The 112359-nt window shown below is 69.6% G+C and carries 100 protein-coding genes, 2 tRNA genes and 3 pseudogenes (1 of these 105 only partly in view); 34 read left to right on the top strand and 71 right to left on the bottom strand.

Features of this window, described 5'->3' with window-relative positions:
• On the bottom strand, nucleotides 1-306 hold the 5' portion of the coding sequence (locus AC0IWM_RS20235) for a phasin (protein WP_471757918.1). Its footprint begins 57 nt before the window's first position; only the first 306 of its 363 coding nucleotides appear in the window; its start codon is at nucleotides 304-306; the stop codon falls past the left edge of the window.
• 124 nt (nucleotides 307-430) lie between these two features.
• On the bottom strand, nucleotides 431-1684 hold the full coding sequence (locus AC0IWM_RS20230; RefSeq protein WP_471757916.1) for a glycosyltransferase: 1254 nt from the start codon (nucleotides 1682-1684) through the stop codon (nucleotides 431-433).
• Between the two features lie 142 nt (nucleotides 1685-1826).
• Here AC0IWM_RS20230 and AC0IWM_RS20225 point away from each other — a divergent pair, with 142 nt between their 5' ends.
• Together AC0IWM_RS20225 and AC0IWM_RS20220 are read left to right on the top strand one after the other, a co-directional pair.
• Entirely contained in the window at nucleotides 1827-3101 is a 1275-nt protein-coding gene (locus AC0IWM_RS20225; protein WP_471757914.1) for a glycosyltransferase family 4 protein, read from the top strand.
• 186 nt (nucleotides 3102-3287) lie between these two features.
• Entirely contained in the window at nucleotides 3288-3470 is a 183-nt protein-coding gene (locus AC0IWM_RS20220) for a hypothetical protein (protein WP_056474271.1), read from the top strand.
• 106 nt (nucleotides 3471-3576) lie between these two features.
• On the opposite strand, the gene AC0IWM_RS20215 is transcribed toward AC0IWM_RS20220, so the two are convergent.
• Nucleotides 3577-5259: an acyl-CoA dehydrogenase family protein gene (locus AC0IWM_RS20215; protein ID WP_056474269.1), complete on the bottom strand. Its 1683-nt coding sequence runs from the start codon at nucleotides 5257-5259 to the stop codon at nucleotides 3577-3579.
• 211 nt (nucleotides 5260-5470) lie between these two features.
• A complete protein-coding gene (locus AC0IWM_RS20210) occupies nucleotides 5471-6343 on the bottom strand; it encodes a DMT family transporter (RefSeq protein WP_471757912.1) in 873 nt (290 codons plus the stop codon).
• A gap of 142 nt (nucleotides 6344-6485) precedes the next feature.
• On the opposite strand from AC0IWM_RS20210, the gene AC0IWM_RS20205 reads away from it, so the two are divergent.
• Nucleotides 6486-7370, top strand: coding sequence for a YihY/virulence factor BrkB family protein (locus AC0IWM_RS20205; protein WP_056474261.1), 885 nt, complete (start codon nucleotides 6486-6488; stop codon nucleotides 7368-7370).
• Nucleotides 7371-7503: 133 nt separating this feature from the next.
• Complete coding sequence (locus AC0IWM_RS20200; protein ID WP_471757911.1) at nucleotides 7504-8328, top strand: transglutaminase-like domain-containing protein; 825 nt, start codon at nucleotides 7504-7506, stop codon at nucleotides 8326-8328.
• A gap of 182 nt (nucleotides 8329-8510) precedes the next feature.
• Here the strand turns inward: AC0IWM_RS20200 and AC0IWM_RS20195 are convergent, their stop codons facing one another.
• Nucleotides 8511-10286, bottom strand: coding sequence for a glucan ABC transporter ATP-binding protein/ permease (locus AC0IWM_RS20195; protein WP_056474255.1), 1776 nt, complete (start codon nucleotides 10284-10286; stop codon nucleotides 8511-8513).
• Nucleotides 10287-10523: 237 nt separating this feature from the next.
• Here AC0IWM_RS20195 and AC0IWM_RS20190 point away from each other — a divergent pair, with 237 nt between their 5' ends.
• Nucleotides 10524-11297 carry a motility protein A gene (locus AC0IWM_RS20190; RefSeq protein WP_471757909.1) on the top strand — a complete coding sequence of 258 codons (774 nt, stop codon included), beginning with the start codon at nucleotides 10524-10526 and terminating at the stop codon, nucleotides 11295-11297.
• A 33-nt stretch (nucleotides 11298-11330) separates the two neighbouring features.
• Entirely contained in the window at nucleotides 11331-12164 is an 834-nt protein-coding gene (locus AC0IWM_RS20185; RefSeq protein ID WP_471757907.1) for an OmpA/MotB family protein, read from the top strand.
• A 129-nt stretch (nucleotides 12165-12293) separates the two neighbouring features.
• Here AC0IWM_RS20185 and AC0IWM_RS20180 read toward each other — a convergent pair whose 3' ends face one another.
• Together AC0IWM_RS20180 and AC0IWM_RS20175 are read right to left on the bottom strand one after the other, a co-directional pair.
• Complete coding sequence (locus AC0IWM_RS20180; RefSeq protein ID WP_471757905.1) at nucleotides 12294-12800, bottom strand: CAP domain-containing protein; 507 nt, start codon at nucleotides 12798-12800, stop codon at nucleotides 12294-12296.
• A gap of 25 nt (nucleotides 12801-12825) precedes the next feature.
• Nucleotides 12826-15516 carry a DUF3772 domain-containing protein gene (locus AC0IWM_RS20175; RefSeq protein ID WP_471757903.1) on the bottom strand — a complete coding sequence of 897 codons (2691 nt, stop codon included), beginning with the start codon at nucleotides 15514-15516 and terminating at the stop codon, nucleotides 12826-12828.
• Between the two features lie 597 nt (nucleotides 15517-16113).
• Between AC0IWM_RS20175 and AC0IWM_RS20170 the strand changes: the two genes are divergently transcribed.
• Nucleotides 16114-16662 carry an HNH endonuclease gene (locus AC0IWM_RS20170; protein ID WP_056474240.1) on the top strand — a complete coding sequence of 183 codons (549 nt, stop codon included), beginning with the start codon at nucleotides 16114-16116 and terminating at the stop codon, nucleotides 16660-16662.
• Nucleotides 16663-16668: 6 nt separating this feature from the next.
• On the opposite strand, the gene AC0IWM_RS20165 is transcribed toward AC0IWM_RS20170, so the two are convergent.
• From AC0IWM_RS20165 to AC0IWM_RS20150, 4 genes are all read right to left on the bottom strand, one after another.
• The gene (locus AC0IWM_RS20165) at nucleotides 16669-16911 is read right to left on the bottom strand and encodes a hypothetical protein (RefSeq protein ID WP_471757901.1); all 243 of its coding nucleotides are present in this window, start codon (nucleotides 16909-16911) and stop codon (nucleotides 16669-16671) included.
• A gap of 77 nt (nucleotides 16912-16988) precedes the next feature.
• Nucleotides 16989-17909, bottom strand: coding sequence for an outer membrane protein (locus AC0IWM_RS20160; protein WP_471757899.1), 921 nt, complete (start codon nucleotides 17907-17909; stop codon nucleotides 16989-16991).
• A 146-nt stretch (nucleotides 17910-18055) separates the two neighbouring features.
• Nucleotides 18056-18907 carry an outer membrane protein gene (locus AC0IWM_RS20155; RefSeq protein WP_471757897.1) on the bottom strand — a complete coding sequence of 284 codons (852 nt, stop codon included), beginning with the start codon at nucleotides 18905-18907 and terminating at the stop codon, nucleotides 18056-18058.
• Nucleotides 18908-19175: 268 nt separating this feature from the next.
• A complete protein-coding gene (locus AC0IWM_RS20150; RefSeq protein WP_471757895.1) occupies nucleotides 19176-20057 on the bottom strand; it encodes an outer membrane protein in 882 nt (293 codons plus the stop codon).
• Nucleotides 20058-20286: 229 nt separating this feature from the next.
• Between AC0IWM_RS20150 and AC0IWM_RS20145 the strand changes: the two genes are divergently transcribed.
• On the top strand, nucleotides 20287-20619 hold the full coding sequence (locus AC0IWM_RS20145) for an MmcQ/YjbR family DNA-binding protein (protein WP_471757893.1): 333 nt from the start codon (nucleotides 20287-20289) through the stop codon (nucleotides 20617-20619).
• Between the two features lie 6 nt (nucleotides 20620-20625).
• On the opposite strand, the gene glmM is transcribed toward AC0IWM_RS20145, so the two are convergent.
• The 6 genes from glmM to AC0IWM_RS20115 form a co-directional block, all read right to left on the bottom strand.
• Nucleotides 20626-21969 (bottom strand): phosphoglucosamine mutase, encoded by a 1344-nt coding sequence (gene glmM, locus AC0IWM_RS20140; protein ID WP_056474211.1) that lies wholly within the window; start codon nucleotides 21967-21969, stop codon nucleotides 20626-20628.
• 247 nt (nucleotides 21970-22216) lie between these two features.
• Nucleotides 22217-24133: an ATP-dependent zinc metalloprotease FtsH gene (ftsH, locus tag AC0IWM_RS20135; RefSeq protein ID WP_056221088.1), complete on the bottom strand. Its 1917-nt coding sequence runs from the start codon at nucleotides 24131-24133 to the stop codon at nucleotides 22217-22219.
• Between the two features lie 160 nt (nucleotides 24134-24293).
• Nucleotides 24294-25295 (bottom strand): tRNA lysidine(34) synthetase TilS, encoded by a 1002-nt coding sequence (tilS, locus tag AC0IWM_RS20130; protein WP_471757938.1) that lies wholly within the window; start codon nucleotides 25293-25295, stop codon nucleotides 24294-24296.
• On the bottom strand, nucleotides 25292-26257 hold the full coding sequence (ybgF, locus tag AC0IWM_RS20125; protein ID WP_471757891.1) for a tol-pal system protein YbgF: 966 nt from the start codon (nucleotides 26255-26257) through the stop codon (nucleotides 25292-25294). The genes tilS and ybgF overlap by 4 nt, the downstream gene beginning before the upstream one ends.
• 169 nt (nucleotides 26258-26426) lie before the next feature.
• Complete coding sequence (gene pal / locus AC0IWM_RS20120; RefSeq protein WP_056474202.1) at nucleotides 26427-26942, bottom strand: peptidoglycan-associated lipoprotein Pal; 516 nt, start codon at nucleotides 26940-26942, stop codon at nucleotides 26427-26429.
• Between the two features lie 294 nt (nucleotides 26943-27236).
• Nucleotides 27237-27626, bottom strand: a complete 390-nt coding sequence (locus AC0IWM_RS20115) for an Hpt domain-containing protein (RefSeq protein WP_471757889.1) — start codon at nucleotides 27624-27626, stop codon at nucleotides 27237-27239.
• 111 nt (nucleotides 27627-27737) lie between these two features.
• On the opposite strand from AC0IWM_RS20115, the gene AC0IWM_RS20110 reads away from it, so the two are divergent.
• Nucleotides 27738-28148, top strand: a complete 411-nt coding sequence (locus AC0IWM_RS20110; protein ID WP_471757887.1) for a response regulator — start codon at nucleotides 27738-27740, stop codon at nucleotides 28146-28148.
• A gap of 13 nt (nucleotides 28149-28161) precedes the next feature.
• Here AC0IWM_RS20110 and AC0IWM_RS20105 read toward each other — a convergent pair whose 3' ends face one another.
• Complete coding sequence (locus AC0IWM_RS20105) at nucleotides 28162-29055, bottom strand: WcbI family polysaccharide biosynthesis putative acetyltransferase (protein WP_471757885.1); 894 nt, start codon at nucleotides 29053-29055, stop codon at nucleotides 28162-28164.
• Nucleotides 29056-29086: 31 nt separating this feature from the next.
• Between AC0IWM_RS20105 and AC0IWM_RS20100 the strand changes: the two genes are divergently transcribed.
• Nucleotides 29087-29269, top strand: coding sequence for a hypothetical protein (locus tag AC0IWM_RS20100; protein WP_471757883.1), 183 nt, complete (start codon nucleotides 29087-29089; stop codon nucleotides 29267-29269).
• Nucleotides 29263-30318 carry a GSCFA domain-containing protein gene (locus AC0IWM_RS20095; RefSeq protein WP_471757881.1) on the top strand — a complete coding sequence of 352 codons (1056 nt, stop codon included), beginning with the start codon at nucleotides 29263-29265 and terminating at the stop codon, nucleotides 30316-30318. Before AC0IWM_RS20100 ends, AC0IWM_RS20095 begins: the two co-directional genes overlap by 7 nt.
• 4 nt (nucleotides 30319-30322) lie before the next feature.
• Here the strand turns inward: AC0IWM_RS20095 and hemC are convergent, their stop codons facing one another.
• Entirely contained in the window at nucleotides 30323-31246 is a 924-nt protein-coding gene (gene hemC, locus AC0IWM_RS20090) for a hydroxymethylbilane synthase (RefSeq protein ID WP_471757879.1), read from the bottom strand.
• 244 nt (nucleotides 31247-31490) lie between these two features.
• Between hemC and AC0IWM_RS20085 the strand changes: the two genes are divergently transcribed.
• Both AC0IWM_RS20085 and AC0IWM_RS20080 read left to right on the top strand, forming a co-directional pair.
• Nucleotides 31491-31835, top strand: a complete 345-nt coding sequence (locus AC0IWM_RS20085) for a hypothetical protein (protein WP_471757877.1) — start codon at nucleotides 31491-31493, stop codon at nucleotides 31833-31835.
• A gap of 44 nt (nucleotides 31836-31879) precedes the next feature.
• Nucleotides 31880-32302 (top strand): hypothetical protein, encoded by a 423-nt coding sequence (locus AC0IWM_RS20080; protein ID WP_471757875.1) that lies wholly within the window; start codon nucleotides 31880-31882, stop codon nucleotides 32300-32302.
• A 7-nt stretch (nucleotides 32303-32309) separates the two neighbouring features.
• Here AC0IWM_RS20080 and AC0IWM_RS20075 read toward each other — a convergent pair whose 3' ends face one another.
• Together AC0IWM_RS20075 and AC0IWM_RS20070 are read right to left on the bottom strand one after the other, a co-directional pair.
• A complete protein-coding gene (locus AC0IWM_RS20075) occupies nucleotides 32310-32609 on the bottom strand; it encodes an antibiotic biosynthesis monooxygenase family protein (protein ID WP_471757873.1) in 300 nt (99 codons plus the stop codon).
• A gap of 31 nt (nucleotides 32610-32640) precedes the next feature.
• On the bottom strand, nucleotides 32641-33507 hold the full coding sequence (locus AC0IWM_RS20070) for a Kdo hydroxylase family protein (RefSeq protein WP_471757871.1): 867 nt from the start codon (nucleotides 33505-33507) through the stop codon (nucleotides 32641-32643).
• A 291-nt stretch (nucleotides 33508-33798) separates the two neighbouring features.
• Between AC0IWM_RS20070 and AC0IWM_RS20065 the strand changes: the two genes are divergently transcribed.
• Nucleotides 33799-34257 (top strand): RNA polymerase subunit sigma-70, encoded by a 459-nt coding sequence (locus tag AC0IWM_RS20065; protein ID WP_471757869.1) that lies wholly within the window; start codon nucleotides 33799-33801, stop codon nucleotides 34255-34257.
• Nucleotides 34258-34355: 98 nt separating this feature from the next.
• Nucleotides 34356-34661, top strand: coding sequence for a hypothetical protein (locus tag AC0IWM_RS20060; RefSeq protein ID WP_471757867.1), 306 nt, complete (start codon nucleotides 34356-34358; stop codon nucleotides 34659-34661).
• A gap of 58 nt (nucleotides 34662-34719) precedes the next feature.
• Here the strand turns inward: AC0IWM_RS20060 and AC0IWM_RS20055 are convergent, their stop codons facing one another.
• Nucleotides 34720-35193: an Hsp20 family protein gene (locus tag AC0IWM_RS20055; protein WP_056474166.1), complete on the bottom strand. Its 474-nt coding sequence runs from the start codon at nucleotides 35191-35193 to the stop codon at nucleotides 34720-34722.
• Nucleotides 35194-35372: 179 nt separating this feature from the next.
• On the opposite strand from AC0IWM_RS20055, the gene AC0IWM_RS20050 reads away from it, so the two are divergent.
• Together AC0IWM_RS20050 and AC0IWM_RS20045 are read left to right on the top strand one after the other, a co-directional pair.
• Complete coding sequence (locus tag AC0IWM_RS20050) at nucleotides 35373-36353, top strand: alpha/beta fold hydrolase (protein WP_471757865.1); 981 nt, start codon at nucleotides 35373-35375, stop codon at nucleotides 36351-36353.
• A gap of 257 nt (nucleotides 36354-36610) precedes the next feature.
• Nucleotides 36611-37630, top strand: a complete 1020-nt coding sequence (locus AC0IWM_RS20045) for a helix-turn-helix domain-containing protein (protein ID WP_471757863.1) — start codon at nucleotides 36611-36613, stop codon at nucleotides 37628-37630.
• A gap of 272 nt (nucleotides 37631-37902) precedes the next feature.
• On the opposite strand, the gene hisN is transcribed toward AC0IWM_RS20045, so the two are convergent.
• Nucleotides 37903-38691 (bottom strand): histidinol-phosphatase, encoded by a 789-nt coding sequence (hisN, locus tag AC0IWM_RS20040; RefSeq protein WP_056474151.1) that lies wholly within the window; start codon nucleotides 38689-38691, stop codon nucleotides 37903-37905.
• Nucleotides 38692-38796: 105 nt separating this feature from the next.
• Complete coding sequence (locus AC0IWM_RS20035; RefSeq protein ID WP_471757861.1) at nucleotides 38797-40749, bottom strand: AI-2E family transporter; 1953 nt, start codon at nucleotides 40747-40749, stop codon at nucleotides 38797-38799.
• A 579-nt stretch (nucleotides 40750-41328) separates the two neighbouring features.
• On the opposite strand from AC0IWM_RS20035, the gene AC0IWM_RS20030 reads away from it, so the two are divergent.
• Nucleotides 41329-42384: a methyl-accepting chemotaxis protein gene (locus tag AC0IWM_RS20030; protein ID WP_471757859.1), complete on the top strand. Its 1056-nt coding sequence runs from the start codon at nucleotides 41329-41331 to the stop codon at nucleotides 42382-42384.
• A gap of 7 nt (nucleotides 42385-42391) precedes the next feature.
• On the opposite strand, the gene pncB is transcribed toward AC0IWM_RS20030, so the two are convergent.
• Nucleotides 42392-43684 carry a nicotinate phosphoribosyltransferase gene (gene pncB, locus AC0IWM_RS20025; protein ID WP_471757857.1) on the bottom strand — a complete coding sequence of 431 codons (1293 nt, stop codon included), beginning with the start codon at nucleotides 43682-43684 and terminating at the stop codon, nucleotides 42392-42394.
• 225 nt (nucleotides 43685-43909) lie between these two features.
• On the opposite strand from pncB, the gene AC0IWM_RS20020 reads away from it, so the two are divergent.
• A complete protein-coding gene (locus AC0IWM_RS20020) occupies nucleotides 43910-46072 on the top strand; it encodes a molybdopterin-containing oxidoreductase family protein (protein WP_471757855.1) in 2163 nt (720 codons plus the stop codon).
• Between the two features lie 196 nt (nucleotides 46073-46268).
• Here AC0IWM_RS20020 and AC0IWM_RS20015 read toward each other — a convergent pair whose 3' ends face one another.
• Nucleotides 46269-46772 carry a pyridoxamine 5'-phosphate oxidase family protein gene (locus AC0IWM_RS20015; protein WP_471757853.1) on the bottom strand — a complete coding sequence of 168 codons (504 nt, stop codon included), beginning with the start codon at nucleotides 46770-46772 and terminating at the stop codon, nucleotides 46269-46271.
• Between the two features lie 65 nt (nucleotides 46773-46837).
• Complete coding sequence (locus AC0IWM_RS20010) at nucleotides 46838-48121, bottom strand: GGDEF domain-containing protein (protein WP_471757851.1); 1284 nt, start codon at nucleotides 48119-48121, stop codon at nucleotides 46838-46840.
• A gap of 467 nt (nucleotides 48122-48588) precedes the next feature.
• Between AC0IWM_RS20010 and AC0IWM_RS20005 the strand changes: the two genes are divergently transcribed.
• Both AC0IWM_RS20005 and mobA read left to right on the top strand, forming a co-directional pair.
• Complete coding sequence (locus tag AC0IWM_RS20005; protein ID WP_471757850.1) at nucleotides 48589-49737, top strand: Mrp/NBP35 family ATP-binding protein; 1149 nt, start codon at nucleotides 48589-48591, stop codon at nucleotides 49735-49737.
• A 6-nt stretch (nucleotides 49738-49743) separates the two neighbouring features.
• Nucleotides 49744-50364 carry a molybdenum cofactor guanylyltransferase MobA gene (gene mobA, locus AC0IWM_RS20000; RefSeq protein ID WP_471757848.1) on the top strand — a complete coding sequence of 207 codons (621 nt, stop codon included), beginning with the start codon at nucleotides 49744-49746 and terminating at the stop codon, nucleotides 50362-50364.
• 18 nt (nucleotides 50365-50382) lie between these two features.
• Here the strand turns inward: mobA and AC0IWM_RS19995 are convergent, their stop codons facing one another.
• The 15 genes from AC0IWM_RS19995 to AC0IWM_RS19925 form a co-directional block, all read right to left on the bottom strand.
• Entirely contained in the window at nucleotides 50383-51285 is a 903-nt protein-coding gene (locus tag AC0IWM_RS19995; RefSeq protein WP_471757846.1) for an EamA family transporter, read from the bottom strand.
• A gap of 131 nt (nucleotides 51286-51416) precedes the next feature.
• Nucleotides 51417-51875 (bottom strand): peptidylprolyl isomerase, encoded by a 459-nt coding sequence (locus AC0IWM_RS19990; RefSeq protein WP_056474122.1) that lies wholly within the window; start codon nucleotides 51873-51875, stop codon nucleotides 51417-51419.
• 4 nt (nucleotides 51876-51879) lie between these two features.
• Nucleotides 51880-52356: a hypothetical protein gene (locus AC0IWM_RS19985; protein WP_471757936.1), complete on the bottom strand. Its 477-nt coding sequence runs from the start codon at nucleotides 52354-52356 to the stop codon at nucleotides 51880-51882.
• Between the two features lie 31 nt (nucleotides 52357-52387).
• Nucleotides 52388-52933, bottom strand: coding sequence for a peptidylprolyl isomerase (locus AC0IWM_RS19980; RefSeq protein ID WP_471757934.1), 546 nt, complete (start codon nucleotides 52931-52933; stop codon nucleotides 52388-52390).
• 51 nt (nucleotides 52934-52984) lie between these two features.
• Nucleotides 52985-53485 carry a pantetheine-phosphate adenylyltransferase gene (coaD, locus tag AC0IWM_RS19975; protein WP_471757844.1) on the bottom strand — a complete coding sequence of 167 codons (501 nt, stop codon included), beginning with the start codon at nucleotides 53483-53485 and terminating at the stop codon, nucleotides 52985-52987.
• Between the two features lie 130 nt (nucleotides 53486-53615).
• A complete protein-coding gene (gene gyrA / locus AC0IWM_RS19970; RefSeq protein WP_471757842.1) occupies nucleotides 53616-56354 on the bottom strand; it encodes a DNA gyrase subunit A in 2739 nt (912 codons plus the stop codon).
• A gap of 238 nt (nucleotides 56355-56592) precedes the next feature.
• A complete protein-coding gene (locus AC0IWM_RS19965) occupies nucleotides 56593-58176 on the bottom strand; it encodes an efflux transporter outer membrane subunit (protein ID WP_471757840.1) in 1584 nt (527 codons plus the stop codon).
• 101 nt (nucleotides 58177-58277) lie between these two features.
• Nucleotides 58278-61439, bottom strand: coding sequence for an efflux RND transporter permease subunit (locus tag AC0IWM_RS19960; RefSeq protein WP_471757838.1), 3162 nt, complete (start codon nucleotides 61437-61439; stop codon nucleotides 58278-58280).
• Nucleotides 61440-61499: 60 nt separating this feature from the next.
• Nucleotides 61500-62783, bottom strand: coding sequence for an efflux RND transporter periplasmic adaptor subunit (locus AC0IWM_RS19955; protein ID WP_471757836.1), 1284 nt, complete (start codon nucleotides 62781-62783; stop codon nucleotides 61500-61502).
• A gap of 586 nt (nucleotides 62784-63369) precedes the next feature.
• A complete protein-coding gene (locus AC0IWM_RS19950; protein ID WP_471757834.1) occupies nucleotides 63370-63729 on the bottom strand; it encodes a hypothetical protein in 360 nt (119 codons plus the stop codon).
• 419 nt (nucleotides 63730-64148) lie between these two features.
• A tRNA-Pro gene (locus AC0IWM_RS19945) sits at nucleotides 64149-64226 on the bottom strand.
• A 102-nt stretch (nucleotides 64227-64328) separates the two neighbouring features.
• Nucleotides 64329-67541 carry an efflux RND transporter permease subunit gene (locus AC0IWM_RS19940; protein ID WP_471757832.1) on the bottom strand — a complete coding sequence of 1071 codons (3213 nt, stop codon included), beginning with the start codon at nucleotides 67539-67541 and terminating at the stop codon, nucleotides 64329-64331.
• A 128-nt stretch (nucleotides 67542-67669) separates the two neighbouring features.
• Nucleotides 67670-68821, bottom strand: coding sequence for an efflux RND transporter periplasmic adaptor subunit (locus AC0IWM_RS19935; RefSeq protein ID WP_200930062.1), 1152 nt, complete (start codon nucleotides 68819-68821; stop codon nucleotides 67670-67672).
• Between the two features lie 85 nt (nucleotides 68822-68906).
• Nucleotides 68907-69230, bottom strand: a complete 324-nt coding sequence (locus tag AC0IWM_RS19930) for a rhodanese-like domain-containing protein (RefSeq protein ID WP_056474100.1) — start codon at nucleotides 69228-69230, stop codon at nucleotides 68907-68909.
• Nucleotides 69231-69293: 63 nt separating this feature from the next.
• Entirely contained in the window at nucleotides 69294-70598 is a 1305-nt protein-coding gene (locus AC0IWM_RS19925; RefSeq protein ID WP_471757830.1) for a glycosyltransferase family 4 protein, read from the bottom strand.
• 118 nt (nucleotides 70599-70716) lie between these two features.
• Here AC0IWM_RS19925 and AC0IWM_RS19920 point away from each other — a divergent pair, with 118 nt between their 5' ends.
• Nucleotides 70717-71586 carry an MBL fold metallo-hydrolase gene (locus AC0IWM_RS19920; RefSeq protein ID WP_471757828.1) on the top strand — a complete coding sequence of 290 codons (870 nt, stop codon included), beginning with the start codon at nucleotides 70717-70719 and terminating at the stop codon, nucleotides 71584-71586.
• Between the two features lie 69 nt (nucleotides 71587-71655).
• Here AC0IWM_RS19920 and AC0IWM_RS19915 read toward each other — a convergent pair whose 3' ends face one another.
• Entirely contained in the window at nucleotides 71656-72360 is a 705-nt protein-coding gene (locus tag AC0IWM_RS19915; protein WP_471757826.1) for a glutathione S-transferase N-terminal domain-containing protein, read from the bottom strand.
• A gap of 181 nt (nucleotides 72361-72541) precedes the next feature.
• Between AC0IWM_RS19915 and AC0IWM_RS19910 the strand changes: the two genes are divergently transcribed.
• Nucleotides 72542-72775, top strand: a complete 234-nt coding sequence (locus AC0IWM_RS19910; RefSeq protein ID WP_471757824.1) for a hypothetical protein — start codon at nucleotides 72542-72544, stop codon at nucleotides 72773-72775.
• Nucleotides 72776-72815: 40 nt separating this feature from the next.
• On the top strand, nucleotides 72816-73007 hold the full coding sequence (locus AC0IWM_RS19905; protein WP_471757822.1) for a hypothetical protein: 192 nt from the start codon (nucleotides 72816-72818) through the stop codon (nucleotides 73005-73007).
• 468 nt (nucleotides 73008-73475) lie between these two features.
• On the opposite strand, the gene AC0IWM_RS19900 is transcribed toward AC0IWM_RS19905, so the two are convergent.
• From AC0IWM_RS19900 to AC0IWM_RS19890, 3 genes are all read right to left on the bottom strand, one after another.
• Nucleotides 73476-73775, bottom strand: a complete 300-nt coding sequence (locus AC0IWM_RS19900) for a hypothetical protein (RefSeq protein WP_471757820.1) — start codon at nucleotides 73773-73775, stop codon at nucleotides 73476-73478.
• A gap of 137 nt (nucleotides 73776-73912) precedes the next feature.
• Nucleotides 73913-74062 carry a hypothetical protein gene (locus AC0IWM_RS19895; RefSeq protein WP_471757818.1) on the bottom strand — a complete coding sequence of 50 codons (150 nt, stop codon included), beginning with the start codon at nucleotides 74060-74062 and terminating at the stop codon, nucleotides 73913-73915.
• Between the two features lie 142 nt (nucleotides 74063-74204).
• Entirely contained in the window at nucleotides 74205-74372 is a 168-nt protein-coding gene (locus AC0IWM_RS19890; protein WP_471757816.1) for a hypothetical protein, read from the bottom strand.
• Between the two features lie 414 nt (nucleotides 74373-74786).
• Between AC0IWM_RS19890 and AC0IWM_RS19885 the strand changes: the two genes are divergently transcribed.
• Nucleotides 74787-74863: transfer RNA gene (locus AC0IWM_RS19885), tRNA-Pro, on the top strand.
• Between the two features lie 38 nt (nucleotides 74864-74901).
• Nucleotides 74902-75213 (top strand): ETC complex I subunit, encoded by a 312-nt coding sequence (locus tag AC0IWM_RS19880; RefSeq protein WP_055950667.1) that lies wholly within the window; start codon nucleotides 74902-74904, stop codon nucleotides 75211-75213.
• A 184-nt stretch (nucleotides 75214-75397) separates the two neighbouring features.
• Here AC0IWM_RS19880 and AC0IWM_RS19875 read toward each other — a convergent pair whose 3' ends face one another.
• From AC0IWM_RS19875 to AC0IWM_RS19830, 10 genes are all read right to left on the bottom strand, one after another.
• Nucleotides 75398-76969: a SpoVR family protein gene (locus tag AC0IWM_RS19875; protein ID WP_471757814.1), complete on the bottom strand. Its 1572-nt coding sequence runs from the start codon at nucleotides 76967-76969 to the stop codon at nucleotides 75398-75400.
• A gap of 79 nt (nucleotides 76970-77048) precedes the next feature.
• On the bottom strand, nucleotides 77049-78350 hold the full coding sequence (locus tag AC0IWM_RS19870; RefSeq protein WP_471757812.1) for a YeaH/YhbH family protein: 1302 nt from the start codon (nucleotides 78348-78350) through the stop codon (nucleotides 77049-77051).
• A gap of 107 nt (nucleotides 78351-78457) precedes the next feature.
• Nucleotides 78458-80404, bottom strand: coding sequence for a PrkA family serine protein kinase (locus tag AC0IWM_RS19865; RefSeq protein ID WP_471757810.1), 1947 nt, complete (start codon nucleotides 80402-80404; stop codon nucleotides 78458-78460).
• A gap of 197 nt (nucleotides 80405-80601) precedes the next feature.
• The gene (locus AC0IWM_RS19860) at nucleotides 80602-81051 is read right to left on the bottom strand and encodes a 4-aminobutyrate aminotransferase (RefSeq protein WP_471757808.1); all 450 of its coding nucleotides are present in this window, start codon (nucleotides 81049-81051) and stop codon (nucleotides 80602-80604) included.
• A gap of 130 nt (nucleotides 81052-81181) precedes the next feature.
• The gene (locus AC0IWM_RS19855; RefSeq protein WP_471757806.1) at nucleotides 81182-81712 is read right to left on the bottom strand and encodes a MerR family transcriptional regulator; all 531 of its coding nucleotides are present in this window, start codon (nucleotides 81710-81712) and stop codon (nucleotides 81182-81184) included.
• A gap of 7 nt (nucleotides 81713-81719) precedes the next feature.
• Complete coding sequence (locus tag AC0IWM_RS19850; protein WP_056474070.1) at nucleotides 81720-82040, bottom strand: integration host factor subunit alpha; 321 nt, start codon at nucleotides 82038-82040, stop codon at nucleotides 81720-81722.
• 116 nt (nucleotides 82041-82156) lie between these two features.
• Entirely contained in the window at nucleotides 82157-83164 is a 1008-nt protein-coding gene (locus AC0IWM_RS19845) for a beta-ketoacyl-ACP synthase III (RefSeq protein ID WP_056474066.1), read from the bottom strand.
• A 28-nt stretch (nucleotides 83165-83192) separates the two neighbouring features.
• Complete coding sequence (plsX, locus tag AC0IWM_RS19840; protein ID WP_056474064.1) at nucleotides 83193-84227, bottom strand: phosphate acyltransferase PlsX; 1035 nt, start codon at nucleotides 84225-84227, stop codon at nucleotides 83193-83195.
• A gap of 188 nt (nucleotides 84228-84415) precedes the next feature.
• The gene (locus AC0IWM_RS19835) at nucleotides 84416-84970 is read right to left on the bottom strand and encodes a YceD family protein (protein ID WP_471757804.1); all 555 of its coding nucleotides are present in this window, start codon (nucleotides 84968-84970) and stop codon (nucleotides 84416-84418) included.
• Nucleotides 84967-85560: a ubiquinol-cytochrome C chaperone family protein gene (locus AC0IWM_RS19830; RefSeq protein ID WP_471757932.1), complete on the bottom strand. Its 594-nt coding sequence runs from the start codon at nucleotides 85558-85560 to the stop codon at nucleotides 84967-84969. Before AC0IWM_RS19830 ends, AC0IWM_RS19835 begins: the two co-directional genes overlap by 4 nt.
• A 256-nt stretch (nucleotides 85561-85816) precedes the next feature.
• Here AC0IWM_RS19830 and AC0IWM_RS19825 point away from each other — a divergent pair, with 256 nt between their 5' ends.
• Together AC0IWM_RS19825 and AC0IWM_RS19820 are read left to right on the top strand one after the other, a co-directional pair.
• Nucleotides 85817-86314 (top strand): outer membrane protein assembly factor BamE, encoded by a 498-nt coding sequence (locus AC0IWM_RS19825; protein WP_471757802.1) that lies wholly within the window; start codon nucleotides 85817-85819, stop codon nucleotides 86312-86314.
• A gap of 151 nt (nucleotides 86315-86465) precedes the next feature.
• The gene (locus AC0IWM_RS19820; protein WP_471757800.1) at nucleotides 86466-88916 is read left to right on the top strand and encodes a PAS domain-containing protein; all 2451 of its coding nucleotides are present in this window, start codon (nucleotides 86466-86468) and stop codon (nucleotides 88914-88916) included.
• 7 nt (nucleotides 88917-88923) lie between these two features.
• On the opposite strand, the gene AC0IWM_RS19815 is transcribed toward AC0IWM_RS19820, so the two are convergent.
• From AC0IWM_RS19815 to AC0IWM_RS19790, 6 genes are all read right to left on the bottom strand, one after another.
• Nucleotides 88924-89148 (bottom strand): hypothetical protein, encoded by a 225-nt coding sequence (locus AC0IWM_RS19815; protein WP_471757798.1) that lies wholly within the window; start codon nucleotides 89146-89148, stop codon nucleotides 88924-88926.
• A gap of 35 nt (nucleotides 89149-89183) precedes the next feature.
• Nucleotides 89184-89903: an HAD-IA family hydrolase gene (locus AC0IWM_RS19810; RefSeq protein ID WP_471757796.1), complete on the bottom strand. Its 720-nt coding sequence runs from the start codon at nucleotides 89901-89903 to the stop codon at nucleotides 89184-89186.
• Nucleotides 89900-91741, bottom strand: coding sequence for a PAS domain S-box protein (locus AC0IWM_RS19805; RefSeq protein ID WP_471757794.1), 1842 nt, complete (start codon nucleotides 91739-91741; stop codon nucleotides 89900-89902). The genes AC0IWM_RS19810 and AC0IWM_RS19805 overlap by 4 nt, the downstream gene beginning before the upstream one ends.
• Nucleotides 91742-91973: 232 nt before the next feature.
• Nucleotides 91974-93065 (bottom strand): alkene reductase, encoded by a 1092-nt coding sequence (locus AC0IWM_RS19800; RefSeq protein ID WP_471757792.1) that lies wholly within the window; start codon nucleotides 93063-93065, stop codon nucleotides 91974-91976.
• A gap of 484 nt (nucleotides 93066-93549) precedes the next feature.
• Nucleotides 93550-93909, bottom strand: coding sequence for a hypothetical protein (locus tag AC0IWM_RS19795; protein WP_471757790.1), 360 nt, complete (start codon nucleotides 93907-93909; stop codon nucleotides 93550-93552).
• A 334-nt stretch (nucleotides 93910-94243) separates the two neighbouring features.
• Nucleotides 94244-94498 carry a hypothetical protein gene (locus tag AC0IWM_RS19790; RefSeq protein WP_471757788.1) on the bottom strand — a complete coding sequence of 85 codons (255 nt, stop codon included), beginning with the start codon at nucleotides 94496-94498 and terminating at the stop codon, nucleotides 94244-94246.
• A gap of 364 nt (nucleotides 94499-94862) precedes the next feature.
• On the opposite strand from AC0IWM_RS19790, the gene AC0IWM_RS19785 reads away from it, so the two are divergent.
• The 3 genes and pseudogenes from AC0IWM_RS19785 to AC0IWM_RS19775 form a co-directional block, all read left to right on the top strand.
• Nucleotides 94863-95246: a VOC family protein gene (locus AC0IWM_RS19785; RefSeq protein WP_471757786.1), complete on the top strand. Its 384-nt coding sequence runs from the start codon at nucleotides 94863-94865 to the stop codon at nucleotides 95244-95246.
• 16 nt (nucleotides 95247-95262) lie between these two features.
• A pseudogene (locus AC0IWM_RS19780) lies at nucleotides 95263-95472 on the top strand (IS3 family transposase); the annotation flags it as partial.
• Nucleotides 95471-95671: pseudogene (locus AC0IWM_RS19775) on the top strand (transposase); the annotation flags it as partial. The pseudogenes AC0IWM_RS19780 and AC0IWM_RS19775, both read left to right, overlap by 2 nt.
• A gap of 158 nt (nucleotides 95672-95829) precedes the next feature.
• Here AC0IWM_RS19775 and AC0IWM_RS19770 read toward each other — a convergent pair.
• Genes AC0IWM_RS19770 through AC0IWM_RS19730 form a run of 9 tightly spaced genes read right to left on the bottom strand, consistent with a single transcriptional unit; the run spans nucleotide 95830 to nucleotide 108447 of the window.
• The gene (locus AC0IWM_RS19770) at nucleotides 95830-97164 is read right to left on the bottom strand and encodes a nucleotide sugar dehydrogenase (protein WP_471757784.1); all 1335 of its coding nucleotides are present in this window, start codon (nucleotides 97162-97164) and stop codon (nucleotides 95830-95832) included.
• A 13-nt stretch (nucleotides 97165-97177) separates the two neighbouring features.
• The gene (locus AC0IWM_RS19765; RefSeq protein ID WP_471757782.1) at nucleotides 97178-98329 is read right to left on the bottom strand and encodes an ABC transporter permease; all 1152 of its coding nucleotides are present in this window, start codon (nucleotides 98327-98329) and stop codon (nucleotides 97178-97180) included.
• Nucleotides 98329-99345, bottom strand: a complete 1017-nt coding sequence (locus tag AC0IWM_RS19760) for an ABC transporter permease (protein WP_471757780.1) — start codon at nucleotides 99343-99345, stop codon at nucleotides 98329-98331. Before AC0IWM_RS19760 ends, AC0IWM_RS19765 begins: the two co-directional genes overlap by 1 nt.
• Nucleotides 99342-101225 (bottom strand): ABC transporter substrate-binding protein, encoded by a 1884-nt coding sequence (locus AC0IWM_RS19755; protein ID WP_471757778.1) that lies wholly within the window; start codon nucleotides 101223-101225, stop codon nucleotides 99342-99344. The genes AC0IWM_RS19760 and AC0IWM_RS19755 overlap by 4 nt, the downstream gene beginning before the upstream one ends.
• Nucleotides 101222-102106 (bottom strand): hypothetical protein, encoded by an 885-nt coding sequence (locus AC0IWM_RS19750; RefSeq protein ID WP_471757776.1) that lies wholly within the window; start codon nucleotides 102104-102106, stop codon nucleotides 101222-101224. Before AC0IWM_RS19750 ends, AC0IWM_RS19755 begins: the two co-directional genes overlap by 4 nt.
• Nucleotides 102103-103992 (bottom strand): ABC transporter ATP-binding protein, encoded by a 1890-nt coding sequence (locus AC0IWM_RS19745; protein ID WP_471757775.1) that lies wholly within the window; start codon nucleotides 103990-103992, stop codon nucleotides 102103-102105. Before AC0IWM_RS19745 ends, AC0IWM_RS19750 begins: the two co-directional genes overlap by 4 nt.
• Entirely contained in the window at nucleotides 103950-105920 is a 1971-nt protein-coding gene (locus tag AC0IWM_RS19740) for a glycosyltransferase (RefSeq protein WP_471757773.1), read from the bottom strand. Before AC0IWM_RS19740 ends, AC0IWM_RS19745 begins: the two co-directional genes overlap by 43 nt.
• The gene (locus tag AC0IWM_RS19735; RefSeq protein WP_471757930.1) at nucleotides 105908-107188 is read right to left on the bottom strand and encodes a glycosyltransferase family 4 protein; all 1281 of its coding nucleotides are present in this window, start codon (nucleotides 107186-107188) and stop codon (nucleotides 105908-105910) included. Before AC0IWM_RS19735 ends, AC0IWM_RS19740 begins: the two co-directional genes overlap by 13 nt.
• Nucleotides 107188-108447, bottom strand: a complete 1260-nt coding sequence (locus tag AC0IWM_RS19730; protein WP_471757771.1) for a glycosyltransferase family protein — start codon at nucleotides 108445-108447, stop codon at nucleotides 107188-107190. Before AC0IWM_RS19730 ends, AC0IWM_RS19735 begins: the two co-directional genes overlap by 1 nt.
• Nucleotides 108448-108610: 163 nt before the next feature.
• On the opposite strand from AC0IWM_RS19730, the gene AC0IWM_RS19725 reads away from it, so the two are divergent.
• From AC0IWM_RS19725 to AC0IWM_RS19715, 3 genes and pseudogenes are all read left to right on the top strand, one after another.
• Entirely contained in the window at nucleotides 108611-111259 is a 2649-nt protein-coding gene (locus tag AC0IWM_RS19725) for an ABC transporter transmembrane domain-containing protein (protein ID WP_471757769.1), read from the top strand.
• A gap of 182 nt (nucleotides 111260-111441) precedes the next feature.
• Complete coding sequence (locus AC0IWM_RS19720) at nucleotides 111442-111675, top strand: hypothetical protein (RefSeq protein ID WP_471757928.1); 234 nt, start codon at nucleotides 111442-111444, stop codon at nucleotides 111673-111675.
• A gap of 328 nt (nucleotides 111676-112003) precedes the next feature.
• Nucleotides 112004-112282, top strand: a pseudogene (locus AC0IWM_RS19715) (transposase); the annotation flags it as partial.
• Nucleotides 112283-112359: the final 77 nt, after the last annotated feature.

The following is a 112359-nucleotide window of genomic DNA, read 5'->3' as shown; positions in this document are numbered from 1 at the left end:
CTGCAGGTTGGCGATCTGGTTGCGGACGAATTCGCCTTGCAGTTCCATCGCCTCGCGGAGGTCGCGCGTACGGACCAGCTTCTGGGCGAAGTCGAAGGTCGCCACAGCGTTGTCCTGAACTTGATCCAAAGTCTTGGCGACGACCGTCTGCATCGAGGCTTGCACCGAGCCCGACGTGGACTGCATCTGCTCGGCCGTCTTGATGGCGGTGCCGATGAAAGTGCTGACGGCGGTGCGGGCCTGATCGACACTCTTCTCGGCGAACGCGCGCATCTCGGCGGGGATCTCGAAGGTCTGGCTGGTCATCTCGATGCTCTCCAATGCGCAACGAGTCGTTCGATGCGCCGCAAAAGTTTTATGTTGCGACGCAACATGGACGTCAAGTCTGCTGACGCGGAAAGATGCAGAATTTTGCCAATTCCCGGAGGCGTCACGCTGCCGAGGCGTTTCCCTTCACGTTTGCCGGGCGGGCGGTCCGGTTTGCAAGAATGCGTTCGTAGACGGCGATCAGCGAAGCGGCATGGGCGCTGAGCGACATGGGAGCTGCCCAGTACCTTTCATGGGCTGCCGCGCCGAGTTTCGCGGTGCGGGCGTCGTCGCGAAACGCCGCTGTCGCCGTCGCCCATGCCTCCGGCTCCGGCAAAACGGAAAAACCGTTCACGCCGTCGACGACCTTCTCGCAGGCTCCGGACCGGGCCGAGGCGATCACCGGAATGCCGTGAGCCAGGGCCTCGTAGACCGTCAGCGGTCCGGTTTCGTACCAGCGCGACGGCGCTGCGATGGCCCGAGCCCGACGGCGCAGGAGCGACCAGACCGCCTCCGGTGCCTGCCAGCCGACGAGTTCGACCCCGACCCGTGCCCGAAGCTCGTCCTCCAGAGGGCCGCTGCCGATGAACAGGGCGGGGAGTCCGGCGGCACGCGCGGCGTCCGCCACGAGATCCGCGCCCTTCTCCCGTGTCAGCCGTCCCACATACGCGAGCGCATCGCCCCGCGCCGGATCGGCCGGTGCCTGCTGTCCGACGCGCACGGGGTTGTCGACCCGGTGATGAGTCAGCGCCAGTCCTTCGAGAAGGGCGCCCATGCGGCTCAGGCTCGCGTCGCATACGTGGATGACGTCGAGCCGATGCGGCTTCAGGGCCGCACGCAGGGAGACCGAGCGGCCGACGCGCACGAGCTTGTGCAGCCGGCTCCTGCCATCGCAGGGGGCTGCGATGCAGGCGGCCGAGAGCGGCTTCAGGGCACAGGGTTCGGCCCGGTCGAAGCGATAGTAGACCCCGTTCGGGCAGGCGAAAAAGTAGTCGTGCAGGGTCGCCACCACCGGCAGGCCGCGCCCGAACAGGGCCGGGAAGATGCTCGGCGACAGGCTGCGCGTCCACTGGTGGAGATGGATCAGGTCCGGCCGCACCGGCAGGGCGTCGAGGGCGGCCCCGAGGCGCGCGGCAGCCTGCCCGTCCCAAAGTCCGTCGAGGGCGGCACGATGGGCCGGACGCTGCCAGATGTCGGTGTTGCCGAGGCCGATCCGGCGGATTCGCGGATGGCCGAGGAGTGGATCGACGGGCCCGTCGATGGCCTGGATGTAGGTGACGTCGAGTCCGGCCTCGGCGAGGCCGCGCGCCGATTCGACTGCCACCTTCTCGGCGCCCCCGCTCGCCACCGCGAATTCCGCCAACACGACGATCTGCATGCTCAGCCCGAAGATGCGGCGATGCCCAAGAAATTCGAAGCGGTTCGCCCAAGGACCGCCGCAAGTGCGTGGATTTACCGGAGATCAACGCACGTTCGGTAAAGATCGCCGAAGACCTCGTCGTTGGCCGGGACTGTCGACCATGCATCTCGTCCTCGTCGTGGATCACGCTTTCATCAATGGCGGACAGGCCAAGGTGGCGCTGGATGCCGGTCTCGGTCTGCGGGCGCGAGGGCACAGCGTCACGGTGTTCGCCGCCGTCGGCCCCGCCGATCCGCGCCTGGAGGCGGCCGGCATCCGCGTGGTCTGCCTCGGACAGGATGACGTCGGCACGACGAAGAACAAGCTCGCCTTCGCCGCGCAGGCGATCTGGAACCGCCCGGCGGCCCGGCGGCTGGCGATGGAGTTGCGCGGCCTCGACCCGCGGGACACCGTGGTCCACGTCCATGCCTTCGCCAAGGCACTCTCGCCCTCGATCGGGCGCAGCCTCGCGGCCTCCGGATTGCCGCTGCTCTACACCATGCACGAGTTCTTCCTCGTGTGCCCGAACGGCGGTTTCTACGAGTATCCGGCCGCCCGGATCTGCCACCGCACGCCGATGTCCCTGGGCTGCCTGAGCACGAACTGCGACGCCCGCAGCTATCCGCGCAAGCTCCTGCGGGTTGTCCGCCACCTCGGCCTCGAGCATGTGGCCGGTCTGAAGGCGCTGTTCCCGCACATCGTTACCCTCAGCGCATTGCAGGAACGGGTCGTCGCCCCGCACCTGCCGGACTCGACCCGTTTTCACCGGGTCGACAACCCCATCTCGGTGGACGAGGCTCCTCTCCATGCCGGGCCGCCCGGCGATTTCCTGTTCGTCGGACGCATCTCCACCGAGAAGGGCGCCCCGATCTTCGCCGAGGCGGCGCGCCGCGCCGGCGTGCGCCCGGTCTTCGTCGGGGACGGGCCGGCCCGCGCGGATCTTGCGGCGCGTTATCCCGAGGCGGTGATGCTCGGCTGGCGCGACGCGGCCGGGGTTCAGGCGCTGATGCGACAGGCCCGGGCCCTGGTCTTTCCCAGTGTCTGGTACGAGGGCCAGCCCCTCACCGTCTACGAAGCTCTCGCCTGCGGTGCGCCCGTGATCGTCAGCGATGCCTGTGCCGGTCGCGAGGCGGTGGAAGATGGCGAGACCGGCTTCTGGTTCCGTTCGGGCGACGCGGATTCGCTCGCCGCCCACCTCGTGCGCCTCTCCGACGACGGCCTCGCCGAGCGCATGAGCCGGGCCGCCTACGAGCGGTACTGGGCCGCGCCCCTCACGCCCGATGCGCATCTCGACCGGCTGACGCAGGTCTACGACTTCGTTCTGCGCGAGGCGCGGACGGCGGGTGCCCGCACTGACCGGACCACGACCCGCGCCCAACTTCCGGCTGCGTCCTGAAGGACTGGAGCACGGCGCGTCGATCGGGCATCGAAATTCCTGGTCGCGCGGTTCCTCGCCGCAAGCCTCGGCGCCCGGCCTGATTCCGTCCGATGCTTCGGCTGATGGAAACCGGGCGCGCCCCCGACGTTGTCCCGGACGACGTGCCGACAAAGGCGCTGGCCCGGAACCGAAGGAGTGCCCTGAATGGCCGAACAGCAGAAGACCGCGGAGACCGACACCATCTCCACGACGGGCCAAGCGGCCCCGAAAGGGTCGGACAAGCACCGTCCCGAGAACCAGAAGGGGGAACTCGATCAGCGTCTCGACGAAGCGCTGGAGGAGACCTTCCCGTCGAGCGACCCCGTATCGGTGAAGGTCACCAAGTAGCGCAGAGCAGCGCTCCATCCGAGAAACGGGAATGCCGGGGCGATCGGCTCGCCCCGGCATTCTCCCCTGGCGATCCGCGTCGCCGCGGATCGCCGATTCCGATCGTTCAGGCCGCTTCGAGCAGGCGGCGGGCGATGACCTGGGCCTGGATCTCGGCGGCACCTTCGAAGATCGAGAGGATGCGCGCGTCGCAGAGCACGCGACTGACCGCGTATTCCAGCGCGAAGCCGTTGCCGCCGTGGATCTGCAGGGCGTTGTCCGCCGCCGCCCAGGCGACGCGGGCGCCGAGGAGCTTGGCCATGCCGGCCTCGAGGTCGCAGCGCTTGCCCTCGTCCTTCTCGCGGGCCGAGAAGTAGGTGAGCTGGCGGGCGATGTTGATCTCCACCGCCATCATGGCGATCTTGTCGGCCACGCGGGGGAAGTTGATTAGCGCCTTGCCGAACTGCACCCGCTCCTCGGCGTAGCGCAGGCCGAGATCGAGGGCGTTCTGGGCCACGCCGATGGCGCGGGCCGCCGTCTGGATGCGGGCGGATTCGAAGGTCTGCATGAGCTGGGCGAAGCCCTTGCCCTCGACCTCGCCGAGCAGGTTGGCGGCCGGCACCTCGAAATTGTCGAAGGCGAGCTCGTATTCCTTCATGCCGCGGTAGCCGAGCACGTGGATCTCGCCCCCCGAGAGGCCTGCGACCGGGAAGGGCTCGGCATCGGTGCCGCGCGGCTTCTCGGCGATGAGGAGCGAGAGGCCCTTGTGGCCCTTCTCCTCGGGCTTCGTGCGCACGAGGCAGGTCATGATGTCGGCGCGCACGGGGTGCGTGATCCAGGTTTTGTTGCCCGAGATCTTCCAGACGTCGCCGTCCTTGACCGCCTTGGTGCGCAGGCTGGCCAGATCGGAGCCGGTGTTCGGCTCGGTGAACACGGCGGTGGGGAGCGTGTCGCCCGAGGCGATGCCGGGCAGGAAGCGGTGCTTCTGCTCCTCGGTGCCGCCACACAGGATCAGCTCGGCGGCGATCTCCGAGCGGGTGCCGAGCGAACCGACGCCGATATAGGCGCGGGACAATTCCTCGGAGACCACGCACATCGAGATCTTGGGCAGGCCCATGCCGCCGTATTCCTCCGGGATCGTCAGGCCGAAGACGCCGAGCTCGGCCATCTTGGTGACGATCTCCATCGGGATGTAGGCGTTCTGGCTGTGCCACTCGTGCGCATGCGGCACGACCTCGGCGAGGCCGAAACGGCGCATCTCGGAGCGGATCGCCTCCATGTCCTCGTCGAGGCCGGACTTGCCGATGGTGGCCGCGCCGCCGTTGTCGCGGATGCGGGCCACCAGGGCGGCACGATTCTCAGCCGTGTTGCCCTCTGCGATCAGGGTCTCGACGGCCTCCGTGCGGAACTTCGCGATCTCGCGCGCACCCAGGCCGAGGGAGCCGGTGGGTCGCACCATCTCGCCCTGGCTCATCGGGATGCCGGAGAACATCTGGTCGAGGTACTCGCCGAGGCCGATCCGGACGAGGAGGCTCTCGGTCTCGCCGAACTCTCCGCTCTCGGTCAGGCGCTGAGCGTAGGCGCCGAGCTCCCGAACGCCCTCGGCGTAGGTGGCGATCCAGGCGAGGCCGTGGGTGGCGTGCTGCTCCGCCTCCATCTTCTCGGCCGAGATCTTGCCCTCGTCCGACAGGATCGTTGCGCGCACGCGCCGGGTCGCTTCGGCGACGAGGCCCTTGGCGGCCTCGGCGGCGTCGCGGGCGAGGGTCACGAGATCCTGCGGTTCGGTCGAGACGACGGGAGAGGCTGACATGGCAAACTCGCTGGCAAAGGATGGGGGCTTTGCAGTCCATTATAGGCAGGTTTGTCACGCCTGTAGAGGCGTCTCGCCGCACTGCGGCACTATCCCGCCTGAATTCATTATCCGCCAAATCGAAAAACCCTGATTTCTCTTTGCTCTTCGTGGGATGATGAATTTTATTGAGATGTTTCTCAAAGAAAAAGTCTTTCTCCGACGCGGTCGATCAGCCACGGCTGGCCAGGGCGACGCCCAGGGTGGCGATGACCATGCCGCTCATCTGGATCGGCGCGAGTGACTCGCCGAACAGGGCGTAGGCCATCACAGCGGAGACCGGAGGGACCAGGAACAGCAGCGAGGCGACCCCTGCCACCGCGCCGCGTCGGATCAGCAGGAGCAACAACAGGATGCCGCCGACGGAGTTGACGAGGACCGACCAGGCAAGGCCGAGCCACAGGGGCGTCGACGCATCGAAGCCACCCGTCCCGAACAGGAGGGCGACCGGTACGGCGAGGACAGCGGCACCCACGAATTGGATGGCGGCGTTGCTGAGGAGATCCGCGCCGGCCCCGTGTCGCTTCTGCCAGAGGGTACCGCCCGTCATCGCCATCATCGCCAAGAGACACGCCGCCAGGGCCGGAACGGGGATGCCGGAGGGCTCGGACGCACCGACCTTCGGCGCCAGGACGAGCAGCGCGCCAGAAAAGCCGGTGCCGATGCCGAGCCAGCGCCGCCGGCTCACGGGCTCTCCGAGGACGGGTCCTGCCAGGGTCGCGGTCAACAGGGGCTGCAGGCTGCCGACCAGGGCGGCGATGCCCGCCGGCAGGCCGTGCTGCACCGACCAGAAGACGCCGATCACGTAGATCCCCTGCATCAGCAGGCCGGCGAACCCGGCATGGAGCCAGCCGGCCCGGCCGCGCGGCCAGCGAGACCTAAGAGTCAGGGCAAGGCCACCCAGCAGCAGCGCGACCGCGACCACACGGATCGCCACGAAGGTGAAGGCCTCGGCGTGGGGCGCCACGAAGCGTGCCGCGACGAAGCCCGTCGCCCAGATCAGAACGAAGAGGGCGGGGACGAGGAACGGAACGGGCGCGGGCATGACGCGCGCCACGCATCACAGGGTCGCGGAGAATTCAAGTCGGCGGGCCGAGCCCCGCGCACGGCACGTTGCGCGAACCGGCCGCGTTGCGTTTAGAAGACACGCCCGCCCCCTGCCCCGTTCGAGGACGAGCCCGTAACCCGTGAGACCTCTCCGCAAGCCGTTCGAGATCGCAGGCGTCGCCGCCCAGCGCTTCGTCGCCCATGACGGTTGGGCCATCGCCAGCCATATCGCGCTGTCGAGTCTGACCGCGTTGTTCCCGTTCCTCATCCTGCTCGCCGCCCTCGCCGGACTGTTTGGTACCAAGTCCCTGGCCGACGAGGCCAGTGTCCTGATCTTCGATGCCTGGCCCCGCGAGGTCGCGAAACCCATCGTCAACGAGATCCACCGGGTGCTGACCGAGCAGCGTGGCGGCGTGCTCACCCTCGGTGCCTTGCTGGCGCTCTACTTCTCGTCCTCCGGGGTCGAGAGTCTGCGTGTCGGGTTGAACCGCGCCTATGGCCTGCGCGAGGTGCGCCCCTGGTGGCTGACGCGCCTGGAATCCATCGGCTATGTCGTCTGCGGCGCCTTCGCGATGCTCGCCTTCGCTCTCCTGGTGGTGCTGGGTCCACTGATCTGGCGGAAGGTCATCAACGTCGCGCCGGGCCTCGAGCCCCTGAGCCTCACTGTCGCGATCGGACGGATCGGCATCACCGCCTTCCTGCTGCTCACCGTGCTGGTCATCGCCCACAAGTTCGTCGCCACCGGGCGCCGTTCGGTGCTGGCTGTGGTTCCGGGCATCGCGGTGACGCTGCTGCTGTGGTTCCTGGCAGGCCTCGGGTTCGGCTACTATCTCGACCGCTTCTCCAACGCCTACGCCTCCACCTATGGCGGCCTCGCCACCGCGATGGTGTTCCTCGTCTTCCTCTACTGGCTCGCCGCGATGTTCCTGTTCGGAGGCGAGATCAATGGCACCGTCATTGCAGCGCGGCGCGTGCGGCTCCAGGCGCGGATGCAGCAGAAGCAGGCGCGAGCCCGGGGGCTCTGAGCCCGCTGCTTCATCTGCGCGCAGGCCGTGCGATGACATCCGCCTGTGACCCTGGCGGCCTAGTGTCCGGGTTCCGGCACGGGCAGTGAGGGCGCGAAGGCGGCGGCGCGGCGGCCGGCCCGGGGGAGCTTCGATGCGGATTAGGTTCGGTTGCGAGATGGGCTACGAGTTCCCGCAGCCGACCCCCCTGATCGCCCGGCTCAATTCCTATCAGGCGGCCGGCCTCGCCGCGGTGCCGCCGGACGTGCTCACCCTCGATCCGCCGCTGCCGGTGCGGACGTTTCGCGATGTCTTCGGCAACCGCACCGTGCGCTTCGTCGCCCCCGCCGGGGCGCTGACCCTGAGCGTCCAGGCCGAGATCGCGGATAGCGGAGACCTCGACGCCGTTGCACCGGATGCGCAGGAGCATCGGGTTGAGGATCTGCCCGAGGAGGCCCTGCCCTTCCTGGTCGCCAGCCGCTACTGCGAGTCCGATCTGCTCTCGAGCGAGGCCTGGGCGCTGTTCGGCGACCTCACGCCCGGCTGGTCGCGCGTGCAGGCGATCTGCGACTACGTACATGGTCACATCAGCTTCGGCTACGGCTACGCCCATGTCGACCGCACGGCCGCCGATGCCTTCGCGAGCCGGCGCGGCGTGTGCCGCGACTACGCCCACCTGTTCGTCGCCTTCTGCCGGGCCCTGAACATCCCGACCCGCTACTGCACCGGCTATCTCAGCTTCATCGGTGAGCCTGAGCCGCACGCGCCGGGCGACTTCGCCGCCTGGACGGAAGTCTATCTCGGCGGCGCCTGGCACGTCTTCGATCCGCGCAACAACGCACCCCGGCGGGGCCGCATCCTGGTGGCGCGGGGTCGCGACGCAGCGGACGTGCCGCTCACCCACACCTTCGGCCCCAATCGGCTGACGAAGTTCCGGGTCTGGGCGGAGGACGCGGCGACTTCGGTTTCCATCGACTGACCGCCGCGCGGTCGGTCCGGGTGAGCCCTCCGGAACGCACCACGAATGGCCGGCGATCGGCAAGGCCCTCGCCCGAGGCCTCTCATCGCGCCTGACGTCCCTGCCACGGCGCGTCCGGGCCGGGAAAAGCCCTCGCCCGCATGGTGGGCCGAGGGCTTTTCGATCGCGTCGACGCGGGAGAATCAGGCGGCGAGCGGCATACCCTCCGGCTCCTGCGCCGCCATGAACTGCGCCCGAGCCAGATCAGCGAAGCGGCCGTTCTGCGCCACGAGGTCGTCGAAGCTGCCCGACTCGACGATCCTGCCCTCGTGGAAGACGAGGATGCGGTCGGCGTTTCGGATCGTTGCCAGGCGGTGGGCGATGACGAAGGTCGTGCGGCCCTCCATCACGGCTTCCAGGGCACCCTGCAGCTTGCGCTCGGTGGTGGCGTCGAGGGCCGAGGTTGCCTCGTCGAGGATCAGGACGGGTGGGTTCTTGAGCAGGGCGCGGGCGATCGAGAGGCGCTGGCGCTCACCGCCGGAGAGCGACCGGCCGCGCTCACCGATCACCGTGTCGAGGCCGTCCGCCTGCCGGGCCATGAACTCGGTGGCCTGGGCCCGTTCCAGGGCGTCGAGCATCTCCGCATCCGTCGCATCGGGGCGGCCGACCTGCAGGTTCTCGCGGATCGAGCGGGCGAACAGCATCGGCTCCTGGAACACCACGCCGATGTTGTGGCGCAGCGAGGAGAGGCCGATGTCGCGGATGTCGGTGCCGTCGATGCGGATGGCGCCGTGATCCGGGTCGAAGGCCCGGTGCAGCAGGCCGAGCGTGGTCGACTTGCCCGAGCCGGTGGTGCCGACCAGGGCGACGGTCTCGCCAGCCCGGGCCGTGAAGGAGACATCCTCCACCGCCTTGCGACGGGCATTGTAGGAGAAGCCGACGCCCTCGAAAGCGACCTCGCCGTCGAAGCGGGCGACCTGCTGCGCGCCCGGACGGTCGTGGACGGCCGGCGTCGTATCGAGGATCTCGAAGAACTCGTCGATCTTGGGCATCTGCTGAAACAGCCCGTTGATGCAGGTGGCGACCTGATCGAGGCGCGAGACCAGCATGGTGGCGAGGCTCATGAAGGCCACGACCTCGCCGACGCTCGCCTGACCGTGCTGGTGCAGGGCGATACCGGTGATGAAGATCGCCGTCATCGTCAGGGTCGCGGAGGCGCGGGTGGCGACGTTGGCCAGGGCCCACCAGGACAGGACCGGGATCTGCGCGGCGAGCAGGTTGCGGATGATGTCGTGCATCGCCTCCTTCTCCGCCTTGGCGCGGGTGAAGGACTGGATGACGGCGACGTTGCCGAGTGCGTCGGAGGCGTGCTCGGCGAGGCCCGACTGGTAGGCCTCGACCCGTCCCTGGAGCGTCTCGGTGCGGCGCATGACCATGGTGGTCAGGGCCGTGAAGGCGAGCACGAGGACGACGAGGATCGAACCGAGCTGCCAGTTCACGAACAGGGTCATCGGCAGGAGGACGATCAGCGACACGAAGGCCACGAAGTGATCGCGGAAGAAGCCGAGCCAGAGCCAGAACATGCCGTTCGAGCCCTCCAGCATGGCCTTGAGGACGCGGCCCGAATGATTCGAGGAATGGAACGCCAGCGGCAGCTCGAGCACGTGCTCGAAGTAGTTCGCCATGGCCGACAGGCGATTGCGGTGGGCGAGCCGGTCCGCGTGCAGGGCGATCGTGACACCGGCCGCGATGGTGAACAGGCCGAAGGCGACCCAGGCCCCGATCAGCGGCGCCAGCGTCGCGAAGGCGTTGCTGCTGCTCTTGAGATGGGTGAGCTGATCGATGATGCGTCCCATCAGCAGCGGTTCGGCGAAGGCCGCCACCGCCAGGGCCACGTTGGCGCAGGCCAGGACGGCGGCCAGACGGCGGTCGGCGCCCAGAAGACCCATCACGCGCACGTAGAGACGAACCAACGACATGATACCGTGTGCTCCGATGCCGGACCGGGTTGCGACGACGCTTCCCGGCGGAGGCCGCCAAACCCTTGGCGTCCCGTGCCTTATGTCGGGACCTCCCTGAACGGTGCATGACGCGATCCCGCAGCGTTTGGCCAGGGTTTTTACGGTTCGTTCAACCTGATTCCGTAATCGTGGGGACGGCGCCTCGTCCTGCGGCGCCGACGCGGCATGCGGGCAGCCGCCCAGGCTCGGGTGATCATGGATCTCGCAACCGGTATCGGCCTCGTCGGCGGCTTCGGCGTCGTCTTCGTCCTGATCATGATCGATGGCGGGAACTTCGCCGCCTATTTCGACAAGCACGCCGTCATCGTGATCTTCGGCGGCGCCACCTCCGCCACGATGATGCGCTTTCCCTTCTCGACCATGATGCACGGGCTCCCGATGGGCCTGCGCTATGCCTTCTCGATGCGCGCGATCAAGCCGCGCGACCTCATCGAGGAGATCACGAAGATCGCCGACGTCGTGCGCAAATCCGGTCCGATGGCCCTGGAGAACATGGAGATTTCCGATCCCTTCCTGGCGCAGGGCGCACGCTACATCGCCGACGGCTACGACCGGGAGTTCATCCGCGACACGATGGAGCGCGACCGCGACAACTTCCTGATGCACCTCGACGAAGGCTCGAAGATCTACCGCGCCTTCGGCGATTGTGCCCCGGCCTGGGGTATGATCGGCACCATCCTGGGCATGGTGACGATGTTCGCGAACATGTCGGACCCCTCGAAGCTCGGTCCGGCCATGGCGACCGCCCTCCTCGCCACCCTCTACGGCGCCCTCATCGCCAACATGATCACCCTGCCGCTGGCCGACAAACTCCACGTGAAGCTGGAGGAGGAGGACGTTTCGCGCTCGCTGATCATCGACGGTATCCTGCTGATCCGCGACGCCAAGAGTTCATCCCTGGTGCGCGAGATGCTCATCGCCTACCTGCCGCACAACCACCGCGACGAACTCACTGCCGAGCCGGCGTGATGGCAGGCGCCCGCACCAGCCGCGGCGACGCGCATGGCTAAGAAGAAGCGCGGCGGCGCGCATGGCGGCCACGGCTGGTTCGTGACCTTCGCTGACCTGATGGCGCTCCTCATGAGCTTCTTCGTGATGATCGCCGCCTATTCGACCCAGGATCAGAAGAAGATGCAGGCGGTGGCCGGTTCCATGCGCGACGCCTTCGGCGTCAACAAGGAGTCGCGTTTCGCCGGCATCATCGAGAAGGACGGGTTGCCCAACGCCGACAAGGTCAAGTACCGCCGCGACGTCGTGCCCGAACGCGCGTCCGACCACACCACGCCGCCCGCCGTCGACGGCAACGTCGACGAGGGCATGCCCGACAAGGGTTATCCGGACGGGGCCGGCCTCGCGGCCGCGAGCCTGCGCCAGGCCTTGCAGGACATGCCGGAGATCGCCGAGCTGTCGAAGAACATCGTCGTCTCGCCCTCCCAGCGCGGGATCGACCTGTCCATCGTCGATCAGGATGGAGCCTCGATGTTCCCCGATGGGTCGAGCCGACCCAATGCCCGGACCCGGCGCCTCCTGGAGCGCATCGCGCTCACCCTGCGCAAGATGCCGAACCGCATCGCCATCACCGGCTACACCGCCACGGACCGGCCCGGAACACGGCCGCCCGCACCGCCCTGGGAACTCTCGACCAGCCGGGCGATCAGTGTGCGCGAGATCCTCGCCGGCAGCGGCGTGCCCGACGACCGCTTCGCGTCCGTGGCCGGCAAGGCCGATACCGAGCCGTTGTTTCCGGACAATCCTTACCTGCCCGCCAATCGCCGGGTGACGGTGACGCTCCTCAGCGAAACCTCCCCCACGCCGCGGATGAAGACCCTTCCCTGAACGCCGTGGGCTCGACGCGCCGTGGGCCGCGATCGCGTGCACGCAGCCGGGCCGCCCAACTCTTCAGGTCGTGGACGCGAAGGTCGGCACAAGCCTCGGGTCGAGATCGGCTTTTCGGCTCGGCGAGGATCACTTCGCCAGCAGCAGCGCCCAGTAGACCTTGTACTTCGAGCCGGGCGCGTAGGCGGTGGCGATTCCCATGCGCTGGGCGCCGGGTGCCAGCATCGCGGCGTTATGGGCCGGACTGTCGCGCCATCCAGAGAAGGCCTCGGCCAAGGTGTGGTAGCCGGCCGAGAGATTGGCCTCGGCCGCCTCGAAACCGAGCCGCTCCACCGCATTCTTCACCGTCTGCGCCCGGCTCGGCTTGTCGGCGGCGGCCATCGCGGCGGCTTCCGCCTCGGCGAGCTTCTGCAGTTCGGGGTCGAGGCGCAAAGCTCCGACGCCGCTCCGGGCGCGATAGGCCGAGATCATGTCGCGGGCGGTCGCCGTGTCCACCTGCGCCGACTGCGTCGTCATCGGCCAATACAGGCTCGGCAGCGTGGCGTTGACGGGCTCGGGGGTGGCGCAGCCCGTGACGAGCAGAAGGCCGCCGGCCGCGAGCCCGGTACCGACATCCCTTAGCGATCTGCGCCCCACGTCACGATCTCCTCAACGTCCCGCGTCAGCTTCCTGCGCGCCGCCGGGCCGCCTCCGCCGAGCGCATCGGCTCGGCTTCGTCGAGCCGGTCCTCGGCGCGCTGCGTCGAGCCTTGCTCCCCGGAGCGTTGCGGCTGCGTAAACACGCTGGCGATCTGCCCCACGGCGCTCTGGAAGGAATCCAGTCCCTGCACGGTGACCACGCTGGAGCCCGGCCCGAGATCCGGGATCATTCCGGCCTTCGACAAGGTCTGAAAGACCGTAAGGTTCAAATCGTTCTGCACTTTCAGGCTGAGGCTGACGTCGACGATCATGACGATCAGCTCGAACTCCAGGAAGGGGTCGCCGATCTTGCGGAAGACCACGCGGGGACCGGGCTCCTTGAGCACGTCCGGCTGCGCCTGGGCGCAACCCATCAGCAGTTCGGCGGCGTGGACCGGGTCCTGGTTGCGCAGGACGCTGACCGTGATGCTGACGCGGCCGGTGCGGTCGCCCCGCACCCGGTTCTTCACGATTCCGGAAATCAGGTTCGAGTTCGGAACGATCACGGCCGAGCGGTCGAAGGTCTGGATCTCGGTGGAGCGCACGGAGATGCGCTTCACGATGCCCTCGCTGTCGCCGATCAGCACCTGGTCGCCGACACGGATCGGGCGCTCCCAGAGCAGCAACAGGCCCGAGACGAAGTTGTTGACGATGGATTGCAGGCCGAAGCCGATACCGACCGAGAGCGCGCCGGCCACGATGGTGAGCTTCTCCAGGCTCAGTCCGAGGTAGGAGAAGGCCAGCGCCAGGGTGAGCAGGAAGCCGATATAGCCGGCGATGGTCGAGATCGAGTTGCGCAGGCCGGCATCGAGGTCGGTGGCCGGCAGGTAGGTCTGTTCGAGCCAGCGCTGGATCGCCCGCGTCACCGCCATGCCGAGGAGCAGGAGGCCGATGGCGAGCACGATGGTCGAGAGCGAGATCGTGACGTCGCCAACCTTGAAGCCGAAGAAGGCGCTGCGAACCGAACTGAACACGTCCGTCGAGTCGAGCCCCCAGGGGGCCAGGGCCAGCAGCGCGGCGACGAGGACCAGCACCACCCGCGTGAGCCCGGTCGCCAGCACGGCGATCTGGTTGATCGAGCGCTTGCGCAGACCGGTATTGGCCTGGAGTGCGGTCGCGATCTTGGTGTCGTCGCCGAGGGTACCGCCGATGAAGGTGTCGGCGCTGGAGATCAGGAGGAACAGCAGGACGAACAGGCCAGCCGTCCAGACGAGCTGATCGATGACGAAGGCCGCGAAGGCGACGTAGCCGGTGAGGGGAGCGATGGCGATGACGACCGCCGCCGCCCAGCCGAGCAGCCGCGCCGGACCGCCGATGCCGGTGGTCGCCTCCGGCGCGACGTAGGGACCGAAGCAGGCCTCCTCCTGCTCGGCGGAGTCTGCGAAGCGGTGCAGGCCGATGGCCAGGATCAGCGCCGTGGCGAGGGCGCCGATGCCCCGGGTCGCGATCGAGACGGGCAGCGCCGCCGAGATGCCCGAATTCAGGGCCTCGATCGACTTGACCACCGTGATCACGACCGCGATGCCGACGGCCAGGCGCGTCACCCGCGCCGCGGCGGCGTCGCTCATGGTCGCGACCCGCCAGGACGGCTTGTCCGGCGAGAGCAGCGCGTCGGCCAGCGCCTCCACGAAGGCGATGAAGGCGAGGCCGCCCAGGATGGCGCCCGCCACCGGCAGCAGGCGCAGGGGCAGGAGATCGGTCGCGTCGAGGGCGTAGTAGACCGCGTAGCTGCCGATGAAGGCCGGGATCGTGCCCAGCAGGAAGACCCGCCAGGCCGCCAGCAGTTTCCGGCGCGGCGAGGGGTCGACCGCCTTGGCGTCGCGGCGCCCGAACCGCGGGGCGATGTTGCGCCGGCCGAAATACAGGGCGATCGAGATGCCGAAGGCGATCCCGAGCAGCAGCAGGTTGCCGATGGTGCCGTTGCGGGCGAACAGGGTCGCGGTGTCCTCGACCGCGCCCTGCAGCGCGCGCAGGTCGCGCGGAACGTCGGCGGCGATCCGCATCCACAGGTCGGGGCTGACGAGGGCGGTCGAGCGCTCGAACAGGCCGCGGGTGAAGGCCGCCCGCCGACGGTTCGAGACCTGGTCGACGATCTGGTCGCTCTGGACGAGGAGCGACTTGGCCAGCCGCTGGGTCTCGTCGATCTCGGCGACGGCGTGTTCGCGCTCCGTCCGCTCGCGCGCCACGTCCTCGCCCTCCTCGCCCTCCTTCGGCTTCGGGCCGAGCTGGGTCAGGCGCTCGCGGGCGGCCTCGAGACGCGGCGTCGTGATGTCGATGACGTGGCGGATCTTGTCGGCGATGGCCTCGATGCCGTCGCGGGCGCGTGTGAGGTCGCCGCTGCCGACATTGGGTCCGGTCAGGATCTTCTCGCGCTGTTCGAGATCGGCCTTGGCGCTGTCGAGCTGATCCCGGACGTTCTGGATCTGCTCGGACACGACCGGCTTCGGAGCCGGCGCCTTCGCCGCCTTGGCGTCCGCCGGCGCCGCATTCGGACCGGGTTTGGCCTGTGTCGGGGAGGGCTGCGTCGCGGCTGCCGGTGCCGATTGCGCTGGTGCCGCGGGCGCGCCCTGCCCGCTCGCACCCACGGGAGCCAGGACGAGGGCGCCGAGCCAGGCGGCGATCAACGCCGTTCTCCGGATGCCGCGGGTCGTCTGGCCTCTCGGGAAACCGCCCATGATGATCCTTTCGCGCCGCGCTGCCGCACGGTCCTGGCGCGCCGTCGCGCCTCGCCTCGTCGGGCCACTGGCAACCCGCATGCCCGAAGGGCGCGGGCAAGACCTGCGCGACTCGGGACGGCGGGGAGCGACCGGGTCCCGCCCCATCGCCGAGCAATGGGGCGAAAGGCTGACGGCGCGTCGGTTCTGGAGCGAATGCCGTGCCGCGGGGCCGGTCGGTGCCGCCGGGCCGAGGGCCTGTGGGCGCGACCTCGTGGAAAGCGCCGGTGACCTTCACAAGCGTGTCACGCTGATATTAGACTAAGCCCCGATGGACTTGGCCTTTTCGTTCCCGTGCGAGGAGGTGGCGACGACCATCCGCGCCGATGAGCGTCGCCACGAACCGGGCGTTTTCGCCCGATGCGACGGCTTTTGGCCAATGACCGCTTCTCCCGCGCCGCGCCGGCACCCTTGCGGAGGCCGGTCCCTGCACCTGTCCCGGTCCGTGCGGCGACGCCCCGGGATGCGGAGATGTCCCATCTTTCACCAACCTGGGATGATGCGCCGGCCGACCCCTGCGCGTTGTCCCTCCGTTGACCCGTCGAGAGGGTAGCGCCGATGCTGGATCTCCAAACGCTCGTTCTGAATGCGGATTACCGGCCGCTCTCCTACAATCCGCTGTCCCTGTGGTGCTGGAAGGACGCCTTCACGGCGCTGTTCCTGGACCGGGTCACCCTGGTGGCCAGCTACGACGTCGAGGCTCGGTCCCCGTCCCGGTCCCTGCGGGTGCCCAGCGTGGTCGCCCTGAAGAGCTACGTGACGCTGGCCCGCAGCCCCGCCTTCACCCGCTACAACATCTACCTGCGCGACACCTTCTCGTGCCAGTACTGTGGCCTGCGGCTACCGGCCGGCGGCCTGACCTTCGACCACGTGGTGCCCCGGTCCCGCGGCGGCCTGTCGAGCTGGGAGAACGTCGTCGCGGCCTGCTCGCCCTGCAATCTGCGCAAGGCCAACCGGACGCCCGCGGAGGCCGACATGCCGCTGCTCCACGAGCCGCACCGGCCGACGCGGCACGAACTGCACCGCCGACAGCCGGAATTCGACCACCGGGAGTATCATCACACCTGGCTCGACTACCTGTACTGGGACACCGAGCTCGAGAACTGAGGCGACTCAGGGCACCCGGAAGCGCGGCGGCGGCTCGTTGTAGAGAGGGAGCGCGAGGGACCGCGGCGCGCGCGGCGCCGGAGCGAGGAGCACGGGCCGCACCGGCGCGACGTAGGACGGATCGCGGTAGGCGATCTGCGGCGGCGGGAGCGGACGCCGGTAGGACGGGCCGGGTTCACCGCCCGCGCGGACCGGACCGGCGCCCACGAGCATTGCCACGGCGCCGGTGAGGAGGACGAGGCGAAGCATGGACGAACTCCCAGCGGCGGCATGTTCGCCGCCACGATGATCGTGGACCAAAAGTGCGAGTACCCGCTTAAGGCTTCTCAGAATTTTACGGCCGCGCCGGCACGCACGGTGTTGATGGCAATGCGGTTCGCTGCACTTTGCTGGAAATCATTGAACATCACATACTGATATTCGGCACGTAGGAGGATGTTGCTTGTGAGGGCGAATTCCAGACCGGCGCCCAGGGTAAACCCACCCATCGTCTTTGCCTTGGCGCTTTGGACCGTTCTGGTCGCAGGCGTGCCGGCTTCCGGATTGTTCGGATCGAAGCCGTTCGCAGTGTAGCCGAAGTTTTTTACTGCGATGGGTTTGCCGGTCGTCAGGGACTGATTAGCCTTATAGGCATTGTTGTCGTAGCCGTAATACTCGATCGCGACGGATTGTTCGGTATGAATGCGGCCGATCGCCAAACCACCGGTAACGTATGGAAGGAAGTTTCCGATTGCGTAGCCGCCGCGCGCGCGGATCGTTCCGTAGTCCTCGATCCGTGACGCTGCCGCGCCGTTCAGCGAAACGGTTTCCATGTAGCCGTCGGGTCCGAGCTTGAACCGAGCGATACTGTCCAGGGTCGATGCCGTCCGATTGAAGCGCGTGTAGTCGGCTTCGATACCGATGACCGTCTCATCAAATTGGTAATTGAAGCCGATGAAGGCTCCGTAGCTTGCTCCTTCCGTTGCGCCACCGCGCGACGAAAGCATGCTCGAAGCATTGAAATCCGATTCCGCGGTTGAATATCTCAACGCGTTCGCGATCAGCGGAGTGTAGGCGTTCTTGAAACCGGCAGTGGCTGATGAGTAGCCACCGTGCCCACCGAAATAGACGCCGTTCCAGTCGATGACCTGGACCTCGGGCTCGTAATCGGCGCCGCGCAGAACACCGTAATCGAGGTCGGCGCTGTGGGCCGGCGCGACGACGCCGAGGGTGAATCCGGCCAGGAGCGCGAGGGTAACGGTACGCATCGATGTCGTCCTCAAGGCACCAGCCCGACGGGTCAGATGGCTGAGCCTGTAGTTTCCTTTTACTTGAGTAACCTTAACGGTCCGTTGCTCTGCGCTTGAAGGTGAGGAGGTAAGCCGAGGTCAAGGCGCGTCCCAGTCTCGTTCGCCTACTCGTACGGATTGCGGCTCAAGCTCGGGATCGGAAGTCCGGCGAGACGACCCGGACCGCCCGCGAAGCTGTAGCGCAGGCCGACGCGGACCTCGTGCGAAGCGAGATCCTTCAGGCGCGAATCGAAGCCGAAGGCGTCCAGCCCCGTCTTCGCGCGGCCGAGATCGACGTAGCGGTAGCTGGTGTCGAGGCTCAGGCCGCCTCCGATCTCGTAGGAGACGCCGCCGGTGAGGGCCCAGGCCAGGGAGGTGACCGACCGGCTCGGACGCCGCACCGCATCACGGATGCCGGTGCCCGCATTGCCGTCACAGGAATCCACGGTGCAGGTCGTCTGCGTGTAGGCTTTGCCGAAGCCCTTGTCGGCGAAGCCGATGCCGCCGCCGATATAGGGGGTCAGGCCCCACCACGTCCCGAGATCGGCATAGACGTTCACGAGCCCGGTCAAAATGTCGATCTGGCCCGCCTCGACGTTGTAGCCGGTGACGAACCCCGAGCCGGACGAATAGGCGGTGTAGCGGGATGGATTGCGCTGATCGATCGTCGCGTCGACGCGCAGCCAGTTGTTGATGCGGTAGCCGATGCCGCCGCCATAGCCGGGCACGGTCTCGAGGTTCATGCGCGTGAGCGGAACCAGCGGGCTCCCATCCGCCGGCGCCGGGGTCGCATCCCGGGGCCGCGCGTAGTCGCTCACCGTGGCGTCGACGCGGAGGTACCAGCCTTCTCCGATCGTGACCGGTGGCGGCGGCGGTGGCGGCGGCAGGAGGTCCGCCGCCCGGGCGGCTACCGCCCAGCCCTGTCCGGCGAGGATCAGTCCGAAGGCCGTGAAGACGCTGGTTTTCAAGACGGCCATGACGCTCTCGAACGCTGGAGGATACGGAATGGCGCCAGCGCGAAGGACACGCCCGGAGTCGCCGTTGCCTGTACCCTGCACCGGAACCGTTAGAGAGGGCTTAACCCTAACGCATTGTCGCCAAAGCTCTTTCCTCTACCGGAAATGTGTCCCTGAAACGGGAACGGCCGGGATGCGCTGTTGCGCGATCCCGGCCGTTCCCTGCGTCCGATCCTGACTTCCGCATTCGGGACGGGGAGAGGTCCCCTCGCCGGCCGCGGACCGGTCCTCAGTACTTGCGAACCAGCGGCGCCGGCTCGGGCTGGTACTCGGCGACTGCCGGGGCGACGACGCCACCGAGCAGCCAGCGCATGCCGATCCGGACGTCGTGGGAGGTGATCTCCTTGATCTTGTACACCGCGCCGCCGCAGCCCGGATCGTTGATGCAGGTCACCGGGTTCGAGGAGACATGGCCGAGGTTCATGTAGCGGTAGCCGATTTCCAGCTTCAGGTTCGGGGTCACGCTGTAACCGAGACCGGCCATCGCGGCCCAGGCGAAGCTGGTCGTGTTCTTGTCGCGGGCATAGCCGTAGCCGCCCGTCGCGCCGCCGAATCCGGAATCGTTGAAGCCGCTCAGGTGATGAAAGGCCGAGCCGACGCCGCCGCCGATGAAGGGCGTGATGCCGTACCAAGTGCCGAGGTCGATGTAGCCGTTGGCCATCACGACCACCGACGAGAGATTGGCGTTGTAGGAATTGACGCCCTTGCAGCCGTAGGGACCATCCGCTGAATAGCAGGTGGTGTCGAAGCTGTCCTGGAACCGAAACTTGCTGCCGCCGCGGTACTCGGCAGTGATGTCGCCGTGGAAATAGCTGCCGAACTGGTAGCCGACGCCGCCGCCGGCGAAGAAGCTGTCTTCGACCGCCTTCTGATCGTAGCGATAGCCGTCGGGAAGCGAGCCCTTGAGGACCGTCGATATGGCCCCCACGCTGGTCGCGCCGACGCCGACATCGCCGCGCAGGTACCAGCCGCCGCCGATCTCGACCGGGGGGGGCAGCGGCTCGGGCGGCAGGGGCGGGAGCAGATCCGCCGCTTGGGCGAGGCAGGGCGCTGCCACGCTCGCAATGAGCGTGATCGAGCGCGCCAAGGCAGTCAGCTTGGTGCGGCGCATCGGATGTCCTTTAATCGACCGTGTGCCGGTAGCTCGAGACGCCGGCGGGATGACGGGGACATCATGGGCAGCAAGGGTTAAATCGGGTTTAACGTTAAATCTTATCCTTGCCGAAGCGTTGACGGCGTCTCTCGGGCTCTGTTCCCTTATACGTTTCCACTGGCCCGCCGAGCGGTTCTGGGCGGCGATATCCTTGTCGGCTGCTCGGTTACCAGGAGATGCGGCACTCGTGAGCGTGAGACCGGAGGACGTCCGCCGCCTCGCATCGGCCCTGCCGGAGGTGGTCGAGGGCGCGCATAGCGGCCATCCGGATTTTCGGGTGCTGGGCCGGATCTTCGCCACCCTCTGGGTGGACGAGGAGCGCGTGGTCCTGCGGCTGTCACGGGCGCAACAGGAATCCTGGATCGAGGCCGAGCCCGACCTGTTCGAGGCGGTGGACGGTGCCTGGGGCCGCCGGGGTTGGACGAGCCTCGATCTGTGGGAAGCCGACGAGGAGACGTTGCTCGCCGCCCTCCTGGCGGCGTGGCGCCAGGTCGCGCCGGCGGCCTATGACCGCCTGTGATCCGCTTCAGGCCGCCGCCTTGGCCACGGCATCCACGACGTCGTCCACCACTTCGTTGACGAGGCGCCGATCGTCGCCTTCCGCCATCACGCGGATCACCGTCTCGGTGCCGGACGGGCGGATCACCAGGCGGCCGGAATTGCCCAGGCGCTCGCGCGCCTGTGCGATCGCGGTGACGACGGAATCGGCGTTCAGGGGCTCACCGGAGCGGTAGCGCACGTTCTTGAGAACCTGGGGCAACGGCTCGAAGCAGTGGCAGACCTCGCTCACCGGGCGCTCCTGGCGCTTGACGACGCTGAGGAGCTGCAGGGCGGCCACGAGGCCATCGCCGGTGGTCGCATAGTCGGACATGATGATGTGTCCCGACTGCTCGCCGCCGAGATTGTAGCCGTGCTCCCGCATGTATTCGAGCACGTAGCGATCACCCACGGCCGTCCGGGCGAGGTTGAGGCCGATACCGCCGAGGAAGCGCTCGAGGCCGAGATTGGACATGATCGTGGCGACCAGACCCGGTTGCGTCAGGCGATCATCTTCCTTCCACGACCGGGCGACCACGGCCATGAGCTGGTCGCCGTCGACGGATTGTCCCTTCTCGTCGATGATGAGGACGCGGTCGGCGTCGCCGTCGAGGGCGATGCCGATATCGGCGCGCAGCTCCCGGACCTTGGCGGCCAGGGCTGCCGGCGCGGTCGACCCGACATCGTGGTTGATGTTGAAGCCGTCGGGCTCCACGCCGATGGCGATCACCTCGGCGCCGAGCTCCCACAGCGTCTCGGGCGCCACGCGGTAGGCCGCCCCGTTGGCGCAGTCCACCACGATGCGCAGGCCGTCGAGGGTGATGTTGCGCGGGAGCGAGCGCTTGGCGAACTCGATGTAGCGGGCGTGCACGCTCTCGATGCGCTTGGCGCGCCCGAGGTCGCGTGGGCCGGCGAGGCGCTTGTGCAGCTCGCCGTCGATCAGGGCCTCGATCTCGCGCTCGACCTCGTCGTTGAGCTTGAAGCCGTCCGGCCCGAACAGCTTGATGCCGTTGTCCTCGAACGGGTTGTGCGAGGCCGAGATCATCACGCCGATGTCGGCACGCATCGAACGGGTCAGCATCGCCACCGCGGGCGTCGGCATCGGTCCGAGCTGCAGAACGTCCATGCCCATCGAGGTGAAGCCGGCGATCAGCGCAGTCTCGATCATGTAGCCGGAAAGGCGCGTATCCTTGCCGATCACGACGCGATGGCGATGGTCGCCCCGCTGGAAGATCAGGCCTGCCGCCTGACCGACCTTGAGGGCGAGCTCCGGCGTAATGACGCCGTTGGCCCGGCCGCGGATGCCGTCCGTGCCGAAATACTTGCGCGACATGAGCTTCGCGTCCCGTCTTCTGTCTTCGGTGTAGGGGAGCCGAGTTCGCCTCAAGACACCATCCTTCAGCTCGCCGTCGGTGACGATGCTTCGATACGAGGTTCGTGCCCGGCCCTGAAGATCCCGTATGCGGACCTCGTCGGGGACGGAACAAATCCGGCGTATCGTTAGGAGTGCCTCGATACGAACGAGCCCGCCAGGGGCGGGCTCGCGCTTCGTGATTGGGGGGATGATCGCGACGAGGCGATCAGGCCTGTGGCTGTGGCTCCAGGCCGTCACTGCCGCGTGGGCGACCACGACCGGCGGAGGGAACCGAGGACCCACGCAGCGTGGTCGGCCCGTCGCCCGCATCGCGGATCGGCGGCTTTCCGGCGATCAGATTCTTGATCTCGTCACCGGACAGGGTCTCGTATTCGAGAAGACCCTGGGCCAAAGCCTCCAGGTCGTCCTTGTGCTCGCCGAGGATGCGGCGGGCTTCCTCCAGCCCGGTCTCGACCAGGCGACGGACCTCCGCGTCGATCTTCTGGGCGGTGGCCTCCGAGACCGTCTGCTGGCGGCCCATCGACATGCCGAGGAAGACCTCGTCGTTGTTCTCGCCGTAGGCCACGGTTCCGAGTTCGGGCGAGAAGCCCCAGCGGGTCACCATCATGCGGGCGAGGCGGGTCGCCTGCTCGATGTCGGACTGAGCGCCCGAGGTCACCTTGTCGGCCCCGAAGGTCATCTCCTCGGCGATGCGGCCGCCCATCATGATCGCGAGACGCGAGGTCATCTGCTCGAAGGACATCGAGAGCTTGTCGCGCTCGGGCAACTGCATGACCATGCCGAGCGCCCGGCCGCGCGGAATGATGGTCGCCTTGTGGACGGGATCGGTGGCCGGCACGTTGAAGGCGACGATGGCGTGGCCGCCCTCGTGATAGGCGGTCAGCCGCTTCTCGTCCTCGGTCATGACCAGGGTGCGCCGCTCGGCGCCCATCATCACCTTGTCCTTGGCGTCCTCGAACTCGTGCATCGTGACGATGCGCTTGCCGCGCCGCGCCGCGAGGAGCGCGGACTCGTTGACGAGGTTCATGAGGTCGGCGCCCGAGAAGCCCGGCGTGCCGCGCGCGATGACCTTGAGGTCGACATCCGGCGCCAGCGGCACCTTGCGCACGTGAACCCGCAGGATGCGTTCGCGGCCGACGACGTCGGGATTCGGCACCATGATCTGGCGGTCGAAGCGGCCCGGACGGAGCAGCGCGGGGTCGAGCACGTCGGGCCGGTTGGTGGCCGCGATGATGATCACGCCCTCGTTGGCCTCGAAGCCGTCCATCTCCACGAGGAGCTGGTTCAGGGTCTGCTCGCGCTCGTCGTTGCCGCCGCCGAGGCCGGCACCGCGATGGCGGCCGACCGCGTCGATCTCGTCGATGAAGATGATGCAGGGGGCGTTCTTCTTGGCCTGCTCGAACATGTCGCGCACGCGGGAGGCGCCGACGCCGACGAACATCTCGACGAAATCCGAGCCCGAGATGGTGAAGAACGGCACGTTGGCCTCGCCGGCGACCGCGCGGGCGATCAGGGTCTTGCCCGTGCCGGGGGGGCCGACGAGCAGCACGCCGCGCGGGATGCGGCCGCCGAGGCGCTGGAACTTCTGCGGATCGCGGAGGAACTCGACGATCTCCTGAAGGTCCTCCTTGGCTTCCTCGACGCCGGCGACGTCGTCGAAGCTGACGCGGCCGGAGGCCTCGGTGAGGAGCTTGGCCTTCGACTTGCCGAAGCCCATGGCGCGGCCGGCGCCCGACTGCATCTGGCGGGAGAGGAAGATCCAGGCGCCGATGAACACGAGGATGGGCAGCCAGCTCACCAGCAGCTGGATGAACCACGGCGTGTTGTCCGAGGGCGGACGCGCGGTGATCTGCACGCCCTTGCTCTGCAGCTTGGACACGAGGCTCGGGTCATTGGGGGCGTAGGAGGTGAAGTTGCCGCCGCCGACATAGGTGCCGCTGACGTCCTGCCCGGAGATCACAACCGTCTGGATCTTGCCGGAATCGGCATCGTTCAGAAGCTGGCTGTAGGCGATCTCGGAGCCGCCCCCACGATGACCCGGGTTCTGGAACAGGGTCACGAGGGCGAGCACGAGCAGGAAGATGACGACCCACAAGGCGAAATTGCGGAAGTTCGGGTTCATCGATCAATCCCTGGAGGCATCGGGGCCCACCGCGCGAAATGGGGCGGGTCGCTCCTGACGCTCCCCGCCAATGTAGGCAGCGAGTCACCCCTTGCCAAGTCGAAGGGGAAGGCGGTGCCATGGCCATGCCGCCGCGGCAAGGCCGCATCGATCGGGAGGGTTACGAAGATTCCCTCGCCCGTCGCGGCGGCGCCGGCACCAGGACGAGATCGCCGGTTCGGGTCACCTCGAACAGGACCTCGCGCAGGGTCCGGCGTAGTGGCACACCCTCGTGCAGGGCCGGTCGGAGCCCGTCGAGGACGAGGTTCTCCAGCCGGTCCAGCCGCTCCCGACCGCCTGGGGCGATCCGCTCCGCCGCCAGGCTCGCGACACGTAGAAGCACGGCGTCCGAAAGGGTGCCCAAGTGAGCGCCACTCAGGCGCAGGCCCGGGGCCGGCTGTTCCCGAAGAGCCGCTTCGAATGCCGCCTCTGCCAGGGCGCGCAGGGCGGCCTCGTCGCGGGCGCAGCGCGCGGCCAGGCGGCAGAGCCGGTCCGTGCTCAGGCCCTCGCGCTCGAGATCCGGCACAAGCCGGCGCAGGCGAACGCGGGCGAAGCGGTCGTCGACGTTGGATGGATCGCGTGTGAAGGCGAGCCCGCGCGCCTCGCAATAGGCGACGAGGTCCGCTTTGGAGAGGTGGAGGAAGGGCCTTGCCAGACGAACCGATCGGGTGAGTCTGCGCTCGGTGCGCATCCCGGCGAGGCCGGCCGGTCCGCTGCCGGCCAGGAGCCGCATCAGCACGGTTTCCGCCTGATCGTCGCGGGTGTGACCGGTGAGAACGAACTCGGCCCCGATGGATTCGGCATGCGTCGCGAGGAGGCCGTAGCGAGCGGTGCGGGCCGCCGCCTGCACCCCCCGCGCCGGCTTCGGCCCGATCCAGGACAAGGTTCGATGCGGGAAGCCGAAGGTCCCGGCGAGGCGCGCGACGGCCGAGGCCTCCGCGGCCGCCTCCGGTCGCAGGCCGTGGTCGACCGTGGCGACGTGGATGGTTGGAGCGGGATCCATCGCGGCGGCCGCGGCCATCAGCGCCGTGGAATCCGGGCCGCCGGAGACGGCGAGGAGGACCGGTCCACCCGTCAGGTAGGATCGAAGTGCGGCCTCGACCGCGGAGTCGCGCGCGGTCAGGCGCAGCGGGCGCGCTTCTGTTCGCGGGTGACGCCCTGACGGACGCTGGCGCTGGCCGAGGGGAACTTGCGCTCGAGCTCGGCAAGCGTCGCGCAGGCCTGTTCGCGGGCGCCGAGCGCATTGAGCGAAGCGCCGAGCTTCAGCATGGCTTCGGGCGCCTGTGCCGAGCGCGCATAGTCGGTGGAGACCTTCAGGAACTGCTCGGCCGCCTCGCGGTTGCGGTTGCGCTGCAGATAGCTCTCACCGAGCCAGTAGATCGCGGACGGCACCAGTGCATCGCGCGGATGCGACTGGATGAACTGGCGCAGGCCCATCTCGGCCTGCTCGTACTGCCGCTGTAGGATGTAGGCGTAGGCGGCCTCGTAATCGGCGCGCGCATCCCCCGAGCCCGTGGCGGCCACGCTGCCGGGCCGGGGCGGAGTCGGCAGGGCGCCCGTCGTCGGGACGCGGGCGGGCGGCGTCAGGTCGACCGGACCGCCGAGGCCGGGCGGTGTCAGGCCGGGCTCGTCGTCGTCCGATTCGACGACGGTCGGCGGCACGCTGCGGCCGCGCGGCGCCTCGGCGACCGAGGTGCTCGGCGTCGTGGTGCCGAGTTGCATCGGCGCGCCGGGCTGGCCCGGATTGTGGCCAGGATCGAAGGCGTCGCTGCGCTTCTGCGCCTTGGCGGGGGCCGGATTTGTGTTGGCCGGAGCCGCCGGACGGCCGCCCTTTGCCTCCTGCAGACGGAACTCCACGTCCTCCTGGAACTTGCGGAGCTGTTCCTTGAGCTGGCGGTTCTCGTATTGCAGCGTCTCGATCTGTCCAGCGGTCTGGCGCGACTGGTTCTCCAGGCGGTTGAGCCGGACGACGAAGTCGGACGCGTCCTGCGCCATCGCCGGGGCCGACGATCCACACAGGATCGATCCCGAGACGAGTCCGGCTGCGGCGGCAAGACGGGTCGCGAGGAGAAGACGGGCAAGCATGGCGGTCGTCACCGGTGGTCGAGGGGGCGGAAGTGCGCTCGCGAGGATCGCGGCCCGCCGATAGCAAATGCTGTCCCCCGCGGCAAAAATGCGGCCATGTCGCGACGCGCCACCTCGCAGGCAGGGATCCGGGGGCGGTCGGGCCCCCGGGACCTGCCGCATCCAGACCTCAGGAGCCGGCACCGCGGTCGAGGACCGTGACGGCGCGGCGGTTTTGCGACCAGCACGAGATGTCGTTGCAGACGGCCACCGGGCGCTCCTTGCCGTAGGAGACGGTGCGGATGCGGCCGCCCGCGATGCCGCGGGACGCGAGGTAGTCCTTCACCGATTGGGCGCGGCGCTCGCCGAGGGAGAAATTGTACTCGCGGGTGCCGCGCTCGTCGGCATGGCCCTCGATCAGGAAGGTGTAGCGCGGGTAGCGCTGCAGCCAGTTCGCCTGCTTGTCGAGCGTGGCGGTGGCGGTGGGCGTCAGGTCGGTGGAATCCGACTCGAAGAAGACCCTGTCTCCGATGTTCACCACGAAGTCCTGGGCGCTGCCGGGGGTGTTGGCGCCACCGTTCATACCGCCGGCGCCGAACCCGGAGGCATCGGCGAGGTCCTTGTCGTTGGTGCAGGCGGCGACGCTGAGGGCGGCGCAGAGGGCGGCCGCCAGCGGAAACACGCGGAAGCGCGCAATCATGGACATGATCCTGTTCTCCTCGGGCACGGCCGCCGGATCGATGACGATCAGGCCGGCGACGTCGCCTCGCGGGGCCCCCTCGGGGCCACATCGGCGGTTCTTATGCGGTCTCGGTTAAGCGAAGGTTCCGTCAACCCTGAGCGAACCTTTCCGAAATCGGCCAAAGCCTCGCGACATGCAGGCGCGACCTCGACCGTTCCGGGATCGGACTCGATTGCGGCATCGGCGCGACGTCCGGACCCGGAGCCGCACTTGCGGTCGAGGCGTGGCCGCACTGCAACATGCGGCCGGCCTCCGGTCTCAGGGACTGTCCTGGAGTGCCCGTATCGCCGCAACGGCGGTGGCCGCGGACTTTCGCGCGGCGGCCAAGGGGGCCGCGAGATCGGCCCCCTGCAGGCAGGCCCGCTCCATCTCCGAACAGCGGTTGGAGAGATCGAGGAAGCCGAGGGAGCCGCTCACCGAGAGCAGAGTGTGGGCATCCTGGCCGAGGGCGGCCCGTTCCGCGACCGGCGCCTGCAGGCGCTCGCCGATCTCGGTCTTGAGGCGGTCGAGGAGATCCATCAGCCGCGTGCGGCCGAAGATGCCTTCCAGTTCCTCCAGGGTGCGGGAATCATAAACCGGCGGTGCGTGCCGGTCCGGCGCACCCTGGACCACGGACGTCCCGGCTTCTCGGGTCGAATGATCCGGCATGGCATCGTCCAGAACAGAGCGGGGCGTGAGACTTCGCCGACCGTCGCGTCTGTTGATCGGCAATTAACCGATATAGGACTAAGGCGGTCGTGCAAAGAGTTGGTGCGATCCATGCGTCGGCGTCAGATCCTCGTCGTCGAGGACAATTATCTGCTTCTCGAAATGTTGACCGCCCTGTGCCAGCGGAACGGCATCGCCGTGGTCTCCGTCTCCAGCGGCGAGGCCGCGGTGGCGGCCATCCGTCAGGCCGGGACCGCGGCCGGCGGCGCCTTCGCCCTCCTCCTCACCGACATCAATCTCCCCGGGCTCATCGACGGCTGGTCCGTCGCGCAGGCTTTCCGCACCTTCAACCCGGATCGTCCGGTGATCTATTCATCGACGGGCGGCTGCAACGACCGGCGCGCCGTGCCGGACAGCGTCTTCCTGGCCAAACCCTTCCGGATCCAGGACGTGGTCGATCTGGCCGCCTCGATGATGCGCGATCCCGAGGCGGATCCGCCGGTCCTGCGCGCGGCCATCTGACATCCGCGCGCGGTCAGGCCCTGAACAGCGCACGCACGGCCGGGTTGGCGCGCCAGCCCTCGACCCGGATGCAGCCGAGCGCCTCCGGTGCGTGACGCCGGTAGATCGCGAAACTCGCGGCGATGAAGGTCGGCAGGTCGTAGAGTCTCGGAACGCCCCGGCGAGCCCGGTCCTTGAACAGCATCGTGCCCGTCAGGCCGTAGCGTGCGGCGAGGTCGGGGTAGAGGGGCCAGACTGCACCGGTGGCGAGATCGTCCGGCAGGTAGTCCTCGACCGATGCCGGGCTCGGATTCAGGCCCGCTTCCGTTGCGAGGCGACGGGCGATGTCGGCCAGGACGAACAGCTTGGGATGGTTGAGGACGTGCATGAAGCAGCCGCGTCGCGACCACCGGGCGAGTTCCGACTCCAGGGGGAACCCGAGGTCACTGGCGGTGCCGAGAAGTTCGGCCGCCGCCACGTTCCAGGCCTCGTAGAAGCCCAGCTGCGCATAGACGGAATCTCGGAACAGTTCCGCGGTCTCCCGCGGTCCCAGCCCCTCGAGATAGGCGCACAGGACCATGGCCGAGTGGTAGGGCCCCACCGGCGAGGCGACGAGGCGTCCCGCCGACAGCGCGCCGACGTCGCCCACGAGGACCATGTCGGGCTGGTAGCCGGGGAACAGGATGGTCGGATACAGGCGAAGGCGCGGGTCTCCCTCGCCCAGGGCGTGCGCGTTGCCGCCACGGATGAAGCCTTCGGAGAAGAACTGCGTGAAGACGTGATCGAAGGGAGCGAGGTGCGCCTTCAGGCGCTCGAGGGTGCCGTATCGGCGCCCGAGGCCGTCGAACGGGACCAACTCGACCCGGGCCTGCGGGAGCAACAGGCGCAGGGACTGGGCGACGCCCTCCGCCTGGCAGTTCCCCAGCACGGCGATGCGGGGTCCGTTCCGCGACGGATCGATGGCATCGTCGCTGGACCGCCGCCATGCTCTCGCCCAGGATCGCCACGAAGAGACCGGGCGAGCGAGCGAGGCCGCCCGCGCCGCGAGGGAGCCGGAGATCGTGGTTCTGGCCAGGGTCGTGGTCTCGGGGGACGCGTGCGGCAATGGCGTGAGCGATCGGATGGAGATGCCGCTTTGGTGAGGAACCCTTACGCCGATCTACCGGCCGAGCGATTCTGGCGCAAGGTCGTGGCGGGCGTCCCGCCCTTCGCTCTGGCGCCCGGCCCGAGCGGACACTTCACCATCAGCTCCGACGCCCGCGTGGCGACGGCCGGCTCCTGCTTCGCCCAGCACGTCGCCCGTGCGCTGACCGGGGCGGGGTTCGGGCATTACCTCGCCGAGGCGGCTCCCGCCGGCATCACGCCGGAGACCGCCGCCGACCGGCAATACGGCATCTACTCCGCCCGCTACGGCAACATCTACACCGCCCGGCAGCTCCTGCAGCTGTTCGACCGGGCCTACGGCACCTACACCCCTGCCTTGCCGGACTGGCCCCGTCCGGACGGACGTCTCGTGGACCCGTTCCGCCCCGGCATCGAGCCGGCCGGTTTTGCCGACGCCGCCGCGCTCGAGGCCGACCGCCTCCGGCACCTCGCGGCGGTGCGGGCGATGTTCGAGAGCCTCGACGTCCTCGTCTTCACCCTGGGACTGACCGAGGGCTGGATGCACCGGCCGGACGGAGCCATGCTCCCGGTGGCACCCGGCGTCGTCGGCGGCACTTTCGATCCCGAGACCTACGCCTTCGTCAATGCGCGCACGTGTGACGTGCGCGACGACATGCTGGTATTCCTGGAGCGGCTTTTCGCGGTCAATCCCGGCGCGCGGGTCATCCTCACCGTCTCGCCGGTGCCCCTGATCGCCACCTATGCGGACCGGCACGTGCTGGTGTCGAACACCTACAGCAAGGCCGCCCTGCGGGCGGCGGCCGAGGAGATCGTCGCCGCCGAGCCGCGGGCCGTCTACTTTCCCGCCTACGAGATCGTCACCAGCACCGCCAACGCGGCGCGCTACTACGACGACGACCTGCGCTCCGTCACGCCCGCGGCGGTCGACCACGTGATGCGGGTCTTCCTCGACGCCTTCACCGCTCGGGCGAAGCCCCCGATCCTGACCCGGCCCCTCGGCATCGAGTACCGCCGGGCGGCCAGCGTGATCTGCGACGAGGAGGCGATCGAGCGCAGCCTGGCGTGAGCGTCTACTGCAGGTGCCGGGCGTAGGTGTCGCCCGCCGCGTGCTTCAGCTCGGCCCCGGCCTCTTGGCCGATCCGCGCGGCGTCGGCGACGGCCCCGGAGCGCTGTACCGCCCAGTGGGCGCTTCCGTCGGGCAGGAACAGCAGGCCGTCGAGGCTGAGCGTATCACCGGTGATCCGCGCCAGGGCGGCGATGGGCGTTCGGCAGGAGCCATCGAGCTCGGCGAGGAGGCCGCGCTCCGCCTCGAGCTCGGCGGTGGCACGGGCCGAGACCAGGGGGGCGAGGAGCGCGCGCACGGCGGCATCGGCCTCGCGGCACTCGATGCCCAGCGCGCCCTGCGCCACCGCAGGAAGCATCTCGTCGACTTCGAGGACGCTCCGGGCCATGTCGGCCATGCCGAGGCGCTCCAGGCCGCAGAGTGCCAGCAGGGTGGCGTCGCAGGTGCCCTCCTCCAGCTTGCGCATGCGGGTGTTGGCGTTGCCCCGCAGGGGCACGATCCGGAGGTCGGGCCGGCGCATCAGGACCTGCGCCGCCCGGCGCAGGGACGAGGTGCCGACTCGGGACCCTGGCGGGAGCTCTGCGAAGCCGGAGGCCCGCGGCGACAGGAAGGCGTCGCGCGGGTCGTCGCGCTCCAGGATGCAGGCGATGACCAGCCCGTCCGGCAGCCAGGTCTCCACGTCCTTCATCGAGTGGACGGCGACGTCGACCACGTCGGCGTAGAGCGCCTGCTCCAGTTCCTTCGTGAACAGGCCCTTGCCGCCGATCTCCGACAGGGGCCGGTCGAGGATGCGGTCGGCCACGGTGTTGACCACCACGATCTCGGTCTCGAGGCCGGGATTGGCCGCCACGATCCGGTCTCGGACCATCCCGGTCTGGGCCAGGGCCATCGGACTTCCGCGCGTGCCGATGCGGAGGGGGCGTTGGATCATGGGCGAGGATCGCTCGGTGACAGGGGGCGGCTGGAACGGCTCGGCGTGCGTCGATCCTAGGTACGCAGTCCGCGGGCGGATGTCACCGGGATCGCGCGCGAACGCAGCCATCGCGTTCAGTATTCCGAAAGCACGCGTCGAGGTCGTGGGCTTCTCGACCCCGCCGTTAGGCGGACCTTATCCGTGTTCGCGCGACCCTGGGGTCGATGAGTCCGGCACGAGCCGGGTCGGCGGACGCTCACCGATGAAGCGCAGCAAGCTCGAAGCCTACTACGAACGGGAGTTCGGACCGCGCGACCAGGAGCCGGACGATTCGCCGGACGACCGGCCGGTGCGGCGGCCCCGCGATTCGGCTCGGCGCCGCCGCGGCGGGTTCGGCATCGGCCGCATGCTCAAGCTGACCCTGATGCTGGGCCCGATGACGCTTCTGCTCGGGGCGGGCTTCCTGATGGACTGCCAGGGCGCGGCGGCGCGCGGGTCCTGGGTTCCCGAGATCGTGCACAACACCGCCTGCGCCCGGCGCAATCTCGCCGGACGCGTCCTCAATCTCGAGAGCGACCTCCGGACCGTCGCCAACGGCCTGCGGTAGCGGCGCGTGACCGGGCTCGGAATGGATCGATGCGGGAGGGCGCGGTGAATCTCGGATCGGAGACACTGACCACGGACGACCTCGGCGCGCAGGCGCGGATCCGGGGCGAGTTGCCGGCCGAGGGACCGGCGACCGCGGCGGCCGCCCAGATCCGGCAGGCGACGATTCGCGACGGACTGCGCACGCCCCGGCCGATGCGCCGCATCCGCGAGGCCGAGTCCGAGGCGCCGAGCCGCGGCTTCACCCTCGGCTGGGCGCCGTCGCTCCTCCTCAACCTCGTCCTGCTGACGGCGCCCTTCGTCCTGGTGATCGCGCTGCCGCCGGTCCTGGCCTGCCGCGAGCGCGCCGAGCAGTTCGGCTTCTTCGCCGGCGAGACCCTGTCGAGCTGCATCACGCGCGGTGTCCGCGCGCGGATCGGCAGGCTCGACGACCGCATCAAGAGGCTGGTGCGCGGCTCCGGCCGGTGAGGCCGCCTCAGAAGGCCTGGAGCGCGAGCTCGGTGTGCTCGACGCTGGGCGGGGCCTCGAAGCAGGGCGAGACCATGGCCCGGTAGTCCTTCCAGGCCTGCGAGCCCGTGAAGTCCACCGTATGGTTCTCCAGGGTCTCCCACTCGATCAGCAGGCGGTAGCGCTGCGGCTTCTCGATGGAGCGGCGGACGGCGAAGCTGCGGCAGCCCTTCGCGACCTTGAAGATCGCCGCGGCCTGGGCGATGCCGGCCTCGAACTCGGCCTCCATGCCGGGCTTGACGTCGATCTGCGCGATTTCGAGGATCATGGAAGTCTCCGGCCTTGAGAGGTTCGAGGCGTCAGCGAAGGGGGCGGCCGAGGGCCTTGGCGAGCAGGCGCTGCGGGCTGCGCTCGGGGCGGGCCTGGTCGGCCACCGCGAGGTAGGCGGTCTGCTCCAGCATGTACTGGCCGCCCATGGCGCCGTGCATGACGAGGTCGGAGAAGGTCACCCAGGTCTGGCCGGGCGAGAAATGCACGTCGGCCTGGGGGGCGGTCTCCTGGTAGCGCATGTCCTGCTTCAGGGCGTCGTGCAGGTGCAGCATCAGGTGGTCGTATTCGCTCCGACGCGCCTTGGTGATCTTGAGGAGCGCCAGCATCCGGGCCGAGAGCGGCGAGTAGCCGGGCAGGCGCGGCAGGAACTTCTCCGCCATCGCGGAAAAATCCTCGCCGACCCGCCAGTGGCGCGGCTGGCCGTCGGGGTTGATGTTGCGGAAGATGCGCAGGATGCGCTTCTCGCCGATGGGGTTCGACGGGAAGGCGTCCACGTGCAGCCGGGTGTCGTCGCGCCGCCAGCTCAGCTTGCGCCGGTCGACCTCGAAGGGCCGGTAGGAGGTGCCGGCGAAGGAGACCTTGCCGGCATAGGCCGGCAGGTGCTCGGCGACCAGCGCCTCGGCGAAGCCGCGGTAGCGGATGAGGACCTGGCGCAGGGCCTCCTGCTCCTCCGGCGTGCCGGCCGCGCCCCGCAGGGTGGCCTCGGCCCCGCGGATGTTGACGTTCTTGGCCTTGCCGTCGGCGAAGGGGCGCTGGACGAAGCGCTCCTCGAAGGCGCTCAGGGGAAAGTCGAGGTCGGGGAACATCAGGACCGCGCCGCTCTCGAGGGCATCCACCAGGGATGGCGTGCCGGGGGGCGGCCCCGCACGGGAGACGGACACGATCGGGCTGATCATTGGGCGGGGCTCCTCGGGAAAACCGCGGCGGGACCGGCGGTTTAGCCGAACGGCGCGCCGCTGGCCACGGGCTGGCACGCGCCGGCTCCGATGCCTGCGCCGGCCCGCCGTCCGCCCTGCCCCGCCCGGACAGGAGGATAGCGGTGGATGACGGATCTTGCCTGTTGTCAGGGTGCGCGAACCGGCCCAACCCTGAGACCCTGTCAGGCGCAACCCTGGCGTTTCGGTCGCGTTGATGGAACGGTCGCGGTTCCGGTCTCACGGAACCCTGCGGCGATGAGGATGCCGACGATGGCGACGTTGAAGGAATTCGAGGAGTCCCTGCGCGAGCACGGCATGCACATGGCCCTCGCCCTGCTGGAGCGCCTGCGCGAGCGGGACCGGGCCACGCGCACGATCAAGCCCGCCCGGCGCCTGACCGGCCAGAAGATGACCCCGGAACTGGCCCGCGCCATCCTCGACCTGCACGCCTCCACGGGCATGACCCAGCAGGAGATCGCCTTCAAGGTCGGGGTGAACCAGGGACGGGTCAACGAGGTGATCAAGCGCGGCAAGTGGCTCGACGACGATCCGCACGCCCCCGAGGCGATCGCCCGCGACAAGGCGAAGGCGCGCCTCCGGGCCGATCCGCCGGCCCAGCGGCCGGCCTTGCGCCGGGCGACGGGCAAGCCGGCGGCCAAGCGCCCCAAGGGCGATGCGCCCGCGCGTCGGCCGAGCCCGCAGGGACAGCTGATCTTCGGCGACCTGTGACCGCGCGCGACGCCCGGGGCGGGCTGTCGGGGGCTGGTGCGGTCGCGACGCGATAGGCCGGTCCGGGATCGGCCGGGCGGGCCGCGCGTTGACCGGCCATGCCGAACCGCGTTCTCGCCATCGCCCTCGCTCTCTGCGCCTGCACGGCGCCCGCCCTCGCCCAGCGGGCCTCCACCACGAGCATGTCCTGCAGCCAGGCCAAGACGCTGGTGGACCGCCGCGGCGGTCTCGTGCTCGGAACCGGCGGGGCGACCTATGACCGCTTCGTGCGCGACCGCAGTTTCTGCGAGGTCACCGAAATCACGGTGCCGGCCTTCGTGCCCGCGGGGGATACGCCGCGCTGCTTCGTTGGCTACCGCTGCAAGGAGCCGAGCCGCGACGACTGGTTCGACGGAGGCTTCTGAACAGGGGAAAGCGCCCCGGCCTCGCGGCCGGGGCGCTCCGGACACCCATGGGCGCCGATCAGGCGGCCTGCTGCACCGAGCCCTCGATCACCGGAGCCTGCGGGGCGCGGCCGGTGGCGATCTGGATCTGGCGCGGCTTCTTGGCCTCCGGAATCTCGCGGACGAGATCGATGTGAAGAAGGCCGTTCTCCAGGGCGGCACCCGTCACCTGGACGTAATCGGCGAGCTGGAACCGACGCTCGAAGGCGCGGGCCGCGATGCCCTGGTGCAGGAATTCCGCCGGCTTGGCCGGGTCGGACTTGCGCTCGCCCTTCAGCGTCAGCGCATTCTCCTTGACCTCGATCGCGAGATCGGAATCCGTGAAGCCGGCCACCGCCACCGTGATCCGGTAGGCGTTCTCGCCGGTGCGCTCGATGTTGTAGGGCGGGTAGGTCGGGGCCGCGTCGGCGCTGACGAACTGGTCGAGGGCCGAGAACAGGCGGTCGAAACCGACGGTGGAGCGGTAAAGGGGAGCAAGGTCGAACTGACGCATCACACATTCTCCGTAAGAAGCAACATGCTGGATTCGGGTCCGCCCGTGGGCCGGACCAGTCGCACCGCCGTATTGGCCGGTGCTCCCGTGATATCGGAGCGGGGTTTGAGCCTCGCAAGAGCCTGGGCCGCGGCCGAGGCCAAAAATTTCGGTCCCTTTCTCTGCGTGAGACTTCGTCGATGCTGACCCTGCGTTCCACCTCCGACAATCCCGTTCCGCCGGGCGGAGCCCTGAAGGCGGTGCGCACCGAGGACGGGATCGAGCTGCGGGCCGCCCATTGGCGCCCGACCACCCGTCTGGTGAAGGGCACGGTCTGCCTGCTCCAGGGCCGGGCCGAATTCATCGAGAAGTACTACGAGACCATCGCCGACCTGCGCGGACGGGGCTTCGCCGTCGTCGCCTTCGACTGGCGCGGCCAGGGCGAATCGCAGCGCCAGGTCGACGACCCCCACCGGGGCCACGTCGCTCATTTCGACGATTACCGCCGCGACCTGAAGGCGATCGAGGACGCGATCCTGCGCCCGCTGATGCCCCACCCGCATCTCTGCCTGGCGCATTCGATGGGCGGCGCCGTCGCGCTCACCGGCGCCCATGACGGCTGGCTGCCGTTCCGGCGCATCGTCACCGTGGCGCCGATGCTGTCGATCCGCATGGTGCGCTGGCCCGCGGGCGCGGCCTTCCTCGCGCGCGTCCTGCACGGGATCGGCTGGGGCCGGCGCTACATCCCCTTCGGCTCGGCGGTCTCGATCGCCACCAAGCCCTATCCGAACAACCGCCTGTGCCGGGACCCGAAGCGCTACGCCCGCAACGCGGCGGCGGCCCGCGACGTCGGGGCCGGGGCCGTCGGCGATCCCAGCATCGCCTGGCTCGCCAGCGCCTTCCGGGCCATGAAGCGCCTCGCCGCGCCCGGCGTGCCGGGACGGATCGCGGTGCCGACCCTGATCGTCGCGGCCGGTGCCGACCCCGTCTGCGGCACCCGCACCACCGAGCGCTTCGCCCGCCGCCTCCGGGCCGGGCACATCCTGGTGCTGCCCGGCGCGCGCCACGAGATCCTGTCGGAGCGCGATGCGATCCGGGAGGATTTCTGGGCGGCCTTCGACGCCTTCATGCCGGGCTCGGACGCGGCGGAACCGGCCGAGCGCGCGCGGCTGGAGGCGTGACGTTCGGGACCCCGGGGGCGTGAGCCCCAGGGGCCTCTGCGCCTCGGCGGCAGTGAGGCGTCCGAACCTGACGCCGATCCCCGACCCGAGAGGCTCTCGACCCGATCACGCCGTGGATGCGGGCTTGCCCTGCTCCCGCCCTGCTTGCGCCGGATGTGCGCCGTCCCGGCCGGACACAGGCATTTGTCTTGCCCCGTCGAGGACTTCATGCCTAGCCTCTTCCGCCGAATGGGCCGGATAGTGCGGGATGTGGCCCGTTGACTGCAGACGCGACGACGGCTGAGGCGGGCCTGCCGTCCTTCTTCCTGACGACGTCAGGCTTGCCTCCGGGCGAGGCTTTCGAGCGATGGCGCACCCTCCTGGCGCCGATGTACGCGGTCAGCCCGACGACGCGATCCGCCCCGCTGCCCTTCGGCGCCAACGTAGCCTACCAGATCAGCGATCTCGTCACCCATCGCTCGCTGCTCTCGACTCAGCGGCTCCAACGGGACCGCCGACGCGTCGATGCCGGTCCCGACCATTACATGGTCCAGCTCTACCGCTCTGGCCGCTTCCAGGGCACCGTCGGTGGCAAGGACGTGTCGGCTTCGCCCGGGACCGTGACGTTCATCGGCCGCCGTCACCTGCTCGATGGCACGCTCGACCGAGCCGACGCGATCGGCATCGCCGTGCCGACCACCCGCCTTCACGGGCTGCCGCTCGAGGAGCACGGCTTGCGCTTCGATGCGGCCCGCAACCGGCTCCTGGCCGCGCGCATCCTCGACATCTACCGCCGGTTGCCGACCACGCTCGCGGACGAAGCCGAGGCCTTCGCAGGGGAGTTCGTCGCCTTCCTGCGCCGTCTCCTCGATGCTTCGCAGGCCACGGATGTGTTGGATGGCCGCGAACTCGACGGCGGCCTGATGGCGCTGGCCAGGATGATCGTGCAGGCCAATCTGTCGCGGAACGACCTGTCGCCCGAGTTCATCGCCGCGCAGATGCTGGTCTCGCGGTCCACCCTCTACCGAATGTTCGAGCCGGAGGGGGGTGTGATGCACTTCGTGCAAGGCGAGCGCTTGAGGGCGGTGCGCGACGCTCTGGCCGATCCGATGGAGAGGCGGACCATCGGCCGGTTGGCCGAGGTGTTTGCCTTCAGCAGCGTCTCCCAGCTCAGCCGCAGCTTCCGCAAGCGCTACGGCGCTCCCCCTCAGGCCTGGCGCGGCGAGCGTCGGGTGGTCCAGCAAGGCGGCGGTCGAGGGACGGTGCAGCACGTCTGGAAATGGCTGCGCGAGACGTAAGGACGTCGTCGGGGTATGCCGGCGCCACGACGCCGTGGGACGGCGGCCGTGTCTCGCACGCATCGATCCTCGCAAGCATCGATCCGGGCCTTCGAGAAAGCACCGGCGGAAGCCTCGCATGATGGTCCGCCGACGGCGTTCCCAGCCTCAGGGTGGACCGGCGGAAATCGACCCTCTGCGGACCTCGCGCTGCGGACCTCGCGCGCGCGCGGCCGGCGTGGGAATCGAACCGCCGGGTGCGTGAGCCACGAAGGCGGCGTGAGGGCTGCGCCTCACGGATTAAGGTGGCGCAGGGCCGCCTCGTGCAGGCGGCGGTCCCCGGCGGCGACGATGCGTCCGCCCCCGGTGGCCGGGCCGCCGTCCCAGGTCGTCACGATGCCGCCCGCGCCCTCGATGATCGGGATCAGCGCGACGATGTCGTAGGGTTTGAGACCGGCCTCCACCACGAGGTCGACCTGGCCGGCGGCGAGCATGCAATAGGCGTAGCAGTCGGTGCCGTAGCGCGAGAGGCGCACCGCGCCTTCGAGGCCGCGGAAGCGCTCGCGCTCCTCGCCCTCCGCGAACAGGCGCGGGTCCGTGGTGGCGAGGATCGCCTGGCCGAGGGCGGTGCCGCGACGGGTCAGGAGCTGGCGCTCGCCGCGCGGCGCGCGCAGGCGGGCCTGGGCGCCGTCGCCGGAGAACAGCTCGCCGAGATAGGGCTGGTGCATCAGGCCGCGCACCGCCGCGCCGTGATGGGTCAGGCCGATCAGCGTCCCCCAGGTCGGCAGGCCGGCGACGAAAGCCCGGGTCCCGTCGATGGGGTCGAGGACCCAGACGCATTCGGCGTCGAGGTTCTCCGAGCCGAATTCCTCCCCGAGGATGCCGTGGGTCGGCAGCTGCCGCCGGATCATGCCGCGCATCGCCACCTCGGCGGCCCGGTCGGCCTCGGTCACCGGGTCGAAGGCGGCCCCGCCGCGGGCCTTGTCGTCCATGCCGAAGGCGGCGCGGAAGAACGGCAGGATCGCCTGCCCCGAGGCGGTGGCGAGATCGTCCATGAACCGCGCGAGATCGACGACGCCCATCGGCACTCCCCTCAGGCGAGGCCCCGTCCGTCGGGACCCCGGAATGCCGGGGAGCGAAGCGGACGGAGGGGGCGGCGGTCAAGCCCAAAACCGCATTCGCCGGCGTCAGACCGGCATCGGCTGCACCCGGGCAAACTCGGTCTCCGGCTCCGGCGCCTCGGCGGCCGGGCCGCGGGTCCCGTGCGCGGCGGCCACCACGGCCTCCACGGCGGCCCGCAGGGACGAGACGTGGATGTCGGCATCCACCGCGCGGCGCCGGGTCGCCTCGTCGAGGCCGGCATCGTCCGCCTGCCACAGGCCGAGGACGAAGCAGGCGCCCGGCAGCGTGCGGCGCAGGCGCTCGGCCAGCCGGCGCAGGTGCGTGGGCTCCCCGCTGATCGCCATCGACACGATGCAGACGAGCCGGGCCGGGCCGGGATCGAACGCCCCGATCCGCGCCCGGGCCACGTCGGAGAACGGCACCACCCGGGCGCCGATCCCGCGCTTGGCCAGGAGCTGGGCCAGGATCGCGCAGGCGGATTCGTCGACGAAGCTGCGCCCGGCCACGCACAGGACGGTGCCGGCGGGCCGCCAGGCCTCCGGCACGGGGTCGGGACGCGGCGCGTCCGGATCGGCCTTGGCCTCGGTGTCGCTGCGCAGGTCGTCGCGGTCGGCCATCTCCTCGACGAGGCCGCCGACGCTGGCCCGGATGTCGTTCTTCTGCTCGGTGGTGAGCACGCCCCGGGCGGCGTCCCGGGCGGCGAGCTCGAGGCCCTTCACCACCACCTCGTCGTAATAGGCCGTGAGCGAGCAGGTCTTGAGGATGAGGTCGGCATGCTCCTGCGCCTCCTCCGGGTCGTCGGCCAGGATGCGCTGGTAGAAGTTCTCCACGGGCGTCAGGGCCGGCCGGTCCCCGAACAGCACGTCGAGGAATTCGAGCTTGTCGACGTGGCGCCCGAGCACCACGAGGCAGACCGTCAGCGGCGTCGAGAGGAGCAGGCCGACGGGTCCCCAGAGCCAGGTCCAGAACAGGGCCGAGACCAGGACCGCGAAGGGCGACATGCCGGTGGACTGGCCGTAGAGCATCGGCTCGATGAAGTGCCCGACCAGGGGCTCCAGGATGAGGAACAGGATCAGCGTCCCGATCACCATCGACCAGCCGGGATCGATCGCGGCCGCCAGCGCCAGGGGGAACAGGGCCGAAACGAAGGCGCCGACATAGGGCACGAAGCGCATCAGCGCCGAGAAGATGCCCCACAGGACCGGGTTCGGCACGCCGAGGACGTACAGCCCGATGCCGACCACCAGCCCGAACGAAGCGTTCAGGCCGAGCTGGACCAGGAAGTAGCGGCTGAGGCGCTTGGCGGCGTCGTCCATCGCCACCGTGGTGCGGTGGAGGTCGCTGGAGCCGGCGAGCCGGATCATGCGGTCGCGCAGGTCCTCCCGCTGCATCAGCAGGAAGAGCAGCACCACGAAGACGATGCCGATGGTGGCCAGCGGGTGCAGGATCGGCGAGAGCAGCGTGCCCGCCAGGGTCACCGGCCCCGGCACCCGCTCCTTCACCTCGACCAGGATCGCCTTCTCGGGCGGGACGGGATTGGCCCGGGATTCGGGTTTGGGCTCGGGCTTCGGCTCCTCGTGGCTCTCGTGCATCGTCCGGCCGATGCTGGCGACGTAGCCGGCGAGTCGCCCGGCCGGCGTGTCGTTGAGGCCCTCGATCTTGCGCTCGATGGTGCTGCGGTAGCGCGGCACGTCCTTGGCGATGTCGGCGAGCTGGACGCCGATCAGCGTCGCCAGGGCGGCGGCGGTGCCGAGCGCCAGGAGGACCGAGGCCGCCACCGAGAGGAAGCGGCCGAAATGCCAGCGCCGCATCAGGTTCACCAGGGGGCCGAGGACGAAGGAGAGCAGGATCGCGATGGCGATCGGGATCAGCACGTCGCGCCCGACATAGAGCCCGACCATGATCAGGGCGGCGACGATGATCGGCGAGGTCAGGGCCTGGGTCGGCGTGCCGGCCGCCGCGATGCGGGTCGGTCGCGGCGGGACGAGGGACGGCTTCGGGGGTGATCGCAGGGCCATTCCGAATTCCGTGTTCCAGACGCGACGCGGCGGGGCCGGCCCTCCGGCCGGCATCGCCGCGAGAAGAACGAAGCGCCCCGGACAATCGATCCCTCCCGGCGGTTCGTCGCGTCGCGAAACCGTGATCGGACCGGAGCGAGACTGCATTCGCCGCATGGCTCGGCGGCGGCCTCGCGCAGGCAAGTGTACGTCCGGGAGCCGGATGGCCCGGGCTTTCGGAAGATCATTCCCAGGAGGCCGCGACGATCTCGCTCGTATGGGCCGAGAGAAGCGGAGCCGGCACGGGCCGCGTTACAGCGAGAGGTCTTGCGAGCCGGGCCGCTGTGCTGCCATCCGGTCGCCGCCGGGCGCGATCATGGCTGCTCGATCTGCGAAGACGCGAAAGACTTGTTTGACGATCCAGGTCGACCATCAGGGTCTAGGACGAGACAACGAAGGATAGGGCCGGCGATGGAGGCGCGGCAACTGGCGGAGGAACGGGCTTTAATCGAATGATAAGCCTGTTTTCGTAGAAATTGCCGACGCGCGACGACGATCGAAGTCCGGCGAAGATTGGAGGCGGTTTTGCACGACACGGCGATGGATGTTGGCGCCGCGCCCGACGCCACGAACTTGCGCGGGATCGCCGCCGAGATCGCAGAGCTCCAGCGGATCTCGTCCGACAAGAGCCGGCGCATCCAGGCGATCACCGGACAGGTCAAGATGCTCGCCCTGAACGCCCTGATCGAGGCGTCCCGCGCCGGCGAGATGGGCCGCGGCTTCTCGGTGGTGGCGCAGGAGGTGCGGGCGATCGGCGCCGAGGTCGAGGGCGTCGCCCGGGCGCTCGAGGTCGAGCTGTCGAGCCGCATCGCCGGCCTCCAGGTCCGGGTCCGGAGCTTCGCCGAGGTGTCGCAGACCGACCGGCTGATCGACCTCGCCCTCAACGCGGTCGAGCTCATCGACCGCAACCTCTACGAGCGCACCTGCGACGTGCGCTGGTGGGCCACCGACGCGGCCATGGTGGCCTGCGCCGTGGCTCCGACCCCCGAGGCGGCCGCCCACGCCACCCGGCGGCTGGGCATCATCCTCGACGCCTACACGGTCTATCTCGACCTCTGGCTCTGCGACCTGCAGGGCAACGTGCTCGCCCATGGCCGGCCCGAGCGCTATCCCGGCCTCGTCGGGCGCAATGTCGCCGACCAGGACTGGTTCCGGCGCGCGGCCGCCCTCCCCGACGGGGATGCCTACGTCGCCGCCGACGTGGCGGGCCAGCCCGGCCTCGGCGGGGCGCAGGTGGCGACCTACTGCGCCAGCGTCCGCGCGGACGGCCACAGCCGCGCCCGGCCGATCGGCGTCCTGGCGATCCACTTCGACTGGCAGGCCCAGGCCCGCGCCATCGTCGACGGCGTGCGGGTGGCGGGCGAGGACCGGGCCCGCACCCGGGTCCTCCTCGTCGATGCGCGCCACCGGGTGATCGCGGCCTCGGACGGCCGCGGCGTGCTGGAGGAGACCCTGCCGCTGCCCGCGGACGGCCGCGTGAGCGGCGCCGACCTCGATCCCCGCACCGGCCGGATCGTCGCCTTCCACCGCACGCCCGGCTACGAGACCTATGCGGGGCTCGGCTGGTACGGGGTCATCGTCCAGTCCCCGGGCTGAACCCCGTTCAGACCACCACCGGCATCGCCGCCTGGCCTACGTCGCCGAAGACGCGGGTGTAGCGCGCGATCTCCTCGGCCGGGCCGATCGCCTTCGACGGGTTGTCGGAGATCTTCACGGTGGGCCGGCCGTCGGCGGCGATCACCTTGCAGACGATGGAGATCGGGTCGAGGCGGCCGTCCGGCACCAGGCCGCGGAAATCGTTGGTGAGCAGCGTGCCCCAGCCGTAGCCGATCCGCATCCGGCCGTGGAAATGGGCGTGGATCGCCTCGATGGTGTCGATGTCGAGCCCGTCGGAGAAGATCGCGAGCTTTTCGCGCGGGTCCGAGCCGCGCGAGCGCCACCAGGCGATGGCCTCCTCGCCGCCGGCGATCGGCTCCTTCGAGTCGATGCGGATGCCGGTCCAGGCGTTCATCCAGTCGGGGGCGTGGCGCAGGAAGCCGGTGGTGCCGTAGGTGTCGGGCAGCATCACCAGGAGATTGCCGGCGTAATCCTGCTGCCAGTCGGCCAGCACGTCGTAGGGGGCGCGGGCGAGGCCCGCATCGTCGTCGGCCAGCGCCGCGTAGACCATCGGCAGCTCGTGGGCGTTGGTGCCCACGGCCTCGACCTCGCGGCGCAGGGCGATCAGGCAGTTCGAGGTGCCGAGGAAGCGGTCGCCCAGGGCCTCGTGCATCGCCTCGACGCACCAGTCCTGCCACAGGAAGCCGTGGCGGCGCCGGGTCCCGAAATCCGCGATGGAGAGGCCGGGCAGGCGCTGCAGCCGCTCGATCTTCTCCCAGACCCGGGTCATGGCCCGGGCGTAGAGCACCTGCAGGTCGAGCTTGCCGAGGTGGCGCACCACGCCCCGCGTGCGCAGCTCGTTGAGGATGGCCAGCGCCGGCACCTCCCACATGGTGGTCTCGAGCCAGGGACCGTGGAAGGTCAGGACGTACTGCCCGTCCCGGGCCTCCAATTCGTAGTCCGGCAGACGGAAGCCCTCGAGCCAGTCCATGAAGTCGGCCGAGAACATCTGGCGCTGGCCGTAGAAGGTGTTGCCGCGCAGCCAGGTGGATTCGCCCCGGCTCAGGCGGACCGAGCGGGCATGGTCGAGCTGCTCGCGCAGCTCCCCGGCATCGACGAACTCGGCCAGCCGCACCTGCCGCGAGCGGTTCTGGATGCCGAAGGTGACGCGGGCGTCGCGATGGCGGCGGAAGATCGTCTGCGCCATCAGGAGCTTGTAGAAGTCCGTGTCGAGCAGCGACCGGACGATCGGGTCGATCTTGAAGCTGTGGTTGTACACCCGCGTGGCGAGATCGAGCATGGTTCGGATCACGGCCCTTCAGAGGGCGCCCCCGGCGCCCGCGCGGCCGCAGAGGCGCATGGCAGCGCGGGTCGAGTCAATCGGTCGACGCGGATGGTGGTCCGAGCGCGAGCCCGTCTTCGCCGAAACGTAATTTGGAATTGTTCGCACTTAAGTGCATCCTGCTCGGGCACCGGGCCGGCTCGTCAGGAACAATAAGACGGGACGCTCGGCCGTGGAGGAACCATGAACGAGATCGTCAAGCCCGATTCCCTGCTCGTCGCTCAGGCCGAGAGCCTGACCGAGACCTTCTTCGGCGGTTGTCCGCATGACTGCCCGGATACCTGCTCGATGCTGTTCGAGGTCAAGGACGGGGAACTGCTCAGCGTGCGCGGCAATCCGGACCATCCGATGACCCGGGGCGGCCTCTGCGTGAAGCTGAAGGACTACGAGAAGCGCCACTACCATCCGGACCGGCTGCTCTATCCGATGAAGCGCGTCGGGCCGAAGGGCACGAAGCAGTTCGAGCGCATCACCTGGGACGAGGCGCTCGACACCATCGTGAGCCGCTGGAAGGCGATCATCGATCAGTACGGCCGCGAAGCCATCGCGCCCTACAGCTACCTCGGCAACCAGGGCCTCGTGCACGGGCTGAACGGCGGCGACGCCTTCTTCAACCGGATGGGCGCCACGGTCATGGAGCGCACCTTCTGCGGCGAGGGCTCCTGCACGGCGTGGCTGCTCACCGTCGGCCCGACCGCCGGCCTCGACCCGGACAGCTACATCCATTCCAAGTACATCGTGATCTGGGCTTGCAACTCGGTCAGCACGAACCTGCACCACTGGGCCATCGTCAAGGACGCCCAGAAGAAGGGCGCCAAGGTCGTCGTGATCGACACCTACGCCTCGCGCACCGCCAAGGCGGCCGACTGGCACGTCGCCCCGAAGCCCGGCACGGACGGCGCGCTGGCCATGGCGCTGATCAATTCGATCATCGAAGAGGGCCTGGTCGACCAGGACTACGTCGACAATCACACCGTCGGCTTCGAGGAGCTGAAGGAGCGGGCCCGCACCCGAACCCCGGAATGGGCCGCCGCGATCACCGGCGTCCCGGCCGAGGACATCCGCAAGCTCGCCCGCGAACTCGCCACCGCGCAGCCGGCCGCGATCCGCATGGGCGTGGCCCTGGAGCGCCACTACGGCGGCGGCCAGACCATCCGGGCCGTCACCTGCATTCCGGCGCTGACGGGCGCCTGGCGCCACGTCGGCGGCGGCGTCACCCAGTTCGGCGTCTGGGAGCACCCCTACAAGTTCGACGTGATGTGCCGGCCCGACCTGATCCCCGAGGGCACCCGCGTCGTCTCGAACCTGCAGATCGGACGCGCGCTCACCGGCGAGATGAAGCTCGACCCGCCGATCATGTCGATGATGTGCTGGAACTCGAACCCGGTCACCCAGGCGCCCGAGACCGACAAGATCGTCGAGGGGCTGATGCGCGAGGACCTGTTCATGGTCTCGGCCGAGCACTTCATCTCGGACACCGCCTCCTACGCAGACATCCTGCTCCCGGCCACGATGGGGGCGGAGATGGAGGACATGATCCTGTCCTGGGGCCACCTCTACCTGACCTACAACACCAAGTGTGCGGACGCGCCGGGCGAGGCGATCCCGAACAACGAGATCTTCCGCCAGCTCGCCGCCCGGCTCGGCTTCGAGGAAGAGAACTTCAAGTGGACCGACACGGAGTGCCTGGAGCACTACGTCGACTGGAGCTCGCCGGCCTGCGAGGGCATCGACCTCCAGTACATGCGCGAGCACGGCTTCGCCCGCCTCAAGGTCGGCACGCCGGACGACCGGGCGCCGCACCGGGACGGCAACTTCCCGACGCCGACCGGCAAGTGCATGCTCAAGGTCGAGGGCGCCACGAACTTCGTCGCCCCGCCGTTCCGGCAGATGTACGAGGGCTTCCAGCCCGGCGAGGCGCTCGACCCGCTGCCCGACTACCTCGGCCCGCGGGAATCTCACGCCAACGACCCGGAGCTGGCCAAGCGCTTCCCGCTCAACATCGTCTCGCCGAAAAGCCACTACTTCCTGAACTCCTGCTACGCGAACATGGAGGACAAGCAGAAGGGCCAGGGCGAGCAGTTCGTGATGATCAGCCAGGCCGACGCCGATGCCCGCGGCATCCGGGACGGCGACAAGGTCCAGGTCGCCAACGACCGCGGCGCCTTCAAGGGCGTGGCGCGCATCACCGACGACGTGAAGGCCGGCATCGTGGTCGCGACGCTGGGTTACTGGCGCCAGCTCAACGAGGGCACGGTCAACAGCATCTCGTCGGGGGCCTTCACCGACATGGGCCACGCCCCGTCCTTCTCGGACAACCTCGTCGAGGTCGCCCGGGCGAATTGAGGGCGACGCCCTTCGGTCGGGCCGCTCCCGCTGCGTCGGCCCGGACCCGTCTCGGGCTCTGGGCCGGTCCCGGAACGACCGGCGTGCCGCGGTCGGATCGCCGGCGCGAGGCAGGTCCGTCAGATCGACCCGCCGAACGAAAGAGGGCGGCGCGCCCCTCGGCACGCCGCCCTCCGGGAACGTCCGGGCCCGGGGTTCAGGCGAGGTCGACCTTCTTGGTCTCGGTCTTGGGCGACTCGCCGGTCAGCGCGGCCTTCACGTAGCCGTAGATGTGCAGCATCGTGGCGTTCGGGCTGTCCCAGTACTCGCCCTTATCGGGGTGGACGCGCAGGAGGGCGACCTCGGGATCCTCCTTGCCGTTGGGGAACCAGGTCTTCAGGCTCTCGCTCCACTTGTCGTTGATGATCGCCTGGTCGGTGACGATCTCGGCCTTGCCGGCGATCGAGACGTAGGTCTGGCTCGACGGATCCGAGTAGGCGAGGTTGATCTGGTTGTCCTTGCTGATCTCGGCGGTCTTCGGGGAGTGCAGCTTGGTGAAGAACCACAGGTCGCCGTTCTCGTCCGCCTCCTGGCACCACATCGGGCGGCTGTAGAGCTTCCCGTCCTGGTCGGCGGTGGTCATCATCGCGACCTTGACGTCCTTGATGAGGGCGAACAGCTTCTTGGCGCCCTCGTGGTCGCGGTGGTTGCCCTGGTGCATGGGATTGCAGTCTCCAACTCGACGAATGGCTTTCCGGCGCGGCGATCGGCGGCCGGATCGTGTGCTCAACGAGCCAGGGCCGCATTGGTTTCGGAGAGGCGCGCCGCCGGGGGCAGCGCGGACCCGCCCTGGGCGGCCGGGCGGACCGGCTTGCGGCGCAGGGCGCCGAGCCGGCCGAGGCGGCGGTCGTGGAGGAGGACGGCCGCCCCGTCGACCACGCGGACTACGTGGCGGTTCCGGCCCTGCCCCTTGGCCTCGTAGAGGGCGGCATCCGCCTCGGCCAGGAGCTCGGACGGGGACGTCGTGCGTCCGGCCGGGGCCACGGCGACGCCGATGCTCACGGTGACGAAGGGCTCGCCGTCGCCCCGCGCCGCGTGCGGGATCTCCAGGGCGGCGATGCCCGCGCGCAGGCGCCGGACCACCCGGGCGACGGCGCGATCGTCGCAGCCGCGCATCAGCACGGAGAACTCCTCCCCGCCGTAGCGGGCGACGCAGTCCCGCCCGCCGCGCGTCTCCCCCGCCAGGGCCTCGGCGATCCGGCGCAGGCAGGCATCGCCGGCCGGGTGGCCGTAGGCGTCGTTGAAGCGCTTGAAGTGGTCGACGTCGATCATCAGCAGGGCGAGCCCGCGCGCGTCGCCGGCCGTGGCGGACAGGGCGCCGTCGAGGGCGCGGCGGTTGGCGAGGCCGGTGAGGGCGTCCGTCTCCGACAGCGCGGTGAGCACGCGCCGGTCCTGCTCGAGGCCGGCCGAGCGCAGGATCTCCCGCAGGGAGACGAGGTAGGAACGCCGGCGCACGCCCTCGATCTGGTGGTTGCCGTAGAGGACGAAGAAGGCGCCGGCCACGGTCTGGAACGCCAGGCAGAGGGCGAGCTCGGGGGGCAGGTCGACCCGCAGGGCGAGGCTGGCGAAGGAGGCCGCCGCGCTGAGGCCGGTGAGGATCAGCGCGTGGGGGAAGCGCAGCACCAGCATCATGGTGGCGAACACCATCATCAGCGGGTACTCGATGTAGCAGATGGCGCTCATCGCCTCCCGCTCCAGGCTGAACAGCAGGATCGGCACCGCGGTGACCAGCAGCATCGTGGCCGTGACCATGCGCTCGCGCCGCGGACCCGGCATCCGGGTGACCGACCAGGCCAGCAGCAGGCCGAGCGGCGTGACCAGGAACAGCCGCAGGGCCAGCGCCAGGGGCAGCATGTCCGGCATGAGCAGGGCGGTGGTCAGGTTGTAGGCGTTGTGGAACACGAGCCCGATCAGGATCGTGCGGCGCAGGTGGAGCGCCCGCTCCCGGCCGGTGTCGATCTCGTAGCGGGCCGAGACCGGCCGGGAGAAGCGCAGGAGATACGGGCTCATGGTCAGGTCGCGATCGGCGACCTCACCGCGCGGCCGGGGCCTCGGCGCCCCGACGGGCGCAGGAGACCGGGAGCGAAACCAGGGTGGCAGGCGGAACCAGGGGGGCACGGTGGAGGGATCCTGCAGCGGTCGAGGCCGCCGGTGGGCGTCCTCTTCGTGTTGCACCGAACGTTGCGGATGGCCCGGCGGACGCAAGGCTCCGCCCCTCCCCTCGACTCATGCCTACCGGAATCTGAACGAATTGATCGAAATCGGGGCGCGTCGCGTGGCCCGCCCGGATCGGTCGGGACGCCTGCCGCGACGAGGGGTCTCGCCCCCGGCATGCGGGGGAAGCGCTTGCGCTCCGTCACGGCTTGTGCTGTCGCATGGGTTCGTCGCGCGCGGCCCGGCCGGGGCCGCGGCATGCGCGATCCCCGAAGTGTCTCCGCGCCTCGGCCCCCGGCCGGACGCGGCCAGGAGCCCGAACCTTGGCGATCACCCGTGACGACGTCCTGAAGGTGCTCTCGAGCGTGACCGTCGATGCCGCGGGCACCACCCTGCCCGCCTCCGGGCGCCTGTCGCAGGTGGTGGTCGACCCGACCAGCCGGGTGATGTTCTCGATCCTGATCGACCCCAGCGAGGCCGAGCGCTTCGAGCCGATCCGGCGCCAGGCCGAGGGCGCGATCCTGGCCACGCCCGGCGTCTCCGGCGTCTTCGCGAGCCTGACCTCCGAGCGCGGCCCGAACCAGCCGGCCCAGAACGCCCCTCAGGCCGCGGCCCCGCAGCCGCCCGCCCCCGGCCGTCCCGCCGCGCCGCCGCCGCCGCGGACCGGTCCGGCTCTTCCGGGCGTGCGCCACATCGTGGCCGTCGCCTCCGGCAAGGGCGGCGTCGGCAAGTCGACGACCGCCTGCAACCTCGCCCTCGCCCTCTCGGCCCAGGGCCTGAAGGTCGGCCTGCTCGATGCCGACATCTACGGCCCCTCGGTGCCGAAGCTGTTCGGCCTGTCGGGCAAGCCGCGCGTCATCGAGGAGCGGCTGCTGGCGCCCATGGAGGGCTTCGGCATCAAGGTGATGTCGATCGGCTTCCTGATCGAACCCGAGACGGCGATGATCTGGCGCGGGCCGATGGTGCAGTCGGCCATCACCCAGATGCTGCGCGAGGTCGCCTGGGGCGAGCTCGACGTCCTCGTGGTCGACATGCCCCCCGGCACCGGCGACGCGCAGCTCACCATGGCCCAGGCGACCCCCCTCTCGGGAGCGGTGATCGTCTCGACGCCGCAGGATCTGGCCCTCATCGACGCGCGCCGCGGCGTCACGATGTTCCGAAAGGTCGCGGTGCCGATCCTCGGCGTCATCGAGAACATGGCGACCTTCATCTGCCCGCATTGCGGCACGGCCTCCCACATCTTCGGGCATGGCGGCGCGCGGGCCGAGGCCGAGCGGCTGGAGGTGCCGTTCCTCGGCGAGGTCCCGCTGAACATGACGATCCGCGAGACCTCGGATGCCGGCCGCCCGGTGGTGGCGGTGGATCCCGACGGTCCGCACGCGCAGGTCTATCGCGGCATCGCCGCCAAGCTCTGGGGCAACCTGACCGGCGGACCGGCTCCGCGGGCCGCGCCCCGCATCGTCATCGAGTAACCGCCGATGCCGCCGGTGCTGGGCGTGATCCTCGCCGGCGGGCTCGCGCGCCGCATGGGCGGGGGCGACAAGCCCCTGCGGCGCCTCGGCGGCCGCACCCTGCTCGACCGGGTGCTGGCCCGCTTCGCCCCGCAATGCGCGGCCGGCGTGATCCTCAACGCCAACGGCGATCCGGGCCGCTTCCCCGGTTTTCCGGGCGCGATCGTGCCCGACGGGGTGGCCGACAATCCGGGGCCGCTCGCCGGTGTCCTCGCCGGGCTGGAGCACGCGGCGGCCCACCACCCGACCACGCGCCACGTCGCCAGCGTCTCCGGCGATGCGCCCTTCCTGCCGGTCGACCTCGTCGCCCGCCTCGCCGAAGCGGCCGGGCGGGACGACGCCATCGCCATGGCGGCGTCGGGCGGGCGCGAGCACTTCACGGTGGCGCTCTGGCCGGTGGCCCTGCGGGCGGACCTGCGCGAGGCCCTGGTCGTCCGCGGCGAGCGTCGGGTCGGCGCCTTCCTCAGGCGCCACGGCGCGGTGGCGGTGTCCTGGCCGGCGGAGCCCGATGACCCCTTCGCCAACATCAATGGGCCGGACGACCTGGCGGCCGCCGAGGCCCGCCTCGCCGCGAGCGGAGACACCTGATACGCGGGGGCGGGCCGCTCAGGCCGGGCCATTCCTGGCCGCCGCACGCGCCCGCCAGCGCGGATAGAGCAGCCCGAGGGCGAGGCCGCCGAGGACGAGGCCGGCGGCGCCGAGCTTCCAGGCCGGCAGCGGCTCGCCGAGCCAGAGGGCCGAGGCGCCCATGCCGAAGACCGGCACCAGCAGCGCCATCGGGGTGATCAGGGCGGCGGGGTGGCGCGACAGCAGCCAGCCCCAGACCGCGTAGCCGAACATGGTGTTGCCCACCGACTGCCAGGCCACCGCGGCCCAGGTCGCCCGGTCGGCCCGCAGGAGGCCGTCGCGGATGGCCTCCCAGCCCTCGAGGGCGAACGACGCGGCGAGGAGCGGCGGGGCCGAGAACAGGCTCGCCCAGACCACGTAGGGCAGCATCGACCGCGCCCCGCTGCGCTTGGCCGCCATGTTGCCGCCGGCCCAGCTCGCCGCGGCGCAGACCACGAGCCCGAGGCCCAGCGGCGTCGTCGTGGCGTCGGTGTGGAGGGCGATGACGGCGAGGCCCGCCGCCGCGAGGCCGAGGGCCGCCCATTGGTGGCCGGGCACCCGTTCGCCGGTGAGGCGGATTGAGAGGCCGATGGTGAAGAAGACCTGGATCTGGATCACCAGTGAGGCGAGGCCGGGGGAGATCTGGCCGCGCATGGCGATGAACAGCAGGCCGAATTGTCCGGCCCCGATCAGCAGGCCGTAGGTGGCGAGGTTGCGCCACGGGACGGCGGGACGGCGCAGCAGCCACACGCCCGGCAGGGCGGCGAGCACGAAGCGCAGCGCCGCGAACAGCAGCGGCGGCAGGTGGTCGAGCCCGATCCGGATCACGACGAAGTTGGTGCCCCAGACGGCCACCACCGCCAGGGCGAGAAGGACGTCGCGAAGCGGGAGGGTGCCGGTCATCGCACGCGGTCTCCCAGGCCGCGCGTGCCGTGCCAAGCCCCGCAGGGTTCGAAAACGAAAGAAGTGTCCGCACCTTCGCGCGGACACTTCCCTCGAAATCGGATTTTCGTGCTCGGATCGTCCGGGCCGGATCAGGCCGCGCCGACGGTCGCCTTGACGATCTTGTCGGGGGAGCGCGGCGGCTCGCCCTTGTTCAGGGTGTCGACCACGTCCATGCCTTCCACGACCTTGCCCCAGACGGTGTACTGCTTGTCGAGGAAGCGGGCATCGCCGAAGCAGATGAAAAACTGCGAATTGGCCGAGTGCGGGAAGTTGGTGCGCGCCATCGAGCAGGTGCCGCGCACGTGCGGCTCGGCGTTGAACTCGGCATTGAGGTCGGGCAGGTCGGAGCCGCCCGAACCGGTGCCGGTCGGGTCGCCGGTCTGGGCCATGAAGCCGTCGATCACGCGATGGAACGGCACGCCGTCGTAGAAGCCCTGCGCGGCGAGCGTCTTCAGGCGCTCGACATGGTTCGGGGCGAGGTCGGGGCGCAGCCCGATCACGACGCGGCCCTTGCTGGTCTCGAGGATGATGGTCTCGGTCTCTGCCATGGGTCTAGACTCCTTTTCCCTTGGGTCCTTGGTAGATGAAGCGGAGCGCGATGGGGCGCCCCGCGATGGCCGCGCCGAGGGCGGGGGTGATCCGGGCGGGCGTGCAGCGCCGGATCGCCGCCAGGGTCGCATCCGTGAGGATGCGGTAGGCGCGGGTGTCCGAATCCTGCGTCGAGAAGGTCACGCGCGGCGTGCCGATGACGGACCCGTCCCGGCGCAGGGCGAAGCGGGCGGTGATCTCGGTGCGCTCGAAGCGAGCCAGACCCTCGGGGACTTCCCAGCACGCGGCGAGGACGGGATAGAGCTCCCGCAGGGTGTCGGCCGGCTTCTGGCCGTCGGGAGCCTTCTGTCCGTCGGCCATGCCCGTCTGCGGCGCGGCCTGCGGGACCTGGACGGTGCCCCGCAGGGTCTCGGGCAGGGTCAGAGGGCCGGTGGAGGGCGCCGCCCGCACGGGGAGCCCGGCGGCGGCGAAGACCGCCAGCGCCCCGATGTGGCGGCCGACGCCCCGCAAACTACTTGGCTCCCTGCGCCATCTGCATCTTCACGATCTTGTCGGGGTTCTGCACCGCCCCGCCCGGGGCGCCGGGCGCCGCCTTCTTGATCGCGTCGACGGCCTCCATGCCCGAGGAGACCAGGCCGACCACGGTGTACTGGCCGTTGAGGAACGGCGCGTCGCCGAGGCAGATGAAGAACTGCGAGTTGGCCGAGTTCGGCTCGGACGACCGGGCCATGCCCACCGTGCCGCGGCGGAACGGCGCCTGCGAGAACTCGGCCGGGATGTTCGGCAGGCTGGAGCCGCCGGTGCCGTTGCCCTTCGGGTCGCCGGTCTGGGCCATGAAGCCGTCCATCACCCGGTGGAACTTGAGGCCGTTGTAGAAGCCCTGCTTGATCAGGGTCTTGAGCTGGGCGACGTGCTTCGGGGCGATCTCGGGACGCAGCTCGATGGTGACGCGGCCATCCTTGGTGTCGAGGTAGACGGTGTTGTCGTCCACCGCCCAGGCCGCGGGGGTCGTGGCGAGCAGGCCGGCGAGGCTGAGGAGGGCGAGGCGGCGATTCAGTCCAAAGGCCATGGGGTCAGCATGCTTTCGTTGGTCGTGACGAGGAGTGGCTCAGGCCGCGGCGAAGCGCTGGGCGAGGCGCGCCGCCACCAGCGGCGGCACGAAGGGCGAGACGTCGCCGCCCATGGCCGCGATCTGGCGGACGAGGGTGGCGGTGATCGGCCGGACACCGGTGGAGGCGGGCAGGAACACGGTCTGCACCTCCGGCGCCATGGCGCCGTTCATGCCGGCGAGCTGCATCTCGTAATCGAGGTCGGTGCCGTCGCGCAGGCCGCGGATGAAGACGGTGGCGCCGACCCGCCGCGCCGCCGTGACCGCGAGGTCGTCGAAAGTCACGATCGTCAGCTCGGTGTCCTCGGCCTCGGCCAGGGGGCCGCAGGTGGCGTGCAGGAGTTCGGCGCGTTCCTCGGGCGAGAACATCGGCGCCTTGCCGGGATGCACGCCGATGGCGATGACGAGGCTCGGCACGAGCCGGCACGCCTGACGAATGACGTCGAGGTGTCCGTTCGTGACCGGGTCGAACGAGCCGGCATAGAGGGCGGTGCGGATCATCGCGGCCCGGGGTAGAGCATTTCGTCCCGAAACGGAACCTCCGGCCCGGACACGAAAACGGCTTAAGCCGCTCGGCGTCGCGCGGACGGCCGCCGGGCCGCCCGCGCGACGCGGTGCGGTTCGCGGGGCCCTACACGGCCTCGTCGCCGCCCTCGCTCTCGTCCTCGCCCTCGATGTGCTCGACGGACACGACCTTCTCGGTCTTCTCCGTGTTGAACACCGTCACGCCCTGCGAGGCGCGGCCGACGATGCGGATGTCGTCCACCGGCACGCGGATGAGCTGGCCGCCATCGGTGACCAGCATGATCTGGTCGGAGGGCTGCACCGGGAAGGAGGCCACGAGGTTGCCGTTGCGGGCGTTGACCCGCATCGCCGTGATGCCTTTGCCGCCGCGGCCCGAGGTCCGGTACTCGTAGGACGAGGTGCGCTTGCCGTAGCCGCGCTCGGACAGGGTGAGGACGAACTGCTCGGCAGCGCCCATGTCGTTGTAGCGGTCCAGGGAGATGGCGCTGGCCTCGGCCACGCCCTCCTCCGCCTCGGGGCTCGCGGTCTCCTCGCCCTCGACCCCGTCGCCGATCACGGCGCGGCGCATCTTCAGGTAGCCCGCCCGCTCCTCGGGGGAGGCGTCGAAGGCGTTGAGGATCGTCATCGAGATGACGCGGTCGTCCTTGCCCAGGCTGATGCCGCGCACGCCGGTGGAATCGCGGCCCTTGAAGACGCGGACGTCCTCGACGGGGAAGCGGATGCACTGGCCGGCCTGCGTGGTGAGCAGCACGTTCTGGTCGGCGCGGCAGATCTCCACGTGGACGATGTGGTCGCCCGCATCGAGCTTCATGGCGATCTTGCCGGCGCGGTTCACCTGCACGAAGTCCGAGAGCTTGTTCCGGCGCACGCTGCCGCTCGCCGTGGCGAACATGACGTCGAGGGTCTCCCAGGAGGCCTCGTCCTCGGGCAGCGGCATGATGGTGGTGATGCGCTCGGTGCCGGCATCCATCGACAGGATGTTGACCAGCGCCTTGCCGCGGGCGTTCGGCGCCGCCATCGGCAGGCGCCAGACCTTCTCCTTGTAGACCTGGCCCTGGTTCGAGAAGAACAGCACCGGCGTATGGGTGTTGGCCACGAACAGGCGGGTGACGAAATCCTCGTCGCGGGTCGACATGCCCGAGCGTCCCTTGCCGCCCCGGCGCTGCGCCCGGTAGGTCGAGAGCGGCACGCGCTTGACGTAGCCCGCATGGGACACGGTGACGACCATGTCCTCGCGCTGGATCAGGTCCTCGTCCTCGACGTTCGAGTCCCAGTCCAGGATCACGGTGCGGCGCGGGGTGGCGTAGGCCTCGCGGACCTCCGCGAACTCGTCCTTGACGATGCCCATGATGCGCAGGCGCGAGCGCAGGATGTCGAGGTAGTCGGCGATCTCGTCGGCGAGCTTCTTCAGCTCGTCGCCGATCTCGTCGCGGCCGAGCGCCGTGAGGCGCTGCAGGCGCAGGTCCAGGATGGCGCGGGCCTGCACCTCGGAGAGGCGGTAGGTGCCGTCCTCGGCGACCCGGTGGCGCGGATCGTCCACGAGGGCGATGAGCGGGGCGATGTCGTGGGCGGGCCAGCTGCGCGCCATCAGCGCGTCGCGGGCGGTGTTGGGATCGGGCGAGGTCCGGATCAGGCGGATGACCTCGTCGATGTTGGCGACCGCGATGGCGAGGCCGCACAGCACGTGGGCGCGCTCGCGGGCCTTGTTCAGGAGGAACTTGGTCCTCCGCGACACCACCTCCTCGCGGAAGTCGATGAAGGCCTGGAGCAGGTCCTTCAGGTTCATCAGCTCGGGGCGGCCGCCGTTCAGCGCCACCATGTTGCAGCCGAAGGACGATTGCAGGGGCGTGAAGCGGTAGAGCTGGTTCAGCACCACGTCCGCCATGGCGTCGCGCTTAATCTCGACGACGATGCGCATGCCGTCGCGGTCGGATTCGTCGCGCAGGTCGGAGATGCCCTCGACGCGCTTCTCCTTCACGAGCTCGGCGATCTTCTCCATGAGCGTCGCCTTGTTCACCTGATACGGGATCTCGGTGAAGATCAGCGCCTCGCGCTCCTTGCGCAGCTCCTCCACGTGGGACTTCGCCCGCATGATGATCGAACCGCGGCCCGTGGCGTAGGCCTGGCGGGTGCCGGCGCGGCCGAGGATCGAGCCGCCGGTGGGGAAGTCGGGGCCGGGCACGATCTCGGTGAGCTGCTCGATCGAGAGGCCGGGATCGTCGATGAGCGCGACGCAGGCATCGATCAGCTCGCCGAGGTTGTGCGGCGGGATGTTGGTGGCCATGCCGACCGCGATGCCGCCGGCGCCGTTGACGAGGAGGTTGGGGAAGCGCGCCGGCAGGACGGTCGGCTCCTCGCGCGACTCGTCGTAGTTCGGCTGGAAGTCGACGGTGTTCTTGTCGATGTCGGCGAGCAGCGCGTTGGCCGGCTTGGCGAGGCGCGACTCGGTGTAGCGCATGGCGGCCGGCGGATCGCCGTCGACGGAGCCGAAATTGCCCTGCCCGTCGATGAGCATCAGGCGCATCGAGAAGTCCTGCGCCATGCGGACCAAGGCGTCGTAGATCGATTGGTCGCCGTGCGGGTGGTAGAGGCCGATCACGTCGCCGACGATGCGGGCCGACTTGACGTATTTGCGCTCGGGCAGGTGCCCGCTCTCGTAGGCCGAGTAGAGGATGCGCCGGTGCACGGGCTTGAGGCCGTCGCGCGCGTCCGGCAGCGCCCGGCTCACGATCACGCTCATGGCGTAATCGAGGTAGGAGCGCTTCATCTCGTCGGTGATGGATACGGGCTTGATGTCGGAGGCGGGCGGTGGCGTGCCGGCGCCCGGAATGTCGTTCTCTGCCAAGGTCTTCGGTCTCTACCTGTCCGGGGTCCGGAGCGTCGGCGGCAAGGGTCGGTCCCGCCCGCTCACGGCGTTGTCGCGCGCGTCTCCGGCCGCTGAGCCGACCCGTGCGGTGTCCTGCCCGAAGCTATAGCGCATCTCGTCGGCCCAAGCCAACAAATCGCGGCTTAACCCCCTGGTAACGAACGGTTTGCCCGCGCCGCTCCGGCCTGCCCGGCCCGGCGGTTCCCGGCCCCTGCCCCTAGAGGAACTTCGCCGGGTCCGTGCTCGGCGGCGCCGGCTTCACGTCGGTGCGGTTCCACCAGCCGCCGCCGAGGGCCTGGAACAGGGCGGCGGTGTCGGCATACTGGTTGGCGCGCGCGCCCGCCGAGGTCACCAGGGCCGAGAGGTAGGATTGCTGGGCGATCAGCACCTGGGTGCTGTTGAGGGCGCCCGCCGCGTATTGCTTGCGGATCAGGCCGAGGCTCTCGCCGGTGGCCCGCTCGGCGGCGGAGGCCGCCGCCACCGCCTTGGCGTCGGATTGGAGCGCGCGCAAGGTGTCGGCGACGTTCTGGAAGGCGCCGATCACCACGGCCCGGTACTGGGCCTGGGCCTCGTTCAGCGCCTCCTCGGCCGCGCGCTGGCGCCGGAACAGGGTCCCGGCATCGAAGATCGGCTGCGCCACGGTGCCGACGATGCCGTAGAACGAGGCCGCCGAGGTCGCGAGCTGCGCGATCCGCACCGCGCTGGCACCGCCATTGGCGGTGATGTTGAACTGCGGCAGGCGGTTGGCCACCGCGACCCCCACCGCCGCGCTGGCCTGCTGCACGTTGGCCTCGGCCGCCTTCACGTCCGGGCGCTGCTGCACGAGGCGCGAGGGCAGGCTCACCGGCAGGTTGGTGGGCAGGCGCAGGGAGGCCAGGGTGAAGGTCGGCGCGATCTCCTCGCTGGGCAGGCGCCCGACCAGGGCGGTCAGGAGGTTGCGCTGCTGGGCGAGCTGCTTCTCCAGGGGCGGCAGCAGCTGCATCGAGACCGAGAGGGCGGCCTGCTGCACCACCACGTCGGCCCCGGCGATCTGCCCGAGGGCGAGCTGCTTGTTGTAGAGGTTCAGGACCTCGGTCTGGGCCTGGATCACCTTGCGGGTGGCGTCGATCTGGGCGCGCAGCGACGCCTCCTGGATCGCCGCCAGGACGACGTTCGTGGTCAGCGTCAGGTAGGTCGCCTCGAGCTGGAAGCGCTGGTTCTCCGCCTGCGCCTCCAGGGACTCGATCTGGCGCCGGTTGCCGCCGAACACGTCGGGGGTGAACGAGACCGTCACCTGCGGCGTGTAGAGGCTGTAGAACAGCTGCCGGGAGTCGTTCAGCGGCCCCTGCAGGGCGCCGCCGGGGGCCTTCTGGCGCGAGCCGAGGCCATTGGCGCCGACCAACGGGAACAGGGTGCCGCGCTGCGCCTCGACGTTCTCCTGCGCGATCCGCAGGGAGGCCTGCGCGGCGTCGAGGTTCGGGTTGTTGGCGAGCGCCTCCGCCACGAGGCGGTCGAGGGCGGGGGAGCGGAACAGCGTCCACCACTGGCCCGGCACGTCGGCGCCCGCGACGAAGTTCTGGTCGGCCGAGCCGCCATGGGCGGTGCGGATGTCGTCGGTGGCGGTGGGGTTGCGCAGGGGCTCGCGGGTGTAGCGGGTGGCCGGCGGGTCGGCCGGCGGCACGTAGTCCGGCCCGACGACGCAGCCGCCGACGGCGCACAGGGCCGCGGCGGCGAGGAGCGCGCGGACCGGGGAGGCGCCGGATGCCCGGCCGGCCCGGGCCTCGCTGCGGGAGTTGGCCCGGGTCTGTGTGGATGCCGCCATGGTGTCGGAGAATCCTGTCGCCGTCCGCGGCCGTAGAGGCGCCGGGCCGGCCTCGAAGTCAACGCGGCCGGCGGACGGCGCGCGGGGCTGTGATCGCCGCGTCATGCGTGCTCGGCCTGGGCCGTGGCCCGGGCGGCCGCTTCCGAGGGGATCGCGGCCGGCACGCGGCGCGAGAACAGCGCGATCAGGATCGGGACCACCACGAGGATGAGGTTGGGCGCGAGCAGGATGCCGCCGACGACCACCAGGGCGAGGGGCTTCTGCACCTGCGAGCCGATGCCGGTGGAGATCGCCGCCGGCAGCAGGCCGACGCAGGCGGCGACGCAGGTCATCATGACCGGGCGCATGCGGACGTTTGCGGCGTGCCACACCGCCTCGGTCCGGGCCCAGCCCTCGTCGACGAGCTGGTTGTAGTAGGAGAGCAGGATCACGCCCTCCATGGTCGAGATGCCGAAGAGCGCGATGAACCCGATCGCCGCCGAGATCGAGAACGGCGTCATCGTGAGGAACAGGGCGAAGATGCCGCCGATCATCGCCATCGGGATCACGCTCAGCGTCAGCACCATGTCGGTGACGGAGTTGAAGTTGACGTAGAGCAGCAGCGCGATGAGCGCGATCGTCACCGGCACCACGATGGTCAGGCGCTGGACGGCGTCCTGCAGGTTGGTGAACTGCCCGACCCATTCGAGGTGGAATCCGGCCGGCAGGGTCACGTCCTGGGCGATGCGCGCCTGCGCCTCCAGCACCGCGCCGCCGAGGTCGCGCCCGCGCACCGAGAACTTCACCGGGATGTAGCGCTCCTGGTTCTCGCGGTAGATGAAGGCCGCGCCGGAGACGAGCTCCACGGTGGCGATCTCGGAGAGCGGCACCTGCACCACGCCGCCCGCGGGGTTGGCCGCCCCGATGGTGATGTTGCGGATGGTCTCCAGGCTGCGGCGATACTGGGGCGCCAGGCGCACCCGCATGGGGAAGTGCCGGTCCGAGCCGTACTCGTAGAGGTCGCCGGCGGTCTGGCCGCCGATCGCCGCCTGGACGGTGGTGTTCACGTCGCCCGGCGACAGGCCGTAGCGGGCGGCCTTGCGCCGGTCGATGTCGATCCGCACCGTGGGCTGGCCGAGGGAGGCGAAGACCGAGAGGTCGGCGATGCCGGGCACCCGCGACAGGGCGGCCTTGATCTCCTCGGCGGTGCGGGTGAGGTCGTTGAGGTCGTTGCCGTAGATCTTGACCGAGTTCTCGCCCTTCACCCCGGAGGCGGCCTCCTGGACGTTGTCCTCGATGTACTGGGAGAAGTTGAACTCGATCCCCGGGAAGGCCTCGTCGAGCTTGGCCGAGAGGTCGCGGACGAGCCCCTCCTTGTCGAGGCCCCTGCGCCAGGTGTCGAAGGGCTTCAAGGGCGCCAGGATCTCGACGTTGAAGAAGCCGGTGGCGTCGGTCCCGTCGTCCGGGCGGCCCTGGTGCGAGAGCACGGTGACCACCTCCGGCACCTCGGCGATGATCTTGCGCAGGCGCTCCACGTAGGCGTTGCCGGCCTCCAGGGAGATCGAGGCCGGCATGGTGCCGCGGATGTAGAGGTTGCCCTCCTCGAGCTTGGGCAGGAACTCGAGGCCCAGCGTGCGCGCGGCGATGCCCGAGGCGCCCAGCACCGCGGCGACCACGAGGAGCGACAGCACCTTGTTGCGCAGGCCGAAGCGCAGGATCAGCACGTGGCCGAATCGCAGGAGGCGCACCACCAGGGTGTCGCGCTCCTCCACGTGCTTGGGCAGGATCAGGGCGGAGAGTGCGGGCGAGACCGTGAAGGTCGCGATGAGGCCGCCGAGCAGCGCGTAGGCGTAGGTCTTGGCCATCGGGCCGAAGATGTGGCCCTCCACGCCCGTCAGCGTGAAGAGCGGCAGGAAGCCCACGATGATGATCGTGGCCGAGAAGAAGATCGCCCGGTTCACCTCGGCGCCCGCGAGGGCGATGGTGCCGAGGCGCCCGGTCAGGCCCCCCGGCGGCGTCTGGCCCTCGCCGTGCTCCGGCTCGGCGAGGTGCCGGAACACGTTCTCGACCATGATCACGGTGGCGTCGACGATGAGGCCGAAATCGATGGCGCCGAGGGACAGGAGGTTGGCCGAATCCCCGCGCAGGACCAGGATCAGGATGGCGAAGCCGAGCGCGAAGGGGATCGTCGCCGCCACGATGATCGCGCTGCGTAAGGAGCCGAGGAACAGCCACTGCACCACGAAGACCAGCGTCACGCCGAAGACGAGGTTGTGCATCACCGTGTGGGTGGTGGTGTGGATCAGCCCGCTGCGGTCGTAGATGCGCTCCACCCGCACGTCGGGGGGCAGGAGGCCGCTGGCGTTGATCTTGTCGATCTCGGCATTGACGAGGCGCAGGGTCGGCAGGCTCTCGCCGTCGCGGCTCATCAGGACGATGCCCTCGACGATGTCGTTGTCGCCGTCATGGCCGACGATGCCGAGGCGCGGCGCGTGCGAGACCCGCACCTCGGCGACGTCGCGCACCAGCACCGGCACGCCGTTGACCTGGGTCAGCATCGTGTCGCGGATGTCGTCCATGTCGCGGATGAGGCCGATGCCGCGCACCACCGCCGACTGCTCGCCCACGTTCAGGGTCTGGCCGCCGACGTTGATGCTCGAGTTGTTCAGCGCGGTGACGAGCTGGACCAGGGTGAGGCCCTGGGCCTGGAGCCGGTTGAGGTCGACGGCGATCTCGTATTCCTTGGTCCGCCCGCCGAAGGCCGTCACGTCGACGACGCCCGGAATCGCCTTGAAGCGGCGCTGCAGCACCCAGTCCTGCAGGGTCTTGAGCTCGGTGGAGGAGTAGCCCGGCGGCCCCGTCACCTTGTAGCGCATGATCTCCCCGACGGGGCTGGTCGGCGAGATCTGCGGCTGGGCGCCGCCCGGCAGGGGCGGCAGCTGCGAGAGCCGGTTGAGCACCCGCTGCAGGGCCTCCTGGTAGGTGAAGGCGTAGCTGAACTGCACCTTCACGTCCGAGAGCCCGAACAGCGAGATGGTGCGCACCACCGTGGCGTTGGGGATGCCGGCGAGCTGCACCTCCAGGGGAATCGTGATGTAGCGCTCGATCTCGTCGGCCGATTGCCCGGGATTCTGCGTGATGACGTCGACGAGCGGCGGCACCGGATCGGGATAGGCCTCGATGTTGAGCTGCGTGTAGCTGGCATAGCCGAGCGCCAGCATCACCAGGAACAGCAGGCAGACCAGGACGCGCTGGCGCAGGGCGAAGACGATCAGGCTGTTCATCGTGAGACTTTTCCGGCCGCGGCCCGATGACGACGAGGAAGGGGCGCCGGGCCCGACGGTTCAGGACGCCTTGTCACCGCTCGTCGCCCGATCCATGAACACGGCCCCGCGCGTGACGATCGCCTCCCCCACCGCGACCCCGGCGGTGACCTGGACCATTCCGCCGGCCGTCATCCCGAGGGTGACGCCGCGGGCCTCGATGGCCCCGTCGGGCCGCGCGATCCAGACATGCGCCCGCGCGCCCTCGTAGACGATGGCGGCGGCGGGCACGGCCGGCGCGCTCCGCCCCGGCCCGGTGAAGATCGTGAAGGTGGCGAACATCTCCGGCTTCAGGACCTGGTCGGGATTCTCGACCTCGCTGCGCACCGCGAGGCGCCGCGTCGCCGGGTCGAGGCTGGCGGACATGTAGTTGACCCGCGCCTTGAAGATCCGGTCGCCGAAGCCCGCCACCGTCGCCTCGACCTCCTGGCCGATCCGGATGCGCGGGATCTCGCTCTCGCGCACGTTGGCCACCAGCCAGACCGTGGAGAGGTCGCCGATCACGAAGATCGGGTCGCTGGCGGTCGAGAGATACTGCCCGAGTCCGACCTTGCGCTGGACGATGGTGCCGGCGATCGGCGCCCGGATCTGGGTCTCGGAGCTGAGCGTGCCCTTCTTCTCGAAGGCGGCGATCTCCGCGTCGGTCTTGCCGAGGAGGCGCAGGCGGTTCTTCACCGCCTCCAGGCCGGCCTCGGCGGTCTTCAGGTCGCTCTGCGCGCCGATGACGTCGTTCTGGGCCGACTGGTAGTCCTTCAGGGCCACCGCCTTGGCCTGGAACAGCTCCTGCTGGCGCGTCGCGATGGTCTGGTCGAGCTTCAACAGCGCGGTCGCCTTGGCGAGGGTGTTGAGGGCGGTCTGGTAGTCGTTCTGGGCCTGGACCATGTCGGTGGCCTCGAGGGTGAGGAGCACGTCCCCGGCCTTCACCGCGTCCCCGGCGCGCACCAGCACCCGGGTCACCCGTCCGGCATAGGGCGAGGTCACCGGCACGTTGTCGTCGTCGTTCAGCGCGATGCGGCCCTCGGCCGTGCCCTCGGGCCGGAACTCCACCGCCGCGATCGGGACGATGTCCAGGGCGGCGCGCTGCGCCGGACTCGGCCGGAACAGCCGGGCCGAACCGCCCTCGCGCGCCTCGCCGCCCGCCGCGGGCTCGGCCTCGCTCGCCCCGAAGCGCTCCCGGACCGCCGTGCTCATGCCGGTGAGGACGCTCATGACCGGGCCGGGCCAGAGACTAGCGGCCACCACCGCGCAGATCAGCAGTCCGAGAGGCGCGAGAATGGTCGCGATCGTACGCTTTGTCCCGGTCATGTGCCGCAGGAAAGCTTTCAGGTTGGGCGCCGGAGGACGGGTCGCGGGCGGATGGATGTTTCGGACGCTTCGGGGAGGATCCGGATTGCGGTATTTCAGGATGGTTCTTCTTGGCGAATACGCGTCTCACCAGATCTGAGCGTTCCTGTTCGAAGGCCGGACAGGTCAAGGGAATCGGCCGAGATTGTCTTAGATCAAGTCGCTTCGCTTCTGTGTGACGCCATTCGTGGCAAATTTTCGATGGGCTCCCGAGCCCCCGGCAGGCGCCGTTCTCCGTCCGCTCGGCGGCCGCTTCGCCCGAAGGGTCGGCCGAGGGCCGAGATCGGTGGCCCGCCCGGCCGGCGCCGCGTGCCCGCGAGGCCTCCGGGGCGGAGTGAGAAGGCCAAGCTTGCCCGCGAGTCAATCCGCCGTCGGCGGGTCCGGAGGGCGCCCGGCCGCCGCACGACGGGCGGTCGGAAGCGGATGACGATTTCGTGTTGTCCGGCCCGCGTCGGCCCAGGCCGCGTCCGCCCTGCCGCGATGCGGACGGGGCGCGCAAAAGGGGCGATTCTCCGTCCGCGCCGGGCCGCCGGCTTCCGGGGAGATGTTACGGGCGGCCCTGCCGGACCGGCGGCGAGGGAGGGACCTTGGTCAGCACGTGCGAACTGCTCGACCCCGTGATCGTCACGGTCATCTGCTGGCCGTCGATCAGTCCGATGTACTGGCGGGAGCCGATCTGAAACACGATCATGCCACCGGTCACGTCCCGGATGTTGAGCGGGCTCCACTCGAACGGCTTCTCCGGATTGTCGTTCGCCTGAACGGCATCCTGGTCGACGCGGATCTGAAGGCCGTCGCCGACCCAGCGGCCTTCGAGGAACTTGCGCATGCTGGATTCGGCCGCGGCCGGGGCGAGGCCGAGGAGAAGGCCCGTCGCGACCATGGTGAACCATCGCGTGCCCTTCACGGCATGCCTCCCGTGCCCCCGCGCTCCGCGGACCGCGCCATCGCCCCGTAATCCGGCAGGCATTCTGCGCGCAAGATCCGTCCGGCGCGAGCCGTGCCGGTTTCCCGGCCGCTCAGGGGGCACGGGGGCCGACCTCTCGTTCGCCGGGGGGCATCGCCATCGGTCATCCGTCACCGCTCGAAGCCGACGGCCTGCACCGTCCGCCGCGTGGAAAAGGCCCAGGGTCCCGGGGACCATGGGGCGTCCCGAAGGCCAGGGCCGGTCGTTCGCGTCGGAGAAATCGAAATGCTGTCCGGCTCGAACCCTGGCTCTCGCCCATTCGGCGATCGCGAAGCAGGATGAGCACCGCGGGAACCGGACCAGGAGGGCCGAGCGGCTCGCGGATGTCGGCCACCTGGAGGGTGATCGGCCGATGTGAATGGTCGGAGCGAGAGGATTCGAACCTCCGACCCCTAGTCCCCCAGACTAGTGCGCTAACCGGGCTGCGCTACGCTCCGACGCCCCTGACGGGGTGAGGGGTCTTTAGCTTTCCGGTTTGCGGGGCGCAACCCCCAACGTGAAGCCCGGATGCGGGGTCCGCATCCGGGCTCGGAATGGTCTCAGGCGTGAGAGGGGGCCGCACGCGGATCGTGCTTGTCCGGCGTGGTGTTGTGCGGGTCCTTTCCGCGCTTGCGGGCGAGCCAGATCAGGAAGTTCCGGATCACCACGTAGAAGACCGGGGTGAGGAAGAGGCCGAACACCGTGGCGCCGATCATGCCGAAGCAGACGGCGGTGCCGAGGGCCTGGCGCATCTCGGCGCCGGGGCCGGTGGCGATCACCAGCGGCACCGTGCCGAGGATGAAGGCGAAGGCCGTCATCAGGATCGGGCGCAGGCGCAGGCGGCAGGCCTCGACGGCGGCGGCCACGGGGCCCTTCCGCTCGGTCTCCTCGAGCTGGTGCGCGAACTCCACGATCAGGATGGCGTTCTTGGCCGCCAGGCCGATCAGCACGATCAGGCCGATCTGGGTCAGGATGTTGTTGTCCTGGCCCCGCAACTGCACCCCGAACAGGGCCGCCAGCACGCCGGTGGGCACCACCAGCAGGATGGCCAGGGGCAGCGCCCAGGATTCGTACTGCGCGGCGAGCACCAGGAAGACGAGGAGCACGCCGAGCGCGAAGACGTAGATGGCCGTGTTGCCCGCCGCCTTCTGCTGGTAGGCGATCTCGGTCCAGTCGTAGGCGTAGCCGTCGGGCAGGGCGTCCTTGGCGATGGCCTCCATGGCGTCCAGCGCCTGGCCGGTGGAGATGCCGGGCTTGGCCGTGCCCTGGACCGGCACCGAGTAGTACAGGTTGAAGCGCTGGACGATCTGCGGGCCGGTGATCTCGCGGATCGTGGCCAGCGTGCCCATCGGCACCAGGGCGCCGGTGGAGGAGCGGACCTTCAGCTGCTCGATGTCCTGCTTGGAGACGCGGAACGGCGCGTCGCCCTGCACGCGGACCTGGTAGATGCGGCCGAGGGTGTTGAAGTCGTTGACGTAGGCGCCGCCGAGGGCCGTCTGCACCGTCGAGAATACGTTCGAGAGCGGCACGTTGAGCATGCGCGCCACGGTGCGGTCGATGTCGAGGTAGAGCTGCGGCGTGTCGTTGCCGAAGGTGGTGAACACCCGCTGCACGTCGTTGCTCTGGTTGGCCTTGCCCAGCACCTCGCCGACGGCGCCCAGCAGCGGGCCGATCGCCGACGATTGCCGACTCTCGATCTGCATCTTGAAGCCGCCGCCCTGGCCGAGGCCGCGCACCGGCGGCGGCGGGATGACGATGACGCGGGCCTCCTGGATGTCGGCGGTGGCCTTGATCACGTCGCCGGTGATCACCGCCGCGCTGCGTCCGTGGACCGCGCGCTCCTTGGCGCCGGCCAAGGTGATGAACATCACGCCCGAATTGGTCGTGTTGGTGAAGGTCGCGCCGTCGAAGCCCGCGATGATGACGGTGTTGGTCACGCCGTCGATCTTGCGGGCCGCCGCCGCCGCCCGGTTCACCACCTCGGTGGTACGGTCGAGCGAGGCGCCGGAGGGCAGCTGCACGACGCCGATGAGGTAGCCCTGGTCCTGGTCCGGGATGAAGCCCGTGGGCGTGGTCTGGACGAGGTGCAGGGTGGCGGCGATGACGCCGGCATAGACGAGCAGCATCGCGATCAGCCCGACCGCGTAGTTGGTCAGGCCGTAGATGATCCGCCCGTAGGTGTTCGAGAGCCAGTCGAAGCCCTTGTTGAACATGTCGGCGAGCCAAGCGACGAAGCGGAAGAGGAAGAACTTCGGCTTGGCGTGCTCGTGGTGGGGCTTCAGGAGCAGCTTGCAGAGCGCCGGAGACAGCGTCAGCGAGTTGAACATCGAGATGATGGTCGAGGCCGCGATGGTGAGCGCGAACTGCTTGTAGAACTGGCCGGTGATGCCGGGGATGAAGGCGGTGGGGATGAACACCGCCGAGAGCACGAGCGCGATGGCGATGACGGCGCCGCCGACCTCGTCCATGGTCTTGTGCGCGGCGTCGCCCGGGGACAGGCCCTCGGCCATGTTGCGCTCGACATTCTCCACCACCACGATGGCGTCGTCGACCACGATGCCGATGGCGAGCACGAGCCCGAACAGCGTGAGGTTGTTCAGCGAGAAGCCGAAGGCCGACATGGCCGCGAAGGTGCCCACCAGCGAGACCGGGATCGCGATCACCGGGATCAGCGCGGTGCGCCAGCTCTGGAGGAAGACCAGCACCACGATGACGACGAGGCCGACGGCCTCGAAGAGGGTCTTGTAGACCTCGTGGATCGACTCCTCGATGAACTCCGTCGGGTTGTAGGCGATGCGGTACTCGATGTCCGGCGGGAAGTTCTTCTTGAGGTTGTCCATCACCTTGCGCACCGACGCGGCGGCGTCGAGGGCGTTGGTGCCGGGGCGCTGGAAGGCGCCGATGCCGATGGCGGGCGTGTCGTTGAGGAACGAGTTCGTCGTGTAGTCCTTCTGACCCATCTCCACGCGGGCGACGTCCTTCACCCGGACGAGGCGGCCGTCCGAGGCCTTGACGATGACGTCGGCGAACTCCTCGGGGCTCTGGAAGCGCCCCTGCGACTGCACGATGAGCTGGAAGGCCTGGCCCGTGGCGGCCGGCGGCGAGTTCAGGGCGCCGGCGGCCACCTGCACGTTCTGCTCCGAGAGCGCCGTGATGACGTCGGAGGTGGTCAGTCCGTAGGCCGCGAGCTTGTTCGGATCGAGCCAGACGCGCTCGGCGTATTCGTTGCCGCCGAAGATGGTGATGTCGCCGACGCCGTCGAGGCGCAGGAGCTCGTCGCGGATGTTCAGGTAGATGTAGTTGGCGAGGTAGTTCTGGTCGTAGGTCTTCTTCGGCGACAGCAGGTGCACCACCAGCATCAGGTCCGGCGAGGCCTTGCGCACGGTGACGCCGAGGTTGCGCACGTCCGGCGGCAGGCGCGGCTGCGCCACCGAGAGGCGGTTCTGGACGAGGACGTTGGCGATATCGAGGTTGGTGCCGACCTTGAAGGTCACCGTCAGCAGCATGTTGCCGTCGTTGGTCGACAACGACGTCATGTAGAGCATGTTGTCGACGCCGTTGACCTCCTGCTCGATCGGCGTCGCGATCGTGGCCGCCACCGTCTCAGCGTTGGCGCCCGGGAAGCTCGCGCGCACCGTCACCGTGGGCGGCACGATCTCGGGATACTGTGCCACGGGCAGCGACAGGTAGGCGACGTAGCCGAGGATCAGGAAGACGATCGACGTGACCGACGCGAAGATCGGCCGATCGACGAAGAAGTGGGCAAAACGCATCGCTTGAACCTCTCGCCGCGCGCGGCCCGCTCGCGCGGGTCCGAGGCGGCATCGTTTCTTCGTCCGCGGTCTGGTGGCCGCTCCCCGGCCGCGCTCGGCCGGGGTCTATCTCGTCCGGGGCGGCGGCCTCAGGTCTTGCTCGGCGGCAGGGTCGAGGCCTCGGCCGCGACCTTGGCCCCTGGCCGTACGCGGCTCACACCGTTGACCACGACGTTCTCGTCGCCCTTCAGGCCCTCGCGGATGACCCGGTAGCCATCGACCTTCGGCCCGAGCTTGACGTCGCGCAGCGACACCGTGCCGTCGTCGGCGACGACGTAGACGATGCGCTTGTCCTGGTTGGCCGAGACCGCCTCGTCGGGCAGGAGGATGCCCTGGTAGGGCTTGGTGGCGGGCAGCGCGACCACGCCGAACAGGCCGGGCTTGATGAACCCGTCGGGGTTCTCCACCGTGGCGCGCAGGAGCACCGTGCCGGTGGCGTTGTCGACCCGGTTGTCCACGAAGTCGAGGGTGCCCTTGCGGGTCGGCTTCGCCTCGCCGGTGAGCGCGATGAGGATCGGAACGCCCTTGCCCTTCTGGGTCTCGCCCATGCCGATGCCGAGGCTGCCCTGGTACTTCAGGAACGAGCGCTCATCGACCGTGAAGCCGAAATAGATCGGGTCGAGGGAGACGATCGTCGTCAGCTGGGTCTGGTCGGTGATGACGATGTTGCCCTCGGTGACCAGGCGCCGGCTGATGCGGCCGGAGATCGGGGCCTTCACCTCGGTGAAGTCGTAGTTCAGCTGGGCCTGGCGCAGCTGCGCGTCGGCGCTGTCGACGTCGGCCTGCGCGGTCTGCGAGGCCTGCCGGCGCTGGTCGGTGACCTGCTCGGAGATGTTGCCGGACTTGCTCAGGGTCTGGGCGCGGTCGAGGTCGGTCTGCGAGAAGTTGAGGCGGGCGCGCGCCGAGACCAGGGCAGCCTGGGCCTGGTCGAGGGCCGCCTTGTAGGGGCGCCGGTCGATGACGAAGAGCAGGTCGCCCTTCTTCACCGTGGCGCCGTCCGTGAAGTTCACCTTCTCGAGGTAGCCGGTGACGCGAGCGCGGACATCCACGATGTCGACGGGGTCGAAGCGGCCGGTATAGGTGTCGGTCTCGACGATCTCGCGCACCACCGGCTTGGCGGTGGTGACCTTCGGCGGCGGCCCGCCGGGCGCCTGGGCCCGGGCGGAGGTCACGAGGGCCGGCGCGACGAGCGCCGACGCCACCAGCCCAAGGGCCGGAAGAAGACTGAAGATCGAGCGCATGCGCATATGGTTGTTCCCTACGCTGCGCCAGCTAGAGGTCTGTCCGGAATCATGTCGTGCGCTGCCACACATGTTCTGCTGATCTTCAGACTTCGACCGGTTCACCCGAACCGGCCCAGTCCTTGAACCCGCCGGTATAATGGGCTTCGATCGGCAGTCCGGCGCCCTGGGCGGCCGCCAGGGCATGGACCGAGCGCACGCCCGACATGCAGGAGAAGACCGGGCGGCGGCCGTCCTGCGCGATCAGCGCCGCGATGGCCCCCGTGTCGAAGGTCGAGAGCGGATGCGGGACCGCGCCGGGGATGTGCCCCTGGTCGAATTCGTGCGGCTCGCGCACGTCGATCACCAGCAGGGAGCGGTCGGCGAGGCCGGCCTTGATCGCATCCCGGTCGAGGTCGACAACCTTCATCCGTCCATCCCCATGACTTCCCGCCCGGAGGGGCGACCGTTCTCTGACGGTTGTTCTTATGCGTCAGGTATCAGGACCGCAAATCGCCCGCCCGAGGGCCTCCTCCAGGGTGGCGAAGTGATTCGCCCAGGACGGCAGGGCGGCTCCTGCGAGCCGGGCGACGAGCGCGTCCCGCAGGGACGAGCCCGGATCGGCGAGGTCCTCCACCGCCCGGCGCCAGCCCGGTCCGTCGAGGGGATCGAGGAACTGCGCGAAGCCGGCGCCGATCTCCCGGTGGACCGCGAGGTCCGAGGCGACGACCGGAAGTCCGGAGGCCGCGGCCTCCACGACCGGCAGGCCGTAGCCCTCCGCGAAGGAGGGCATCAGCAGGGCGGTCGCCGAGCGCAGCAGGGCCGCGAGGCCGTGGCTCGACAATCCGCTGACCTCGCTGACGTGCGTCCGGACGGCAGGGCAGCGCTCCAGCATGTCGACGATGTTCTCCGCTTCCCAGCCGCGCCGGCCGACGAGGACGAGGCGGGGCGTGTCCGGCCCGTGCCGCTCGGCGAGGTCGCGCCAGAGATGCAGGAGCGCCAGGTGATTCTTGCGCGGCTCGATGGTGCCGCAGGCGACGAAGGTCGGCCGCGCGGGCGAGAAGGACGGCCCCTCCCCCGCCGGCCGGAACACCGGCTCGACGCCGAGGAGCGCCACCGTCACGGGCCGCGCGGGCAGGCCGTGCGCCGCGCAGTGCCGGGCGAAGCGCTCGCCGACGTCGCGGGAATTGACCAGCACGTGCGCGGCGTGGCGGGCCACGGTCTCCATCCGGATCCGGTGCCGCTCCGCCTCTCCGGGCCGCCCGTATTCCGGGTAGTCGATGGGGATGAGGTCGTGGACGAAGAACACCGGGCGGATGTCGCGCCGGTCGTAGAGCCAGTCGAAGCGGCCGGGCTTGTCTAGGCGCAGGTGCGAGCTGTGCAGGTAGACGGTCCCGGGGGGCAGGATTTCGGGGCCCCGCGCGCGCAGGGTCGTGGCCGCCGTCCGGGCCTGGATCCGGCGCCGGTCCGAGGCACCGCCGCGCGCCGGCGCGGCGGCCGGCATCCCCGCGTCGGTCGCCGCCCCGAGGTTCGCCGCCAGCCGCCGGTAGACCGGGTCCTGCGGCGCGTCGCGATCCTCGACCCAGCCGGCCGCCACGGCCTCGACGATGGCGCGCGCCTCCGCCCGGGCCAGCACCCGCGGGCCGAACGCCGTCGAGACCAGGCCGAATCGGTCCCCCTCCTGTGCCAGGACGTGGCGGGCATAGGCGAGGTCGACCCGGTCGATCCCGCTCGGGCTCGGATGCCGCAGGCGGGTGATCAGGCGGGTCAGGTCGAAGGCGAGGCTCGGGACGGGCATGGTCCTCCGGTGGCGTTCAGGTGCGGGGCCGTATGGCCGCTCTCCACCTCGCGCCTATATGCGCACGCCTCAGCCCGAGGCTACCCGCGGTCCCCGCCGCCAACGCGAGCAATCTTTCGTGTCTCCCGGATACCTGCCCTTCGCCGGCGCCCTCGATCTGCCCGCCTACACCTGTGACAATTGCGGGTTCTGGCAGCGCCATTTCGAGCGGCCGCCGGCCTGTCCGATGTGCCTCGATGCCCGCCACGTGGTGCCGCAGAAGGGCTGGCAGTTCTGGACCGAGCGCGAAGCGCAGGAGCGGTTCCCGTGCCACTGGGAGGAGCTGGAGCCCGGCGTCTGGCGGTTCTGGAACGATCCCGTCTCGGGCATCGGCCCGAGCGCCTACCTCGTCCAGACGCCGTCCGGGAACATGGGCTTCGAGGCCTGCCCGGTCTTCAGCGAGGCGGCTTTCCAGCACATCGCGCGCCTCGGCGGAATGCAGGTCCTGTCGTCCTCGCACCCGCACGCCTACGGCGCCCTGGTCCAGCTGCAGGACCGCTTCGACCCGGAACTCTGCCTGCCGGCCGCCGACTTCACCTGGAGCGCGGCGCTGCAGGTCTCCTGGCCCTACGACGATTTCCTGGAGCCCCTGCCCGGCCTCGAGCTCCACCGCACCGCCGGCCACTTCGACGGGCACGCGGTGCTGTTCGACCGCGGGCGGAAGATCCTGTTCTGCGGCGACGCCCTGAAGTTCGAGCTCGACCCGCAGGATTTCCGGCGCGCGCTGACCATCTCGGCCCACAAGGCCTTCGTGCGCGGGGTGCCCCTGACCACGAACGAGCTGCGGCACTACCGCGACGTCTTCGCCCGGCTGGACTTCACCCAGACCTGGACGCCCTTCGAGCCGGCCGCCAATTGCGGCCGGGCCGAGGTGCTGGCGCTGATCGACGGCATGCTGGCGACCCGCCCGCACGCCGCCCCGGTGCCCCTGGACACCCTGCGGCGCTGAGGGCGCGGCCGGCCCGATCCGGCGACTCTCCCGGGACGCGGATCGGGCTTCGCCCGGATGCGGCCCGGATCAGCCCCGCGTCGCCGCGGTCTGGCCGAACATGACCTTCTTGGCCTCCTCGCTCATGGTCTTCCCGAAATCCGGGTTGATCTCGGGGGCGCGGGCATAGGCGGCCTTCGTCGCCGGGCGCTCGGCGATGGCCTCGAACCAGCGCCGGAGGTTCGGGAAGTCCTCGAGCCGCTGGCCCTGCTTCTCGTAGGGCACGATCCACGGATAGCTCGCCATGTCGGCGATCGCGTAGTCGGCGCCGGCCAGGAAGGGCCGGTCCGCGAGCCGCCGGTCGAGGACGCCGTAGAGCCGGTTCGTCTCCTTGAGGTAGCGGTCGATGGCGTAGGGCACTTTTTCCGGCGCGTACTGGGTGAAGTGGTGGTTCTGGCCGAGCATCGGCCCGAGGCCGCCCATCTGCCAGAACAGCCATTGCAGCACCTCGGCGCGGCCGGCCACGTCCTGCGCGATGAAGCGCCCGGTCTTCTCGGCGAGGTAGAGCAGGATGGCGCCGGACTCGAACAGCGAGACCGGGGCGCCGCCGCCGGCCGGGGCGTGGTCGACGATCGCCGGCATGCGGTTGTTGGGCGCGATCGCCAGGAAGTCCGGCCTGAACTGGTCGCCCTTGCCGATGTTCACCGGCTTCAGGGTGTAGTCGAGCCCCGCCTCTTCGAGGAACATCGTGACCTTATGGCCGTTCGGGGTCGGCCAATAATACAGATCGATCATCGCGGTCTCCGTGCTGCGCGCCGAGGCTCGGTCCGGCCGCGTCGCGGGCGAGGTGGGGTCCGGAGGACGTGGGGTCAAGCGCGGCTCCGGCCGCGACGGGTCGCTCAAATGCGCCGGAGTTTCGCAACCGGGAATTCAGGGGCGCGTGGTTGCCTCGGCGGGGACGAGGGGGGAGGACGGCATGGTCAGCGCGATTTCGGCGAGCAACGGCGGGCTACTGGCCGCGACCCAGCGTTACGCCACGGCGGCCGAGGGCGTCGCGGCGATCGGCACCAGCCTGCCGAGCGCGACCCAGGTCGATCTCTCGACCACCGCCGTCCAGCTTCTGCAGGAGAAGTCCAACATCGGGATGAACACCGCCATCCTGAAATCGACGCTCGACTCCGAGCGCCGGGTCCTCGACATCCTGGCCTGAGGACCGGCGCACCTCGAAGCCTTTCGAAGGATCGACGCCCATGACGATCACCGTTCCGATCACGCAGGTCGGCATCCTCCGGGCCACCGAGATCGTGCATGGCAGCCGGAACGACGCCGCGCGCCGCCACGAGACCGAGCCGCGCATCGTCTCCGTCGAAGTGGAGCGCTCGCGCGCCGGCGAGAGCGACGGAATTCCAAGTCAGCGCCGCGTCGTCGACTTGCGCGTGTAGGGTCTGAACCCAGCTGGCTCCGTCCCGCAGGGACAGCCTTCGATCCGACGAAGCCGCAGGCGCCGATCAGCGCGGTTCTCGGCAGCGGACATCCGAAACGCCGTAGGGACGGGTATCTTTCCTGGAGCGAGCCTGGTTTGCCGCCAGGAGCTCGGGCGACCGGCCTGCAAAACATGCCGGTCCCGTCAGCCGAGATGGCGATGCGCCCTGCCTCGGCGCCGGCGGCGGCCTGCAGCACTTCGGAATGATCGATTGATCAGGATGCAGGAAGAAAGCACCGTGTGGCGCCTGCCCGCCTTCGTCGGCGGCCCGTCAGAGCCAAGCGCACAGCCCGCGAAACCCAGGCCGAGATGGTTGGCCGGGCTGTTCGGCGCGTCACCGGCGCAGTCTCTGCGCCGGTGAGCTTCGTCGCTCGTGCTGTGGTTTTCGGGTTCGGCTTCGGCCGGCGGTGAGCCGCCGAGGAGCGCCTCAAGCCGCCCTGGAGTTGCCCGCGGGACGCTTCGTGGTCTCGCCGGTCTCGCGGCCCTTGGCAGCGATGTCGCGCAGCATCTTGACCATGGCGTCGGTCTGGTCGCTGGTGGTTTCGTCGAACGCCGCGTCCGCACTCCAATCCTCGCCCCGGCGCAGCATGATCACGGCGCCAGCCGCAGCAGCACAAAGACTTCCCGTCAGCGGCGCGCACATCAGTGCGGTCCAGATCCCGTACGGCATAAGCAGCGCCGTCGAGATAATGCCTCCGCCCATGGCGGCCAGTAAGATCAGGAACATCGATCGGCCCTCGTTCGAACCCTAATACCATGGTTCGACGCTCGGGAACGGATTGATTGCCGTCATTGTGACCGACGCGTTAACGAACGGAGTCGAACCCTAACGACCTTCGCGGCGCCTCGCGCCGGTGCCGATCCTCACGACCAGACCCGAAGGATGATCAGGAGCCCGACCGGAACGACGAACATCAGGGCGATCGCCCATTGGATGTCGTTTCGTGCGCGCCTCACCTCGCTTTCCAATGCGTCGATGCGCGCCTCCAGGGCGCGTAACTTCGCATCGTTCATCGGCCGCTCCGTCGTTTCCGTTCAGTGCGCCGATGGTGGCGGGGCGCGACCGGAACTGTCCAGCGAGGCGTGGGCGGAAAACGGTGCGCCGCGCTGGCTTCGGTGCGGCCCGCGACCATCGCGGCGCTGGCCCGACCGACCGTCACTCGCCCGGAGCGACCCGGGAGTGTTGGTTCGTGTCCGGTTGCTGGCGCTTGGCCTCCGGCTGGCGCTTGGCCTCACGAAGCCGGGCCAGCTTCAGGAGAATCGAACGGATGTGCTCGCGAGCGGGAGACGTCTGGGTCATCGCCCAGAAACGGCGATCCTCCAAATATCGTTTCCTCACAAGACAGTGCGTTGGATTTCGAACACTTGCCGACGGCAACGGCCGCGCCTGAAGCGGGATTTTCGCTCTTCGCGTGTCGCAGGTCGCGCACAGGCTCGAAGTGCCGGAGGGTTCGGGCGGCGCAGGCCCGATCCGATGCGGCTGACCGCCCTGCCCTGGATTGATCGGATCTTCGACGGCACGCGGCACTCCGTCCCCGCCTCGGCAGGTGCCGGGCTCGTTCCGCGGCCGAAGACCCGGTCCGGGCCGGTGGAACACGGCAGGAACGCGGTCCGGCTCTTCCTCGGGGCTCCCGGTTCCGACACCCGCCCGTCTCGGCCGGGCGACGACCTTATGTTCGCCCCTCCCGGTTGCCATTTCACCGCCGAAACCGTACGTCCCCTCTACGCGCAAGCGTGTCGGGGTGTAGCGCAGTCTGGTAGCGCATCTGGTTTGGGACCAGAGGGTCGTAGGTTCGAATCCTATCGCCCCGACCATTGTTTCCCGCCGAGGCTCCCTGGAGTTGGACGACCCGATGTCGAGCGCCCGCATCTACCAGCCCGCGAAGGATCCGACGCAGTCCGGAACGGCGCGCGCCAAGGCCTGGGTGCTGGAATTCGACCAGACCGCGCCGCGCGAGACCGACCCGCTGATGGGCTGGACCGGCTCGTCCGACATGCTGCAGCAGGTGCATCTCGAGTTCGAGACCCGCGAGGAGGCCGTGGCCTACGCCACCCGCGCCGGCCTGTCCTACCGGGTCGAGGAGCCGCAGAAGCCCATCCTGCGCAAGGGCCTGTCCTACTCAGACAATTTCAAGTTCAACCGCACCGCGCCCTGGACCCACTGAAGCGCCTCACGCGGCGCGTCAGAGCTGGATCAGGATGGTGACCGCTCCGAAGATCAGGACGGAGCCCACCGCGACGGCGAGCAGGATCAGGGCGGCGCGCGATTCGCGCAGGTCGTCGTTCGTCATGGGCGTAGGCTAGACGCGGACCGGCGCCGCGCCAATCCGGGTCCGCTCACAAATCCGCTCAGAAGAAGATCGGCCGGGCGCTCGCGTGATGCTCGGCCAGCACCGCGTCGTTGGCCGGATCGATCTCCTTCAGCACCGCGTCGTAGCCCCAGAGATCGGCCAGGTGCTGCAGCACCCGCCGGGCATCGTCCTTCTGCAGGGTGATGCGGTTCAGCGCGCGGTGATGCACGATCAGGCGGCGGTCGCCCGTGAGGTCCACGTCCACCACCTCGATGTCCGGATCGAGCCAGGCCACGTCGTATTGCCGGGCGAAGGAGCGGCGCATCTTACGGTAGCCGCGCTCGTCGTGGATCGCCTCCACGAAGAGTTCCGACTCGTCGGGATCGTCGACGACGTGGAACAGCCGCATGTCGCGCATGAGCTTGGGCGAGAGGAACTGGGCGATGAAGCTCTCGTCGCGGTAGTTCGCCCAGATGTCGCGCAGGGTCGCCATGGCATCGCCGGTGCCGGCGATCTCGGGGAACCACTCCCGATCCTCCTGCGTCGGCTGCTCCACGATGCGGGCGATGTCCTGCATCATCGCGAAGCCGATGGCGTAGGGATTGTGGCCGTTGTAGCCGCGCTCGTTGTAGTTCGGCTGCCGCACGACGTTGGTGTGCGACTGCAGGAACTCGAGATAGGCCGCCTCGCCGATCAGCCCCTTCTCGGACAGCGCGTTCATAATCCGGTAGTGGCAGTAGGTGGCGCAGCCCTCGTTCATCACCTTGGTCTGGCGCTGCGGGTAGAAGTACTGCGCCACGAGGCGGACGATGCGCAGGATCTCGCGCTGCCAGGGCCGCAGGCGCGGGGCCGCCTTCTCGAGGAAGTAGAGGATGTTCTCCTGCGGCAGTTCGAGGAGCGCCTTGCGCCGCTCCGCGGCGAGGTCGGGGCGCACGCCGGCGACCTTCTGCGGCAGGGTGCGCCAGAGGTCGTTGTAGATCTGCTCGCCGTGCTCGGCCCGCTCGCGCTCGCGGCGCTGCTCGGAGGCCAGGTCCGGCCGCTTCTTGCGCGGGTAGCGGTGGACGCCCTGGCTCATCAGGGCGTGGGCGGCGTCGAGCACCGCCTCGACGGCGGCGTGGCCGTGGCGCTCCTCGCAGCGCGAGATGAAGCCCTTGGCGAAGTCGAGGTAGTCGAGGATGCCCTCCGCGTCGGTCCACTGTTTGAACAGGTAGTTGTTCTTGAAGAAGTGGTTATGCCCGAAGGCCGCGTGCGCGATGACCAGGGTCTGCATCGTCGCCGTGTTCTCCTCCATGATGTAGGAGATGCACGGGTCCGAGTTGATGACGATCTCGTAGGCGAGCCCCATCATGCCGCGCCGGTAGCCGGCCTCGTGCTGGGCGAAGTGCTTGCCGAAGGACCAGTGCTTGTAGAACAGCGGCATGCCGATCGACGCGTAGGCGTCCAGCATCTGCTCGGCGGTGATGATCTCGATCTGGTTGGGGTACCAGGACAGGCCGAGCGCCCGCGCCTCGACCTCGCAGGCATCGTGGATGCGCCGGATCGTGTCGAAGTCCCAGTCGTTCCCGGTGAAGAGCGGCTCCTGGCCGCCGGAGATGGGCTGGGGCGTGGGGCGGATGATGCTGCCGACCATACGATTTACGCCTTCCTCGAAGGGTCCGTGCTCGAAGGGTCCCGTGTCCCGCGCGACCGGTGACGCGACGCGCGGGCGCTCAGGCCTCGGCCTCCGCCCGGGCGTCCTTGCGCCCGAACAGTTCGCGGAAGACCGGGTAGATGTCGCGGCGGTGATTGACCTTGCGCATGGCGATGGCCGCGCCGGTCTTCGCCAGGCCCTCGTAGGTCCGCCAGAGGGTGGTGCGGTGCTCGACGAAGCCGGCCCGCGGGCCGTTCTCGTCGCCGACCTCCAGGTAGGCGAAGTGCTGGCAGGCCGGCAGGATGTGGGCGCGCAGCAACTCCGTCGCGGTCGGCCCGTCGCTGGAGACGTTGTCGCCGTCGGAGGCCTGCGCGGCGTAGATGTTCCAGTCGTTGGGGTCGTAGCGCTCGGCGATGACGCGCTTCATCTCGACCAGAGCCGAGGAGACCAGGGTGCCGCCGGTCTCGCGCGAGCCGAAGAACGTCTCCTCGTCCACCTCCGTGGCCTTGTCGGTGTGGCGGATGAAGACGATCTCCACGTGCCGGTAGCGCCGGGTCAGGAAGATGTGCAGCAGGATGTAGAAGCGCTTGGCGAGATCCTTCATGTGCTCGGTCATCGAGCCCGAGACGTCCATCAGGCAGAACATCACCGCCTGCGCCACCGGGCGCGGATAGGTCTCGAAGCGGCGGTAGCGCAGGTCGAGGGGATCGACGTAGGGGATGCGCTTGGTGCGCTCGCGCAGCGCGGAGAGCGTCAGGAGCAGGGCCGGCAGCTCGGGATCGCTCGACGGCGTCGCGGCGATGCGCGCCTCCAGGGCGGCGATCTCGTCGGCTTTCGGCCGCTTCAGGGCGATGCGGCGCGACATCGAATTGCGCAGGGTCCGGGTGAGCGCGAGGTTGGCCGGCGAGCCCGAGATCGTGTAGCCGGCCCGGCGAAGCCCCTCCGTCTCCACCACCGAGAGCCGGCGCTTGGCCAGATCCGGCAGTTCGAGGTCTTCGAGGAAGAGCTCGAGAAATTCCTCGCGGGTGAGCACGAAGCGGAAGGCGTCCTCGCTGTTTTCGGAGCCCTCGCCCCCCTCCCCCGACCCCTTGCCGCCGCCGCCCGAGGGCGGACGCTCGATGCGGTCGCCCTCCACGTAGGTCCTGTTGCCGGGCAGGATGTGGTCGTGCAGGCCGGTGCCGGGCTGGCGGGCGAAGCGCGGCTCGCGGACGCCGTCGGCCGGCACCGAGACGCGGCCGTCCTTGCCGAGATCCTTGATGTCCTTCTCGCGCGCGGATTCCCGCACGGCGCGCTGGGCCACGTCCTTCACGCGCCGCAGGAAGCGCTGGCGGTTCGCGAGGCTTTTGCCCCCGGGGTTCAGACGTCGGTCGACGATGTGCATCCGGTATGTGTGCCTTCGCCCTCGGAACCAATGTGGGATCGACTGGCCGGGGCGGCCACCGGCGTGGCCGCCCCCTTCACCCGTGGGACAGGGCGTCTCGCGTCGCCCTACCCGGCCTGCTTCACCCGCATGTACCATTCGACAAGACGGCGGACCTGCCGCTCGGTGTAGCCGCGGGCCACCATCCGGTCGACGAACTCGCCGTGCTTCTTCTCGGTCTCGCCGTCCTTCTTGGAGCCGAAGGAGATCACCGGCAGCAGTTCCTCCACCTGGCTGAACATGCGCCGCTCGATGACCTCGCGCAGCTTCTCGTAGCTCGTCCAGGAGGGGTTGCGACCGCCGTGCTGCGCCCGCGAGCGCAGGGCGAACTTCACCACCTCGTTGCGGAAGTCCTTCGGATTGGCGATGCCCGCCGGCTTCTCGATCTTGGTCAGCTCCTGGTTCAGGAGTTCGCGGTTGAGGAGCTGCCCCGTCTCGGAATCCTTGAAGTCCTGGTCCTCGATCCACGCATCGGCATAGTCGATGTAGCGGTCGAACAGGTTCTGGCCGTAGTCGTGGTAGGATTCCAGGTAGGCCTTCTGGATCTCGTGACCGATGAACTCCGCGTAGCGCGGGGCCAGCTCCGTCTTGATGAACTCCAGGTAGCGCTTCTCGGTCTCGGGCGGCAGCTGCTCGCGCCGCAGGGCCTGCTCCAGCACGTACATGAGGTGGACCGGATCGGCCGAGACCTCCGTGGTGTCGTGGTTGAAGGTCGCCGCCATCACCTTGAAGGCGAAGCGGGTCGAGATCCCGTCCATGCCCTCGTCGACGCCGGCGGCGTCCTTGTATTCCTGCATCGAGCGGGCGCGGGGATCGACCTCGCGCAGGGACTCGCCGTCGTAGACCCGCATCTTCGAGAAGGCGTTGGAATTGGCGTGCTCGCGCAGGCGCGAGAGCACCGAGAAGCGGGCCAGCATCTCCAGGGTGCCCGGCGCGCAGGCGGCGTCGGACAGCTCGGAGCCCGAGACCAGCTTCTCGTAGATGCGCTGCTCCTCGGTCACCCGGAGGCAGTAGGGCACCTTGATCACGTAGATGCGGTCGATGAAGGCTTCGTTGTTCTTGTTGGTCTTGAAGGTCTGCCACTCGGACTCGTTCGAGTGGGCCAGGATCACGCCCGTGAACGGGATCGCGCCGATGTTCTCGGTGCCGACGTAGTTGCCCTCCTGCGTCGCGGTGAGAAGGGGGTGCAGCATCTTGATCGGCGCCTTGAACATCTCGACGAATTCGAGGACGCCCTGGTTCGCCCGGTTGAGGCCGCCCGAGTAGGAGTAGGCGTCGGGATCGGCCTGCGAGAGGGTCTCCAGGCGCCGGATGTCGACCTTGCCGACGAGGCTCGAGATGTCCTGGTTGTTCTCGTCGCCCGGCTCGGTCTTGGCGATGGCGATCTGGCGCAGGCGCGAGGGCCGGACCTTGATGACCTTGAACTTCGAGATGTCGCCGTTGAACTCGTCGAGGCGCTTGAGGGCCCAGGGGCTCATCAGGCCGGTGAGGCGGCGCTTCGGGACGCCGTAGCGCTCCTGGATCTCGGCCCCCATCGTCTCGGGGTCGAACAGGCCCAGCGGGCTCTCGAAGACCGGGGAGACCTCGTTGCCGGCCTTCAGCACGTAGATGGGGTGGGTCTCCATCAGGGCCTTGAGACGCTCGGCGAGCGAGGACTTGCCGCCGCCGACGGGGCCGAGCAGGTAGAGGATCTGCTTGCGCTCCTCCAGCCCCTGCGCCGCGTGGCGGAAGAACGAGACGATGCGCTCGATCGTCTCCTCCATGCCGTAGAACTCGGCGAAGGCGGGGTAGACCCGGATCGTACGGTTCATGAACACGCGCCCGAGGCGCGGGTCCTTCGCGGTGTCCACGAATTCGGGCTTGCCGATGGCTTCGAGGATGCGCTCCGCGGCGGAGGCGTACATCAGCGGTTCGTCGCGGCATGCCTCGAGATACTCGGAGAGGCTCATCTCCGTATCGCGACGCGCCTCGTAGCCACGGGCGAAGCTCTGGAACAGGTCGTTCGTCGACGGCATAGGCTTTCCGATCCCCTCACGACAGCGACAGCTTCATCCTGTCTCGCCTTGGATGCAACTGACAGGCCCAGTTTTGTCGCAGCGCATTCATCACGGAAATCGGGCGTGTGATGCGTGCCACAGTGCAACGGGCGGGCCTGCCATCCGGGTTCGGTGCCGGGGCCACGGCAACGGTCGGTCGTGGCCCCGGGGAGGGCTCACAGGTCGGTGGAGTCCTTCTTCGCGGCCGCGTCGGGTTTCCCCCCGTCGGACTTGGCGGCGCCCACCGTGATCTTGATGTTCTGGGTCTGGACGTTCCCGTCGGAATCCTTGACGTCCACCGTCACCTCGTCGCTGCCGGTGAAGCCGTCCTTGCTCTGGTAGAACACCGCCTGCACCGCGGCCTCCTTGCCGGGGCAGCGGTACTTCGCCGGGGTCTTGATCTTGCCGACCTTGGTGATGAGCGAGCCGTTCTTCGGCGCGCCGCTGACCCGGATCTCCGGCATCGGGCCGGTGGAGCAGTCCTTCTTCAGGTTCGGCACGATGGCGAGGCGGACGCTCTTGCCGCTGGTGGCGGTCTCGCTGCGGGTGACCGTGGTCTGCGCCAGGGCCGGCCCGGCCAGGAGGGCGCCGGCGGCCAGGAGGGTGAGGGAACGGGCGAGCAGCATGCGGGACGAACTCCGATCACGCCGGGCGATCCGCGCGGGACGCGGTGGATTCGGCCCAGGTGAAGCGGATGTGGGGATCGCGGGCGCGGCCGTCGAGTGGGCGCCGATCCGTCCGCACCAACTCGCGGCGTCAGGTGTCCGCGGCCGGCTCCGGCGGCAGGCGCAGGCGGGCGATGGCCGCGCGGCACGTCCGAAGGTCGTCCAGCGCCGCCTCGAGCACCGCCCGCTGCCCGTCGGTGAGAGCCTCGCCGGCGGGCAATGTGGCCGCCGGTGCCTCGTGCTCGGCGTCCTGGAGCGAGGGCGCGGCCGCCACGGCCTCGCCCCGGCCCACCGACTGGACGAAGCGCAGACCGCGTTCCCGCAGCACGCGCTGGGCGCCCCGGATGGTGTAGCCCTGCCCATGCAGCAGGCGCTTGATGCCTTTCAGGAGATCGACGTCGTCGGGGCGGTAGTAGCGCCGCCCGCCGGCCCGCTTGACCGGGCGGATCTGGGCGAAGCGCGTCTCCCAGAAGCGCAACACGTGCTGGGGCACGTCGAGCTCGTCGGCGGCCTCCTTGATGGTGCGGAAGGCGCCCGCGCTCTTTTCGGAGGCCTCGCGTACCGGCGCCTCCCCGTCGTGAGGGTCGGACACCGTCTCGTCGATCCGTGCCGCGAGGGACATCTGGGGCCTACTCGTCGTCGTGCTCGGCCGCGCCGTTCAGGCCGTTGATCCGGGCCTTCAGCACGTTCGAGGGCTTGAACACCATGACCTGGCGCGGCTCGATCGCCACCTCGACGCCGGTCTTCGGGTTGCGCCCGACCCGGCGCCCCTTGCTGCGCACCACGAAGGAGCCGAACGAGGACAGCTTCACCGTCTCACCGCTGGCGAGGCAGGCGCAGATCTCGGACAGCACCGTCTCGACCAGGGCGGACGACTCGGTCCGAGAGAGGCCGACCTGCTGGTAGACGGCCTCGCTCAAATCGGCGCGTGTGACCGTCTTTCCCGTCATGCGATATTCCCCAAGGCGATTCGAGTTTTCTTAGTATCTCTATGATTGCGCACGCTAATCGGCGTTCAGGCCGGGGTCAACTGTGCGTGAGGCCCCGTTTCCCGAACACCGTGCCCCTACCAGCGGATGAGGGCCGCGCCCCAGGTGAAGCCGCCGCCGATCGCCTCGATCATCACGAGGTCGCCGGGCTGGATCCGGCCGTCCTTGCGGGCGACGTCGAGGGCCAGGGGAATCGAGGCGGCTGAAGTGTTGCCGTGCCGATCGACGGTGAGGACCACCTTCTCGCGCGCGATGCCGAGCTTGTCGGCCGAGGCCTCGATGATCCGACGGTTGGCCTGATGCGGCACGAACCAGTCCAACTCCTCGGCGCTGGTGCCGGAGGCCCGGAAGGCGTCGTCGATGACGTCGGTGACGGAGCCGACGGCGAAGCGGAACACCTCCTTGCCGGTCATCCGCAGGTGGCCGGTGGTGCCGGTGGAGCCGGGGCCGCCATCCACGTAGAGCTTCTCGCGGTGGCGCCCGTCCGAGCGCAGGCTCGCGGTCAGCACGCCGCGATCGGCGCTGGTGCCCTCCCCCTCGCGCGCTTCCAGCACCACGGCACCGGCGCCGTCGCCGAACAGAACGCAGGTCGTGCGGTCCTCCCAGTCGAGGATCCGCGAGAAGGTCTCGGCGCCGATGACCAGGGCGCGCCGGGCGCTGCCCGTGCTCAGGAACTTGTCGGCGGTGGTCACGGCGTAGACGAAGCCGGCACAGACCGCCTGGACGTCGAAGGCGAATCCGCCGCGCAGGCCCAGAGCCGCCTGGATCTCGGTGGCGGTGGACGGAAAGGTATGGTCGGGCGTCGACGTGGCGCAAATGATGAGGTCGATGTCGTCGGCCGTCAGGCCGGCCTCGTCGAGGGCCGCCCGGGCGGCGCGGGCGCCGAGGACCGAGGTGGTCTCGCTGGCGTCCGCGAGGTAGCGCTGCCGGATGCCGGTGCGCTGCACGATCCAGTCGTCGGAGGTGTCGACGGTGCGGCTGAGCTCGTCGTTGCTGACGCATCGGGCCGGCAGGGCCGAGCCGCAGCCGACGACGACGGAGCGCAGGACCTTTCCGGAGGGGGCCGTCCCGGTGGTGACCGTCATGGGGCCGTCCTTCTGTTCGCGGCGCGGCTCACGATGCGGCCGCGGCCGGCGTCAGGTCGAGCATGTCGCGGATGGTGCGCATCAGGTCGTGCCGGGCCATGTCGTGGGCGAGGTCCACGGCCGCCGCGAAGCCGTGCGCGTCCTCGGAGCCGTGGCTCTTGATGACGATGCCCTCGAGGCCGAGGAACACGCCGCCATTGGCCCGGCTCGGGTTCATCTTGTCCCGCAGGGCCTTGAAGGCGTGGCGAGCGAAGAAGTAACCGATCTTGGCCGAGAGGGTCCGGCTCATGGCGGCGCGCAGGTAGCTGCCGATCTGCTTGGCCGTTCCCTCCGCGGTCTTCAGGGCGATGTTGCCGGTGAAGCCCTCGGTGACGACGACATCCACCGTTCCCTTGCCGAGGTCGTTGCCCTCGACGAAGCCGTGATAGGCGAGGTTCGGCAGGTCGGTCTCGCGCAGGGTGCGCGCCGCCTCCTTGACGGCCTCGTTGCCCTTCATCTCCTCGGTGCCGACGTTGAGGAGGCCGACCGTCGGCCGGTCGAGGTCGAACACGATCCGGGCCATGGCGGCGCCCATGACCGCCATCTCGACCAGGTGCTCGGCATCGGTGCCGATGGTGGCGCCGACGTCGAGGACGACGCTCTCGCCGCGCACGGTCGGCCAGAGGCAGGCAATGGCCGGGCGCTCGATGCCCGCCAGGGTCTTCAGGCAGATCTTCGACATCGCCATCAGGGCGCCGGTGTTGCCGGCCGAGACGGCGGCGTCGGCCTCGCCGTCCTTCACCGCCTGGATGGCGCGCCACATCGAGGACTTGCCGCGCCCCGAGCGCACCGCCTGGCTCGGCTTCTCGTCCATGGAGATCGCCATCGTCGTGTGGCGGATCTCGACGGCCCCCTTCAGGCGCGGCTCGGCGGCCACCAATGGCGCGAGGATTGCTTCGTCCCCGAACATCAGGAACGTCATCTCGGGATGGCGCTCGCGGGCGATGGCGGCGCCGGGCACCACGGTCGTGGGGCCGTGGTCGCCGCCCATGGCGTCGAGCGAGATGCACACTCTCTGGGGCATGGTGGGTGGCCGGTGGCCTCTGAAACGCGGAAGGGACCGCCTCCCGGCGGGGAGGCATCACGATAGGCGGGGTGCGGCGAACGACCGGCCCCCTGCCCGGCGCGGCGGAAAATAGCGATTGAGGCCCGGCGGGCAAACGAAATCTGCGGCTTTCGCCGAACGCCGTTCCGCCGTGAGGGCCGGTCGGCTCAGTCGTTGGCGGGCTTCAGGCCGCGCAGGGCGGCGAGCGGCGGCTCGTCCTGGTCCTCGATATGGGCCTCGAAGGCGACCCCGGGCTTGCGCGGATAAGGGTCGAGGCCGAGGGCCAGGAACTCGGCCGTGATGGTGCCGAAGTCGATCTTGCCGCCGACGATCGGATCGGGGACGTCGGCATCCTCCGCGTCCGTCCCGGCGAGCCGGTCGGTGTCGGTGAAGAGCAGGTCCACCGGCTCGGAGACGGGGCCCTCGAAGGGTTCGAGGGACACCGTACAGACCTGAGTCACCTGCGCCGTCACGGTCCCGCGCACCCGGAAGGCCGAGGACGGGCCGCTCGTCTCGAAGTCGCCCTCGAGGTCGCGGATGGCCGGGATCTTGAAGTCGGCGGCGAGGGCCGCGCACTCTTCCGGGGTCGCGGTGACGACGAGGCGGCCGTCGCTGCGGCGCAGGCGTTCGACGCTGACGATCCGCGAGAGCGGGCCGGTCTCGTCGCGGCGGGTCGTCTCGTGGCGGGGCGTGTCGTGGTGAGGCTTGTCGTGACGGGTCATGGGCTTGTCCGTGTCGTGGTGCCGTCCGGCCCGGCAGCGGGGGCGACGAAGGTGTGCGGCGGGAAGGCCGGGCCGGCGCCGATCAGGCCGTCGAGGTCGGAGCGCGCCAGGGCGGCGTCGCTGGCGAGGACGTAGCGCGCGAGTTCCTCCGCGGCCTCCGGCGCGTCGAGCCCGAGGACGTTGCGGGCGAGCGCGGCCTTCAGCGCCGCGACGTCTCCGGCATCGAGGGCGGCATCGTAGCCCTCGGCGCGGCCGTAGAAGGCCGAGCCGAGCTTCTTCATGCGCTTGGGCACCCCGAAATCGCCGATGCCGGATTCCCGCAGCGACGAATCGAGCTGCAGGAACACCGAGTTCACGAGGTCCTGGGCCACGTCCGCCGCCGGCTCGGGCAGGCGGTTGAGCCGCCGCAGCACCAGGATGACGTGCAGGATCAGGCACTCGAACCGGCCTTCCAGCGTGTCCGGTACGCCGAGGCGCAGATAGAGGTCCGGGTGGCGCGCCGCCTCGTTGATCCGCCCGTGCAGCGTCTCGATCACCTGCTCGCGCGGGCTCGACCGTCCCCAGCTGCGCAGCCGGTCCAGGAGTCCCATCTTCATGCGCGTCTCCTCCCGCCTTCGGGCTTGGCGCAGGTACGGACGGACCGTGGGTGTGGCCGGGCTTGCCTTGTCAAAACCATAACCCCGCGTTACGGCAGCGAACGGTCAAGGTGCAACCTCCATCGGGATTCTTCTGCCCTCGGTGCCGGGTCGGGATCGGGGCCGCAAGACGCCTGAACGGAAGATGCCTTCCGGGAAGTCGCCTTCACGGAAGACGCGTTCAGTTTCTCATTTGCAGCAAGGGTGGCCGATGTCGCGCCGTCTCGTCTCGTCGCTCGCTCGCCTCGCCGTCCTCGGCGTGATCGGAGCCGGTGTGTCCGGCTGCATCGGCGAGGACATCCGCCACGGCTACCAGATCGACCAGGCGGCCCTCGCCACCGTGAAGCCCGGCATGAGCGCCGAGCAGGTGCTGCAGATCCTCGGCACGCCGTCCACAGTCTCAACCGTCGGCAACAAGTCCTGGTACTACATCAGCCAGAACACGCGCCGGACGGTCCTGTTCCTCGGCGAGCGGGTCGAGGACCAGAAGGTCACCGCCGTCTATTTCAACCAGGCCTTCAAGGTGGAGCGCGTGGCGCTCTACGGCCTGCAGGACGGCAAGGTGTTCGACTTCATCGAGCGGACCACGCCGACCAGCGGTGCCGACCGCGCCTTCCTCAGCCAGCTCTTCCGCGGCCTGACCAAGTACGAGCCGTTCGGCAGCGGATCCGGCGCCAGCGTGGTTCCGGGCGCCAACCGCGGGCTGTAATCGTCGCGGCCCGCTGCCGGAGGCGGACGGGCGCGGCCTATCGCCCCGGCCACCGGCGGAGGATGCCCCCGAGCGTCGGCGCGGGAAATTCGCCGCGCGCTCCCTGAACGGCGCGCCAAGGGTCGCTCCCGGGCGGGCAGAGGACCCGAGGATGCCGTTTCGCGAAGCCTTTCTCGTCGAGGGTGGCGAGACCGGCGCGCTCCTGCGCCAACACGACTGGTCGGGAACCTCGCTCGGCGCCCCGGCCGGCTGGCCGCAGGCCCTCAAGACCCTGGTCGGCGTGATGCTCGGTTCGCAGCAGCCGATGCTGATCGTCTGGGGACCGGACTACATCACCCTCTACAACGACGGCTACGCCGCCATGTGCGGCTCCCGGCACCCGGCCGCCCTCGGCGGCTCGTTCCGTGACCTCTGGCACGACATCTGGGCGCAGGTGGAGCCGATCCTCTCCCGTGCCTATGCGGGCGAGGCCACGCACATGGACGGCATCGCGTTCGTCATGCACCGCAACGGCTACCCGGAGGAGACCTACTTCTCGTTCGGCTACACGCCGGTGCGCGACGAGGCCGGGCAGGTCGCCGGCATGTTCTGCGCCTGCGCCGAGACGACGGGCCGGGTGCAGGCGGAGCGCCGGGCCAGGGCCGAGCGCGAGCGCCTCGAGCAACTCTTCGCCCAGGCGCCGAGCTTCATGGCCGTCCTGCGCGGTCCCGAGCATCGCTTCGAACTCGCCAACCCCGCCTACCGGCGCCTCGTCGGCGACCGGCCGGTCCTGGGCCGGACCGTGGCGGAAGCCCTGCCCGACGCCGTGGCCCAGGGCTATCTCGGCCTCCTCGACACCGTCTACCGCACCGGGGAGGCGTTCACCGCGAGCGCCTCGAAGCTCACCCTGAAGGCCGCGGCGGACGGGCCGGAGGTCGAGCTCTACCTCGACTTCGTCTATCAGCCGATCTTCGACGACGACGGCACCGTCACTGGCATCTTCGTCGAGGGCGTCGACGTCACCGACCGGGCGCTGGCCGAGATCGCGCTGCGCCGGAACGAGGCGGAGCTGCGCTTCCTCAACGCCGACCTCGAGCGCCAGGTCGTCCTGCGCTCCAACGAGCGCGGTCTGACCTGGCTGGTCAGCCCCGACCTCCTCGGCGTGTTCCACCCGGACGGCTACTTCGAGCGCCTGAACCCCGCCTGGGAGGTGGTGCTCGGCTGGTCCGAATCGGAGATCGCCGGGCGTCCCGTGGTCGACCTGATTCACCCGGACGACGTCGAGCGCACCCGGGCGGCGATCCGCACGCTCGCGGGCAGCACGCCGGTCTTCCGCTTCGAGAACCGCTACCGCACCCGGGACGGCGGCTACCGCTGGCTGTCCTGGACCGCGGTGCCGGAGGGCGGGCGCTCCTATTGCAGCGGCCGCGACATCACCGAGGACAAGGCGCGGGAGGCCGCCCTGGACCAAGCCCAGGAGGCCCTGCGCCAGGCCCAGAAGATGGAGGCGGTGGGCCAGCTCACCGGCGGCGTCGCCCACGACTTCAACAACCTGTTGACCGTCATCAAGTCCTCGACCGACCTCCTGAAGCGTCCGGGACTCGCCGAGGATCGCCGCCGCTACGTCGACGCCATCTCCGACACGGTGGCGCGGGCCGCCAAGCTCACCGGCCAACTCCTCGCCTTCGCCCGGCGCCAAGCCCTCAAGCCCGAGACCTTCAACGTCGGCACCGGCGTCGCCGCGATCAGCGAGATGGTCGGAACCCTGACGGGCGCCCGCATCGCGATCGTGGTGGAGGTGCCCGAGGCACCCTGCTACGTGCATGCCGACCCGAGCCAGTTCGACACCGCACTGGTGAACATGGCGGTCAACGCCCGCGACGCCATGGACGGTCACGGCCGGCTGACGATCCGGGTCGATACCGTCGAGGGCATCCCACCCCTCGACATCCGCCAGGGCACCTTCGTGGCCGTGTCGCTGACCGATACCGGTGCCGGCATCGCCGCGGGCGATCTCCACCGGATCTTCGAGCCGTTCTACACCACCAAGGGCGTGGGCCAGGGCACCGGCCTCGGCCTCAGCCAGGTCTTCGGCTTCGCCAAGCAATCGGGCGGCGAGGTCGTCGTCGAGAGCGCGCCGGGCCGCGGCTCGACCTTCACCCTGTTCCTGCCGCAGGTCGCGGCCGTGCCGGAGGCCGCCGGGCTCCCCGAGGAGGCCGAGCCCCTGACGGAGGGACACGGCACCTGCGTGCTCGTGGTCGAGGACAATCCGGAGGTCGGCCGCTTCGCGACCCAGACCCTGGCCGAACTCGGCTACCACACGGTCTGGGCGACCTCCGCCGCCGACGCCCTGCGCCAGCTCGAGAAGATCCCCTTCCGCTTCGAGGTGGTGTTCTCCGACATCGTCATGCCGGGCATGAACGGGATCGAGCTCGCCAAGGAGATCGCCCGGCGCCGGCCCGACCTGCCGGTGGTGCTGGCCAGCGGCTACAGCCACGTCCTGGCCGAGGAGGGTGCTCACGGCTTCGAACTGCTGCACAAGCCCTATTCGGTGGAGCAGCTCTCGCGGGTCCTCAGGGAGGCCGTGGCGCGCAGCCGGCGCGGACGTCGCGCCCGGTCCTGAAGGGGGATCAACCCACGCCCAACTCGCCGGCCTCGAGGCGCGCGATCAGGACGGCGAACAGGTCGGAGACGTCCGCCTCCGGCTCCGGGGCATAGGTGGCCTGCAGGCCGCCGGCCAGGCAGGCCACGAGAAAATGCGACCGCGCCCCACGCGCGTGGGATCGGCGGACCACCTGGTCCCGGCCCGCGGCTGCGTCCGTTCCGGCCGGCTGCGATCGACGTGTCTTGTCCATCTACGAGCGTCCCGTGCGCCGCAGGTCCCGGCCTATCACGGGTTAATGAGGCGCTCGATGGACGCGCGATGCAACCGGTCCGAAACCTCCGCCGGGCGGTTTCCGGGCGCCTGTGGCGGCGTCGACACGACGCATCGCCGGATCGCGGCCAGTTCGGAGAAGACGTGCGCGGGCGCCCGGGCGGCCAGGGCCTCTGCGCGGCTATAGCCCCAGGCCACTGCCCCGAAGGCGCAGCCCGCCTCGGTCGCTGCCTGGTGGTCGCGGATCTCGTCGCCGACGTAGAGCACCTCGGACGGGACCATCCCGGCGTCGCGGATCAGGGCGCGCAGGCGTCGCGCCTTGCCGAACAGCGAGGCGCCGCAGGCGTAGTGGGTGAAGCGCCCGGCCGCCGGTCCCAGCGCCCGCCGGATCGTCGCTTCCCGGTTCGAGCTCGCGATGCCGAGGCGAAGACCCGCCCCATCGAGGTCGGCCAGCAGGTCCGGGACCCCGGGGAACAGCGGGATCGCTGCGATGTCGCGCGCGGCGAGCCGGTGCATGTGCCGGGTGATCAGCGGAAGCTTCCAGGCCGGGATGCCGAGGTGCCGGACGATCGCCCGCGCATCCATGCCCCGCAGGGTCTCGGTATCGTGCTCGGCGATGCGGGCGAAGCCGTAGCGGTCGGCCACGCCGTTGATGATTCCGGCGAACCAGGGGAAGCTGTCGGCCAGGGTTCCGTCGAAATCGAAGACGACGAGGCGATACGGGCGCTGGCTCACGAACCGAGATTGTCCACCGGCACGACGAGGCGCATGACGAGGCCGCCCGGGGCCCAGTCCTGCTCCAGGGTGCCGTCGAGCTGCCCGACGACGCTGCGCTGGGCCAGGACCGTGCCAAAGCCCTGGCGGGTGGGCGGTCCGGTCACGGTCGGGCCGCCGCTCTCCGCCCAGGTCAGGATGTAGGATGGTCCGTCGCGGAGGCCGGTGAGGCGGACGCTGCCGGCCTCGGTCGACAGGCCGCCATACTTCATCGCGTTCGTGGCCTGCTCGTGCATGATGAGGGCGAGCGCGGTTGCGGCGCGCTCCCCCACGGCGACGTCGTCGCCGTCGACGACGATCCGCGCGCGGCCGTCCTGCACGTAGGCCGCCATGATCAGGCGCATCAGGCCGAACAGGGTCTGGCCCTTCACCGCGGGGGCGCTGGCGGGCGAGTGCGGCCGGACGTATTCGTGGGCCTGCGCCAGGGCGCCGAGGCGTTCGCGGAAAGCCGAGACGAAGGGGCGCGCGGCCGGATCGGTGCGGGCCGAGAGGCCGGCGATGCCGCCCACCACCGCGAAGATGTTCTTGATCCGGTGCGAGAGCTCCTTGATCAGCAGATCCTGCGCCTCCTCCGCCCGCTTGCGCTCGCGCAGGTCGCGGGTGACGGTGGCGTAGCCGACGAAGCGGCCCTCGTCGTCGCGGACCGGGAAGATGTTGTAGAGGACCGCGATCCCCTCCCCCGTGCCGAAGTGCCGGAAGGCGAGCTCGCCCTCCCACCAGCCCTGCCGCTCGACGGCGGGCAGGACCGTCCCGGTGACGAGCGCCTGACTCTCAGGCATGAAGTAGTCAAGGATCTGGGTCCCGGCCACGGCGGTGACGTCCGGCAGCCCGACGAGGCGCCGCCCGGCCTCGTTGATGTGCTGGACCAATCCCTCGCGGTCGGCCATGCCGATGAAGTCCTGCGACTGCTCGACGATGGCGGCGAGCTTGCGTGCCTCGGCCTCCGCCCGCTTCAGGTCCTCGATGTCGGTGCAGGTGCCGAACCAGCGCTCGATGCGCCCATCGGCATCATAGAGCGGCATCGCCCGGCCGAGGGTCCAGCGATAGGCCCCGGAATGGTGGCGCAGGCGGTACTCGACCTCGTAGGGCTCGCCGGTGGCCAGGCTGTGGCGCCAGCGCGTCCAGGCCCGCTCCTGGTCGTCGGGATGGAACATCCCGTTCCAGGCCTCGCCGTCGGTCGAGCCGGGCGGCATGCCGGTGAATTCGTACCAGCGGTCGTTGTAGAAGTCGTGGTAGCCGTCGGGCTGCGTCGTCCAGACCATCTGCGGCATGGCGCCGGTCATCACCCGGAAGCGGCGCTCGCTCGCCTCGAGTTCCGCCTCGCGAGCCTCGACCTCGCCGCGCGTCCGGTTCAGCTCGATCAGCGTCGCGGCCTGCCGGGCCAGGGCCTCCAGCATCTCGGCCTGGACCGGGGTGATCCCATCGGGCCGCGCGACCCGGTCGAGGACGCACAGGGTGCCGAGGGAATAGCCCGCGCGCGAGCGGATGATCGCGCCGGCATAGAACCGGAGCTGGCGCTCCCCGGTGACGAGAGGATTGTCGCGGGTGCGCGGGTCCCGGGTCAGGTCCGGGATGACGAGGAGCGTCCCGGCCGCGATGGCGTGCGAGCAGATGGACATCCGCCGGGGCGTCTCGGGCAGTTCGAGCCCGACCCGGCCCTTGAACCATTGCCGGTCCGCCTCGACGAGGCTCACCAGCGCGATGGGCGCGTCGCAGAGCAGCGCCGCGATGCGGGTCAGGTCGTCGTAGACGGCTTCCCGCCCGGACGCGGCCAGATCGAGGCTGGCGAGCTCCGCCAACCGATCGGACTCGGTCCATCCGGTCGGTGCGACTGAGCAGGCGTCGGTCGAAGGCAAAAGCGGCTATCCTCGTCGATCGCAACACATAGGGTGTCTCCGGTCCGAGCGATAGCGCCGACCTCTACCGAGGCGATCCGCACAAATCGGCGCATGGTGCGTCCGTCCTCCGTCGACGGGCCGTCTCCTTCCGAGAACGAAACGGGAGACGGCCGCAATCCCATCGGATCGCCGATCAGGCGGCCTTCGCCGCATCCAGCGTCGGATAATCGACGTAGCCTTCCGGACCCTGGCTGTACCAGGTCTTCGCCACGTCCTTGTTCAGGGCCGCTCCCGCGAACAGCCGCTCGGGCAGATCGGGATTGGCGATGAACGGGCGCCCGAAGGCGACGGCGTCGGCGCGGCCCTCGTCGAGGGCCGCCTGCGCACGGGGGCCGTCGTAATCCGAGTTCAGGATCAGGGGGCCGTCGAAGGCCGCCTTCATGGTCGGGGCGACCGGCGGATGGTTGGCCGTGCCGAAGGTGCCGTTCGGTCCCGGCTCGCGCAGCTCGAGGAACGCGATGCCGATCTTCGACAGGGCGGCCGCGGCGGCCCCGAACAGGGCGTCGGGGTTCGAATCGTCCACGCCCTGGATCCCCCCGTTGGGCGACAGGCGCACGCCGGTGCGGTCCTTGCCCACGGCATCGGCCACCGTCCGCGTCACCTCGGTGAGGAGGCGGATGCGGTTCTCGATGGAGCCGCCATAGGCGTCGGTCCGGAAGTTCGCGCCGTCGCGCAGGAACTGGTCGATGAGGTAGCCGTTCGCGGCGTGGATCTGCACGCCGTCGAACCCGGCCCGGATGGCGTTGCGGGCGGCGCGGTCATAATCGGCCAGGAGGCGGGGGATCTCGTCGGCGGGCAGCGCCCGGGCCTCGGCGTAGGGCTTCTTTCCCTCGTAGGTGTGGGCGGCGTCCGGGGCCGTGGTGGCCGAGGCCGAGATCGGCTTTTCGCCGCCGAGGAAGTCCGGGTGCACGATGCGCCCCATGTGCCAGAGCTGGCAGACGATCCTGCCGCCGGCCTCGTGCACGGCCCGGACCACCGGCTTCCAGGCCTCGACCTGCTCGTCGGACCAGATGCCCGGCGCGAAGGGCCAGCCCAGGCCTTCCTGCGAGATGCCGGTCGCCTCGGTGAGGATCAGGCCCGCGCCGGCGCGCTGGCGGTAATACTCCACCATGAGGGGTGTCGGGACGTGCTCGCGGGTGGCGCGGCCGCGGGTCAGCGGCGCCATGAAGACGCGGTTCTTGGCGTCGATCGCGCCGATGCGGATCGGGTCGGACAGGGCAGTCATGGGGACGCTCACGTTGTTTCAAGGACAAGCGGCAGGGAGGAACGGACGGCGCGCGGCCTGAGCCGCGCCCGTCGGTGACCTCATGTGGTTGCCGCGCCGGGCGGGGCCAGACAGGCAGGCCGCGACCGGTCGCAAGCCTGTGCGGGCGCGCACGCGCCGTCCCGTGCGCCCGGAACCGTGGGGCGGATTCCCGCGCCGCCCGGTCTGGAATACCCTCCGGCTCTGCGGCGCACCGCCGGTTTTCGATGCCGGTCGGCCCCTGCGCCCCGAATGCGTGGCCGTGGGGGGGACCCGTCACGAGACGGTCGGGCCCCGGCGATCGAGTGCGGTGCCCTCGTCCCCCGGTCAAGCCCTGGCGTCGGGGCTGAGTCTCGCCCCGGCCTTCAGGACCTCACCGGTCACCGGATGCAGAAGCGGCATCCGGACGGAGCGGCGCGGCCCGGGGAGGTTGCGTCCCCGGTGCAGGCGGTGCGCGCGTCCCCGCTCAGTCGGTCGGAGCCTGCGCCGGATCGTCGACGATGTGCTCCTCCGGGAGGGCGGTGGCTTCCATGGGTCTGATGGGTCGTCTCGCCGCCTGGGCGGAGAGCGAGCAGCCGTGACAGATCGAGCTCATCGCGCGATGGGCCTTCTGCCCGATGCGGTGTTCGAAGGCGTTCATCAGGGCCGCGGCCTTGGCGTTCGCTTCTTCCAAGGCGGCCCTGGTCTGGGGCACGGCCGGGCGGCCTTGGTCGCCCTCGACCGCGAGCGGCGGCAATCGGACGAAGAGCGGTTTCAGCCACGGCTCGGAGGCCGACGGCGCACTCGATGCCAGAAGCATCACGAGGCACAGGGCTGTTCGGACCAAGGCATCAATCCCCAACGCAGCGCCGCAGTCTCAGGGATCACCCTTTCGTGGGGCTTGTGGACCTCGGGGCTCGTGGACCTCGGGGCTCGTGGACCTTGGGGCTCGTGGACCTTGGGGCTCGTGGACCTTGGGGCTCGTGGATCTCCCCTGCCCCATCGCCGCGGAGAGTCGAGATCCGTACCGCACGGCCGCGCTTTCCCTCCGGATATGCCCATGCCATCGGCCATGGCGTCGCCGATTGCCGGGGCGCCGGATTCGTCGGGGCGAACGGTGCCGGCTTCCCGCGCAGGCTCCCGGCGCCGCGGCGCCTCGCCAACCTGCCGGCGATGCAGGTTCAGCCGCCTGCGTTCGGTTCTGGCTGCGGCTCCATCGTCACGCAGGCGAAAACTTCGCCGTCTTTCCAGATGACTTCGGCAACGGGCGTGGCGTCACCGGCGATGCGGGCCACGATCCGCGACGACAGCAGCCAGATGTTGGCCTCGGCGACCGCATCGGCATCCGACTCGGCCCGCAACTTTCGCGAGGATGATGTGCCAAGCGCAACCGTGACATCCTCTCGGCTGTAAAGATGATGGGCTGTGTAAGGCATTATTCCTCCGGTGGGAGAGTGGATGAGCCGAAGATAGTAAAAATAACGCAAGCAACAAGATCAATTATTGGTATGTAGTATTCTAAATACCAGATAGGAAAACTTTGGTAGTTCTTGCTTCGACGCTCTCTCGGTCGAGATCGGGCCGCCCGCGCCGGAACTCGCTGCATAGGGCCGGTGCTCCACGCCCTGCATGGTCCGGACCGGACGCTGGCCATTCCGCCGCCCGATTCACGCGCGGTTCGGCGGGGCCGATCGTCCGGCTTCCCGGACGGTCATGCTGGGCGATCGAACGGGGGCCTGGTTGCAGCCACAGCCTCGGTCGCGGTAGCCCTGCAGGCCAACGAGCGAGGGAGGCGACGACGTGTTCAGCCATATGGTGATCGGCAGCAACGACCTGGCCAGGTCGAAGACGTTCTACGACGCGCTGTTCGCAGCCATCGGCGGCGAGCCCGGCACGACGGATGCCCTGGGACGTCTGGTCTACGCGCATCGCGGCAGCCGGTTCGTCGTCACCAAGCCGATCGACGGGGAGGCCGCGACCGCTGCCAACGGAGGGACCATCGGGTTCGCGATGGACGGCCCGGACCAGGCCAGTGCCTGGCACGAAGCGGGTGTCGCCCACGGGGGCACCTCCGTGGAAAATCCGCCGGGCGAGCGCCAGACTCCGATGGGCCGGATCTATCTCGCCTACCTGCGCGACCCGGACGGAAACAAGCTCTGCGCACGCTACAAGTTCGCAGACTGACGCCGAGGCCGGCCCGACCGGCCGGCCCTCGACGGTCAAGCGCTACCACTACGACAGCCACGACCAGCTTCGAACGCATCTGCACCTGTTCGTTGATGCCTACAATCACGCTCGTAGGCTCAAGACCCTGCGGGGCCTGACGCCGACCGAGTTCATCCTGAACGCCTGGACGAAAGAGCCCGAACGCTTCAGGATCGACCCGTCACACCTCATCCCGGGACCATACACGGCCCGCGATCCCGCCCCAACGCTACGAGGCGCCCGTCGCCTGCCCGGACTGGATCTACAACACCCGCAATCAGGTCGAGCGGCTCTGGGCCAGGCTCAAGGAATGGCGCGCCATCGCTACCCGATACGAGAAAACCGCCGTCAGCTTCATGGGCGTCCTCTGCCTTGTCGCGGCCCTCGACTGGCTCAAGCGATGACACACCCTAAATCATAAGCAATCGTTACAGCATCCGAGGTTATAAAAGAAAGACTTGGTCGCGCGGATCTGTTTCATCGTGAGATCTGGATATCTCCGTCTTGGGATATTCACGGAAGAGTACAGCGTCGTCCGATGGGAAATGCGTAGGACGCGCGATCAGCACTTGACGATGTGATCACCGATCAGACCCGCCCGGGCGCAGGCGTTGCGCGTATCCATGACCAGGCGTGCGTGTGCCACGACGCGACCATAGTCCACCGCTTCGTGATCGGTGACAATCAGGACCGCCGCACAGTCTTCGAGGAGCGAGACATCGAGTTGTTGCGACCGGCGGCCGGTCAGGTGAGGATAGTCCCGCGTCGGCGGAATTTCGGGCACGTAAGGATCATGAAAATGGACCACTGCCCCACGCTCCTCAAGTAATTCCATCAGCTTCAGCGCCGGACTCTCGCGCACGTCGTCGACGTTCCGCTTGTAGGCCATGCCGAGCATCACGATCGGGGCGCCCCTGAGGGCGCGACCGAAGCGGCTGTCGAGGGCACGCGCAAGGCGTTCGATGACGTGATGCGGCATGTGCCGGTTAACTTCGCCAGCCAATTCTATGAAGCGCGTCGCGACGTCGAACTCGCGTGCCTTCCAGGTCAGGTAGAACGGATCGATGGGGATGCAGTGGCCGCCGAGCCCCGGACCAGGCTGGAACGGCATGAAACCGAAGGGCTTGGTGGCGGCGGCCTCGATCACCTCCCAGACGTCGATGCCCATCGCGTCGTAGACGACCTTCAGTTCGTTCACGAGGGCGATGTTGACGGCACGGAAGATGTTCTCAGTCAGCTTCACCGCCTCCGCGGTGGCGGTGGACGAGACTGGGACGGTGCGCGCCACGATCTGCCCATAGAGGGCCTCGGCGAGGGCGAGGGCCGCGGCGCCCTCGCCGCCGATCACCTTGGGTGTCGCCGCGAGCGTGTGGATCGCATTGCCGGGATCTTCGCGTTCGGGCGAATAGGCCAGGAAGAAGTCGGTGCCGCTCCGGAGCCCGGTCGCTTCCAGGGCGGGCTTGAGCACCTCCTGCGTGGTGCCGGGCCACGTGGTCGATTCGAGGACGACGAGCTGGCCGGGGCGCAGGCTGCGGGCGATGTCGGCGGCGGTGGCTTGGACATAGGTCAGGTCCGGCTCGCGCTGGCGCGTCAGCGGCGTCGGAACGCAGATCAGGATGGCGTCGGCCTCGCCGAGCCGCGCCATATCGCCGGTGGCCCGGAAACATCCTCCGTCGAGGGCGCTGCGCATCGCATCGGTGTCGAGCAGGGCGATGACGGGCTCGCCCGCATTGATACGTGCTACGCGCTCCGGGTTCACGTCAAAACCCAGCACGCGGAAGCCGGCGCGCGCGGATGCGAGCGCCAGCGGCAGGCCGACATAGCCGAGGCCGATGATCCCGATGGTGGCGCTTCGGGCGCGGATGGCGTGGCCGAGAGCCTCGTGCGGGTCGGTCATGGGCACGTCTCGTTCAATGATAGGGGTCGGCGGCGTCGCGCAGGCCGTCGCCCAGAAAGTTGAAGGCCAGCACCGTCACCAGCACCGGCAGCACCGGCAGGAGCAGCCAGGGATAGAGCTGAACCGCCGCGAGGTTCTGCGCCTCGTTGAGAAGCACGCCCCAGCTCGTCACCGGCGGGCGGAGGCCGAGGCCGAGGAACGACAGGGCCGTCTCGCCCAGGATCATGGTGGGGATCGACAGCGTCGCCGAGGCGATGAGATGGCTCATGAAATTGGGGATGAGGTGGCGCGCAATGACCCGGGCCGGCGAGGCGCCCATCAGCTCGGCGGCGGACACGAAATCCTCCTCGCGCAGGGCCAACAGCTTGCCTCGGACGGCGCGGGCGAGACCAGGCCAGTCGAGCAGCCCGAGGATGATGGTGATGCCGAAGAACACCCAGAGCGGGCTCCAGTTCGGCGGCAGGGCGGCCGACAGTGCCAGCCACAGCGGCAGTTCCGGGAGGGAGCGCACCACCTCGATGAGGCGCTGCACGGCGGCATCGATCAAGCCGCCGAAATAGCCCGCGATGCCGCCGAACAGGAGGCCGAGCGCGAAGGAGATCGCGACGCCGACGAGACCGATCACGAGGGAAATCCGGGCGCCGTAGATCATCCGCGAGAGGAGATCGCGGCCGAGTCGGTCAGTCCCGAACAGGAAGAGGGTGCCGCCCGCCGGCGGGCAGAACAGGTGGAGGTCGCTCGGGATCACGCCGAGGTACCGATAGGCGCCGCCCCGGCAGAAGAAGCGGATCGGCTGGGGCGCGGTGGTGTCGCGCGTGTATCCGCGCCGGAAGGTGTCGAGGTCGAGCTGCGCCCGGTAGGGATAGACGAAGGGCCCAATGAGGCGGCCCTCGTGGAACAGGTGCACGCCCTGGGGCGGCGCGAGCAGGAAATCGCCGTTGCGGCGGCCCTGCTCGTAGGGGGCGAGCCATTCGACGAAGGGAACCGAGGCGTAGAGCATCCCGAGGAGGATCGCGCAGGCGACCGCGATGCGGTGGCGCAGGAACTTCCGAAAGATCAGCCGCCACGCCGAGGCCTGCCCGAGCCCGGAGCCGTGGGCGGGGCCGGATTCTGGGTCGAACGGGGCCGGGTCGACGAAGTGGCGGGAGTCGGCCGGGGCCCGCATCAGCGCCTGCCCATCCGGATGCGTGGGTCGAGCCAGACCAGGACGAGATCCGAGATCAGCATGCCAACCAGCGTTAGCAGGGCCACGAACATCAGGATGAAGCCGGCCATGAACTGGTCCTGGCTCTTCAGGGCCTCGAGCAGGAGCGGGCCGACGGTGGGCAGGCTGAGCACCAGGGAGACCAGCACCGATCCCGAGACGAGATGCGGCAGCAGGTTGCCGATATCGGCCACGAACGGGTTCAGCGACATTCGGAACGGGTATTTGAGCAGCGCCCGCAAAGGGGGCATCCCCTTCGCGCGGGCGGTGACGACGTAGGGCTTGGCGAGTTCGTCGAGGAGGTTGGCCCGCATCCGCCGAACCATCGCCGCGGTGCCGCCCAGACCGATGACAAGCGTCGGCACCACGAGGTGGGCCAGGAGCGACCGCAGCTTGTCCCCATCCCACGGGCGGCCCGTATAGGCCGCGTCGTAGAGGCCGCCAATGGAGAGGCCGAACCAGCGATTGGCGTAGAACAGCAGGATCAGCGCGAGGAGGAAGCCCGGTACCGCGAGCCCGACATAGCCGAGCGCGGTGACGAGGGCGTCCCCCACCGAGTGGCGATGGGTCGCCGAATAGAGTGCCGCCGGGATCGCCACCGCATGGACGAAGACCAGGGCCGCAAGGTTGACCACCAGGGTCAGCCAGAGGGCATCGCCCACCACCTCGGACACGGGCCGGTCGTACTCGAAAGACCAGCCCCAATCGCCCTGGAGCAGGCCGGAGAAGCCGGCCGGGCCCGGCATCAGGCCGAGCCACATCAGATATTGCTCGGGCACCGAACGGTCGAGCCCGTATTGCCGCATCAGCAGTTCGGCCTTGGCCACCGAGCCGGCCTCGCCCATGGCGCGCAGTTCCGCGATGCGGTTGCTGAGATAGTCGCCGGGCGGCAGCTTGATGATGAGGAAGACGAGCGCCGAGATCGCGAGGAGGGTGAGCGCCATCGTGAGGAGGCGGCGCAGGATCGCGCCGATCACGACGCCGACGCTTTGCGGTCGGCGGCGCTGTCCCAGAACACCTCGTCCAGGCGCTGGACCCCGATGAATGCCGTCGGGTCCCACGCATAGAGCGCACGCTCGGGCAGGTTGGCGAGGCGGGCGGAGGCCACCACCGGCTGCAGCGCGCCAGCCACGGTGCCGATGACCCACTGGTTCTCGGCGTGGTTCGCCAGCATCTCGCGCCAGATCCCGGCCTGGATCGCGGCCGCGTCGGTACCGCGCCACTGCGCGTCGAGGTCGAGCAGACGCTGCACGGCCGCCAGGTCGCACGGTTCGCCGCTCGTTCCGTGCGTCTCCACCGAGAGGCTCCAGCGCGGCCAGGAATAATGATCGGGTTGGGCCGGGCTCAGGCCCGTGGGCGGCATGATCGGGGTGGGCACGGCGAGATCGAGCCCCTGGGCGGCGACCATGACGGTCTGACCGGCCATGGAGCGGCGGCGCAGGTTGGTCCGCTCCTGCGGCTTCACGATGAGCTTGAGCCCGACCTCGCGCCAGAACTCGGCGATCAGGAGCAGGCCGTCGAGGATCGTGGCGCCTTCGCCGTCGGTCTCGACCACGATCTCAACGGGCCGGCCGTCTGGCATCAGGCGCATGTCCGAACCGTCGCGCCGGCCGAGGCCCGCCGCGTCGAGGAGGCGGTTGGCGCCGTCCGGGTCGTAGACGGCGTTCTGCGTGCGCAGGTCCGGCGCGAAGAGCGGGCTCTCGGCGATGACCGTGTCGTTGCCCTCGGTCCCGAGGCCGAACAGCAGGGTGTTGTTGAGGGTGCGCCGGTCGATGGCCAGCGACAGGGCCCGGCGATAGCGGACATCGCGGTTGAGGGCGCGCCAGCCCGGATCGAGGGTGGTGAGGTTGGGGTACAGCGCGAGTTCCGAGCCGCGCGCCACCGGCCAGAGCCGCGTGCGGTACCCGTGGGCGCGCTCGCCCTCCTTCAGGCTCGGGATGTCGGACATGGACAGCCCGCGGAACATCAGGTCGGCCTCGCCCGCATTGGTCTTGGCGGCCAGGACCCCGGCCGCCGCGACGTCCATGACGATCGTGTCGAGGTAGGGCAGCTGGCGGCCTGCGCGATCGACCCGGTGATAGTGGGGATTGCGCGTGAAGACGAAGCGGGTCGCCGGCGCCCGCGTGCGCGGGCACCAGCCCTGCAGGGTGGGGCAGTCGGGATTGTTGAGCTCGAACATGTCGTCGAGGCGATTGTGGAGGGACGCCCAGCCGCGCAGCTTCTGCGCCTTGGCCAGGGCCTCGGCGGCATCCTTGCCCGCGTAGCGCGGATGGACCGCCTTCAGGTAATGGGCCGGACGGTAGATCAGCGGGTCGCGCGGCGCGGCGAGCGCGGGCAGGAAGCGCGGGTTCGGCCGGGCCCAGATGTAGCGGATCGTCAGGGCGTCGACGATTTCGACGCGCGGCAACGCCCCGTCGACGCGGAAGAAATCGGGCGGCCCGCCCGGATTGAGCGTCGGCTCGTTGGCGACGTCCTCCCAGTAGTAGCGGAAGTCCTCGGTGGTGAACGGCGCCCCGTCCGACCAGCGGTGCCCCGCCCTGAGGTTGAACGTGAAGCGCCCCGCCTCCACCGCGACGGTCTCCAGAACGTCGGGCCGGAGCCTCAGGTCCGCATCGTAGCCGACGAGGCGCGTATAGCCGTAGACCGAGAGGTAGCGCACGTCGCGCGCCCGCGCGATCAGGGTGCGGATGGTGCCGCCCGCCGCGCCCGGACGCCGACCCCGCGCGGCCAGATCGACCACCAGCGGCCGGTCGGGCGGATGACCGGCATCCGGTCCCTGCTGTCCCCAGCTTGGATGAGGTTCGAATCCGGTGGCCGCTAGGCCGGCCAGGATCGCACGCCGCGAGAGGCCCGTCATCGCCGCGCCCCGAGATCGAGGGTGACGGAGGTGAGCCGCGCCGGCGAATAGCCGGTGGCGCCATGCAGGTCGTCGAAGGGGTGGAGGCACGCGATGCAGGCGCCGGCCTCGCCCAGCCGCGGATCGTCGGCGGCCTGCGTGAAGAGGCGGCCGTTGCGCGACCAGCGGATCGGCTCGGCCTCGCCCCTGTGGGCGCGGGAAGCGATCATTGCGATGGTCGGGTGGGCGGGGCCGCCATGGGCGTGGATGCGGTGGCCGGCGGCATCGTCGTCGAACAGCAGCCGCGCGATGCCGCGATCCCGTGCTTCCAGAACGCGGCGCGCCTGCGCCACGTGGTCGTCGAAGAACGCCACCGTCTCGGCAGGATCGAGGTCCGAGAGGTCGGCCGTCGACCAGTCGTCGCGGCTGTAGCGGGCTCGGGCATCGCGGTAGCGCAGGCCGGAGAGGTCCGGGTCGTGACAGAGGATCAGGGCGTCGGGGCAGGCCTGCCGGATGACCCAGGTGGTCAACCCCCGGAACACGCCGGATTCGATGACCGCTCGCGGCCGCAGGGCTCGCATCGCCACGTAGAGCTGAAGCGCGCCGTTGAAGCCGCTGCCGCCGCGACGCTGGCGGACCGGCGCGCGCGGAATCAGCTCCCAGAACGTCTCCACGGCGTCCCGGACACCGCCGGGCGGCGGCGGCAGGGCGGCAGCCGCGAGGTCGCGCGTCAGGCTCGCGCAGGCCGCCGCGACCAGGGACTCGATCTCGGGGCCTGAGGTCGGGCGGTGGGTCCAGTCGGGCACCGCCGGCACGAGGTCGTAGCCCAGCCGGTCGAAGAGCCGCGACAGCACCCGGCGGCGCAGGCGCTCCATCAGCGGGTGCGGACCGGACACGATCATGCCGCCTGCATCATCTCTGGGGAGCCGTGCCGGACCCGGTGATCGGGCTCGATGGCGTGCATGGTGCCGGCCTCGCCCTCGCTGAGGCGGAACGGTGCGGGCCACGCCGACGGATCGGACAGGTCGCCGCTGACGGCAGCGAAATCGAGTAGATGGTCGAGGCTCGGATCGGGCACCGCGGCGAGCAGCGCGCGCGTGTAGGGATGGGCCGGGTCGCGGAACAGGGCCGCCTTGGACGCCTCCTCGACGATGCGGCCCCGGCACATCACCGCGATGGTATCGGCCATGTAATCGATCACCGCGAGATTGTGGGAGACGATGAGGTAGGTCAGCCCGAGCGCCGCCTGGAGATCCTTCAGGAGGTTCAGGATTTGGGCCTGGACCGAGACGTCGAGGGCCGAGACCGGTTCGTCGAGGACGAGCAGGCGCGGCTCCAGGGCCAGGGCCCTGGCGATGCCGATGCGCTGGCGCTGGCCGCCCGAGAAGGCGTGGGGATAGCGCGACAGCATCGCCGGATCGAGGCCGACCATCGCCATCAGCTCGGCGGCGCGGGCGCGCCGCGCCGCCGAGCCGATCACGTGGATCTCCATCGGCTCGCAGAGGATCTGACGCACGGTCATGCGCGGATCGAGGGAGGCGTACGGGTCCTGGAACACGAACTGGACCGCGCGCCGGTAGGCGAAGAGGTCGGCTCCGGTCAGCGCATGCACGTCGGCCGGGCCGGCCCCGTCGTCGAACAGGACCCGGCCGGCATCGGGGGCGAGCGCCCGCATCACGAGCTTCGACAGGGTGGTCTTGCCGGAGCCGGACTCGCCGACCAGGCCGAGGGTGGTCCCGGCCTCGATCGCGAGGGACACGTCCGAGACGGCGCGGACCTGCCGCAACGCGCCCCCGAAGCGGCCCGAGCGCAGGGCGAAGCTCTTCGTCACGCCCTCGACACGCAGGATCGGCCCCATGGGCCGCGGGCGCGGCGCGCGCACCGGGATCACGGCGTCGACGGCGCGGATCGGGGTCAGGCGCTCGCCGGGCCGCATCGCGAAGCGCGGCACGGCCCGGATCAGCGCCTGGAGGTAGCCGTGCCGGGGATGGCGCATCACCGCCTCGCGCGGACCGGATTCCACGAGGCGGCCCCGGTAGAGCACGGCGACGTCGTGGGCCATGTTGGCGACGACGCCGAGATCATGGGTGATCAGCAGGATCGCCATGCCGGTCTCGCCCTGGAGACGGGCGAGCAGCGCCAGGATCTGGGCCTGGGTCGTCACGTCGAGGGCGGTGGTGGGCTCGTCGGCGACGAGGAGATCGGGGCGCATGATCAGCGCCATGGCGATCATCGCGCGCTGGCGCAGGCCGCCAGACAGTTCGAACGGATAGGTGTGGAGCGCCCGCTCCGGATCGGGGAAGCCGACGGAGGCGAAGGCCTCCCGCGTGCGCGCGTCGGCTTCTCGCCGGCCGGCCTTCGTGTGCAGGCGCAGGGCCTCGCCGACCTGATCGCCGATCGTGTGCAACGGCGACAGGCAGGTCATCGGTTCCTGGAAGATCATCGCCATGCGGCGACCGCGCAGCGCGCGCATCGCCGTCCCGTCGGCCGGCAGGGCCGCGATCTCGACGGGCCGTTCGCCGGAGCGCGCGCCGGCGAACGTGATGCGCCCGGCGGTGATCGCGGCGGACCGGGGCAGGATCCGCATGATCGCCTGAGCGGTCACCGACTTGCCCGAGCCCGATTCGCCGACCAGCGCGAGGGTGCGTCCCCGTTCCACGTCGAGGGAGAGCCCGTGCAACGCCCGGAACGGCCCGGCCTCGCCGCGAAAATCCACCTGAAGGTCGCGGATGGACAGGAGGGGGCTCACGGCATCCTCGCGCGCGGGGCCAGGGCTCCAGTAGGCCATGCCGTCGTCGCTTCGTCCACCGGGTGCGCAAAGAGGTCGCGCGGGTCGCGGATCATCGGGGCCGGGTGGGTCCGGACCTGATCGAGGAGGGCTTCGAGGAAGTCCCAGATCGCCGCGTCGTGGACCCGGTGATGGCTGAGGAGGCCGAGCGGCCCCGGCGCATCCGCCTCGATGGCATGGACCAGCGTCGCGATGAGCCCGGCCGGGTCGGCCAGCGAGCGCGTGCCGCGCCAGTCGATGGGATCGAGGTGGATGTCGGCCCGCGCGAGCCCCGGCACGGATAACCCGAGCGCGGGCATGCCCGGCACCGAAGACAGCCCGGCATAGCCGAGGCCTGGCAACGCCCGCGCGAGATCGGCGTCGAGGCGATTCCAGGGCGGCACGAAGACGGGCAGCAGCAGGTCGTGCGCGAAGGCGGCGCGGGCCCGGCGCAGGGCCTCGGACGCCTCCGCGCGCAAGGTCGCCGACGGCCGATGGGGACCGAACTCCGCCGGCTTGGACCCGGCCGGCGCGTGATCGGCATGCGACAGGCCATGCACCGCCGCGCGGGCGAGCGGCGCCGCATCGAGGCACTGTCCCAGCGACGGCTCCACACCGGCGGGGATCGCCGCGATGAGGATCGGGACCGCGAAGGTCTCGGACAGGCGCAGCAGGCGATCCAGGGCCGGGGTCGCCGCCACGGCGTCGTCGTCGCGCCACCAGATCGGTACGCGCCGGCCGTCCTGCGCTGCGCGGTCGAGGGCCGCCCGCAGGGGGCGCCAGTCCGGCCGCTTCGCTGGACGCGCCGGGGCCGCCGGGCGTGCCCGCCGCGCCAAGGTCTCGATGATCGCTACCGCACCCGCGACGCCCGCGATGTCGACAGAGTCGTCGCGCGCGACGGGATCGGAGATGGCCCGCAGGACTTCGTCCAGCAGGCGCCCGGGCGTCAGCTCCGCCTCCCGAACGATGCGGGCGCGGCCGCGTGCGGCCAGGCGTTCGGCCCGCATCCGCTGCTCGGTCTCGCGGCCCGCCTCGAACGGCACGAGGACGGCGCGCGTGCCGGTGACCATGAGGTCGACGGCGGTGTTGTAGCCGCAGGGACTGACCGAGAGCGCCGCGCGCGCCAGGAGCGCGCGGTAATCCGGCCGGGCGCGGGTGACGATGCCGAGGGGCAGCGCGTCGCTCAAGGCGCGAAACGTCCCTTCCGGGATGCCGTGTCCCGCCAGGATATGCCAGCCGAGATCGGGGCGCAGGCGCGCGGCGCCGGTCGCGGCTTCGAGGAGCGGGAGCCCGGCCGCGCTCGACCCGGCCGAAACCAGGACGCCGGCACGCGGTGTGTCACATTCAGGGATCGGCTCGCCCTCGTCGACATAGCCGGTGTAGTGCAGCCGCGCTGCGAGACCGGCATCCACGGGCCAGGAGGCTTCGAGGGGGACGAGGGCCGGATCGCCATGCACGAGGACGGCATCGTAGAGCGCCGCGATCCGCGCATGGGCGGTCGCGATGCGGTCGGGCTTGTCGGGGGCGACCAGGATGTCGCGGATCGAGGCCAGGACGCGCGGGCGCGGGCGCAGGGCGTGGGCCGCCTCCACGAGGGCCAGGAACTCATCCGCGAGCGCCCGGCGGCCGAAGGGAAACAGCTCGGTCACCACCACGTCCGGCGCCGTCTCGGCCAGCGCCGCGAGGAGGCGTTGCCGACGCTCGGTCAGCAGCTCCGGCGCCGCGTCCCGCCCCTCGGCATCGAGCAGCCGGGCGAACGCGGTGCCGCGGACATGGAGGGGCGGCAGTTGCACCAGGGTGACGCCGTCGAAGCGGATCAGCCGAGACGGCGCCCCGCCCGAGACCAGCGTCACCGCGTGCCCGGCGCCGACGAGAGCCCGGGCGAGGGCGGCCGCGCGCGTGAGATGCCCGGCCCCGAGTAGGTGGGTGACCGCGATCAGCACTCGCACGGACAGGTCTCCCCCGGGCCCGAGGCGGACGGAACGGCGGGTGTCCCGCCCGCGAGCCTGCCGGCGATGAGGTCGATCCCGGCTTCCATCGAGAAGTCGCGCACGAGCCGCCGGTAGGCCGCCTCCGCGAAGCGCGCCCGCAGGCCGGGATCGCGCACGAGCCGGCCGATGGCGTCGCCCAGGGCGGCGGCATCGCCGGGCGGCACCAGGAGGGCGTCGGCCTCATGGGTGAGAAATTCGGGCGTTCCGGCGAATTGCGTGGCCACGATCGCGAGGCGCTGGCTCGCCGCCTCCATGAGAACGTTGGGCAACCCGTCGCGGTCGCCGCCCGGTGCCGCCTTCGCCGGCAGGACGAAGAGGTCAGCGTTCCGCAGGGCATCCACGACCGCGGGCTGGGCCAGGGCGCCGCGGAACGTGACGCGCCCGGACAGGCCCCGCTCCGTCACGCGCGCCTGCAGGGCCGCCCGCAATTCGCCGCCGCCGATCAGGATCAGGCGCCAGTGCAGGCCGGCCGGCAGGGCCGCGAGGGCGTCGACGAGGTCGTCGTGCCCCTTCTTGGCGACGAGCCGCCCGACGCAGAGCAGGGTGACGGGATCGGCCGCATCCGATCCGTCGCGCGCCGGCCGATGCGTCGGCGGCGCGGGAAAGCGCGACAGGTCGAGGCCGTGATAGGCGACATGCACGCGGCTCCGGCCGCCGAGCGCGTCCAGGCGGCCGAGCCCGTCGCGGGTGCAGGTGACGCCCCAGGCGGCCTCGGCGACCTTCTCGGAGAGATCCCAGTCCGGCGTCGTCCAGATGTCCTTGGCGTGGGCCGAGAAGCTCCAGCTGCGTCCGGTCAGGAGGGCGGCGTAGCGGGCAACGCTCGACGGCGCGTGCAGGAAATGGGCGTGCAGATGGGTGATCGCATCGGGCAATGCGTGCGCCAGGATCAGCCCCTGGCCGAGGCGCCGCAGCCGGGCGGCGCTCGGGTCGCGGCGCAGGTCGCGCCAGAAGCGGGACATCAGTGCGCCGAACCCGGGCCGTGACAGCGCCCAGGCGAGGGCGCGCAGGGTGGAGAGCGGCGCTTGGTGGAGATATTCCGGCAGGTAGGCCACCGGCGCGCGGATGGCGTCATGAAGCGGGTGGCGGGCCGTGTCGGTAGGCCGCCTCAGCGACCAGATCGCCAGAGGCAGGCCGCGCTGCTCCAAGGCCAGCAGTTCCTGGGCGATGAAAGTTTCCGACAGGCGCGGATAGCCCTTCAGAACGATCGCCGTCCGGGCCGGCGGCATCAGGCGCTCACGCATCGGCGCAGGGTCGCGGACGCGTCGACCCGGGAGGGGGCGGTCAGCGCCCGGACGCGCGCCGTGACCGCCTCGAGGCCGTCGAGAAGGCCCGATCCGATCGCGCACGACGGGCGCGGCTGCTCCGGCAGCGCGCGCAACGCCGCCGCCATGCGGGCAGGGTCGCGCCCCGCCTCGTCCAGGAGGCAGCGGGCGAGGCCAAGCGCGTCCGCCGCCACGGCCCGAATGCGCTGCTCCCGACGCGGCTGCGTGCGCGGCACCAGGATCGCGCGCTTGTCGAAGGACAGGATCTCGCAGAACGTGTTGTAGCCGCCCATCGCCACGAGACCGGCGGCTTTCTCCATCAGGAGTTCGATCTCGGTATCGAAGGTGATCGCCGCGAGCTTGCCCGGCAGCCGCTCGATCCGGGCGAGGAAGCCGGCGCGGCTCCCGGCGGACAGGAACGGGCCGAATGCGATCAACGCCGGCAGCGGAATGCCCGGATCTGCCTCGTATGCGGCGATCACCCAGTCGATCAGGCCGTCACCGTCGCCGCCCCCCCCCGGCGTGACGAGGATGAAGGGCGCGCGCGCCATCTCGGGTTCGCGGCGGTCGTGATGCGGCACCGGTGCCTCGCGCCGCAGGTAGCCGGTATAGATCAGCCGGTCGGCGACCTCGGCGGCGATGGGAAGGGCCGCGAGAGGCTCGTGGATGCGGGACGCGCCGTAGACCCAGAGTTCGTCGTAGTAGCGCCGGACGGCGGCCGAGGCCCCCTTGCGCTCCCATTCCGGTACGAGGCGCTCGGCCTCGTCGAGGACGTCGCGAATCCCGAGCACGACCCGGCAGCCCTGCGCGCAGGCCAGTTCCAGGGCGGGCAGCATCTCGCCGTGGAAGCCCGTCGGCTCCTTGTCGACGATGATCAGGTGCGGGCGGAACGTCGCGGTGGTCCGGGCGATGATCGCCGACCGCTCGGCGACGGTGCGGTCAAGGGGCGTCTGCCCGTCGAGGCTGGCATAGGTGTCGTCGGGCCGCTTCGTCACCCCCGGGATGCGCACGGGCGCGACACCGTCGGCGAAGGCGAATCGGTTGATCACCGCCGAGCCCGAAACCACCCTTACCCGCGTGTCCGGATCGGCGGCGACGAGGGCGTTGGCGATGGCCCGCGAACGCCTCAGGTGACCGAGTCCGAAGGTGTCGTGGCTGTAGATGAGGATGCGTCCGCCTTCCGCCGGTGCGTCCTCAACGTCACGGGTTCGCGTCTTGATCAACGGGAGTCTCCGAAGCCGGACCCGAGCGGCACCACACTGTTCGCACAAGCTGGGCCGTGGTTACAAATCCCGTGCCGTCGAGCTATGTCGGCGAGGGCCTTTCGACGACGCTCCCCTCCCTCTCCCGAGGCAGGCTCCGGCGCGCGTCCGGGACATCGGTGCGATGCGCGATCTGGAGCCGCGGCTCTTCGGGTACATCTGGCGATACTCCAGGCGCGACCAGCTCGCGATCTGCCTCGTCGTCCTCGCGTCGCTGCCGTTCTACTTCGCCTCCCTCGACCTGCCGCGCCGGATCGTCAACGACGCCATCACGGGCAAGGCCTTCCAGCACGGCAATGCCACCGCCCCCCTCCTCGACGTCACGGTCCACTGGCCGACATGGCTCGGCGGCGACGGCACCGTTCACCGCATTTTCGAGGGGTTCCAGCTCGGGCGATCCGAATTGCTGCTCGGCCTGTCGCTGATGTTCCTCGGGCTCGTCCTGATCAACGGCGCCTTCAAGTTCTACATCAACCTCACCAAGGGCATCCTCGGCGAGCGCATGCTGCGCCGGCTGCGCTTCCAGCTGTTCTCGCTGATGCTGCGCTTCACCCCCGAGACGATGCGGGAGGTGAAGTCGTCCGAGACCGCGACCATCATCCGCGACGAGGTCGAGCCGATCGGCACCTTCATCGGCGACGCCGTCGTGGTGCCGGCCTTCCTCGGCACGCAGGCCGCCACCGCCCTGGCCTTCATCCTGATGCAGAATGTCTGGCTCGGACTCGTCGCCGGCGGCATCGTCGCCGTCCAGATCGTCGTGATCCCGCGCCTGCGCCGCGAGATCATCCGGCTCAGCCGCCGGCGCCAGCTCGCCTCCCGCAGCTTCGCCGGGCGCGTCGGTGAGGTGCTGGACGGGCTGGAGACCGTGACGGTCAACGATGCCGGGCGCTGGGAGCGGGCCGAGATCGCCGGTCGGCTCTACGGCCTCTTCGACCTGCGGCTGAAGATCTACAAGCGCAAGTTTCTGGTCAAATATCTCAACAACCTGCTCGCGCAGGTGACGCCGTTCCTGTTCTACGCCATCGGCGGGATGTTCGCCCTGCGCGGCCAGCTCGACATCGGTCAGCTCGTCGCGGTGCTGGCGGCCTATCGGGACCTGCCGCCGCCCCTCAAGGAGCTGATCGACTGGGATCAGCAGCGCCTCGACGTCGAGGTGAAGTACGAGACGGTGGCGGCCCATTTCGCGCCCCGCCGCTTGCGGCCGGACGCCGACGCTGAGCCTGTAGTCGGCGCCCTCGGCACACCCCTGCTGAGCCGGGGCGTGAGCCTTCACGAGCCGCACGGGGGCGCGCCGCTGGAGATCGCGGATTTCGCCGTGACCCTGCCCGCGCAACTCGCCCTGATCTCCGCCGGCGGCCAGGCATCCCGGATCTTCGGACGCGTACTCGCCGGGCTCGCCACCCCGCACAACGGCACGGTGTCGATCGGCGGGCACGATCTCGCCACCCTGCCGCAACCGGCCCGCGTACGCCGTGTCGCCTATGCGGGGCCGGACCCGACGCTGTTTCCGGGCACCATCCGCGACAACATCCTCTACGGCCTGCGCCGGAACCCGCCAGGGGCGGACGGACGCGCCGCCGATCCGGACGGGCGGCGGCTCCTCGAGGCCCGGGTGAGTGGCAATCCGGTCGAAACCGTCGACGATCTCTGGATCGATTTCGCGGTGTCTGGAGTCGCGGACATGGCCGGGCTCGATGCGCGCATGCTCGGGCTGCTGGAACGGCTCGGCCTCGGGGAAGACCTCTACCGCTTCGGCCTGACGATGCGGTCCGCGGTGCGGCACGACACGCCCCTCGGCCGTCGGGTGATCGCGGCCCGCACGCATCTGCGCAGCCATTTCGCCATGAGGGGAATGGCCAACCTGGTGATCCCGTTCGATTACCAGCGCTACAATCCCCAGGCGGCCGTCGCCGAGAACCTGCTGTTCGGTGTCCCGCGCGACGCCACTCTGGTCGGCCGATCACTCGCCGGCGAGCCCCGGTTCCGCGCGGCCCTTGCGTCCGCAAGCCTTCTCGATGAACTGGCGCGGATGGGTGTCGCAATCGGGCGCAACCTGATCGAAATTTTTCGCGATGTCCCGGCCGGCCACCCGCTGTTCCGACGGTTCTCGACCATCGCGCCTGAGGAACTCCCGGAATTCGAGCGGCGGCTCTTGGGCCTCGGCCAAGGCGGAGCGCTCAGCCCGGTGGATTCCGAGGCATTCCTAGCCCTCGCCTTGTCTTACATCGAGCCGCGCCAGCGTCTCGGCCTCCTGGACGAAGCCCTGATGGCTCGCCTGGTTGCGGCCCGCGGCCCCGTGCGGCTGGCGCTTCAGGGGCCGGACGGCGATGACGTCGAGCCCTACGATCCGCGCCGGATCAACAGCCGCAGTTCCATCCTCGACAACCTCCTCTTGGGGCGTATTGATACGGCGAAGATACATGGCGAGGCCTTCATCCAGAGCGAGGTTCGCGCCGTCGTGCGGGAACTCGACCTCGAAACCGCCATCCGCCTGCGCGGCCTCGACTACGAAGTCGGCAACCGCGGCCGGAACCTGACACTCAGGCAGCAGGTCGTGATTGATCTGGTGCGCGCGATCGTCCGGATGCCGGAGATTCTTGTGATCGACGGTGCCCTCGACCACGTCGATGGAGCGGCCGCGACGCTAAGCGCAATCTTGACTGAAGCATTGCCGGACGCAACGCACGTCTTCGTTGCCTCGACCTTGGCTGACGCGCCCGCGGCCGCGATGGTTGTAAACATGACGCCACCCACTGACGTGGCGCGCCGGTGAGAAAGTGTGGCCCGTGCCTCTAGCACTTGAGACCTGCCAAACGCTGACGCCATCCTCCAACATTCCAGAAGCCAGTCGATAAGCTTGGCTTGACTATTGCTTTGCAAAAACACCCGCAAGCCTACCACGGATAAACGTGGCCGAGCGATGTTCGGGTCTGCGATCGACGGAGTCTCTGCGTGATGAAGAAGCCTATTGCTTTAGCGATTTTCTTAATTGTTGTTCCGATGGCGAGCTTTGCTCAATCCTACAATGCGCCTGCGCCGACAAACGTCCCGACCACAGGCACGCGTTTCCTGAGCAAGGCCGACCGGAAGGTGGCCTGCACAGGTGTTGCTGACCGGCGAGGAATGAAAGGCTTGAGCCGACAGCAATATCGCGCTGCCTGCCGTGGCCGGCCGATTCCGAAGAGCTGACGCGCGCTCGCGTTTTCGCGACATACTTTATCAAAAAGCCGCTGTTTTTCGTACCAGGCCGGCATGTCATGCGGAGAATTATCTACACGTACGTCGTTTGCGGGACCTCCGGCATCAGGGCCGGAGTACCCTTGTCCTTGCCCTTTTGGCTTTCCTCGGAGAGTTGTTCTCGTCCCCGGCACTTTGGGACATGTTGCTCGCGTCTCTCGCTAACGACCAGTAGGACCGAGGCGGAGAGTACGGGCGATCCGCTTTATGGGCGTGACCTGACCGGCTGGCTTTGGACCGGGCTGATTGAGAGGATCGGCCAGGACCGAAGGAGCTGGGCATGAAGCGAGGTCAGAAGACGGGTGCGGAGCAGGTGGTGCTGACGCTTCGCCAGATCGAGGTGCAGACGGCCCAGGGCAAGAGTTTGGCGCTGGCCTGCAAGGAGGCCGAGATTTCCAAGCAGAGCGACTCACGCTGGCGCAAGGAGTACGGCGGCCTGCAGATCGACCAAGCCCGTCGGATGAAGGATCTGGAGCGCGAGAACGCGCGATTGCGCCGGTTTGTGGCTGACTTGTCCCTGGAGAAGCAAGTGCTGGCGGACGTCGCCGCGGGAAACTTGTTCTCTATTCGGGGTTCATCGGTCAACTCCCTTTCGTGCGCATCCTGGTTCGGCGCGTGAACGGTCCTGTGGAGCTC

It is taken from the genome of Methylobacterium sp. AC433, from assembly GCF_979253015.1.
This window is presented reverse-complemented; position numbering and strand designations above follow the sequence as displayed.

What these genes read in the sequence shown, in the direction of transcription:
- AC0IWM_RS20230 (WP_471757916.1), bottom strand. Translation starts at nt 1,684, where the DNA reads ATGCAGATCGTCGTGTTGGCGGAATTCGCGGTGGCGAGCGGGGGCGCC.
- AC0IWM_RS20225 (WP_471757914.1), top strand. Translation starts at nt 1,827, where the DNA reads ATGCATCTCGTCCTCGTCGTGGATCACGCTTTCATCAATGGCGGACAG.
- AC0IWM_RS20220 (WP_056474271.1), top strand. Translation starts at nt 3,288, where the DNA reads ATGGCCGAACAGCAGAAGACCGCGGAGACCGACACCATCTCCACGACG.
- AC0IWM_RS20215 (WP_056474269.1), bottom strand. Translation starts at nt 5,259, where the DNA reads ATGTCAGCCTCTCCCGTCGTCTCGACCGAACCGCAGGATCTCGTGACC.
- AC0IWM_RS20210 (WP_471757912.1), bottom strand. Translation starts at nt 6,343, where the DNA reads ATGCCCGCGCCCGTTCCGTTCCTCGTCCCCGCCCTCTTCGTTCTGATC.
- AC0IWM_RS20200 (WP_471757911.1), top strand. Translation starts at nt 7,504, where the DNA reads ATGCGGATTAGGTTCGGTTGCGAGATGGGCTACGAGTTCCCGCAGCCG.
- AC0IWM_RS20195 (WP_056474255.1), bottom strand. Translation starts at nt 10,286, where the DNA reads ATGTCGTTGGTTCGTCTCTACGTGCGCGTGATGGGTCTTCTGGGCGCC.
- AC0IWM_RS20190 (WP_471757909.1), top strand. Translation starts at nt 10,524, where the DNA reads ATGGATCTCGCAACCGGTATCGGCCTCGTCGGCGGCTTCGGCGTCGTC.
- AC0IWM_RS20185 (WP_471757907.1), top strand. Translation starts at nt 11,331, where the DNA reads ATGGCTAAGAAGAAGCGCGGCGGCGCGCATGGCGGCCACGGCTGGTTC.
- AC0IWM_RS20175 (WP_471757903.1), bottom strand. Translation starts at nt 15,516, where the DNA reads ATGGGCGGTTTCCCGAGAGGCCAGACGACCCGCGGCATCCGGAGAACG.
- AC0IWM_RS20170 (WP_056474240.1), top strand. Translation starts at nt 16,114, where the DNA reads ATGCTGGATCTCCAAACGCTCGTTCTGAATGCGGATTACCGGCCGCTC.
- AC0IWM_RS20165 (WP_471757901.1), bottom strand. Translation starts at nt 16,911, where the DNA reads ATGCTTCGCCTCGTCCTCCTCACCGGCGCCGTGGCAATGCTCGTGGGC.
- AC0IWM_RS20160 (WP_471757899.1), bottom strand. Translation starts at nt 17,909, where the DNA reads ATGCGTACCGTTACCCTCGCGCTCCTGGCCGGATTCACCCTCGGCGTC.
- AC0IWM_RS20155 (WP_471757897.1), bottom strand. Translation starts at nt 18,907, where the DNA reads ATGGCCGTCTTGAAAACCAGCGTCTTCACGGCCTTCGGACTGATCCTC.
- AC0IWM_RS20150 (WP_471757895.1), bottom strand. Translation starts at nt 20,057, where the DNA reads ATGCGCCGCACCAAGCTGACTGCCTTGGCGCGCTCGATCACGCTCATT.
- glmM (WP_056474211.1), bottom strand. Translation starts at nt 21,969, where the DNA reads ATGTCGCGCAAGTATTTCGGCACGGACGGCATCCGCGGCCGGGCCAAC.
- ftsH (WP_056221088.1), bottom strand. Translation starts at nt 24,133, where the DNA reads ATGAACCCGAACTTCCGCAATTTCGCCTTGTGGGTCGTCATCTTCCTG.
- ybgF (WP_471757891.1), bottom strand. Translation starts at nt 26,257, where the DNA reads ATGCTTGCCCGTCTTCTCCTCGCGACCCGTCTTGCCGCCGCAGCCGGA.
- pal (WP_056474202.1), bottom strand. Translation starts at nt 26,942, where the DNA reads ATGTCCATGATTGCGCGCTTCCGCGTGTTTCCGCTGGCGGCCGCCCTC.
- AC0IWM_RS20115 (WP_471757889.1), bottom strand. Translation starts at nt 27,626, where the DNA reads ATGCCGGATCATTCGACCCGAGAAGCCGGGACGTCCGTGGTCCAGGGT.
- AC0IWM_RS20110 (WP_471757887.1), top strand. Translation starts at nt 27,738, where the DNA reads ATGCGTCGGCGTCAGATCCTCGTCGTCGAGGACAATTATCTGCTTCTC.
- AC0IWM_RS20100 (WP_471757883.1), top strand. Translation starts at nt 29,087, where the DNA reads ATGGCATCGTCGCTGGACCGCCGCCATGCTCTCGCCCAGGATCGCCAC.
- hemC (WP_471757879.1), bottom strand. Translation starts at nt 31,246, where the DNA reads ATGATCCAACGCCCCCTCCGCATCGGCACGCGCGGAAGTCCGATGGCC.
- AC0IWM_RS20085 (WP_471757877.1), top strand. Translation starts at nt 31,491, where the DNA reads ATGAAGCGCAGCAAGCTCGAAGCCTACTACGAACGGGAGTTCGGACCG.
- AC0IWM_RS20075 (WP_471757873.1), bottom strand. Translation starts at nt 32,609, where the DNA reads ATGATCCTCGAAATCGCGCAGATCGACGTCAAGCCCGGCATGGAGGCC.
- AC0IWM_RS20070 (WP_471757871.1), bottom strand. Translation starts at nt 33,507, where the DNA reads ATGATCAGCCCGATCGTGTCCGTCTCCCGTGCGGGGCCGCCCCCCGGC.
- AC0IWM_RS20065 (WP_471757869.1), top strand. Translation starts at nt 33,799, where the DNA reads ATGGCGACGTTGAAGGAATTCGAGGAGTCCCTGCGCGAGCACGGCATG.
- AC0IWM_RS20060 (WP_471757867.1), top strand. Translation starts at nt 34,356, where the DNA reads ATGCCGAACCGCGTTCTCGCCATCGCCCTCGCTCTCTGCGCCTGCACG.
- AC0IWM_RS20055 (WP_056474166.1), bottom strand. Translation starts at nt 35,193, where the DNA reads ATGCGTCAGTTCGACCTTGCTCCCCTTTACCGCTCCACCGTCGGTTTC.
- AC0IWM_RS20050 (WP_471757865.1), top strand. Translation starts at nt 35,373, where the DNA reads ATGCTGACCCTGCGTTCCACCTCCGACAATCCCGTTCCGCCGGGCGGA.
- hisN (WP_056474151.1), bottom strand. Translation starts at nt 38,691, where the DNA reads ATGGGCGTCGTCGATCTCGCGCGGTTCATGGACGATCTCGCCACCGCC.
- AC0IWM_RS20035 (WP_471757861.1), bottom strand. Translation starts at nt 40,749, where the DNA reads ATGGCCCTGCGATCACCCCCGAAGCCGTCCCTCGTCCCGCCGCGACCG.
- AC0IWM_RS20030 (WP_471757859.1), top strand. Translation starts at nt 41,329, where the DNA reads ATGGATGTTGGCGCCGCGCCCGACGCCACGAACTTGCGCGGGATCGCC.
- pncB (WP_471757857.1), bottom strand. Translation starts at nt 43,684, where the DNA reads ATGCTCGATCTCGCCACGCGGGTGTACAACCACAGCTTCAAGATCGAC.
- AC0IWM_RS20020 (WP_471757855.1), top strand. Translation starts at nt 43,910, where the DNA reads ATGAACGAGATCGTCAAGCCCGATTCCCTGCTCGTCGCTCAGGCCGAG.
- AC0IWM_RS20015 (WP_471757853.1), bottom strand. Translation starts at nt 46,772, where the DNA reads ATGCACCAGGGCAACCACCGCGACCACGAGGGCGCCAAGAAGCTGTTC.
- AC0IWM_RS20010 (WP_471757851.1), bottom strand. Translation starts at nt 48,121, where the DNA reads ATGAGCCCGTATCTCCTGCGCTTCTCCCGGCCGGTCTCGGCCCGCTAC.
- mobA (WP_471757848.1), top strand. Translation starts at nt 49,744, where the DNA reads ATGCCGCCGGTGCTGGGCGTGATCCTCGCCGGCGGGCTCGCGCGCCGC.
- AC0IWM_RS19995 (WP_471757846.1), bottom strand. Translation starts at nt 51,285, where the DNA reads ATGACCGGCACCCTCCCGCTTCGCGACGTCCTTCTCGCCCTGGCGGTG.
- AC0IWM_RS19990 (WP_056474122.1), bottom strand. Translation starts at nt 51,875, where the DNA reads ATGGCAGAGACCGAGACCATCATCCTCGAGACCAGCAAGGGCCGCGTC.
- coaD (WP_471757844.1), bottom strand. Translation starts at nt 53,485, where the DNA reads ATGATCCGCACCGCCCTCTATGCCGGCTCGTTCGACCCGGTCACGAAC.
- AC0IWM_RS19965 (WP_471757840.1), bottom strand. Translation starts at nt 58,176, where the DNA reads ATGGCGGCATCCACACAGACCCGGGCCAACTCCCGCAGCGAGGCCCGG.
- AC0IWM_RS19960 (WP_471757838.1), bottom strand. Translation starts at nt 61,439, where the DNA reads ATGAACAGCCTGATCGTCTTCGCCCTGCGCCAGCGCGTCCTGGTCTGC.
- AC0IWM_RS19955 (WP_471757836.1), bottom strand. Translation starts at nt 62,783, where the DNA reads ATGACCGGGACAAAGCGTACGATCGCGACCATTCTCGCGCCTCTCGGA.
- AC0IWM_RS19940 (WP_471757832.1), bottom strand. Translation starts at nt 67,541, where the DNA reads ATGCGTTTTGCCCACTTCTTCGTCGATCGGCCGATCTTCGCGTCGGTC.
- AC0IWM_RS19935 (WP_200930062.1), bottom strand. Translation starts at nt 68,821, where the DNA reads ATGCGCTCGATCTTCAGTCTTCTTCCGGCCCTTGGGCTGGTGGCGTCG.
- AC0IWM_RS19930 (WP_056474100.1), bottom strand. Translation starts at nt 69,230, where the DNA reads ATGAAGGTTGTCGACCTCGACCGGGATGCGATCAAGGCCGGCCTCGCC.
- AC0IWM_RS19925 (WP_471757830.1), bottom strand. Translation starts at nt 70,598, where the DNA reads ATGCCCGTCCCGAGCCTCGCCTTCGACCTGACCCGCCTGATCACCCGC.
- AC0IWM_RS19915 (WP_471757826.1), bottom strand. Translation starts at nt 72,360, where the DNA reads ATGATCGATCTGTATTATTGGCCGACCCCGAACGGCCATAAGGTCACG.
- AC0IWM_RS19910 (WP_471757824.1), top strand. Translation starts at nt 72,542, where the DNA reads ATGGTCAGCGCGATTTCGGCGAGCAACGGCGGGCTACTGGCCGCGACC.
- AC0IWM_RS19905 (WP_471757822.1), top strand. Translation starts at nt 72,816, where the DNA reads ATGACGATCACCGTTCCGATCACGCAGGTCGGCATCCTCCGGGCCACC.
- AC0IWM_RS19900 (WP_471757820.1), bottom strand. Translation starts at nt 73,775, where the DNA reads ATGTTCCTGATCTTACTGGCCGCCATGGGCGGAGGCATTATCTCGACG.
- AC0IWM_RS19895 (WP_471757818.1), bottom strand. Translation starts at nt 74,062, where the DNA reads ATGAACGATGCGAAGTTACGCGCCCTGGAGGCGCGCATCGACGCATTG.
- AC0IWM_RS19880 (WP_055950667.1), top strand. Translation starts at nt 74,902, where the DNA reads ATGTCGAGCGCCCGCATCTACCAGCCCGCGAAGGATCCGACGCAGTCC.
- AC0IWM_RS19875 (WP_471757814.1), bottom strand. Translation starts at nt 76,969, where the DNA reads ATGGTCGGCAGCATCATCCGCCCCACGCCCCAGCCCATCTCCGGCGGC.
- AC0IWM_RS19870 (WP_471757812.1), bottom strand. Translation starts at nt 78,350, where the DNA reads ATGCACATCGTCGACCGACGTCTGAACCCCGGGGGCAAAAGCCTCGCG.
- AC0IWM_RS19865 (WP_471757810.1), bottom strand. Translation starts at nt 80,404, where the DNA reads ATGCCGTCGACGAACGACCTGTTCCAGAGCTTCGCCCGTGGCTACGAG.
- AC0IWM_RS19860 (WP_471757808.1), bottom strand. Translation starts at nt 81,051, where the DNA reads ATGCTGCTCGCCCGTTCCCTCACCCTCCTGGCCGCCGGCGCCCTCCTG.
- AC0IWM_RS19855 (WP_471757806.1), bottom strand. Translation starts at nt 81,712, where the DNA reads ATGTCCCTCGCGGCACGGATCGACGAGACGGTGTCCGACCCTCACGAC.
- AC0IWM_RS19850 (WP_056474070.1), bottom strand. Translation starts at nt 82,040, where the DNA reads ATGACGGGAAAGACGGTCACACGCGCCGATTTGAGCGAGGCCGTCTAC.
- AC0IWM_RS19845 (WP_056474066.1), bottom strand. Translation starts at nt 83,164, where the DNA reads ATGACGGTCACCACCGGGACGGCCCCCTCCGGAAAGGTCCTGCGCTCC.
- plsX (WP_056474064.1), bottom strand. Translation starts at nt 84,227, where the DNA reads ATGCCCCAGAGAGTGTGCATCTCGCTCGACGCCATGGGCGGCGACCAC.
- AC0IWM_RS19835 (WP_471757804.1), bottom strand. Translation starts at nt 84,970, where the DNA reads ATGACCCGTCACGACAAGCCTCACCACGACACGCCCCGCCACGAGACG.
- AC0IWM_RS19830 (WP_471757932.1), bottom strand. Translation starts at nt 85,560, where the DNA reads ATGGGACTCCTGGACCGGCTGCGCAGCTGGGGACGGTCGAGCCCGCGC.
- AC0IWM_RS19825 (WP_471757802.1), top strand. Translation starts at nt 85,817, where the DNA reads ATGTCGCGCCGTCTCGTCTCGTCGCTCGCTCGCCTCGCCGTCCTCGGC.
- AC0IWM_RS19820 (WP_471757800.1), top strand. Translation starts at nt 86,466, where the DNA reads ATGCCGTTTCGCGAAGCCTTTCTCGTCGAGGGTGGCGAGACCGGCGCG.
- AC0IWM_RS19815 (WP_471757798.1), bottom strand. Translation starts at nt 89,148, where the DNA reads ATGGACAAGACACGTCGATCGCAGCCGGCCGGAACGGACGCAGCCGCG.
- AC0IWM_RS19800 (WP_471757792.1), bottom strand. Translation starts at nt 93,065, where the DNA reads ATGACTGCCCTGTCCGACCCGATCCGCATCGGCGCGATCGACGCCAAG.
- AC0IWM_RS19790 (WP_471757788.1), bottom strand. Translation starts at nt 94,498, where the DNA reads ATGCCTTACACAGCCCATCATCTTTACAGCCGAGAGGATGTCACGGTT.
- AC0IWM_RS19770 (WP_471757784.1), bottom strand. Translation starts at nt 97,164, where the DNA reads ATGACCGACCCGCACGAGGCTCTCGGCCACGCCATCCGCGCCCGAAGC.
- AC0IWM_RS19765 (WP_471757782.1), bottom strand. Translation starts at nt 98,329, where the DNA reads ATGCGGGCCCCGGCCGACTCCCGCCACTTCGTCGACCCGGCCCCGTTC.
- AC0IWM_RS19755 (WP_471757778.1), bottom strand. Translation starts at nt 101,225, where the DNA reads ATGACGGGCCTCTCGCGGCGTGCGATCCTGGCCGGCCTAGCGGCCACC.
- AC0IWM_RS19750 (WP_471757776.1), bottom strand. Translation starts at nt 102,106, where the DNA reads ATGATCGTGTCCGGTCCGCACCCGCTGATGGAGCGCCTGCGCCGCCGG.
- AC0IWM_RS19745 (WP_471757775.1), bottom strand. Translation starts at nt 103,992, where the DNA reads ATGGCCTACTGGAGCCCTGGCCCCGCGCGCGAGGATGCCGTGAGCCCC.
- AC0IWM_RS19735 (WP_471757930.1), bottom strand. Translation starts at nt 107,188, where the DNA reads ATGCCGCCGGCCCGGACGGCGATCGTTCTGAAGGGCTATCCGCGCCTG.
- AC0IWM_RS19725 (WP_471757769.1), top strand. Translation starts at nt 108,611, where the DNA reads ATGCGCGATCTGGAGCCGCGGCTCTTCGGGTACATCTGGCGATACTCC.
- AC0IWM_RS19720 (WP_471757928.1), top strand. Translation starts at nt 111,442, where the DNA reads ATGAAGAAGCCTATTGCTTTAGCGATTTTCTTAATTGTTGTTCCGATG.